The following is a 115,343-nucleotide window of genomic DNA, read 5'->3' as shown; positions in this document are numbered from 1 at the left end:
GGATCTGATAGCAGCCGTCGGCCATCATCACGCTCCCCTTGATAACGGCGAACGAGCAGTCGTTGGTATCCCCCCCCTCGGAGTGGAGGTCGAGCCGGCCGCCGACGAATCGGCCCTCGTCGTTGATGGCCAGGTGGTAGTCGCCGCGGTACGGGTGGCGCTTGCCGATCATCTGCATGTCGGTCTGCCGGTCGTAGACGATCCGAACCGGCCGGCGCAGCTTGTGAGCGGCCACCGCCGCGGCCGCGCCAATGAAGCAGGCCCGGTTCTGCTTGCCCCCGAACCCGCCGCCGATCTGGCCGACCCGCACGTTCACCTGGTTGATCCGAACCCCGAGCACGCGAGCGATCGTTGCCTGATCACCGTTGGGATTCTGCGTGGAGACAATAACGGTCATCTCATCATAGCTACCAGGGATCGCCAGTGCATTGAACGTCTCGAGATAGAAATGCGCCTGGGCCCCCGTTGACATCACTCCGGAAACGACATGAGCCCCGGGCACCGGCGTCGACGGATCGGCCAACCAGGCCTTGTCGCTCCCGTCCCGGACCACGTCGACGAAGGGGGCGTGGATCGCCCCCTCGGGGTTGTGGGGCATGACGGCCCCGACCGCCATGGCCTCTTCGAGCGTCGTGATCGCGGGGAGATCGTCGTATTTCAGGCAATCGGCTCGGATGAACTCGGCGGCCCGCTTTGCGGTCGCCCGGTCCCGCGCGACGGCCAGGCACACGGGGGCGCCGACATGCGTGACGACGCCGGGGCTGAAAACCGGGTCGTCGAGCCCCAGGCCGATCAGGTTGTTACCGCCGGGCGGGACATCGTCGGCCGTGACGATCGCCGAGAATCCCGGGAACTTCTGCTTGAGCAAGACCTGAAGCGCATCGCGGCCCTCGGCCGGGCCGGAGAAACGGAAGCGAGCGTGAGGCCGGTCGCTCATGACCATCACCCCGTGGCTGCCCCCCTCGGGCATCCGCTCGTCTTGCGGATAGATCGCCTCGCCGGTCGCCTGGGCGAAGGCCATCCGCTTGACGATCGACCGCGGGGCCGGCCCGTCGTCGGCCTGAACCTCGCACGTCTGCCGGCCGGTCGAGAGGGGCCGCTCCGGGTGGTCGGCCGCCGACCGGCTCGCGGGATCGAACGACCCCGCGGCGATTCGGTCCGCAACGTGGAGGAAAAATTTATAGAAAAAGCTCTCCACAAGCTGCTCGCGGTATTCTCCGGTGAACCCTTCCTCGTCCATCGGCACGATCTGCTCGCGGCACTCGGCCCGCAGGACCGCCATCGCTTCGCGGAGCGTCACCTCATCCCACGGCTTGCCCGCAAGTGCCTGCTCCGTCCTGGGCATCCGGGCGTTGAGCGACGCCACTCCGCCGTAGATGACCCGGATCGCGCCGGGGACCGCGCGCCCGCGCTCGTCCACGCGGCACGAGAAACCGGCATTAATGATCGCGTGCGCCATCTGGGGGCGTCGGGCGACCCGGTAGGTCTGCACGTATTCGTCGCGACGGCCGAACGGGACGTGAAAGGATTCGAGCAAGGCATCCGCGGGGAGATCCTCGGCCACCGGCATGGCGAGCAGCGGGAAGGTCGCTCGGCCGTCAGGGTACTCGGCCGACCGGATCGAGACCGTCGTGCCGAGCGTGGCCAGGAGGGTCATGACATCAGAGGCGAACGGAATCCCTTCGCGGGTGTGGCTCGCGGCCACGAAGATGTTGCCGCCGATGCTGCCGGCGTTGCGGACCTGGATGCCGGCGACGTACTGGCCATGGCGGACCAGTTCTCGAAGCCCCGCCGTCTCCGCGGCATCCCGCTCAACGATCAAGGCACTGGCCGCGTCGAGCAGCCGCTGGATCGAGACGGCCGCCCCGATCCGCAGGCCATCGGTCTCGACGGTGACCCCTTGGAGTTCGCCCACCTGCGAGAGGTCGATCAGAACGCGTGGCTTCTCGTTCGGATAGAGTGCCCCGGCCGTGCTGCCGACGACGACCCGCACGTTCGCCCGGCCGATCTCGGCGGTCAGCAGTCGCTTCAGCTCCATGGCCTCATCGATTGCGGTGGGGCGGATCCAGTGCAAGCCGCGCGCTGAGAAGTGGAGCCGGACGGCCTCCGCCGGGGCGGGGAGCTCCGCCAGGGAGATGGTCACCGGCGCGGTGCGGACCTCGAGCGGGAAGCATGGGTCGGCCTCGCATTTCATGCATGGGTCGCGTGCGGGGTCATAGTCGCAGGCGAAGCTCCGCATGGCGGATAAGATGGGCCGATAGCCGGTGCAGCGGCAAAGGTTCCCGCCAAAGCTGTTTTCGATCTCCTGCTCGGTCGGCTGGCCGTTGGAACGCAGCAACGCATGCATGTTCATCACGAAACCAGGAGTACAGTAACCGCACTGGCTCCCGTTGCCGATCGCAATCCGATGCTGGACCGGGTCGAGCCCGTCGTGCACGTTGCCGATGCCCTCGACGGTCGTCACGTGCGTGCCGGCCAACGCGGCGAGGGGTCGCAGGCAGGCATTGATCGCTTCGTGTCGATCCCCTTCGTGGGTCCGCCGCGAGACCATGACCGTGCAGGCGCCACAGCCTCCCTGCGAGCAGCCGATCTTGGTGCCGGTCAGGCCGATCTCGCGGAGGTAATCGGCGAGCAGGACGGCAGGGTCAGGGTTGTGGAGGACCATCCGCTCGCCGTTCAGCCAGAAGACGAGTTCCGGCGAGTAGTCCTGGAGCCGGTCGGCCACCGCGGGGCATTCTTGGATGATTCTCTCGGAGTCCGACATCGACTTCCTCCCTCGACCCTGAGCCCGTTCGGTCCCTTGAGCCCGCCATGCTACTGAGTGTAGATCATGGATGAGCGAAAGCTTCAATTCGTCGAATTATTATGCGAACCACACATTTCTTAGGCGTATTGGAGCCTGATCTGACTTCGAGAAGAGGGGGGGGACAACAGGGACCGATCGAGTCAGTCGAATTTTCGGGAAGGGCTGATTCCGCCGACCTGACGGCGCCACCGCGGATACGCCGCCTCGACGAGTATGAGCGGCCAGGCCCCATACCAGGGGGTGCCCGTTCGTCGCTCCCGCTCGATCTCGGCCAGGGCGTACTTCTTGATCCCGTCGCGGCCGGCGAACACGGGGCGGTTGGAACCGATCTCATAGTGCCGGGTCCAGAGGGGCCGAGCCTCGGGGTCGGCGACACCGGGGAAGACAAGACGACGCGGAGCGTCGCGGACGGCATTCCCACGCCGAGCGTGGAACGAGATCCCGGTATCCTTAGCGACAGTCTCGATTTGTGATGCGGTATCCCTGCGAGGTGCCTGCCCCGAATTCACGCGGAGACGCGGAGGGGAATGAGGAGAGGAGAGTGGCCAGTCGGCCGACGGAGAGATTAATTTTGACCGATGAATTGGATCCACCATCGCCGCTGTGATCTTAACGAGCTCGATCATGTTCTCCCTCCGCGTCTCCGCGTGAGTCCATCGTTCGGTTAATAAGCGATCCATACTGAACCGCCAGGAACAATCGAAAGGGGAATCGAATGCGCCTCAGCCTGGGGATGCCGCTCCTGTGGATTTCGTTGGCCTGCACATCACCCTCCGAGGCCGAGGAGCCGGCCACAAAACCAGCGGTTCCGGAACGGGTCCGCCTGGAGAACGGCCTGACGGTGATCGTCCGGCCGATTGAGGGGGCCCAGGAGGTTGCGTTGGTCGTGCTCTACAAGATCGGTGGCGATCACGACCCTAAAGGCCGTTCGGGATTGGCCCACATGATCGAGCACGTCTACATCACTTCCGCAGCAGGCACGGCGCGACCGCGATCGGCCAATGAATTCTTCGAGCGGTATCGCGCCGGTTGCAACGCGCAGACGGGAGACCGCTACACCGTCGTGGCGACCGTTTTTCCCAAGGCCGGCCTTAAGGATGAACTGCTCGAGGCGGCCGCGCGGATGGGAGATCTTCGCCTGACCGGCGCGGATCTCGACCGTGAACGCCCGCGCGTCCTCGACGAAGTGGCCAACATGTTTGGCCGGATTCCCGCCCTCGGCGCCCTCAATCAGGCGCGCGAGCTCATCCGGCCCACCCCGCAAGGCGGCCGAAAAGGGGGAGTGCCCGAGCAGATCTCCGCCATCACGCAGGAGGAGATTCGATTGCGTTATGATCAATACTATAAGCCGAGAAACGCGATCCTCGTCCTGGCCGGGGGCATTGATGCGGCCACGGCCCGCGCCTTGGTCGCGGAGTCGTTCGCCAAGCTCCCACCGGGCCAGGAGGTTCCCCCTGCTTCAGAGCCCGGCACGCCCCAATTCGGCGTTCTTCAAGAACGGGCGGTCGGGGCTCCGCGGGCACAGGCCGAAGCCTGTCTCGCTTACCAGGCTCCCGATCCGGCCAGCGATCTCTACGCCCCCTTCCTCATCCTGGTGAGCCGGCTCTGGGCCGGTTCCGCAAAGCTCGGCGGCGAGCCCGGCCGGACTCCGATCGCCTTCACAGTGCTGGATGACCCCGTCATGCTGGGTATCACGACCCGCCCGAATCGCGGAGAGGCCCCCCGCCAAACGCTCGGACGCCTGGAAGCGTTCGTGGCCGAGGCTGTCGAGCCGAAGCTGGGCGCCAACGAGCGGAAGTCCGCCCAACAGACGTTTGGATTCTTCCTCGGAACGACCGACGTACCCGACTCTTGGCTCGTGACAAACCTCTACGGAGTGGCGTTCTCGCTCGCGCGACGCGCGCAGTTGGGGATCGAGCCCGCCCGACTCACTCAGGCGTTACGGACCGTGACGGATCAAGATCTCCGCCGCGCCGCGAGGGAAATCTTCGCGCCTGACCGCCATGCAGGCACATGGATCTCACCCAGAGAGTAAGAGGGCAAGTCTGGCTCCATCACAGGGCCATCGCCAACCGAAGCGTGCCGATGGGATCCCCACGGCCAGCGCACATCAAATTGCTTAAAATCAAGGGTTTTCTGCGAATTCTGTCGTAGAAAATCGGCTTCTTCTGAGGCTAAACGGCCGACTTTTCCCTGGAAACATGGGCAATTTGATGTGCGCTGGCCGTGATGGGATCCCCCTCCTTGCGACCAATTCTCAATACAATATCCTAATGAATTAAAACAAAACCGTTCTTCCATCAAGGCTTTACATGCCGTGTGGAATCGAGACGGTTCTGTATACCCGATGAAACGTTCCGCGGTCACTTCCTCCGTCGCGGCTTCACCGAATAATTATGCAGCCCCGTCGACTCCTAGGACCACAATGAATAATTATGCAGCCCCGTTTCCTACCGAGGTCTCCATGAATAGTTATGCAGCCACATCTTCGGCTGAAACCTGATGGATATCCCGCGTTTTTCTTCACATTCCCTTCATATCCTCCATGGACTCAAGTCTTATCCGTTGATAGGATCACGGTTGCGATTCAACACCTTATCCCTTCCCGAATTAGCCGACTTCGATTCAGGCGTCTCGCGGCTTGCCGGCGAGCGATGGGTCATCAAGTCGGGAGTGGCCCTACGTCATAGGGTCACGAAGCGATGAGTGTTGACCGCTCCCCTCCTTGTCTCCGAGGAGATCATCATCAGGCTCTTTCTCGAATGAAGGGACGTGCGATGCGAAAACGCGGGTTCACATTGATCGAATTGCTCGTTGTCATTGCCATTATTGCCGTCTTGATTGCGCTATTGCTTCCTGCCGTACAGGCGGCGCGCGAGGCGGCGCGACGATCCCAGTGCACGAATAATCTCAAGCAAATCGGCCTGGGGTTCATGAATTTCGAGTCGGCCAACAGCCATCTGCCCCAGGGGCCATATGACGGCCAGGCCACAACGTTTGCCTGCTGCGACGCGAATGGGCCTGACGGATGGAACCATTTTTTCAAAATCCTGCCCTTCATCGAGCAGCAGCAAATCTACAACCTAGCGAACTTCACCGCGCCGCTCGCTCCTTCGGCGAGCCGAGACAAGGTTTTGAACGGCGAGCTTCCCATCTCGCGCGTGGCGATCGCAGGCTACTACTGCCCGTCACGACGGGTGAACGAACGCTATGAGAACAATGCGGCCTCCGCGGCTGTCACGGCGCTATCGCGGAACGACTATGCCGGATGCCAAGGATTCCGAACCGGTTTGGCCGCGGACTGCGCTCCCGCATCGACGCAGCCCGCCCCTCCCAATGGTCTCGCCGCGACGGCGAACAACTATGTGGCCATCAATCAGGGAAACGTTGCTGGCTACAAAGGGGCCATCGTCTGGGCTGGCACAGGGATCAAGCGCATGTTGGCCGATTTCAAGGATGGCACCTCAAACTCGATCCTCTGCGCCGAGAAGGCCATTTCCCCGAAGGGATTCGGCAACGAAGGGGGCGACAACGAGCAATGGCAGAACGCAGGTTGGGACGAGGACAACGTCCGCGCCCATTTCGTGCCGACCGCGGACAGTGCCAACCCTTGGAAATGCGGTGGCTTCCTGTCTCCTCCCCAGCCCGATACCGGGAATACGATCTGGCGGAGAAACTTCGGTGGTCCCCACTCCGGCGGCATCAATGTGTTGTTCGGCGACGGGTCCGTCAAGTTCATCAAGTTCACGGTGAACCCCAACACCTTCCGCAAGTTGGCGGTCATTGATGACAACGAGCCCATCAGCTCAGACGAGTATTAATTCCAAGCAATTTTGATTCGAGGCAAACCACGATGAGAGTCCGATTCTTCCTGGCGTCCTTGCTGTTTCTCCCGTGCCTGGCTCTCGTGGGTTGCGGCGGTTCCTCATCCACCGACGCGGACGAGGCCTCCAAAGCTCCCCTGAGCGCCGCCGATATCGCTCAAGCCAAGGCCGACGCGGATCGCGTCGCTGACGAAGAACGCGCCCACCAGAAGAGCGAGGCTCCCGCGGGCAAGAGCCGCTGACGACCGGAGCGCGAGCCAGTCGACACGACACACCGCGATCGGCCGCACGCTGCCCCTTTCAACAACGCCCGGGGATCCCACCAAGGAGATCCCCGGGCGTCCTTGTTTCTTGGGCTCAGGCCGGCCGCCCGACAACGAGGTCGACCCGAAGACCTCGTGTGGCTCCGCCACCCGGACAACAAGCTGTCCAGGCCACCCACCGGTTATCATTATTACGCATACATGCGTATCCGCATGCATAATGCAACCGAACAACGCGATAAGCCCCGGCGACCCGACGATCGATTCGCCGGGTCCATCACGCTCGGGCATTCCCCCCAGGTTGCTCGGCCTTCGCAATCAAGATTCCGAGTCGGCCTGAGCAATCCGCCGAACGACCTCGATGATCCGAGGAAGAGCCGTCTCGATCTCGGCTTCGGTGGTGGCCGCGCCCAGGCTGAACCGGACCGAGGAGCGGAGGCGGTCGTCGGGGACGCGCATCGCCACCAGGGTCGGCGAGGGGCGGGTTGAGCCGCTGGCGCAGGCGGAGCCGAGCGAGGCGGCGATGCCGGCCAGGTCGAGTTGCATCAGCAGGGCGTCACCGTCAAGGCCGGGAAGGCCGAGGTTCAGGGTTTGCGGCAGGCGCTGGGCGTCGTCGCGCGGGCCGTTGCGGATCACGTGATCGGCGCCGAGCGCGGCGATCAGGCCCGACTCGAGCCGGTCGCGGAGTGTCCGCCAACGGGTCTGGCGGGCCTCGGATTCCGCCTGCCAGCATTCGAGCGCTTTGGCCAGGCCGACGGCCAAGGGGACGGCCACGGTCCCAGGCCGACGCCCCTGCTGCTGGCCACCGCCGAAGAGGCGTGAGCCGAGCTTGATCCCGTGGCGGACCAGGAGCAGGCCGACACCGACCGGCCCGTGGAACTTGTGGGCGCTGGCCGCCAGGGTGCTGACCCCCAACGCATGGAAATTGACCGGGATCCGGCCGACGGCCTGCACGGCGTCGGTGTGGACCGGAATCCCGCGCGACTTGGCCAGGGCCGCCAGGCGCGCGACCGGCTCGATCGCGCCGGTCTCGTTGTTGGCGAGCATCAGAGTGGCGAGCCGCGTCTCAGCGCGGAAGAGGGCGGCCATCTTCACGGGGTCGGCCAGACCTTCGGCGTCCACGGCCGGACGATCCACGGCGAACCCGGCCACTTCGAGACGGGCGATCGGTTCGGCGATGGCCGGGTGCTCGATCGGGCTCGAGACGACGTGGCCCGGGTCCCCCTCCGCGCCTGCGAGGCCGAAGATCGCCAGGTTGTTCGCCTCGGTCCCCCCCGAAGTGAAGATCACCTCGCCCGGCTCGGCCCCCAAGATCCGGGCGACCGACTCCTTGGCCTCCTCCCAACCGCGTCGCGCGACGCGGCCGAAGGCATGCCGGCTCTCAGGATTGCCCGCCGATAGCCAGTACGGCCGCATCGCCTCGAGAACCTCGGGATCGATGGCCGTCGTCGCATTGTTGTCGAGATAGATCGGGTGCAGCATCACTTGCACGGGCGTTCAAGCCGGATCCAAAAGAGATCAGGGGCCAAGGAAAATCCCTCAGCCCACGCTACGGAGCGTCAACACCAGGCCGACAATAAACAAGGGGATGCCGATCAGAGAGAGCGGCCCGGCCCAAAGCGCAACCCCCACCACCATCAAGACGAACCCGAACACCAACCCTGACAGCCGGCCCAGGGTCTCAACCACCCAGACCACCAGCCGAAAGGGAAGCGTCACCACCGACCAAATCGCTCCAAACACGCTCTCCAACATGGTTTTAACCTAACACACCGGAACCCGCGGGGGAACCTTAGATCTCGCGGAAGACCCCGAACCCCCACCCCGACGCAGCTCCCCACGCGGCCTTTTCCCAGGGTCCGCCCGGGCAGCGAACGCTTCGGGCCCTCGAGCCAGAACCCAACGGGACCGGTCGCCCTCAATGAAAAAAGCAAGGGCGACGGTCTCGAGTTGGCAGAGCTACAGCGGTTTACGCTCGGGTGGATCACAGGCCAAGCGATCGGGGTGGCTGGGGTCCGTACTCGGCCCCCGGTCTTTGGACTCGCGTACCGGGGTCCGAATACGGACCCCAGCCACCCAGACGTGAGCCACTCGTGGGTAAACCGCTGTAGAATCCGTTCCCCTCATTGGGCCCTGGAACGGGTCGGTTTGACCTTGGGGGTGAGAAGCATCTGGGCCTTCTCCTCCTCTTCGACTTTCAAGTCCCGCTGCTTCACTTCCTCCAGGTCGGCGGCGCTGAGCGGCGGGAGGTCGTTGGGGTTGGTGGCGGATGACGACCCGCCGCACCCGGCAACGCTGACGAGACCGAGGAACGAGGCAGCCATCATGAACAATCGCATAATTAACATTCTTTCCTATTCTGATTAGACAATCCACGGCTGCCGATGTCAGAACTCGTCCGCGCTCAAGGGTTCCATGTCGTCGATGACCGCCAACTTCCGGAAGGTGGTGGGGTTGACGCTGAACTTGATGAACCGCACGGAGCCGTCGCCGAGCACGGCGTTGATCCCGCCCGAGTGGGAGCCGCCGAACTGCCGCCTCCAGAGTGTGCTGCCGGTGTTCGGGGACGGTGGGGTGTTGCAGACACCGTTCAGGGGTGCGGCCGAGGAGTCGGGGATGGGGACGAACTGATAGCGGACATTGTCCTCGTCCCAACCGGAGTTGTTCCACATCTCGTTATCGCCGCCGTCGGTGCCGAAGGTCTTGAGAGGCTGGCTCTTCTCGGCGAAAACGATGGAGTTCGAGGAGCCGTCCAGAAAATCTCTCAGGTAGCGCTTGGCGCCCAGAGCGGGCCAGACGATCGCCCCCTTGAGGCCGGCGGTGTTCCCCAGGTTCGGGTCCAATCTTAGGCTGATGGCGGGCGACGCACCATTGGGCGCCGGCGGGGTGAACTGGGTTCCGGAGCAACTGTAGGACTGGCCCTGCATGAACCCCGCGCAGCCGGCATAGTCGTTCCGGGACGTGGCCGTGTTCGGATTGGAACCATAGCGTTCGTTCAAGCGCCGGCTCGGGCAGTAAAATGCTGTCAGGGCAACCCGGGAGATCGTTTGTTCGCCGTTCATGTCCCCTCGCCCGCTCGCGATCGCCGGAGCGGCGAAGTTGGCGATGTTGTAGAGCTGCTGCTGTTCCATAAACGGCAGAATCCTGAAAAAGTGGTTCCAGCCGTTCGGGCTGGCCGCATTGCAGCAAGGGCTGTACTTACTGTAGTCCGAGTTGGCCGGGTCCGGGGCGCCGCTCGTGGTGAGCGCATTCGGGTCGCCATCATACGGCCCCTGCGGAAGAAAGCCGTTCGCGCTTTCGAAGTTCATGGCGCCCAGGCCCATCTGCTTGAGGTTGTTGGTACATTGAGCGCGGCGAGCGGCCTCGCGGGCCGACTGCACCGCGGGAAGAAGCAGGCCGATGAGCACAGCAATGATGGCAATCACGACCAGTAGCTCGATCAGGGTGAATCCCGCTGGCTGCCGAACAAACTGTTTCGAACGCGACACGAATAAGATCTCCGAAAAGGTGACCAGATGCCCCCTCGGCAAGTTGGGCCAGGGAGACGTGCTGATAGACGTCGATAACGAGCAGGCCACTTTACCGGCGCGAGATGAAGCCCTGATTGGCTGCGGATGAAGAAGCTGCGAGACTATTCCAATCCTCAATCGACGATACAAACATACAAGATTGCGATGGCCTGAAAGAGCACCCGGGGCGGCGCGATCGTTCGCAACCGATTTCTTATGCAAGACATACCAAGTCGCGTTAGCATGTCTTCTCCGGCCCCTTTGATCGATCTGCGTTTCGGCGCCACCGACTCGGCCTCGATCACCCGGGCCTCGACGGCCTTGTCGCGAGCGGGTCCGCGGAGGTTCTCGGAACGGATCACGCCCTTGGCGTCGACCAGGTAGACGGTCGGCCAGGCGCTGACGCCCCACTTGAGCGGGATGGGGCCGACGGCCCGATACAACGTCAGGTTCAGGCGGTGTGAGGAGGCCGCAGACTCAGAGCCGTCCGCCGCTTACTGGCGGTCCGGGCTTTGGCCATCCTGGCTCGCCTGGGCAATCCGCCGAACGACCTCGACGATCCGAGGGAGAGCCGTCTCGATCTCGGCTTCGGTGGTGGCGGCGCCCAGGCTGAACCGGACCGAGGAGCGGAGGCGGTCGTCGGGGACGCGCGCATCGCCACCAGGGTCGGCGAGGGGCGGGTTGAGCCGCTGGCGCAGGCGGAGCCGAGCGTGGCGGCGATGCCGGCCCGGTCGAGTTGCATCAGCAGGGTGTCACCGTCGAGGCCGGGAAGCCCGAGGTTCAGGGTTTGGGGCAGGCGCTGGGCGTCGTCGCTCGGGCCGTTGCGGATCACCTGATCGGCGCCAAGCGCAGCGGTCAGGCCCGACTCGAGGCGGTCGCGGAGTGTCCGCCAACGGGTCTGGCGGGCCTCAGATTCCGCCTGCCAGCATTCGAGCGCTTTGGCCAGACTGACGGCCACGGTCCCGGGCCGACGCCCCTGCTGCGGAACACCAACCCTGACAGCCGGCCCAGGGTCTCAACCACCCAGACCACCAGCCGAAAGGGAAGCGTCACCACCGACCAAATCGCTCCGAACACGCTCTCCAACATGGTTTCAACCTAACACACCGGAACGCTCGGGGGACCCTTAGATCTCGCGGAAGCCCCCGAACACCCACCCCGACATCGCTCCCACGGGAACTTCCCAGAGTCCGCCCAGGTAACAAACGCTCCAGGCCCTCGAGCTAAAACCCAACGAGACCGGTCGCCCTCAATGAAAAAAGCAAGGGCGACGGTCTCGAGTTGGCGGGGCTTGCTGGCGCGCAGGCTGGCGACTTACTTCTTGTCTTTCGGCACGTTCTCGGGCGGCGGCTGAATCGTCACGTTGTCCTTGGCTCCCGGAATCGTGGGCATGCTGGCCGGCTCGGGGAAGGCCGACTCGGGGATCTCCTTCAGATCCTTCTTCCGGTCCTTCTGCGCCAGGATCGAATAGCGTTTGTCCCCCTTCGAGCCGATCTCATACCGACCCCAGTAGGCCTGGGTGCTCGGGTTGTAGTAGTAGATGTAGTTCGTCTGCGACGGGTAGTAGATGCAGTAGTGGTAGTCGTACGTCGTCTGGGTCGGCACCGTCTGATAGTAATAGTTCACATAGTAATAGTTATTCGTCTGGCTATAGCTCCAGGTCGTATCGTAGTACTGGCGAAGGCCCTGGGCGGATGTGACGGCCGGAACGATCGCAATCGCGATCCCCATTGCGAGTGCTAAGCCGAGGCCGAATCTTCGTCGCGAAATCTTCATCGACTTCATGGCGTTCTCCTTCGAGTTTGGGTCCACGGGTTCCTTGTCCTTCACGGCTTCCCGCCGGGCAGGTCTTTGGGATCTTCGTCCTTGTTGTAGCGAACGCTCACCGAGGCGCGGAGGCGACCGATGTCGCGTACCACTTCGACGAGCTTGAAGTCCACCGGCGGTCCCTTGCCGGTGGCATTGCCGTTACGGCCCCCCTTCTTGCCCGGCGCCTCGTCGTCGGGGGGCACCGAATCCTTGGCCCAGGCGGCGGCGAACGACGCGGTGATCGTGCCCACGGTCGTGGAGCTGGGTAACGCCTCGGCCACCGCGCTCTTGGCGTACTCGGTCACCTGAAACGAGTCCGACACCTGATTCGTCCGGTGCCAGCCCGGGACCACCAGCGCCTGCTTGCTCGGCACGATGTAATGGGTGTAGTTCTTGTGATCGCTGAATGCAAAAATATTCAGACCATCGATCGTTACGGTCACGGCCGCGTCGTAGGGAGAATCATTGATCAGCTTGATGGCATAGATCTCACTCCGAAGGATCTTCAGGAAGGCGAGCCCGTCGTCGTCCTTCGACGCGGCGCGCGGCCGATAGCCCTCGGCCGACTTGACCTGGATCTCGACGGCGTAGGGGCTATCGGCGGCGGCCGAGATCCGGGTGCTGGCCAGGTGGACCTCGGGCTTGTCGAGCGCATCGGCCAAGGCTTCGTTGCGTTCCTTGTCGGTGCCGTCGGCGGGCATCGCCACGGTCACGCCGGTCAACGAGGCAATCGTCGTGATGTTGAAGATCGCCCTCGGCTCGAGCGTCATGATCTCGTCGCCGGTATGGTCGACGACATGCGCCTTGATCTGGACCGCGAGCAACTTGGTGTCCTTATCGTCGACATCCTGGTAACGGCCGTTGACCTCGAGTTCGGCTCGACGCTTGACGGTAACACCGAGCGTCTTGAGCTCGTCGGCCAGGCACTTGGCGATCGCCGGGCCTGCGCTTGCGGCCAGTTTTGCCGGAGCGGTAAAGTCTCCGACGGCGATCGCGTCGACGCCTTTCTGGTCGAGCAGGAGCTTGATCTTCTTGGCCATCTCGGCCAGCTCGAGATTCAGGTCGCTCGCCGCGTGCGCGGGCCTGGATGCGAACGTGGACGCGGCCAGGAGGAGCATGAGGACAATAGCATACGCCTTGATGGGACGCCGGGCGGGGAATGGGAGCATCTCCAGCCTCAAGAGTGGAATGTGTGAGCGGTCTGCGGATGCGTGTGACACGGCCTTCCGGTCGAAACAAGATTGCGGGCGGGTCGCCCGCGGTCCCAGGGGGGGCAAGCGGCGAGGAATCCGCTTCGAGCCAAGCCAAAGCAAGTCAGTCAGATCACCGCGCATGATATTCAAGATCAATAGACCCGGTACGGTGTCCCGAGGCCGAGTTCGTGGGCGGCCTCCTGGAACGTCGAGATGGCGCGTCCCTCGAGCGAGTCCCAATCCATCCGCTTGATCGCGGCTCCCGCGAGCAGCGGCGCCAGGCCGAGCTGGCGAAGCTTCTTGTTCGCGCGAATCATGGCGACCATTTCCTTGGGATCCGCCACGCCGAACTCGGCCGCGACATCCTCGGGGCCGAGGTCCTTGAGGTAGGCGCGGGCGATCGCTCCGACCGACTCGGGGAAGTCGCGGATCGACTTCTCCCGATCTTCCCCCTGCATCAGGAAGGTCCCGGTCGCTTCCTCGAGGGCCTTGAGATAACGCGCCTGGTCCTTGGCGATGAGTCGATCCATCGCCGGCTTCTCGGGGTAGAGCATTTCGACCTTCTCGCCGGCCTCGCCGGCGACGGCCAGGCCCTCGCGGACCGTGTCCTTGAACGGGACGATCCCGAGTTGGTGGCAGGCCATGCAGGAAAGGCCCGGAACGATGGCCGAGGTGCCCGCCGTCTTGAGTGCATCGCCCACGACCTCGATCGGGCCGACATCGATCCGACGGTCCTTCTGATCGACCAGCACGTAGCCCTGCAAGCCATTGGGGAGGTTGAAGACGATCTCCCCCCCGGCATGCTCGAACGCCTGGCGCATGAACGGGTTTCCCTCGAAGACCGGCCCCAAGGGGAACCGAAACAGGTTACCGGTCCCCTCGTTCTTCTTGAAGTCGTAACTCTTCCAATACGCGCCATAGCTCGCCGGATGACGGTCGACCAGCCGGTTCTGGCTGGAGACCCCGCTGGTGGCGAAGCCGGCCCGCACCAGCTTGTTGCGGAGGAAGTCGGCACAAGGGTCAACGTCGAGCTTTTTCTCCAAAACATGAAGATTTTCAGGGATCTCCAGAAGATTATGATAGAGCGGCGGTCGCGAGGCGTTGGCCACGAACCAGTCGGCCCGCACGTAGGGCATGGAGGTTTGGGCCAGCGTATAGACCTCCTTGGCCGCCTCACGGGTGGCCTGGTCCTGCCGCTTATCGTGCTTCAAGCCGTACGGATAGTGGCTGAGCAGTTCGTTCCAGCGGTCGTGCTCATCCCAGCCGACGTCGCGAAGGTCGATCGCGAAAACGGTCTGCTCGCGGTCGATCGGCTTCGGAACGGCGATGTCGGTCTTCCAGCTCAGGCTGTTGATCAGCTTGGCGACGGCCGCCCGGGCCAGTCTGAGGTCGTCATCGCTGACCGACTTGTTGTTGTACAGGTTCTGAATCGTGAAGAAGCGCAGGAAGGCCCGATCGGACGCGGGCAACGGCCGCAGGTAGTCGCGAATGGCGACGACGATGTCCTGCTCCCCCTTCAGCGGGCGGTCGATCGGATTGGCCGTCGGGAACGTGGCGCCCGCCTCGATCCAGCGGCCGATCAGGGCACGCTCCGCGTCGGAGGGCTTGGGGCCCGAGGGAGGCATGTCTTTCTCCACCCCGATCCGGTCCCACATCGCCGATTCGTCGGGCTTGCCAGGGACCACGTAGGGCTGATCCTCCTCGCCCCGTTTGGCGACCAGGATGTCGTGGTCGAGCACGTTGTATCCGGGGACTTCGAAGCGGACGCCGTGGCAGCGGTAGCAATACTTTTTCAGGAGCCCCTGCGCCTTGACGGCCAGGTCGCCCTCCGGTTCCGGCGTCCGAGGAGTCGCCAGGGACGCAAGCTCGGGCGACTGGCGCACGCGGTCCGATGGCGGCGCGACAGGGGGGAGAGTCGATCCCGAACCCGCCGCGGCGGGAGGAGGAGTGTCGTCGGTCTGAGCCAACGGAGGCTCGGGCTGCCCGGGCTTGAGCGAGGCCTCTGCCTGTCTCGACGGCGGAGTCGCGGGAGTCGATTCGCTCGGGACCACCGCTTGAGCCTCGCCACCGGCCGGTCGAGCCCGGGCTTCGGCCGGTTGCGGGGCGACCGGCGGCCGAGGATCCTTCCGCGGGCGAAGAAGCAACGGCAAGAGCGCAAAAGCGGCGCACCCGAGCAGGACCGCCACAACCCCGCCCCCGATGAGGCGCGTCCGCCCGCGGCGTGCGGCAGGAGCGGGCGAAGCCGCGTCGGCTCGTTGCGTTGTCCCCTGCGCCTGGTACAACGACTGGGTCTGGGAGTCGAGCAGGGGGGGTTGGTGCGCGCTCGACGCGAGCCGCGTCTCCGCAAACGTCTCGGGCCGGCTCGGAGACACGGTCATCGGCAGCGGGCCGACGGCCCCGTATGCCTGCGCCACTCCCTCGCGGGGGGCGGCGGCTTGCAAGGCGCGCACAAAGGCGCGGCAGTTCGGCCAGCGATCGTCGGGCACTTTCGCCAACGCGCGGGTGACCACGCGTTGCTCCGGTTCGGGCAGGCCGGACAGGTCGGCGAGTTGGTGCAGATGGGCATAGATGACCTGGCTGATCGAGTCCCCTCGAAACGGGAGCCGGCCGGTTCGGAGATGGCAGTAGGTCATCGCCAGCGAATACTGATCGGTCTGCTGGCACATCCGGCCATCCAGGACTTCAGGCGCGACGTAGTGCGGTGACATGTTCCCCGTGTGCTCACCCGCGCGACCTTCGAGGATCTTGGCCACGCCGAAGTCCGCCAGCCGGGTCGATCCGCCGACGAGAAAGATGTTATGCGGCTTGATGTCGCGGTGCTGCACCCCGACCTTGTGACCATCGCCCGCATCGTGCCGCGGCTCGTTGAGGTAATCCACCGCACTCGCCATCTCGTCCATGTAGCCCATCAGCTCGTCGTGCGGCAGGCCGGCCAGCCCCTGCTCGCGGCACTCACGCAGCCGATCCCACAGGCTCTTCTCACAGAGAGGCATGGCGATCACCAGGTAGTCCTCCACTCGGGCGGCGAACTGGATGTCGAGGAGGTGGGGATGGCGGATGTTGCTGACGATCTCCAACGCCCGCTCCTCGGGTCCTGCCTCGTGCGAGTTCACCCGAACGAACTTCATGGCGACCCGAACGCCACCGGGGGCAACGGCTTCCCAGACCTCACCGAACCCACCTCGGCCCAGTAATCGGGTCAGGGAATAGCCGGGAACGGGGATTACGCCCGGGGCGAGACTGAGGGACATGGCGATCTCCGGCGACACAGCTCAACGTTCCTGTTTTACGATGCCAAGGCGAACAAAAAGAATCGACATCACACATAAGGATCCGACCGCGTTTACTGGGACGACGCCATCGCAGTCATCGTCCCATCTTTCCCAACGACATAATGATTACCATGATAGATGAGCACTGAGCCCGGGACCGCGTTGGCGTGCTCGGCTGGGATCTGATACCGCTCACCCGGAACCGGGCTGCGCGAAGTCTGCTGCGTCTCGGTGCCGTTGGTTCTCGGCTCAGGGCCATTGTACGAGGTCATCGTCCCGTCGTTACCCAGCAGGTAACGATATCGCCCCTTCGTGATCACCGTCCCCGGCGCCTGGTTAGCAAATTGAGCCGGGATCTGATAATGCTGGCCGGGAATCGGCCCGGCCGAGGTCATCGTCCCGTCACTGCCGAGCTGGTAACGATAACGGCCCCAGGTGATCACCGTCCCCGGCGGATCGTTGGCGTACCGGCCCGGGATCTGATAGGGCTGACCGGGAATCGGCGCCCCCAGGGTCTGCTGATATGCGGACGGATTGCCGAACGCGTTGGACAGGCCACCGTTGGGATTCGCATTGACTCCATCACGGCCGTCCTGCCGGTTCGGGAAGCCCCCCATTGAGGAACCTCCGAGCGGAGCGGGGCTCGTGGGATACTGCGCCGGGGTCTGGGTCATCGGATTGCGACCAACGTTTTCGCCCGATGCGCCCCCGCGACGCTGCTGGGCGTGAGCAGGCGTGGAATCCGCCCATGCGGGCAAGATCACCCACAGCGCAAGCATCCGAATCGTCCGACTCGTTTTCATCATGAGGGCACCCGCAAGAGAACCCAACGGCACAACACCATCAATTTACATGTTCAACATATACCGATTGATCTGAGCTGCCAGGACACCGAGCCTTCGATGCCTGGCCATGGGGAGTACAGGCCGAGCGATCAGGGTAAACCGCTGGAATAAGACAGGGAGCAATCAGCTCCCCGCTCGCCTTACGGGCGAGCGAAGAAGCAACGACAGAGGGGAACGACGGGCCTTACTCGGGAGACTTGAACGCGGTCATCGTCCCGTCGTCGTTGGCCACGTAGCTGTTCCCGCCATAAGTGATCAGCGAGCCCGGGGCCGTGTTTGCGTGCTCGGCCGGGATCTGATAGCGCTTGCCCAGGACTGGGCCGGCGGGCTTGGGCGCGACGTCAAGGCCGAACGGATCATCCGAGCTGGACGCCTTCATCGCGGTCATGGTTCCATCGGTGTTGGCGACATAGCGGTTCCCGCCGTAGCTGATCTCCGCACCGGGGGCGGTGCCGGCGTGCTCGGCCGGGATCTGATAGCGCTGGCCCGGAACCGGGCCGGTCGAGATGCGTTCCACGGCCGAATCATCCGAACCGCCCGAGTCCGTGAACGCGGTCATCGTTCCATCGTTGTTGGCGATGTAGCGGTTGCCGCCATAGTTGACCTGCGTGCCGGGAGCGGTGCCGGCGTACTGGGCCGGAATCTGATAGCGCTGGCCAGGAGTCGGCCCGCCGGCGGTGGGCTGGGAATTCGTGCTGGTGCTCGTCTGCGCCGGCCCGGTGTACGAGGTCATCGTCCCATCGCTGCCGAGTTGGTAGCGATACTGCCCCCAGTTGATGACCGTCCCCGCCGAATAGTTGGCATATTGAGCGGGAATCTGATAGGGCTGACCGGGGTTCGGGCCGCCGGAAACCTGCGGCTGATACTGAGGCTGCTGGTACAACGGGTTCTGATATTGCTGGGGCTGCTGATACTGAGGTTGCTGGCCGAACGCGTCGGACAGGCCTCCATTATTGAAATTGTTGACCGGGCTCATCCCTCCCATATTGGATGGATTGATATAAGGAGTCGCGCCGATGCCGCCTCGCTGATTTTGGAGGCCTCCCAGGTTGGAGCCTCCGAGGTTATACGACGGGTACTGGGGCCGCTGCCCCTGGAGGCCTCCCAGGCTGGAGCCTCCCAGAGGAGGTTGCTGCCTCGGGTAGTTCCCCTGTTGTTGCTGGAGCCCTTGATTGATCCCTCGTAGGATTTGACCGGCAACGTTGGCGGCATCGTTCCCACCGGAACGCCCATACCCGCCTCGACCCTGAGCGTGCGCGGGTGTGGAATCGACCCACGCGGGTAGAGTTGCCAAGATTGTGAGGACCCGAAACAGCGAACTCGGTTTCATCGCGATGGCTCCCGCGGGAGGATTCAAGGTCAGAGCGAGAGGCAAACGCCTCGTCGCCAAGAGATACGGCGCTGGCAAGGCGTTGTGTCATCGCGTCGGCCACAGCCCCTCTGACGCGGGGACGAGCGAGACGACGACACAACACTCCTGGGAAGGCCGGATCCCGAGGGGGAAACGACGGGTTGCAAAACCCTGGATATCAACCCGAAAGGCGGGCCGCGATGTCATGGCCTGTCTCCCGGCACGGAACGGCTCGAGGGAACCTCGGGCTTGGTGAACTTATAGATCGCGAAATTCGGAATCGTGGATGGCTTGTGCGTGGTCGGATGCTGCTGGCCACGCGTGAATTTCTGCACGCGGTTGTCGATCCAGTAGTCGAGTTCGGTGATCGTCAGCTTGCCGTCTTGATCGAGGTCGCTGGCGGAATCCTGAAGGGTGTCGAGAATCGCCTTGGAGAACGCGCCATTTTTGAGTTTGGGATACTCGAGGCTCTCCTCGCGCGGGGTGGACGAGGCAAACAGGATCGCCCCCACCTCGTCCGAGACCAGCTCGCGAAGCGGGTCGTCGACCAGCTTCGCTCCCAGACCGCCGCTGTGACAGGTATCGACGAAGATGAGAACCTTGCACGGCAGCTTGGCAACCTGGCGAATAAACTCGGTGGACGGAATGCCGGTAGCCAGGAGTCGGTCCGGGTCGATCTCGTGCGTCCCCAGGTAGTAGTCACCCGAGGCGTCGCGCATCCCGTGCGACGACATAAAGAGAATCGTGACATCCTCAGGTTTGGCCACCTGGGCGAGCCTCTGGAGACCATCGCGAATGTGGGTCGCGGAGGCTTCTCCATCGACCAAGGAGCGAGAGTCCACCCCGGAGTAGAAGACGTCCTTCTGCGCCTCCCAGGCGGCCGCGAAGTCGGTTGCATCCTTGTGGGCGAACCGCAGGTTCAGCTCCTTCAACGCGTATTGCGAGATCCCCACGGCAAGGACGTAGACCTTCGGCTTGGGCGGATCCGCGCCACCGCTCCGCTCCACGGCGACGGCCACCGGCTGACTGGTCGACTCCTTGTTCATCGCCAGGACCGAGACCTCGCTCTTGCCATGCGGGACTTCGACCTCCTGGGTCACCGTCCTTCGCTCGGGCGTGTCGTCGCGGCCACTGACGACCTCACCCCCCTGGGCTGGACGTCCGTCGACGAGGATCTTGACCTCGGTGATCGGCAAGCCGTTCTGCGACTGGACCTCGGCCCGGACCATGACCCGACCGCCGCGCACCCGCGCGCCCGCGTCGGGCTCGATCAGCCGGACGACCGGCGGCTCGACCTTCTTGAGGTCGCTGACCTTGCGGAGGTCGAGCATCTCGACCTGGCGCGGTCGCGCGGCGTTGGCCGCGGCGACCGCCTTCGAGACGTCGCCGAGCTCGAGCACGCGATCGATGATGTCCGGCCGGTAGAACCGCTTGCGGAACTGGCGGGCGAGATAGAACTTGGCCGCCCGCGCCCGGCCGTCGTTGACGTGCCACCCGATCAGCCGATCTCCCCCGGGCGAGGCGTCGTAATACCCCTGCGGAGTCCAGGCCACCCATTCGCCGGCATGGTCGATGAAGAGGCTGATCAAGGGCTCGATGAAGTCGCTCGAGGCGATCAACTCAATCTTCGCCCGGTACGGCTTCCCCCCACGCGACATGTCGAAATCGACGATCTGCCCGACCTTGAAAGGCCAGCGATCATTGATATAGCGATCGACCAAGGTCGGCATGTCGAGCCCTCCCATCCGGGAGAGCAGGTCGCCATAACGAATCCCGGCGCGCTCCGCGAAACCGCCGGGACGGAGGTAGGTGACGATTCCCCCGGCCGAGTAGTCGAAGTCGGCTGCAGCGTAGATCTTGAGGTTGGCGAGACTCCAGACCCGCAACGTCCGGTCGATCGATGAAGAGGCGAGGAAGCGGCCGTCGGGCGACACGGCGACGGCCGTCACCGGAGCGGAGTGGCCGACAAATTCGCGCCGGCCGATCATCCCGCGCAGGTCCATGCACATCATCGCATTATCATCGCGACCGATGATCACCGCCTCATCCAGCCCCAGCAGGCTCGACTTGGCGAACGTCGAACACATCGCCATCACGCCCGGTGGGAATGTGTACCGACTCACCCGGCGCCCTTGGCGGCGGTACGCGAGCGCGTTCACGTTCCATTCGGGGGCAATCTCGGGAGCCAGTTCCCGGTCCCCCTCGCGAAGGATGGCGGTTTGCGGGTTCCCCGTGATCTCATTGCGGATCCGCCGCTTATCGAGGTCGAAAGTCTGCTCCAGCTCGGCGTAGTCGTTAAACTTCCAGCGTGCTCCGGAATGCGGCTTCGTGCCAAAGGCGAGCCCTTGGCCGTTCGAGTCCCAGCCGACCGAGTAGATCCGCCGGCCGGAGCCGCTGAAGAGCGATTTGCGCTTCCCGGTCGCGACCTCCCAGAGATGGATCTCGCCGAAGTGGTCGCCGCTGGCCACCCAGGCGCCGTCGCCGCTGAGGGCGAGCGACGGCACGCCGTAGCCATGCCCCTCGTAGAGCCGGACCAGGCGGCCATCAAGGTCGGACCAGAGACCGACGAAGTAGCAGGGGCGCCCCGCCTTGGTTCCGCTCCCCGACCGCAAGTCGTGACCAACGTCGAGGTCCAAATAGCGAGCGTCCTCGACCCCCGCATACGGTAGTTTCACCTGACGCATCCCCTGGTCCATCGCCATCAAGCGACCGAGGGTCTTCTGCACCAAGGCCGGCGCTCCGAGCTCGGCTTTCTCCGCCGGGAGCAACTTCGCGAATTCTTTGGCGTGAAGTGCCGACCAGGCTTTCACCCCGCCACGATCGAACGCGATCAGGACCGGGATCTCGGTCAGGAACCCAAGATAACCAGGCAACCCTTGAACCGTGGCGCGCCCCCGCACCTTGCGCGTCGGCCAGTCCCAGATCAGGACCTCGTCATCAGCGCCGACCGAGGCCAGGAAACGACCGTCGCGTGAGAAGGCCAGGCGAACCACCCCGCCGCGATCGTGCCCGGGAAGGAGCTGGGCAATCCGATCGAGGTCGGCGACGTCGTAGACCCGGATCGCCCCCTCGGTCGTGTTCGACTGGACGCCGACCAGGAGTTCCCGACCGGACGGCGAGAACGCAACGGCCGCACATTCTCCCTCGGCGCCAATGCCGTCGTACCCGCGCAACGTGGCCTGGATCTGGCCCGTCTCGAGGTTGAAGATCCTGACGGTCTTGTCGTTACCCGCCGCGGCCAGCAGGTGCCGGTCGGGACTGAAGGCGAGACTGTTGACCCGGCTGGTGAACCCCTGGGCATCCAGCACCAGCTTCGGCTCGGCCGGTTTTTCCGCCGCGGGTTCCGCACGGCCCGAGACCGACCAGCCCAACAACGCGGCCACGGCCAAGATTCGACGGATTACCATGATGGGTCTTCCCGAGTTGCGGCCCGAAAGTCCGCGCGAACCCAATCGCTTCTTCAAAGCGGCGCGGGTCCCTTGCTCTCGTTCCCGATTCCTCAAAATCGCACTCATCGACGGCCACCATCTTCGCCGTTGGGCTCGGACTCAACGCCGAGTCACAAGCCCCGTCCGCAATGCCCTCGAAACCTTAGCTCCCAAAAACCAGACCGACCGAGGCTCCACTCTCCTTCAGAGTCAATCGAACCACCACGTGAGGCGATGAAATGAATCCATACCTAAAGAACAAACAGGTCTTAACATATCAGAAACACGAGCATCAGGAACGTCGATTCGTCACATTTCCCTTTAGAATGACACGTTGCGTCGGGAATGCAACAGGGCGGAGCGGAGCAGTTCTTGAACCGTACCGTTTCGCCAGAGGGTGGCCTGTCGAATCAGGCTTACCCATTCTGCTCATCCGCCCGTCTCTTCCTAATCGAGCGGAGCGGTCATCCGCTTTTTTTGGCCGAACGACGAGGGCGGCGAGTGACTTGCGGGCTTGCGTCCTGGTCGGGGGACGGCGTCTGGGAGGCCGAGGCAAGGCGCTGGCGCATTCGCTCACCGGCGGCGGGGCCGGGGACCAGCCGATAGTCGGTTTCGGTGATCGGGCGGCCGCTCGTTCGATCGACGAGCACAGGGTCGGCAACCGCGCCCGTGTTCGCTTCGGCGAGCAGGACGCTCGCCCCCTCCGGAGCGAAGTGTTTGTTTCCCCAGGCCATCAGGGCCAGGAGGACCGGCCGCAGATCCCGGCCGCTGGCGGTCAGCACGTACTCATCGCGCGGCGGCCGTTCACTGTAGCGGCGACGCTCCAAAAGCCCAGCGGCCACCAGAGCGTTCAGCCGGCGGGTCAGCATATTCGGCGCGATGCCCAAGCTCTTTTGAAACGCATCGAAACGCGTCAATCCATGCAGCGCATCGCGAATGATCAGCAGGCTCCACCACTCGCCCACCCGTTCCAGACTACGGGCGATCGGGCACTCCACGTTGCCGAAACTCTTGCGTTGCATGGCCAGTCTCTTGGTTCTCCGCACGTCACGGCGCCGAGGCATCCTTGACTCGTTCTAACCTGGCCACTATTATTATGCAAGTCACTTGCGGCGGTTCGAGACTCACGATCAAGGAATGGTGCTGTCACAAGAGGTCTTGGCTCGAACATCAGCTTTCTCATGGAATGGCGGGCGGGACGCCCGCGGTCCCAGGGGGGAGGGGCGGGGGGATGTGAGTTGAGGGACCTACCGAGGCTCCTCTTTGCCGGATCGTCGGCTGAGCGAGGTGAACCGTGGCGGAACCTTTGGAGAGCGGTGGGGACGATCGACTCTATCTTGAGGATCTCCACGTAGGGCAGCGCTTCACAAGTGGATTATCGCACGACGTGGATGAGGCGCAAATCAAGGCGTTTGCCAGCCAGTTCGATCCCCAGCCGTTTCACCTCGACAACGCGGCGGCGCGCGGTTCCTTTTTCGAGGGGCTCGTGGCGAGCGGCTGGCACACGGCCGCGATTACCATGCGGTTGCTCGTCGACGGCGCCGCGCCCATCGCAGGGGGCGTCATCGGGGCAGGTGGGGAGATCCAATGGCCCAGGCCGACGCGACCGGGGGACACACTCCGGGTCGAGAGTGAGGTCCTGGAGGTGAAGCCATCGCGGTCGCGGACCGATCGGGGCATCGTCACGCTTCGAAGCGAAACGCGCAATCAGGAGGATCAGGTCGTGCAAGTCCTGACCGCGAAGCTCGTCGTTCCGCGCCGGCCTGCTCCAGGAAATTAACGGAGTCTGTCGCCAGGAAACCGGGCCGTCTCTCTGCCCCGGAGGCCGAATATCGCGGAAGAAACTCGTTCCCACGCAGAGCGTGGGAACGAGATCCCGGTTTCCTTGCTACAGCCTCAATTAACGACAGATATTCAAATCAGCAATCCTCATGAATACCCGCTGGCTCACGGGTTCATTGCAGCCTCGAATGGGGCTGTATTGGGATCGAACCACGAAGTGATTCTCAAGTCTGTCCCTCAGGAGATTTTTCATGAATAACGGTGCAGGAGGGGCAGAGACCCGCCGCGTGGTGATTACCGGGCTCGGCACGGTGAACCCGCTCGGCTCGCGGGTGGGGGAGTTCTGGGACGCGCTCTGCGCGGGGCGGAGCGGGATCGGACCGATCGAGCAGTTTGATGCGAGCGCCTTCCCGGTCCGGTTCGGCGGCGAGGTCAAGGGGTTCGATCCGTCGGGGTTGCCCGACCCCCGGGCCGCCCGGCGGATGGACCGGTTCACCCAGTTCGCGCTCTACGCGGCGATCGAGGCTGTGGAAGATTGTGGGCTCGACCTGGCGATCGGCGACCCCTATCGGCACGGGGTGATCCTGGGATGCAGCATCGGCGGGCTCAACGAGTTCGAGGATGGGCACGGCACCTACTTGCGAGCCGGACCGCGGCGGATGAGCCCGTTCGTGATCCCCAAGATGATGCCGAACGCCGCGCCGGCGATCGTGGCGATCCAGTTCGGGTTGATGGGTCCGAGCGGCGCCGTGGCCTCCGCCTGCGCCTCGGCCGCCGACGCGATTGGCGACTCGTTCCGGGCGGTGCAGCGGGGCGAGGCCGACGTGATGCTCACCGGTGGGTCCGACGCGACGATCACCACCATGGGCCTGGGCGGGTTCGCCGCCGCCCGCTCGCTCTCGACCCGGAACGATTGCCCGCAAGCGGCGAGTCGACCATTTGACCGCGACCGCGATGGCTTCGTCCTGAGCGAAGGGGCCGGGATCCTGGTCCTGGAAGAGCTCGAGCACGCCCGCCGGCGCGGGGCACGGATCTACGCCGAGTTGGTCGGCTTCGGACGCACCAACGACGCCTACGGGATCGCGGCACCTCACCCCGACGGCCGAGGCGCCGCCCGCGCCATCCGCAACGCGCTCGAGGACGCCAAGCTCCGCCCCGAGGAAATCGACTACGTGAACGCCCATGCCACGAGCACGACCGTCGGCGACCAGGTCGAGACTCGGGCGATCAAGCAGGCGTTCGGCGCGCACGCCTACCGGCTGGCGATCAGCAGCACCAAGGGCATGACCGGCCACCTCTGTGGCGCGAGCGGAGCCATCGAACTGATCGCGGCGACCCTCGCCAGCGTGCGCGGGGTGGTCCCGCCGACCATCAACTACGAGACTCCCGACCCGGCCTGCGACCTCGACTATGTCCCCAACGTCGCGCGCGAAATGGGGGTGAAGCGAGCGATGTCGACCAGCTTCGGCTTCGGTGGGCATAACTCCTGCCTGATCGTGAGCGCCCTGGACTGACGGACGCGCCGAATCCCCGACCACCCGTTCCGCCACCGCGACCCCGCGCGACCAGGGCCGCGGTTCAGTTGGGGTTGCGGGATTGGGCGGACTCGGGTCAAATGCCCCGAACTTTCCGTGATCGGGGGACTCGCTAGAGGAAGGCGGCCCCCTTCAATTCGGGGACGATCGCACGGCCTTGCTACGGCGGCTTCTTGCGTTTTCGAGCGATCGCCACCGACCGGACCGTGATTTTCAACCGTCTTATCAAGATGACAAATGAGGCAGGGAGGCCGCTCTCTTGCGCAAGGCGATCTTCGCTGTCATGCTGGTGGGGGCCTCGTTCGCGGGCGGGGCCGTGGTCAATGGTCCCGGCCTCCAGTGGGCCCAGACGATGATCCTCAGCCACCTGAATGGCGGCGGCGAGAGTGATGACGATGAGGATGAGGCGGCCGACAAGGCAGCCGCCCCGAAGAGCACGGTCGGCCAGGAGCCGCTTGCTCCCATCCCCTCCGACCCAATCGCCCCGATTGGGGCCACCGCGTCAGCCGCTCCGACCTCGGAGCCGGAGGCCCCCAAGGCATCCGCATCCGCGCTCGAGCCCGCATCGGCGGTTGCCGATGCCTCCCGATTCTCGGCCGACCAGCGGCCCCAGCCAGCGGCCCCGACGCCTCCCAAGTCCCAGAACGACCGACCGCTCGGGTCCGGATCCGAGTCGGCCGAGTTCAGTGCCGCACCACCCGAGCTGAAGGCGTCGAGCGACCCCGAGATCGCCCTCACGAAAGTTCCGACGCCACTCCCCACGGATCCCTCGACGCCCCTGGAACCGCTTGATCCGTTGCCCCCGTTGGACTTGAACGATCCCAATCCCAACGCCTCCGCCAACGCGAAGGTGAAGGACAACGGCCAAGGACAAGGACAAGGACAAGGACAAGATTCCGGCTGGGCCGACGCCCCCGGCTCGGCCCCCGCCGCCGCGGTCCCTCCCCGGTCGCTCGGGACGAACGCAATCACGAACGCTATCGCGAACGCAGCCGCCTCGTCCAAACCCGCGGCCGCCCCGGATCAAGCGAAGAACGCCAGCGCCCTCGCGGTCGCAGCGCCTCGGCCGCCGTCCGACTGGGCCGAGATCCGCCGCCGAATGGCCGCGTTGGGAGTCTCCCGGTACGGAATCGAAGGGGAACCGAACGGGAAAGTCCGGTTCCATTGCGTCATCCCGCTGGCCGGCCGCCGCGCGGTCGCCCAGCAGTTCGAGGCCGAAGGGGACGACGAACTGCAAGCGGCCGAGGTCGCCCTCCGCCGGGTCGCCTTATGGCGGGCCACGGAAAACCCAGGGCCGTGACGTCGGGTCGAGCCCGGTCCGTTCCGTTCCGGTTTCGCCGCTTTTCTCCCTTGAGATCGGTCTCGTTCTGTTATCCGGCGCGTGATCGCCCTATAATCTAACTCCATTAAACGGATTGTCTCTCACTCGCGGCGACTCCCGAGAAAGGCCCACTCAATGGCCGTCGAACCGCCGGCCAAAATGCTCTTGATTGTGACCGGGAGCACGCTCCGGGCCGAAGATGTTGATCGCCCCTTGGCCTACTACCTGAAACAGCAGATCGACAACTGGCCCGCCAACGCCAAGTCGTCGGTGCCGCTCTCGTTCCGGGTGCGCGTGGTCGCCGACTTTCGCTGGATCCACGACGATCCGCTCCAGGCCCTCCCGACGATCTCGGTCGGGGGACCGGGCGTAAATGCCTTGTCTCACCGCTGGCTCGAAGAGGTGCCGGTTTCCCTGGCCGTCGACGAACAGTACTACATCCAGATGGACCCCGACCTCGACGAGCCGCGGGCGAGCATCTGGGGCATGGACAACGCCACCACCCAGATCGCCATCTCCGTCTTCATCGAACGATTCCTGCCGCGCTTCCTCGAACACTGCGCCAAGAGTGCCTCCAACCCGCTCGACCTCGACGACACCGACTGAAGAACAACCCACCGCGATTCACCCCTCGAACGCACCGCACCAAGACGAAGTGACGATTTCCGTAGACATGGAAGCCGTGCGGATTTTGCTTGCATTGCATCCCAGCGCAAGTCTCGAGAAAATCGATTTCGATTCCGGCCCGAGGTGACGTCCCAAGCCAACCCGGGAGACCACTCATCGGCAAGCCGTTCGACGTGCTCAGTCTGCAAACTCGAAACCTTTCTCGGGTGAGCTCAGCCCACCCCACGCAGAAACAGCCGTCGAATCACGAAACTGTTCAAGTGATTCGTGCGCAACGCGTCACGAACTCACCGACTCATCAAGACACGTGCAACCCTCGCCACCGTTTCGACAACGTCTCCAAGGGAAAGTCCCGGCCCTCAAAACCGGACGACCGCTCGCTTGAATCATTGGAGAGAAGAACATGGCGACTTGCCAAATTCGACCTCCGATCCTATCAATTAATATAGAGTGTCTTTAAGTTGGGCGATCGCACGCCCCTCGGTTCTCTGCCCTGGCGTTGTGGTAAACCCTGGCGGTCGACGGATCGACCCGTGGGGGCCGCGACGATCTTGAGCCACTCTTCCGAATGACTGGCGTGGCTCCTCCCCTCCCATGGAAGGACGAATCCCATGGCCCTGTTTTCACCGAACCCGCATGCTCCCCGCCGACGGTCCACCGCTTCCGAGCAATCGCGTTGGCTCGCGGCATTGACCGCAATTGCCGTGGTCGCCGCTTCGTGCCTCAGCGTCCGCGCCAGGGCGGCCGCCCTCGAACCGGTCACCCTGGTGGTCGTGGAACGTTCGATCGTCCAGGATCAAGGGGGGTGGCAAGTCGACTACCGACTGCGCCACGAAGGACCAACCGAGATCGTCGCGGCCCCGGCCGAGATCCAGGCCAAGCTGGAGGGCTGGGTGTCGAACTCGCGGATCGCCAACCACGCCGTGCCGCGGTTGTCGTCGCTCTCGATCTTGGGCCAAGCGGGCTGGTCGAGCACGAGTGAAGTGATCGCCTCGGCCGACGATCATCAACGCTGTCGCGAACGGCTCGTCTTGCAGATCTGGGCGAACGACGAGCTGGACAGTCCGCCGATCACGGCCGCGAAGCCGGCCGTGGAGTCGTCCGAACACCCCGCTCAGCCGCTCCTGAGCCTCGCCCCCGGCGCGGTCATGCGCGTCCGGCTCCGGCTCGAGCACCTGCACGCGCTCTATGGTGACTACGACCCGCTGCTCAGCCAGCGCACGGTCGAGCTCCACCTCGGGTCAGCGGTCCTCCGCGACCTCATACCGATGGAGCGCGAGCAGTACCTCGCGCTGCCGAAAGCGACCTGGCCCGCTCCTCCCGAGGACCGTCGCGACACCCGCCACTTCATCTCGGGCCCGGACAGCCTCCACCTCGAAGCGCACGTCCCCGGCAACGAACACTACAAGTTCGCCGAACGGCCGGTCCGCTATGCCACCAAGATGCGGCTCAAATACTGGTACCTGATCGCGTCCGGCACCGATGGCGGCTGTCGCGTCCGAATCACCCAGTACAAAGAAACCCCCACGGTCTACAAGCCCCTCTACGACGCCGCCCAGGAAGAGTGCATGACCAAGGTCGGCCGCTGGACCAAAGTCGAGCGGATCTTCCACACCGACCGCGAGGCCACCTCCCTGGCCCTCGAGTTCCGGCTCACCGACCCGAACAACACCCGGATCGGCGAAGTCTGGATCGACGACGTCAGCCTCGAACCCGTCCTCGCGGGCCCGACCGGCCCTTGAGAACCCGCGAGCACACCTCCCGTTGGGATCGCTTCCAGGCGGGCGGGGAGCTCATCACGCTCCCCGCTCGCCTCGGAATCGAAAACAGCATGCCCCCCCTTGCCGCGGCCCGGCCGATCCCCTCTTTGAAAAAAATGATTCTTGACGCGCGGGGGGGCCGCTCGTTACTGTCAGTCTTCGCTGGCATTGAAACTCAGTCTCAACAGGCTTTACTAACGCTCTTGCTGGTTCGATTCCGCCGAAGTCGACGTGATTCGACTTGATTGCTCCCCAACGAAACGAGGGACTTGAAGTCCCTGAGCAGAGAAGGATCTGCGTTTTCGAGGTTGCCTGGTCGATCGCTGTGCACCGACACGAACCGTGGGCTCTGGTCCGGCCTCGGTCCAACGTCCGTGCAATGTGCCTGGCGACCGCAACGCGGAGGTCTGCTCAAAACACCGAGGACCTGCCAAACATGGCCATAGCCGAATCCGAATCCGAGGCGAGTCCCCAGACTCAGGCTGGCGCGCAGACGCAATCGCAGGCACAAGTGCGAGCGCGAGCGCGGACCCGGTTCAACCAGTCGATGAAGTGGGTTCGCCGAGCCCACCTCTACGCGGGCTTGTTCATGACCCCATGGGTGTTCCTGTATGGCGTCACCGCCATGCTGTTCAATCACCCGCTGGTGTTCTCCGACGTCGATCAAAAGCAACGTTCGATCGCACCGGCCGACCTGGCCGGGACACCGCTGGCGACGTTCCCGACGCCGCAGGTGCTGGCCAGCCAAGTGGTCCGCGCGATCAACGCCGCGGGGGACACGGATTCGGAATCGAATTCGCCGCCTCGTTATCGGCTGGTGAAACCCGACGAGGCCGGCTTCGCCCGTGAATACCTCACCTCGATCCCGGGGGGGGACACGGATCACCTGGTTCGTCTCGACCTGGCCAGCGGGATCGGCTCGGTCCGCACAACTCCGAGCCGCAAGGAAGCCGAGCGGGAGCCTCAGCCACCGTTCGCCCGCCGTCCCATCAAACTCGAATCGGCGCCGCTGGAGGCGGTCACCAAGTCAGTGAGCATGCTCCTGACCCGGTTCGGGCTCCCGCAAACCCTGCAGACAAAGACCCCGAACCCGGCCGACGAACCCCAGGAGAAAGCAGGGGAACGGCGCGGCGGACGACGAGAGGAAGGGCGTCAAAGCCCCGAACGATCTCGAAGCGGGGAAGGGACTCGCAAGTCAGAACCGCAGGAGACCGCCGCACCGCCCAGCGGTCCGGTGGGTGGCCGCGCGGGACGAGGGGGCGCGGGCGGTGGGCGCGGCGGCGCACCGGCGGCTCCCGACCTCAATTTCCTGATGGAAGGGGAAGGCAAGGTCTGGCGGGTCGGATTCAACATGCAAACCGGGGCACTCACGGGCCGCCCGGAAGCTGCGCCTCGAGCCGGTGAACCGCTCTCCAACCGCCGGTTCCTCTTACGACTGCATACCGCCCACGGATACCCCTCGCAGGTGAACTCACGGTGGATCTGGGCCGTGGCGGTCGACGTCATGTTCGTCTGCATGGTCGGTTGGGGCATCACCGGCCTGTTGATGTGGTGGCAGATGAAGAATGTACGACGACTGGGTGTCATCCTCCTGGTCCTCAGCGCCATCGTGTCCGTGGCGGTCGCCATCGGCATGCACGGCATGATGGTGGCCGGCTCCTGAGTCCTTGAGCCGCCCCTGATCAACCACGCCACGCCGGGCCGTTCGTTCGCGTTCCGTTCTCGGGATGCGGCCCGGCCCCCCCACGCCCTCACCCCGCGGTTTGAGTTCGCAACGCTCTCCCCGATGCACCCGCTTCGATTTCATAGGAGAAAAGACCGATGTTTCCCTCACGCAAACGTGGCTTCACACTGATCGAGCTTCTCGTGGTGATCGCGATCATCGCGGTTCTCGTCGCTCTGCTCTTGCCCGCCGTCCAGTCGGCCCGTGAAGCCGCCCGCCGCGCCCAATGCGTCAACAATATCAAGCAAATGGCCTTGGCCATGCACAACTACCACGACACCAATGGTTGCTTCCCGTTCGCCTTGATCCAGGCGAACGACAAGTATTCTTGCTATACCGGCATCTTGCCTTTTCTGGAGCAGGCCCCGCTCTTCGCCGCCTATAACACGAACGTGGGTCCACGGCATGTGGCCAACACAACGACCTCGAGCACCAAGGTCCAGGCCTATCTCTGCCCCTCGATGACGCTGCCGTACTCGAAGCCCGACGTCGCGAACAATGACTATCTCGCCCCCACGAGCTATGCCACCTCCAACGGCAACGCCTACGCCAACCTCTATAGCGGGCGCCACCTCTATGGCGAGCCCAAAGGGGTGATCATCGGCGCCTCGACGACAAACAGCGGTGACACCACCAGCCCGCTCACCACGGTGGCTTGCCCGCCGATCAACGTCAGCGCGATCACCGATGGCTCCTCGAACACCGTCTTCATCGGCGAGCAAGACTACGCCTTGAAGAACGACTTCTTCGGCTCCACCACCACCCGCGCCGGCCAACTCCGGGGCGGGCAGGGCGTTTGGGCCCACGGCTATCCGCGCGGACTCAACTTTTCGACCTGGGGCAAGTTCAACCTGCACACGATCAATGATGACGTTACGAGTGAAGAGAACGGCATCTACTCATTCCGAAGCCAGCATCCGGGCGGCGTGAACTTCGCCTTCTCGGACGGGTCGATCCGGTTCCTCAAAGAGTCCGTCGCCAAGTCGATCTATCGCGCCCTCTCAACCCGGGCCGGCGGCGAGGTGGTGTCGGCCGATAGCTACTGATTTTCCCAAGTCGAAGGGGCGGGGCCAGCCCCGACTCGCATCGCCGACTTTGACTGGGTTCTGGATGCCACGGGCCAACTCAACCCGTGGCAACCCAGGCCGTCTGTCTGCCCCGGAGGCCGAAATTCGCGGGAAAAACTCGTTCCCACGCTCTGCGTGGGAACGAGATTCCGAAATGCTTGACATCTCTACACGTTTTCTCATAATTTTCCATACACACGAAAGCCAATGCATCAACATTTCATCAACATCGCCAAGCTCGTACTTACCGCGGTGACGATCAGCTCCGTGGGATGTGGCAACCCGCGCGACGATTCGATTGTTTACAAGAAGCTCACTCCCGAGGAATTCGCCAAGTTGCCTCCCGAGGAGCAGGAGACGCCCGAAGTCCAGGAGAACATGGGGGCGGCCTGGAAAGATCCGAACCGGCCCGAAGGGGCGACGAATCCGAAGGGGCCGGGCCGCCCGAGGAAGTCGCGGTGAGCCTGCGACGACTGACGGTTTGCGGACTGCTTGCGTCTACGGCCGGAGCACTTGCCGCCTGGTGGGCCAGTGCGCCGGCCGACCTGGAGGCGATCCGAGTCACGGCGCCTCCCTTCTTGAAACAAGCCGTCGTCAGACGTTCCCTCGACGGTGAGAAGCTCGATTTCCAGGCCCCCGTCTCGGGCCTCGCGGTCGTCCTCTTCTATTCCCAAGCATGTCCGATCCCGGCCGAGTCGTGGATGACCCTCACTCGGCTCGCGACCGACTTCCCCGCCAACCGGCTCTTCAGGGCGGGAGTCTGCGTCGATGCCGACGCCCACCGAGAATCGATCGAAAACCATCATCGAGAGCACCCGCTCGCATTTTCCACGATTGCGCACGACCAGGACGGTAGCCTCGTCCGCCAGTTCGGAGTGACGCGGATTCCCGAGGTGTTCGTGCTCGACGACGAAGGGCGGCTGCGCTACCGAGGCCGGATCCACGGCCCAGGCCCCGCGTCGGGACCGGGTGAGCCGGGTTCAGGCTTGCGCCCGGCGGTCGAGGCGTTGCTCTCCGATCGGCCGGTGCCGGCCCCCTATCTCGAGCCGGCCGGTTGCCCCGCGCCTCAGGTTGCCCTGGTCCAGAAAGCGAGGATTGTGCCCACATATCACCGTGACGTGGCTCCAATACTTCAGCGCAGTTGCCAAGCATGCCATCGGCCGGGCCAGTCCGGCCCGTTCGCTCTCACCACCTACGCTCAAGCCGCGAAACGAGCCGACGACCTGGCGACCGTCACCGAACAGCGGTTGATGCCCCCTTGGAAACCGGTGCCCGGGCTCGGCCCTCCGCTCAAGCACGACCGCACGCTGCTCGCCTCGGAAATCCAGACCCTCCAGGCATGGGCGGCCGCCGGCGCTCCCGAAGGTCAGTTCGACACCGATCCTCTTCCCGCAAATCTCCCCTCTCAAGAATGGTCCCTGGGGCCCCCCGATCTGGTTGTGGAAATGGACCAGCCGTTTCCGGTCCCGGCGACGGGTGACGACCTCTACCGCTGTTTCGTCATGCCCACGGCGCTTGCCAACGATCGATTCCTGACCGCGATCGAGGTCCAGCCAGGGAACCCGCGTGTGGTTCACCACACGTTTGGATACGTGGACACCCGAGGCCTGGGCCGCCGGCGCGATGCGGCCAATTCGACGCCGGGCTACCCCTGCTTTTCGGGGTTCACCGGCGATCAGATATTCGGACTGCTCGGAGGCTGGACCCCCGGCAACGATGCCCATCCGTTCGGCGCGGGGATCGGCCTGGAACTGCCAAAGAACGCCGACGTCGTGATGCAGGTTCACTACCACCCGAGCGGCAAGCCCGAGACCGACCGCACCCGACTCGGCCTCTACCTCTCCCAAACGCCCGTTCGCCAGGCGCTCGAATGGGTCTCCGCCTGCCCGGACGTCGGCAAGTTCCGCCTCCCGGCCGATGATCCGGCAATCTCGGTCGTCGCCAACCTGAACGTCCCGATCCCCGTGGCGCTCCACGCGATGACCCCGCACATGCACTGGCTCGGCAGACGGTTCCGGGCCACCCTTCTGCTTCCTGGAGGCCGAATTCAGCCGTTAATCGCCATCGACGACTGGGACTTCAACCGCCAGGACACGTATTACCTTCGCGAGCCACTCCCCATCCCGGCCGGCTCGACCATTCAAATCGAAGGGTTATACGACAACTCATCCGAGAATCCACACAACCCAAACCGCCCGCCCCAGGATGTCCGCTGGGGGGAAGCGACTACCGATGACATGCTGATCCTCTTTCTCGCCCTCACGCAGGACGGTCAGGATCTGACCCGCCCCGGCGCCCGCAACACGTTCATGGAAGAATTCTTTCAGGGCAAACCGCGGGGCGAGCCGTCGCAGGATCGGCGGTCCGCGCCTTGATCGCGGAATTGGATGAATCTCATGGCTCAGGCGCGCGATCTGGGATATCCTGGCCAACCCAAGGAGACCAAAACGCCATGACGCCCCAGACGCCTGATCCCCCGAACTGGAGCCGCAGACGGGTCCTCACGACGGGCGCCCTGCCGTTCCTGGGCCTCAACCTGCCCCAACTTTTCGCCGCGGAGGGGTCGCGCCGGCAAGACGGGAAACCGCCGGCTCGCGAAACGTCTTGCATCTTCATTTTTCAGTACGGTGGCCTGAGCCAGATCGACTCGTGGGATCCCAAGCCCGACGGCCCGTCCGAAGTCCGCGGGCCGTACCGGCCCATCGCCACCACGGTTCCCGGGTTCCAGGTCGGCGAGTTGATGCCGCGCCTGGCCCGGCTGGCGGATAAGTATTGCGTGATCCGTTCGATGAGTCATAACGTCCCGGTTCATGACATCGCCAACCGGATGCTCCTGGCCGGGCAGTCGCTCCCTCCACTCAATGCCCCCTCGTTCGGTGCGGTCGTCTCCAAGCTCCGACCTTCCGAAGAAGGGGTCCCCTCCCAGGTCTGGCTTCAAAAGTTCAGCGGCGGCTCGATGCCCCCGGAGTCGTCCTACATGTCGGGCGGCCTCCTCGGCATGGCCCATGCCCCCATGTTGGTAGGCGTCCAGCACGATGACAACCCCGCGAACCCAAACTTCCGGGTCAACGCCTTCGACATGCCCGAAGGGCTGACGCTCGACCGGATCCACAACCGGATGCAACTGCTGGGCGAGATGGGTGGTCGCGTCCCCGGCTCTCGACCCGCGGCAGGTGAAACGTCCTTCGGCACCTTGTCGCGGTTCCGCGAGCGTGCCGTCGACCTGGTCGAGGGATCGGCGGCTCGCCGTGCCTTCGACATCAATCAAGAAACCGCCCAGGCCCGCGATCGGTACGGTCGGCACCCCCTCGGGCAGAACCTGTTGATGGCCAGGCGCTTGATCGAGGCGGGCGTACGGCTCGTGAACGTCGTGGGCTGGTGCGGGCTTGCTCCCGGGGAGAAGTTTAATAGCCTCGAGACCTGGGACATGCACGGCAACGGTGGGATCGACATCTTCGGCAACGGCTGGAACGGCCTGGGCTGGGCCTTACCCTGTTGCGATCAGGCGGTCTCGGCGCTCCTTGAAGACCTCGATCAGCGCGGGTTGCTCGACACCACGCTCGTGGTCCTCGTGGGTGAGTTCGGCCGCACGGCCAGGATCAGTCGAGGCGCCTCGGCGATCGGCCGCGACCACTGGTCCAACTGCTATTCGGCCATGCTCGCCGGCGCTGGGGTGCGTGGGGGACAGGTCTACGGCCGCTCCGACAAACAGGCTTCCTACGTGATGGACCGCCCCGTGACCCCCGAGGACTTCGCGGCCACCCTCTTCCACACCCTCGGCATCGCCCCCGAGACGCCCATCCATCCCGACGGCTTCTCGATCCGCGCCAGCACGGGCCGGCCGATCCTCGACCTCTTTTAGCCGGGTCGAGCCAGGACAAACTTGCTCCCCTCCCGACGAGCGGGGAGCGTCAACTCCCTGTCTTCAAACGGTTTCGAAAGACAGGGAGCCGACGCTCCCCGCTCGCCTTTTGAGGCTCGCGAACCCAGAAAGCGACGCGTCTTTCCGATCGTTTTGCTCCCGATGTCACGAATTCGTCGCGCTCCTCGTCCTTGCTAATGATCGGACGGCGGCGGCAACGCGTTGCCGGCCCGAAGCCAAGCACTACGGCCAGAAGGAGGGAGACGATGGAACCGCGGTTTAACTATGCGAAGCTGGCCCCTGAACCGTTGAAGGCGATGTACGCGATCGGGACTTACCTCGCAAGTTGCGGCCTGGAAACGAGCCTGCTGGAACTGGTCAAGATCCGGGTCTCGCAGATCAACGGCTGTGCCTACTGCCTCGACATGCACACGAAAGACGCCCGGGCGGAAGGCGAGACCGAACAGCGGATCTACCTGCTCAACGCCTGGCGGGAAACCTCATTCTTCACGGAGCGGGAGCGCGCGGCGTTGACTTGGGCCGAAACGCTCACGCGGATCGGCAATGGCGTGCCCGAATCGGTTCATGACGAAGTGAGCCCGCATTTCTCGGACAAGGAACTGGTGGACTTGACCTGGGCGGTGGTCACCATCAACGGCTGGAACCGAGTTGCCATCAGCTACAGGGCCGTCCCCGGCTCGTATCAGACCACCAAGCGACAACCACAACCCTCGGGAGAAAATCATGCTTAAATTCCTGCTTGCAACCGTCCTCGGCGTGGCCCTCGGCGCCGGCGGCCTTTCCTTGGCTTTGGCCAACCACGCCGAGCCAGGCCATGGGAAGGTCACCCCGATCTCCGAGCGCGACGTGCTCGAAACGATCGACGGGAAAGCAGCCCGAGTGACCGTAGTCGAAGTGGCCTATGAACCGGGCGAAGCCAGCCTGCCCCACCGCCATGCCGGCCCGATCTTCGGGTACGTCCTGGAAGGGGAGTACGAGCTCGGGCTCGACGAACAGTCGGTGAAGACGCTCAAGGCGGGCGAGACGTTCTACGAACCCACCGGGATCCTCCACCGGGTCTCCCGGAACCCCAACGCCAAGACTCGCACCCGGGTATTGGCCGTGATGCTCCACGCTCGAGACGCAAAAGAACTCACCGTCCCCGAACCCCACACCCAGGAGGACTGACCACGGGGCCAGGGCAGGGCGGGCAGGAACGGCGACGTGAACCCAGGCGCAGGTCGTGGTGTCATTCGGCAACTGAGACCGCGCTCGGGCATTTTCACGGGTCCTCCGAACGGGGATACTCGGGAACGATGTCGACCTGCCCGGAGGAAAGTTCCTCCGAGACCAGCGCAGGTCGACACCATTGACCCGGCTCGGTCGAGCAAGGACGTCGCATGCTGTTGACGATCACGACGACGCAATCGCCCGCCACCGACCTCGGCTATCTGCTCCACAAACACCCTGACCGGTTCCAGAGTTACGACCTCAGCTTCGGCCGGGCGCACGTCTTCTACAAGGCGGCCAACGACGCGTGTTGCTCGGCCTGCCTGCTGCTGGATGTGGACACGGTGGGCGTCGTCCGCGGCAAAGGGGCAGGGGAGGGCCTGCTCTCTCAGTACGTCAATGACCGGCCCTACGCCGCCTCATCGTTTCTGAGCGTCGCCATTTCCCAGGTCTACCGCTCGGCGCTCCAGGGGCGGTGTGACGATCGGCCCGAGCTAGCGACAACTCCGATCCCGCTTTCGGCCCGGCTCGACATTCTCGCCGTGCGTGGTGGCGAGACCTTTTTGAGGGCTGTTTTCGAGCCGCTGGGCTACGTCGTCGTGGCCGAGCGCCACCCGCTCGACGACCGGTTTCCCGAGTGGGGCGAGAGCCCGTATTACTCGGTGACAGTGTCGAAGACGAGCACGCTCTCTGACTTGTTGACACACTTGTATGTTCTGGTTCCCGTCTTCGACAATCAGAAGCATTACTTCGTCGGCGACGACGAGTTGGAAAAGCTGCTCGCAAAGGGCAAGGGGTGGCTGAACGCGCACCCGGAGCGTGAGGAGATCGCCAAGCGCTACCTGAAGTTCCGCTCGAGCCTCTTCCGCGAAGCCTTGGCCCGCCTCGTCGTTGAGGAGCAGCCGCTCGAGGCGGAAGAAGCGGGAGACGAGCCTCCAACCGAGAAGGCCGAAGTGGCTCTGGAGCGGCCCCTCAGCCTGAACGAGGAGCGGCTGGGCTCGGTCCTGGCGGCGCTGCGGGCCAGCGGTGCCCAGAAGGTGCTCGACCTGGGCTGCGGCGAAGGGAAGTTGCTCCGTGACCTGCTCAAGGACAGGCAGTTCGCGGAAATCGTCGGCATGGACGTCTCGATTCGCGCGCTCGAAATCGCGCAGGACCGGTTGAAGCTCGACCGCCTCCCCACCCACCAGGAAGGGCGGATCAAGCTGATTCAGGGCTCGCTGATGTACCGCGATCGCCGGCTCGAGGGCTTCGACGCCGCCGCCGTGGTCGAGGTTGTCGAGCACCTCGACCCGCCCCGGCTCCTCGCCTTCGAACGTGTCGTGTTCGAGTTCGCCAGGCCCCGGACGGTCGTGCTCACCACGCCGAACCGGGAATACAACGTGACCTGGGAAAACGTCGGCACCGAACGTCTCAGGCACCCGGACCACCGCTTCGAGTGGACCCGCGCCGAATTCCAAGCCTGGGCTCGCAGCATCGCCACGAGGTTCGGCTACTCGGTCAAGTTCCTCCCCGTCGGGCCCGAAGACGGCGAGCTCGGCCCACCGACGCAGATGGGGGTGTTCAATCGTGACTGAGCCCCCGGCACGACGCAGCAACACAATTTAATTAATAACATTTTTCCTATTAAAATTTATTGACTTACGAGCAGAGACCCATGACTTTCAAGATCCCCAACCTCAGTCTCGTCCTCCTCATCGGCCCCAGTGGTTCGGGAAAGAGCACATTTGCGCGGAAGCATTTCTTGCCGACCGAGGTTCTCTCATCCGACGCCTGCCGAGGGATGGTCAGCGACGATGAGAACGACCAGGCCGCCAGCAAGGAGGCCTTCGAGGTGCTCCAGTTCATCGCCGGCAAGCGGCTGGCTCGCGGGAAAATGACGGTCATCGACGCCACCAATGTCCAGGCCGAGGCCCGCAAGCCGCTCGTGGCGCTGGCGAGGCAGCATCACTGCCTCCCCGTGGCGCTCGTGCTCGACCTCCCGGAAAAGGTCTGCCACGAGCGGAACCAGGCGCGGCCGGATCGGGACTTCGGCCCCCACGTCGTCCGCAACCAGACGAACCAGCTCAGGCGCTCGCTCCGCGGCCTTCGTAAGGAGGGGTTCCGCTACGTCTTCGTCATGGAGACCCCGGCCATGGTCGACGCGGCGAGCGTCGAACGGATCCCGCTCTGGAACGACAGACGCGACGAGCCGGGCCCGTTCGACATCATCGGCGACGTCCACGGGTGTTGCGATGAGCTTGAATTGATCCTTGAGCGACTGGGCTATGCCGTCACGGCCGAGGCCCCCGGCGGCCCTTCACTCGCGAGCGGCCCCGTTTATGCCCACCCTGAGGGCCGGAAGGCGATCTTCCTCGGCGACCTCGTCGATCGCGGCCCGCGCGTGCTCGACGTCATCCGGCTGGTGCGGAACATGGTGCTCCACGGCTCCGCGCACTGCGTCCCCGGCAACCATGACGTCAAGCTCGTCAAAAAGCTCTTGGGCAAGAATGTCCAGATCACCCATGGGTTGGCCGAGACTCTGGCCGAGATCGAGGCGCTCCCCGATGAGCTGCGCGCGGAGTTTTCCAAGGAAGTCGCCGCGTTCCTCGACAGCCTGGTGAGTCACTACGTCCTCGACGGCGGCCGGCTCGTCGTCGCCCACGCCGGGATGCGCGAGGAGTTGCAGGGGCGCGGGTCGGGCAAGGTGCGTGACTTCGCTCTCTACGGCGAAACGACCGGCGAGACCGACGAGTTCGGCCTCTCGATCCGCTACGACTGGGCCAAGGAATATCGAGGCTCGGCCCAGGTCGTCTATGGCCATACGCCGATCCCCGCCCCCGAGTGGCTCAATCGAACGGTGAATATCGATACCGGCTGCGTCTTCGGCGGCAAGTTGACCGCCTTGCGCTATCCGGAGGGCGAATTCGTCGCGGTCCCGGCCGCAAGGACGTATTGCGAACCCACGCGTCCCTTCCTGCCCGCGGAGTCTCAGGCCCCCGCCTCAGCCCTCTCGGCGCAGCAGTCGCAGGACCAGGTGCTCGACGCCGAGGACGTGCTTGGCAAGCGGATCATCCCGACCCGGCTCAGGGGCAATGTCACGATCCGCGAAGCGAACGCCGTCGCGGCGCTGGAGGTGATGAGCCGGTTCGCCGTCGACCCCAGGTGGTTGATCTATCTGCCCCCGACCATGTCGCCCTGCGAAACCAGTCGCGAGGCCGGCCTGCTCGAGCACCCTGCCGAAGCGTTCGCCTACTACCGGAGCCAGGGGGCTCCGCAGGTGGTCTGCGAAGAAAAGCACATGGGTTCACGAGCCGTGGTCGTCCTCTGCCGCGACGAGGCAGGCGCGCGGGAACGGTTCGGCGTCACCACGGGCGAGCTCGGAATCGTCACCACCCGCACCGGTCGGCGGTTCTTCAACGACCTCGATCTGGAGCGGCGGTTCCTCGACCGGGTCCGCTCGGCCTTCGACGCAACCGACCTCTGGGACCAGCTCAAGACGACCTGGGCCTGTCTCGACTGCGAGTTGATGCCCTGGTCGGCCAAGGCCCAGGAGCTCTTGCGCACCCAGTACGCGGCAGTCGGCGCGGCGGGTTCAGCCTCGCTTCCACCCGCGATCGCCGCCCTGGAGCGGGCGGCCAGCCGGCTGAACGGTGCGGAACGCGAAAAGGGCGCGGCGATCGAAGGCTCCTATCGCCTCCGCGGCGCGGACATCGGCCGGTTCGTCGCCGCCTATCGGCAGTATTGCTGGACGGTGAATTCCCTGACCGACTTGAAGCTCGCCCCGTTCCACCTGCTCGCCACCGAGGGACACGTCCATACGGACAAGGATCATCCCTGGCACATGAAAACCATGGCGGATCTCTGCCGGGCCGACCCCGAGCTGCTCCGAGCGACCCCGTCTCGGGTCGTGGACGTGACCGACCCGGCGAGTCAGGCGGAAGGAATCGCCTGGTGGGAAGAACTCACGAGCCGGGGAGGCGAAGGGATGGTCGTCAAGCCCTTGAACTTCATCCACCGCGGTCCTCGTGGCCTCTCCCAGCCCGCCGTGAAGTGCCGAGGCCGTGAATACCTGCGGATTATCTATGGTCCCGACTACACGACCGAGGAAAACCTGGTGCGGCTCCGCTCGCGCGGCCTGGGCAGGAAGCGGTCGTTGGCCCTGGGCGAGTTCGCCCTCGGCGTCGAAGCGTTGGAACGGTTCGTCCGCAAAGAGCCACTTCGCCGGGTCCACGAATGCGTCTTCGGCGTCCTCGCCCTGGAGAGCGAGCCCGTCGACCCAAGGTTGTGAGCGAACGACGGGCCGGCTCCGCCAAGCCGTTGGTCTCGGTTTTCTTTGATTTTCTGATGGGCGACCGTGGTGATGCAATCACCATTGGGTGCCACGGGTTGTACTCAACCCGTGAACGATCGCCTGGGTTTTTGGCTCACGGGCTAAATACAACCCGGGGCGTGAACGCGCACCTCGGCTCATCGGTTTCCAGGACCTCCCCGTGCGTTCCACCGGCGTGCGGCGAGGCTCCGATACAATCGCGTGGAGAACCCAAGTCGAGGGGGTTCCGCGATCAACGGAACCGGATCGCGAACAGATCCGCGTCCTCAATCACAAACCGCAGACGAACGACCTTTCCCGCCAGGCTGCTCACGTCGGTGCCGCCGGGCTTCCAGCTCACGACGCGGGAAATCGCGTCACCCCAGATCGGTGCGCAGTCCTCGAGGGTGAATCCCGGGATCGGTCGGCCGCCGGCATCCCGGATCTCGACGCGAACCATTCCCGCGGCACTCGTCGCGACGTTGAGCTCCAGCTCCTTGCCGGCGAACGTCAGCGGCTTCGTGATCAACTCACCACCGCTCAACGGCGCATTGACCGACGCGAACCCGTCCAGACGGAGAGTGTAGCGACGCCCGCCGCTCACGAAGAGCGACATCTCGAGCGGCCCCGTCTGGTGGATCCCGATCGCGGCGTAGTTCGCGCGGTTCGCCCAGTGGTCCTGGCTCAGGCCGGGACGGATCAAGGCTTCCTGGAAGGTCCGGTCATAGCGGCCGCCGCCCCGGGTGCTCATGAAGAGGATGTCGGTGGCCGCGCCCCGCTTCTCCATGAAGCGCGTCGGCGTGGCCACGTAGATCTGGGGCGCCCGGAAGTAGGGCTGCGTGCCGCTGGTGTAGAGATGCTCTCCCGGCAGGTTGGCGCTCATCTCGATCGGCTCGGTCCAGTGGATGAAGTCCTCCGAGGTCGTGCGGGCGATTCCCCGCAAACCCTTGATGAACCGCCGAAAATAGCAAATGTAGAGTTGTTCTGATTCCGACCAGAACGCGTAATTCTGCGAATCGAAGTACTTCCCCCACTCCTCGGGGATCACCGCCTGCTCGCGCAGCTTCGTCCAGTGGATCCCGTCCGCCGACACGAACGCCTTGAGCCCGCCGGGCCCTCGCTCGTCTCGCACTTCCTTCTGGTGCGCCTGGTAGGCGAGCCCGCCCAGGGCCTTGTACTTCTCGCGTTCAGGAACCCCGGGCTTCGCATCAATGAATGGGGTGAAGTTGTGATTCACCAGGAATTCGTTCATGAGGACGACATTGCCCGCGGGAAAGCTCGGGGGTTCGTACAGGCCGAGGTCGGGCAAGGTCCAGTGAATCGCGTCGCGGCTCTCGGCGTAGAGGGTCACCTCGCCGTCGTGGGCAGCCTTGATTCCGTGGGTTTTCCAGGTCACCTTCGGATCCTTGTCGCCCCGGTAGTAGAACCGGAAGGTCTCCCCGTCCCGCAAGACGGTCGCGTAGGCGCCGTTCGGCCGCTCGGGGTCCACCGGAGGGGCGAGCTGCGGGCTGTGCAGTCTCTGACTCACGCCGTTGAGCTCGTCGATCAAGTAAGCGTCCACGAACAGCTCGCGCCGCGAGCCGATCTCCAGGGGAGCCGACTGCTTGGATGATCCCTCGGTGCGATCCTGGGACGGAGCGGAGGCGGCAAGTCGGGTGTGGTCCGGCGCCGGGCCGGCTTCGCGGACGCCGTGCGGCTCCTCCGCGAACACGCTCGCCGCCGGCACAAGTGGCACCAGCCACGGGGCCGAGAGCAGGCACAGGGCGCACCACGATCGGAGATGCCCGATAACAATTACGTTTCTTTTCATTTGCATACCTCGATTCGACAGATTTCAGGACCCGGGAGATCTCAAAATATTTCGGTCACAAACCTGTTGACCGACACTGACATGGCTTGTAACATGTCAGTCAATCCGGGGTCAATCCCCACGGGCCGCGCGGCTTCGGCATCGGCCCTGACCTTGGGCTGCGAGCGAGCGAAAGAGGTAAAGGTGGTATCGACATGCCGCAAATGACCGCGAGGGAGAGGGTCTACCAGTCCATCCTGACCAAGCTGATCCAGCAGGAGCTTCGTCCCGGCGACTGGCTCGACCGGCGCAAGATTGCGGCCGAGATCAAGTGCAGTCTCATCCCCGTGGCCGAGGCGGTTCAGCAACTGAGCAATGAAGGATACCTGGATGCCGTTTCGAGGAAGGGGACTCAGGTCAGGCTGCCCAGCCGGCGCGAGGTGCTCGAGTTGTTGCTGGTCCGCGAGGCGCTGGAGTGCCAGGCGGTTCGAATTTACTGTGGTGCCCCCATGCAACCTCATATGAAGCGTCTCAAGGAGATGGCCGCCGCCGCGGACGACCGGACCGTGCCCGAAGCTTGCTGGGCCGCGGACGCCGCGCTGCACATCGCGCTCGTCGAGTTGACCGGCTTCCGGGCGATGGTAGAGGCGGTGCGTGCCGTGAAGTTACGGACCATCTTCCACCGGGTGGCTCTCATCATGCAACCGAACCCCGACAGCCATCTGCGGTTGATCAATGACCTGAGCAAGATGGGGCCGCGTGATGCCGAAGATCGGATCCGCCTGCACATCCGCTGCAATTCCGATCTGTTTGACGGGCTGCCGTGATCGGTTGGGAGACCCGGGTTGATGCCTGACGGGGGATTCCGTGCGCACTCATGACCAAGGTGATCGATCCATGGAGAGTCCCGCGAACCCTCGCATCCTCGTCGTCGGCCTCGGATCGATCGGCCGGCGGCACGCACGCCTGCTCGCCGAACGCGAGGACGTGGAGGTCCTGCTGTGCGACGTTCAGAGGCAGACGACCCTGGAGACGGCCGGACTCATGCCGAGGCCGCCGGCAGGCGTGTTCCTCGACTACGCGGAGGCGCTGGAGGCACAACCGGACCTGGTTTTCCTCTGCACGCCGACCTCTCTTCATGCGCCAATGGCCGGGCGGGCGATGGCCAGCGGGGCGGACCTGTTCATCGAAAAACCCATTGCCGACAGTTGGGCGAAGGCACGCGACCTGGTCGAACGCGCCAGGTACGAAGGGCGATTCCTCCAGGTCGGATACATGCTCCGCTTCGACACGGGCCTGAGAAAGTTGAAGGAGATCATCGACGAGGGTGGTATCGGTCGAGTCGTCGCGGCACGCGCAATGATCGGGACCTACGTCACGCTGCTCAATGCGCATGGCCGCGACCGCGACGAGGCTCCCAATTCCTTACTGCTCGACTACACCCATGAATTTGATTTCGTTCGGTGGATGCTCGGCGACGTCGCGGACGTCGTGGCGGCCGAGGCGACGCTGGGTCGCATGGGCATCCGGCCAACGCCCAACGTCATCCAGCTGATCCTCACAATGGCCAGCGGGGTCCTGGTCCAGGTTCACATGGACTACGTGCAGTACCCCCAGCGGCGTACATTCGATCTCTACGGCGATCGTGGATCGCTGAGCTTCGACTTCATGACGGGCGAGATCCAGCGTTTCCGGTTCGGCGCGTTGCATCGCTGGGAGTCGATGGCCGTCGCACCCATGGCGACTCGCGTGGACGACCTCTACCGGCGCCAAATCGCCTCGCTGCTGGAATCGAGACGAGACGGTAAGCCCCCGATGGCGAGTGGCGAGGATGCCGCCTACGCCCTCCAGATCGCCGAGGCCGCCATCGAGAGCGCGGAAGCGGGAAGACGCGTGTCGCTCCGCGCATCGCCGCCGGCCAAGATCCTGCCGATCAACATCGAGGGATGACCGGAACTTCGGTCATCCGGCCCCCCGACATCCGGTGGTGGAGGATCAGTCGACATCAAGGCTCCCGCGATCCATTCCTTCCACTCCATCAAGCCAAAACGCAACCGAACTTGTGTCCTTGGAAGGCTTCTTTATCTGTTGCCGTCTCCGCTGATATCAGTCCTTGTCGGCATCAAGCCAACGAACCTGTCCCGCTTGAAGACCGGAGAAGTCGGAGGCCCCTTGGGGACACCGAAAAACGGGACGTTCCGGGGCTTCAAGTCACTTGCCAAATATGCTGCATATTCACGCAACCAAGTAACTTATTTATAGATTCCTTCCAGATACAGTAGAGCTGGTTATCAACGACCATTCGAGCTGTCGGCCAATGTGTCACCTTGTCGGGCATCGCCGACCGGTGATGCCCGCGCCGCGGGACCATTCCTAACCATGCGCAAATCCGAAGGATCGAGAGCCGCGTCGTTGGTCAAGACCAGGGCGGGCAGCGGATCGAGCCGGGAGAACCCGCGAGTGAGCGATTGGGCCGCCCGTTCAACACGGTCCGGCGGTGCCCTCGCCGCCACGGCATTCTCTGAGGCGACGCCCTCCGGCCGAGCGAGGGTCGCGGACCGATTCACGACCTCGAGGATCCTCCTGAATACCGTGGCCGTCGGAACGCACTCGACCCCCGTGCGAATTCCGCGGCTGAACAGCCACCTTGGGCCCGAGGCGTATCACCTCGAGCCCGTCGCCGTGGTCGCCCTCCCAACCCTGGAACGTTAAGGTTCTTGCTCCACGCCAGCCGGTCTCGTCGCCGTTCACCGCGATCGATTCGGAGGATGCCGTCTCCGCCTGAGTCCGGAGAAAGGATCCATGCAGTCTCTCTTTTCTCGTGCTGACAGTCGTCCCTCGCTTCGACAATTCTTCCCCTTTTTCGGAGCCTTCGTGCCATGTTATCGTTCCGTAACGTGTACAGACTCCGTCGTCAGGGCTTTACCCTGATCGAACTACTGGTTGTCATCGCCATCATCGCCGTCCTGATCGCCCTTCTCCTGCCGGCCGTGCAGTCGGCCCGCGAGGCCGCCCGGCGCGCCCAGTGCCTCAACAATCTCAAGCAGCTCGGCCTGGGAGCTCACAACTACGCCTCCGTGAACGGTTGCTTCCCTCCGATGTGCTCAGGACCCGAGCTGGCCGGCACCGGCTCGTACGATGTCGGGTGGTCATTCAGTTGGCCGATGGCTCTCCTGCCGCAGGTAGAGCAGCAGCAGATTTTCAATGCTCTGAACTTCGGGAGCAAGCCGCGCGGACCCGAGAATTCCACGGTGGGCTACACCCAGCTGGCCGGTATGCTCTGTCCGTCGGAGGACGTGTCCAGGCAGCCGAGCGCCCCCTGGGCAGCGACGAGTTATCATGGGAACATGGGTGGTCCCGGAATCATCCAGCGCTTCACGGGCACGATGGTCGCCGGGACAAAATGGAGTACCCATCCCAACCTCGGCGTGGTCTCCGTCGCGAATGTGAGTGACGGCCTGTCCAACACGGCCATCTTCAGCGAACGATTGATGGGGATCTATGGCGCAGGTTCCAGCACCCCTTATCCGTTTCTCAACTCGCCCGATGCGAAACGCGGCTTCTACGATGTGACCGGCGGGGCCACGGGCGACAAGAATGATGCTTCGCTGGCGATGGCCTTCTACAACCTTTGCAAATCCCTCCCGGGGACGACCCAGGCAAAGCAGAGCTCCAACATCGGCTACATCTGGACGGCCGCGTATTTCGTCCACGGCACCATCGCCTACAACCACTTCGGTCCTCCCAATACCGTGGCTTGCCATAACTACGCCGCGGAGCCGGGGTCGATGTGGGAGATCTCATCAGGGATCGCCGCCCCGACGAGCCGCCACGCTGGCGGCGTCAACATGGCGCTCTGTGACGGGTCGGTGAAGTTCATCAAGGATTCGGTCAACCTTCAAACGTGGTGGGTCCTGGGCACGCGCCGAGGCTCCGAGGTCATCAGCGCCGACTCCTACTGAACCGACCGAGATTGGAAACCGGGCATCGACCGTGTCGGTCGATGCCCCCTGGAAGAAATCAATGAGTCCCTGATCATCGAGTTGGAGGTGAATGACGATGCGACGATTCCGCCACGTATTCGTTCTGGTGCTCCTGGTGAGCGGAGTGGCCGGCTGTGGGGGCGGTGGTATCAAACCAGGGGGGCCGCCCGAGGGAGTCGGGTATGTCCCCCCGGACTCAACCGATTTCTCCGAGCGCGGCGCCAAGTCTGCCGCCGCGCCGGCTCGCAAATGAGTCTCGTCATGCGAACGCGATCTTGCGATCTGTTGGGCCGCGGCCCAACCTGATCCGAAGGCCTGGACCGCTCTTCCTCCGGAGCCTGGAAGATCCGGACGCCTGTGAAGGACCCGTTTCGGAACGCGTTGGCCCCGGACGATCGGCCCGAGGCCCGGCTCTCGACGTGGAAGGTGGGCCAACGCGTTCCCCGGCACACCGTTGTCGATCTCGCCCTTGTCGTCCAGTTCATCCAGGAGCGAGGTGACGAAGCGAGTCCAGATGCCGCCGCAACGCCAGCGGTTGAAGCGGAGTAGACCGTCTCCCACGCGCCGTATCGCTCGGGAAGATCCCGCCAGGGCGCGCCGGTATGAAGGATCCAAAGGATGCCGTTGACGAGGGGGCGATGGTCATTGAACGGATGCCCCAGCTTGCCATGATGGGTCCGGTGCGGCAAGAACGGCTCGATTCGAGCCCATGGTTAGTCAGAGAGCTCGTAGCGGCGCATGGGGAACCTCCAGTTAGGTCTACCCTATTTCTACGTCCTACGCCTCCTAGAGGTTTGTCAAACAGAGCCTAGTGGGACGAGGTGAGTTTGAGGCCCACGACTCCGGCAAGAATGAGCACGATGCAGGCCAGGCGGCGGATGTCGGGAGACTCACCCAGCAGGAGAATCCCGAACACGACGGTGCCGACCGCGCCGATGCCTGTCCAGACCGTATAGGCCGTCCCAAGTGGAAGCGACCGGAGCGCCACCCCGAGCAAGTAGACGCTAGCGATCATGAAGCCCACGAATCCGAGGGTCGGCCAGGGTTGTGTGAACCCCTTCGTGTACTTCAGGCAGACCGCCCAACCAATTTCAAACAAGCCGGCAATGACGAGGACAACCCAAGCCATAGCTTTCTCCTAGGAGAAGAGAGCTACGGGGTCGTCCCCGCACGATTCAAGCTTGGCGTGGGACCACTCCCCACGAAGCATGGGGTCGTCCCCACACCATCTATCTTACGCCCAGTGGCAAGGGTGGCACCAAGTTCTCGCTTTTCCCCAGGGACCGGGGCCACCCGCCCGCAATTCAATCCCCCCCTGGGGCCATGCGTCCTCAGTGCGAGATCACGATCCCCTCGGTCTTCTCGATCGCCCAGAACGCGAAGTCGGTATCCGGGCAATCGAATCCGAGCCGTTTGAGCTTCGAGGCGATCTGACCTCGGTGGTAGGTTGCGTGGTTGACCACGTGGCGGAGGACGGCCCAGACCGGGAGCTGATAGTCGTTCCCCGCCAGGTTGCGGTACGCCAGGATCGTCGTGAGCCGCTCGGGCGTGAGCGTGGGAAGCAGGCGGTCGAACGCGTCGTGCGCCTTGTCGAAGAGCCGGACGACGTCATCAAGGGTGGGCAGATCCAACTCGGTTGGCCGCGAGGTGACGGGCTCTCCGTGGAGCCGGCGGACCCAGATGTCGGTGGCGCCGGCCACATGGATCATGGTGTCGCGGACCGAGGTCCAGCCGGGAACGGGTTCCTGGCCGTACTGCTCGGGAGAGAGTTGCCGCACCGCCTTGACGAGCAGGGCGGTGGCCCAGCGATTGTATTGGTACAGGGCAAACAGGTCGTCTTGCATCGCCAGAAGTCTCCTGATCCCTCTCGATTGAGAAAACCGCGCCGGCCCGATCGATCGATCGGTAGTCATCATACCAGTCGGGTCGATCGACTCCGACCGGTCTTCGCCCTCGCGAGGGGAGTGAGTTCGCAAAGGCGGTCCTCGACTCTCTGGGATTCGCGGGGCGGGGACCATACAATGGGGCAAAGGCCGGGCGAGGAGGCTCGACCGGCTCGTGGCGATCCACCAAGGCAAAAAGGGTAGTGGGGCGGCGCGAGGAGCGTCGGCGTGATGGATCGGTTGACCGTGCTCTGTTTCGGGGGAACGTACGGCCTGGCCTTGGCGAGCGAACTGGCTCGGTTCGTGGTCCGTGGTGCGGCGCGCTGGTACTTGACCGTCGCCCTGACCGCCTTGGCCTGGTTGGTCCAGACGGCCTACCTGGCCAACCTGGCCTGGGTTCAGCGCAAGGTCCCGGTGACCACCGCGTTCGAGTCGCTGATGGTCCTCTCCTGGATCTTCGCCTTGATCGGCCTCTACCTGATGGTCCGCTCGCCCAAACCGATGGCGGTGGGGGTGTTCGTACTCCCGCTCGTTCTGGGCCTGGTGATCTCCGGCCAACTCGCCTCACCGCGCGACGGCTGGGACCAGTGGGGGAGTGCGACGCGGTTCTGGGGCACGGTCCACGGCTTGTTCCTCCTGGCGGGCGCAGTCTCGACTTGCGTGGCGTTCGCCGCCGGGCTGATGTACCTGGTGCAGTCGAACCGGCTCAAGCACAAGCGGCCCTCGCGGTTCGGGTTCGCCTTGCCGAGCCTCGAGCAGTCGGAGCGGCTGAACCGCGGGGCGATTACCGTCGCCTTCCCGCTCCTGACCTGCGGCCTTCTGATTGGGGTCATCCTCGACCTGGTCTTGCGGGGGGCCGCCGCGAGGACACCGCTGAGCTGGACCGACCCCAAAGTCATCAGCGCGTTCCTCATGTGGCTGGTCTTCGCCGCGCTCCTGCACGCTCGGTTCCGCCCGGCGATGCGAGGACGGAGTCTGATGGTGCTGACGATCATCGCCTTTGGCTTCCTTGTGTTCACCTGGGTTGGCGTCGACGTCTTGAACCTCCCGACGGCCCACGGCATGGGTTCGCCGACCGGGAGGAAGGCACCGTGAAGCTGCTGGCCCTGGGCGTCGATCACCGGTCCGCCCCCACCTCAATCCGCGAAGCCCTGGCCTTCGACGGTCCCAAGCTCGCGCGCGGGCTCGACACCTTGGCCGAATCGTTCCCAGGGAGCGAGTTCGTCATCCTGTCGACCTGCAACCGGGTCGAAATTTACGCCGCGGGCGCTCCCCAAGAGGTGCCGGACCTCGACGCCCTGACCGACTTCTTGTCCAGCTTCCACGCGTTGCCGGTCGATCGGTTCGCCCCACACCTCGTCAGCTCCCAGGACACCGAGGCGGTCGCCCACCTGTTCCGAGTCGCCGCCAGCCTCGAGAGCCTGGTACTGGGCGAGGGGCAAATCCTCGGCCAGGTCAAGGAGGCGTATCAGGCGGCGATCAAGAACCGGACGGTCAACTCGATCTTGCATCACGTCTTCCAGAATGCCGCCCGCGTCGGCAAGAAGGTCCGTGAAGAGACCGGCCTGGACCAGGGCAAGCTCTCGATCGCCAGCGTGGCCGTCGACGTCGCCAAAGGGGTCTTCGATACCTTCTCCGACAAGACGATGCTGGTCATCGGCGCCGGCAAGATGGGCGACCTGACCCTCCAACATTTGAAAGCGCTCAAGCCTGGGCGGATCCTGGTGAGTAACCGGAGCCCCGAACGGGCCGAGGCCGCCGCCGCGCGATGGGGCGGCAAGGCCGTCCCGTTTGACGAGCTCTTCCTGGCGCTCAAGGAGGCCGACGTCGTCGTCAGCACGACCGCCGCCGAAGAGCCGATCGTCAACTACGACCAGTACGTCCGCGTTCAGCGTGCCCGCCGCAACCGCCTGGCCCTGATCCTCGACATCGCGATCCCACGCGACTTCGACCCCAAGATCGGCGACCTCGAGGATGTGTACCTCTACAACGTCGACGACCTCCGCGCGCAGGCCGAGCAGAACCGCGGTCGCCGCCAGAAAGGGGTCGACCCGGCCACCGCCATCATCGAGCGCGAGACGGCCGCCTGTTGCGCAGCCCTCCGTCATCAGCGCCACGCCGGCGCGGTGCTTCGCCAGCTCGGCGACCACGCCGACGCGATCCGCCGCCGCGAGTTCGACGCCCTCTGCAACGCACGCCCCAGCCTCAACGAGGCCGACCGCGAAGCGATCGCCCATATGATGTCACGGTTCCAGAACCAACTCCTCCACCAGCCCCGCGCCACCCTCCGCTCGGCCGCCTCGGAACCGGCCACCGAGCACCCCCACAGCCTGCTCAACGCCGTCCGCCACCTGTTCGGACTCGCCGACATTTAACTGACCGACTTCATCCCGGCTTGCCGCGCCGCCCCTTCGCCCCTTGGGCGCGATCCGGTAGAGGCACCGGCGATCACCTTGGACGATATGTTCAACTCGCTCGACCAGGGCATCCGGCCCCAACACGTCGCGGAACGTGCTGAGCTCGGCCCGGCAAAATCCCTGGCAGGCGGTTGCGGCCACGCAGATCGGACAATGGTTCTCGGCCAGGACGAACGCGCCGCCCTCCGCCCAGAACTCCGCCATGTACCCCTCACGCGTCCGAGCCTCGGCCAGCCGGGCCACCCGCTCGCCCAGGTCGGCCGCCCCCGCGAGCGCCTCGGTGTAAGCCACCTGGGATTCGGCCGCTCGCGCGTCGATCAGCCGATCGAGCACCGCCTCGCCAAGCTCCGTCCGGATCGAACGAATCAGCCCAGCGGTGAGTTCGGCATGAGCGTCCGGGAACCGGGCATTCCCCGCGTCGGTCAGGCTCCAGACCTGGGTCGGACGCCCTACACCGCGTGACTCCGCGGCCGCCACCACCAGCCCGTCAGCCGCAAGCCGAACGAGTTGCTGCCGCGCCGCCTCCCCGGTCACGCCCGTGGCTCGACCCAACTCCGCCGCCGTCTGCGGCCCCCGACTCTTCAACAGGACCAGGAACCGGTCCGCGGCCGGGCGAATCGGATTTTCCAAGCTCTCGCTTGACATATTCAGACGGTCCACCTATTTTCAAAGTGACTTCTTGGAAAATTATAGACCGGGGCCGATCGCGATGCAACGCGTCGTGTCGGCGAATATCATCAAAGGGAGCCTGGGTGCCACGTTGTGCGAGGCCCTCCTCATGAAGGTTTTGGCCAACCGGTTCCGGGATCGGTTTGATTCCGTGTCCTACGCCAAGGGTGATGTCCATGACTTCCAACACCGCGGTGCCGACCGTCAACGGGCTGCTTGAGACGGCGCTCTATGTGGACGACCTGGAACGGTCGGTCCGGTTCTACCAACAAATTTTCGGCTTCAAGTCGTTTGAAGAGGAGAGTTCGGAGTCGCCCGCCAAGGAACCTGACCCTCGATTTTGCCCGCTCCAGATCCCGGGGCGCCAGGTCCTGCTCCTCTTTCGGAAGGGCGAGTTCACGACGACGGCCGTCCTTCCTGGGGGCACGATTCCTCCGCACGACGGCCAAGGAACGCTCCATCTCGCCTTCGCGGTGAGCGCCTCCGACCTCGACGGCTGGAGAGAGTGGCTGTCCTCGCACAGCGTGCCGATCGAGGGCGAAACGACCTGGCCGCGGGGCGGGGTGAGTCTCTATTTCCGAGACCCCGACGGCCACCTGCTGGAGTTGGCAACGCCTGGACTCTGGCCCATCTACTAATCGACTCGCAATCCACCTTGGATGCGTCTGCAAGAGCAGGGCAGGGGTGTGAGGGCCGCTTGCTTTGGAGAGAGGTGCGTGCAATGAATCCGGCCGATCCCAATTTCGTCGACGTCAACGCCTACCTGGACCGCATCGGTGACACCGGCGATCGAACCCCGGCGCCGGAGGTGCTCGAACGATTGCACTTCAACCATGTCACCCGGATCCCATTCGAGAACCTTGATATCCATCTCGGTCGGCCCATCCGGCTCGACCTGGCGAGCTTGCAGTCCAAGCTGGTCTGGAGCCGACGCGGAGGTTACTGCTTCGAACAGAATACGCTGTTCGCCGCGGTGCTGGAGGAACTCGGTTTCCACGTCACGAGACTGGCTGGCCGTGTCCGCCTGAGAACGCACCGGGCCACGCCGCGTACGCACATGTTCTTGAACGTCACGCTCAAACAAACCACCTGGCTCGCAGACGTTGGGTTCGGCGGGGAAGGGCTCTTCCGGCCGATCCCGATGGTGAGCGGGCCGCCATCCCATCAGCATGACCGGACGTTTCGCTTGCTCGACGACGAAGGTCTCTGGGTCTTGCAATCGCTCATGGAAGGAGTTTGGAGCGACCTCTACGGCTTCACGCTCGAGCCGCAGCACAGCATCGACTGCGAGGTGGGCAACTACTACACCTCAACCCATCCCGAGTCGCCCTTCCTCCGCACCTTGACGGTCCAATCGCGGACGCCGGAAGTCCGCCAGGTTCTGCGCAACCGAGAACTCGAGGTCAGGCGAGGGGCGGGAGCGACCCTTCGGACCATCGCGAGTGATGACGAGCTGCTCGTCGTCCTCACCGAGTGCTTCGGCTTGCGTTTTCCTCCCGGCACCCGATTCGAGACGCCCGTTTCGACCCTCGCAACGGACACGGCCTCCGCAAGAGCGGGCGGGACGTCCGCGGTCCCAGGGGGACAATGAACGAAGGCTTGGGAAAGTAGGACAAGGGAGCTCACGAACCTGCCGCCATGCGACGGTGTCATTGCTTGAAGCCGAGTCGACGAAATCCGATGCGAACGACGAGGACCGGATCATCATGGTGGCTCTGCGGGACGTTGGGTTCACCCACCATACGCCGGGATTGAATCGACGGTACTTCGTCACGGAAGAGGAGATCCGGGTCGTCCTCTCCCGGCTTCCCGAGGAGGTTCGTTGCCGACTCAAGTGGGTCCATCTCAACGACCGGTTTGGAAGGATCCGCAGGCTCGGTTACGTGAATCGGGGCAAGCGAGAAATCGGCTTGTGTGCGACGCCGGCCCGAATCAGCCTGGGCGGTTACCTCGAGCGGACGCAGACGCCGGGCCAATTCGGGGCGATCCCCCGCTGCCAATGGCCCACGCTCGCCGTCAGACGCTTCTTCCTCTACGACGTCCTGCTCCACGAACTCGGCCATCTCCAGATCATCGACGCCAAGGCGAAGAGTCTCCGACGGAAGTTCGCGAAGGAGACTCGCGCCCAGGAGTTTGCCGAGCATTGGTGTCGCGAACTCTGGTCCCGGCCGTTCGATCACCCCGATCCGGTCCACAATCGGCCGACCCCCGAAGAAATCGAGGCCGTGCGCGCAGGCTGGGCACTCTCCTGGGGCGAGTTCAAGAGGGGATGGATCGCCGATAAAACCAGGAAATATGATGAGGCGTTCCGCCATTACGAACGCGCCGTCGCACACTATCCGGCCAACGCGATGGCCCTCGAGCAGCTTGGACTTCACCACTACTTCTGGCACGAGAATGAACCCCACCGCTCCCTCGAGCAAGCCGTGGCGATTCTCACCGACGCAGTCCGCCTTGACCCGGCTCTGCCCAAGGCCCAACTCCTTTTGGCGATGAGTCTGTCAAAATTGGAGCGGGAAGAGGAGGCGCGGCGTTGCTTCCAACGAGCCATTCAGATCGACCCCTATTGTTCCCGCGCAATATTGATCTACGGAGAATCGTTGGCCGATTGGGAAAAGTATACCGAGGCCAGGAAGGTCTTCGAGAGGACACTGAGGCGAGATCCGCAATCGATCCGGACGATCCAAGGTTACGCCTGCTGTCTCGCAAACGACCCCGACTCCAAACCGACGGATATCGCGAGGGCTCTCGCCCTGTTCCAGAAAGCGGTGGCGATCGCCCCCAACGACGCGGATGCCCACTACAGGCTCGGGTTCGCCTTGCTGGATTTCCGCGCTGAGATCGAGCCGGCGAAACGCCAGTTCGAGGAGGCACTTCGGCTCAACCCCACACATGAAGATGCCGCAAACGCCCTTGAGGAGATCCAGGCCATGAGCGCGGGAACACCTCTCTCGTAGAGTGGGCACGGCCCACCAGAATTTCGATCCCCTGGTGGACCGCACCCACTCTACAAATCAACAAACACAAAAACCTTCCTCCGTCACTTGCGGGCCATGATAGGCCCGTAGCCGACCGAGGAAGGAATTGGGGTTCCGCAAACGGGACGGCATCCAGGCGAACCGAACCGTCAATGGATTCAAAAGGGCGTGCCAACGAGCTCAGTCAGGCCCGTTGGCACGCGCGAATCAAGCGTGCGGCCGCCGCCCGTGCGGGTGGGCCGCGAGCCGGCCCAGGGCCTTCGCACCGAGATGCGCGCCACCGGCCTGGCGGAGCAGTCGGTTGGCGGCCTGCCGAGCGAGAGCCGCCTGTCGCGCCCCGCCCGCTCGGTGCCCCGCCGCCTGGAACGGACCGGCTACGGTGGAGGGACCCGCCAGAGCATGACTGTTGAAGTTGCCCACAAAATCGGTCCCCGGCGGACCGTTCAGAGGGATGCCGGTCACGCCGGTCAACCCGGTCGAACCGGTCCCGACGACGGTGAGCCGATAGTGCTCCCGCAGCTTGAGCAGACGTTGGAACGTGACCAGGGTCACGGTTCGGGTGGCCGGGTCATAGGTGGCCGACTCGATTGCAATAAAGACGTCATCACGCGTCCCCAGCCGACCGTCGCGGCCCCGGCTCTGGAGCACGTAATTGGCGGGGTCCTGGGCCCGCGCGGGGTCCAAGTCCTCGCTGAACGTCAGTACGATCTGCGTCGTTTGCTCGTGAAAGCCGAAACGCTGCAAGCCAATCACCGTGGGCGGCCCGACGAACACAGGCGCGACCTGATTGACCGCGATGGCCACGGTGGCCGGGCTGCTGAAATTCACGCCATCGGTGCTGCGGTACGAAAACGAGTCGTCCCCGATGTATCCGGCGTTGGGGACATAGGTGAACGAACCATCGGGATTGAGCGTGAGGGTGCCGTGGGCCGGCCCGTTAACGACCACCGCGGTCAACGGCGTGCCGTTGGGGCTGATGTCGTTGATCAGCACGCCCGGCACAGTAATCACGAGCGGCGTCCCTTCCGGCGTGACGTACTGGTCGGGGACGGCGGTCGGAACCTGCGCAGGCGCGGCCAGGACGCTTATGACGACGGTGGCCACGTTGCTCACCGACGTCCCATCGGAGGCCCGATACGTAAACGTGTCGGTACCCACAAACCCCACGTTGGGCACGTACGTGTACGAGCCGTTGCTGTTGAAAGTCAGCGTGCCGTGCGCGGGCGGACCGACAACCACCGCCGTCAACGGCTTGCCCGATGGGCTAAGATCGTTGATCAGAACGCCAGGGGCCACCAGATTGAGCGTGCCCCCCGCATTCGTTTCATAGAGGTCATTAACGGCGGTTGGGACCTGCACGGCGGGAAGGACGTTCACGGTAACGGTGGCCACGCTGCTCACCGACGTCCCGTCGGAGGCCTGGTACGTAAACGTGTCGGTACCCACAAACCCCACGTTGGGCACGTACGTGAACGAGCCGTTACTGTTCAAAGTCAGCGTGCCGTTCGCCGGCTGACCGACGACCGCCGCCGTCAACGGCTTGCCCGACGGGCTCAGGTCGTTGCCAAGAACGCCGGGGAGCGCGATGCTGAGCGTGCCTCCCGCGGGGGTCGAATAGGTGTCATTGACGGCGGTCGGGACCTGCACGGCGGGAAGGACGTTCACGGTGACGGTGGCAAAGTCACTCACGAACGTCCCGTCAGACGCCTGATATGTAAACGTGTCAGCGCCTACGAATCCCGGGTTGGGCACGTACGTGAACGAGCCGTTACTATTCAAAGTCAGCGTGCCGTTTGCCGGCTGACCGACGACCGCCGCCGTCAACGGCTTGCCCGACGGGCTCAGGTCGTTGCCAAGAACGCCGGGGAGCGCGATGCTGAGCGTGCCTCCCGCGGGGGTCGAATAGGTGTCATTGACGGCGGTCGGGACCTGCTGGCCGGGCGCCACGATGTTGATGGAGACGGTCGTCACGTTGCTGAGCAAGGTGCCGTTGGTGGCCCTGTAGGTAAACGAATCCGTGCCGACGAAGCCGGCATTCGGGGTATACGTCACCGTGCCGTTCGGGTTGATGACGACCGTACCGTTTGCGCCCTGGGTCACCGAGCTGACCGTGAGCGTGTCCCCCGGCGCAAACGCGTCGTTGTTGAGGATGGGGACGGCGACCGGCGTGTTCACGGCGGTGTTCGCAAAGTCCGGATTGGCAATCGGCGCGGCGGCGATGCCGACCGCTTGCACGGCCACGATCGCCTGGCCAATCCCCACGCCGAGCAGACCCAACAAGGGATCGACAACCCCGGTGAGCAGCGGCGTGACGATCGGCGCCAACACGCCGTTGACCAGCGGCTGGACGAGGTCACTCGTGAGCGTGCTGACGATCGGGCCGAGCAACGGGCCCAGTGTGCCGCCAATCTGGACTTGCAGGTTATTGACCAGATCCTGCGCCAGGGTCGTGATGACCGCCGCGCTCGAGCCCACCGTCTGGGTCGGCGACGGATAGGGCGGGACGAAGTTGAGCAACGTCGACGACCCCGGAGCCTGCCCGAGCGCGAAGTCGCGAAGTTGGATCGCGGCCGAGACGTTCAGGGCCAACAACGGCGCCGAAATCGTCAGGGTTCCGACACTCCCGAACGTCAGGTCGGTCGCCGGCACAATCGTGTGGGTGCGGTCGAAGAAGACGCTGTCGGCGATCGAACCGATATAAAGGTTGGTGACGCCGGGCGTGGCCTGGACGCCCACCGCGGCCGTGATCGCGTTGATCGTCTGGATGGTTCCGCTGGTGCTCGCGATCTCGGCATACACCTGGAGGTCGGCAACGTTGGCGGTTACCGTGATCGGAGTAATCCCCAGTAGGCCCTGGAGCGACGCCAACAGCGCGGTGGTGTCCAGGTTCAGGCCGACGAGATTATTCAGGTCAAGCTTGAGCCGGATGGCCGCGGTGTGGAACTGGGTTCCTTGCGGGCCCCGCACGAAGATCGGCGGCTCGACGACCTGGGCGGAGAGTTCCAGACTCCCCACCGTCGCCGGCAGGCCGAGCCCGGCGAGCGTCGCCCCTGAAATCGTGACCGGCGTCGGGGTCGTCGCGACGTTGTCGAAGTTGTAGAGCTGGACAACGCCGGTGAACAGGTCGAGCGCATTCAGATTCACGTCGGCGAGGCTGCCGGCGTTCGGGTCGATCTGGAGCAAGTCGCCCAGCCGGATCGTGCCCGCGAGCCCGTTGAGCTGGAGGGCCTGAGCGTTCAAGGCGTTGACCAACGCGGTGTTCCCATCGGCCTGCGCGACGGTCGCCGCCGCGTTCAAGACCTGGAGGACCGTGGTGTCGGTGGTCAGCACCGCGCTCGGGCTCGAGGCGCCGAGATCGGTCTGGAGGACGCCGAGCAGGCTGGCGAGGTTGATGTCTCCGCCCGACAGGCCATTCCAGTCGAGCACGTTGAGGTTGAGGCTGCTCCCGAGCAGTGAGCTCGTCAGGGCATTCAGAAGCGGCCCTTGCGACGAGTCGACAGAAGCGAGCCGCGGCCCCGCAAAGACGGTGGCGAGGGGAGTCGAGGCGGCGACGTTCAGGCTGGCCGTGGTCGTGGCCGTGTCGATGCCGTCGCTGAGCGTGTAGGTGAAGCTGTCGGCCCCGATGAAGTTCGCGGCCGGAAAGAACTGGAACGAGCCGTTGGGGTTCACCACCAGAGTGCCGTGGGCCGGCTGCGTGAACCCGCTGACGGTCAACGGGTTGGCCGACGTGGTGCTATCGTTGGCCAGAAGGCCCGGCGTGCCAACGCTGAGCGGCGAGTTCTCGATCAACCCGTAGGCGTCGGGAACCGCGCTGACGGCGAGCAGCGTCCGATCTTCCAAGCGCTCGAGACTCGCCCAATCACGCGGGACGAGTCGCCCCAGGGTCCCGTACCGCGACTGGGCACTTCGATCTCGTTGCGTGCCGAGTGGATTCCACGTCATCTGCGTGATCCTCGTTTTTCTGGTTTCGTTTATTAATCCGTCTTAATACTCTGATTAAGACTCTCATCCATGAACTTAATCGAAAGCGTCTACTCACCATCTGCCCCACTCACGACCCCGTTGCAAAAAAATGTGCACGGAGGTCGGAAGCGAAACTCGAGGGCGATTCGACCCCAGCCTCAATCGCTCCGAACGCATTTCTCCGCCCGACTCGCACGACCCGGGCAAGAGGCATGCGGATTCGCGTCACTGGAGCGAGAGCCTCCTTTTCTGTAATGATCCCAGCGCGCAAGAGAACTCGCCGCCCCAAGCGGAGTGCCGCCCTCAGGCGGATTCCGATTGGACGTCGATTTCACTCGCCCGGGCAGGCTTGCCCACTCAATCGCCGACGACCCTCAAGGTCCAGAACTGCAGGTGCCTCACCCCCGAGGCCCTCGCCCGAAACCAAACCGAGCCGCGCAAGCGGCCCTCTCGTCACCGAGCTGAAATTCACCACGGAAAAACGGTGGCTGTTCCGTTCAAGACTGCGTCCGACCAGCAAGCCAGGAGCGTTGCGTCCCAACGAGCCGCGACAAGCGCCGCTGAGATCCAAGCTCCTTCGCACGAGAAGCCCACTCTTTGCGCCGCGCTCCCTTCAAGCCGAACAGCGATCGCCCGAAAGCATCTCGACGACAAATGCCTCATGTCAGACAGAGTATCCGCTCTACAACAACTCTTTAGCTCATGTTTTCTCAAGCGTCAAATCAAAATCAAACCGGAACATTTTGGCGATCGTTCAACTCTCTGAATATCATACGAAACAAAAACGGCCGGCCGCACGATCGCAGGTGATCGCTCGGCCGGCCAGGCTCATGGGCATATGCGGACAAAAGCAGGGGCCTGGTCGGGCCCCTCGTGACGGATTCAAGCGAGTGGGGCGAGGAAGGCCCTCGACATTTAAGGTCAATTCACTCGAGATCTCCCAGGCCCAAGCGGCAGGGGGCTGGTCGGCTCAGTGGGCGACTCCGGGCGGGGTTCGACCGGTAGGGCCCGCGGAGCTGCCAGGGAATCGGCTGGGGGCGTCGCTCTTGCACGAGCCTCGTTCCCATCGGTGGTGCGTACATCGCTCCCCCGTGGACCTCGATCTCCATAACGGTTCTCAAAGACAGCCTGCTCCAAGCGATTCAGACGGTCGGCAACCTCTTTCAACTGCTGCTCTGCCCGCCGAAGTCGCTCTTCAACATTGTTCATGCCCATTCTTCTATTGGGCATTCCAGGCTCCATGGCCGCTGCGCCCATCATTCCAACCATATCGTTCGGCATCCCAGGCATCACCCCGGTCACCGCCGAGGGCTTGCGGGCAGGAGTCGAACCACTGGCTTGCGCCCTCTGCGTCGTGGCAGGCGACGGCTTCGCAGCGTTCGATTCCAACACATTCAAGAGCCGGTCGAGCTTTTTCTCCAACGAATGCAAACGCTTATCGGCCGGAGCGACCGAAACCGCAGGATCCTCCGGGGCGGCTGTGGGTTGTGCGGCCGAATCCGGATCATCCCGCGGGTCGGCGGCGGGAGACGCCGAGGCAGGGAGTGGAAGCGCCTGGGCGGGCGTTGCGGGCGTCTGGGCGAGCACTCCCGCCCCGGTCGCGACCGCTCCCCCGACCAGACCCAACAGCGCGAGCGATTTCAGTTGCGTGAGGAACATGGTTTTGAGCACTCCTTCGGTAAGAGTCATGACCGAGGCGGAAACCACCGCCCCGGGTGTTGCCGGACCCGCCGCGAACCGGGCGGCGGCCTGAATGGTGGCTTCGGCCAGGGCCACGGGCAGCCCCTTGGCCGTCGCCCGGGTCTCGGCCGCAAGCATCACGCCGATCGCTCCGGCCGACGGGGCCAGGCCGCGCCGGGCGAGCCGCCCCCGGAGCCGTCGCCGGGCTTCGGCGAGCCGGCTCATCACCGTGCCGGGCGGACAGCCGAGCAGCCCGGCCGCCTCGACATAGGTCTTGCCTTCCAGGTCGCAGAGCACGGCCACCCCCCGGAATCGCTCCGGCAGCCGGCCCAGCTCCTCGTGAATGACCCGGCCGAGGTCGTCCGGCGCCTTTTCAAGATAGGAAACCGCCACCCGTTCGGCGTACATTCGCTCATGCTTCCGACGCCGTGCCACGGCCGAGCAGGCGCAGCTCGCAACCCGCAGGGCCACACCATGAAGGTACGCCCCTAACGAGTCCCGGCGGCGGATCGACCCGGCCTTCCGGGCCAGGACCAGGAACGTGGCCTGAAACGCGTCGGCAGCGTCATCCGAGTCGTGCAAGACCTTGCGACAGACCCGCAGCACCATCGGGCCGTGCCGCTCGACCAAGGCCGCGAACGCCAACTCCGCCGACTCACCGCGCCGGGCGGCAAATCGATCCAAGAGCTCGCCGTCCGACAGCCCCGCGACCGTCCCAACGTTGAACAGGCCGCGGAGATACCGGTGAACTTCAGTGCGTCGAGGGTCCGCCACAGTCTGAAACTCCGCTGGATCTTAACGTTCCAGAGAGTAGTGTAACGGGACCGCCGGTTTATTCGGAAATTCCAAATCATGCGACCAAGTCAAACCTGACAGCGATCCTCCAGCAGCACGGGTTGGCGAATAGGAGGAGTTTGTAGGCATGGCAAAGCGCAAATCCAGCTCGACTTCTTCGACATCCTCCGCCTCGGCGACCCAGCCGGACCAGCTCCTGGACGAGCTCCGCCAGATGATCGAAGCTGCGCGAGCTCGGATTGCGGAAACCGCCAACAGCGTACTGACCATGTTGCACTGGCACGTGGGAACGCGAATTCGCCGGGAAGTGCTGAAAGAAGCACGTGCGGAGTATGGCCTGGAAATTCTGCCGACACTGTCGGCAGAATTGGCACCTCGTTTTGGTCGCGGTTTCAGCGCCAAGAGCCTCGCGCGGATGGTCCAGTTCGCTGAGGTCTTCCCCGAGGAACCAATTGTCGCGACACTGTCGCGACAATTGAGTTGGAGCCATTTCGTCGAGCTGATGCCGCTCGTTCAGCCATCGCAACGCAAAGTTATGAAATTATCTCAATTCAAGAGCGGGCGGGACGCCCGCGGTCCCAGGGAATACCCAAAGGGACAAGCAGCTCACACGCTCCGGCCCGGTCTCCAAAGCCAATTCCATGGCGGCCCGCGCCGATCCCACTCGAATCAGGTGGCCGCGTTCGGAATTCGGATTCCCGTTCAGAGCCGTTTCGCCGCGGTCGACGAGCGTCGAGTCGCGAGACGGGCAGGGGAGTCGAACGCTTTCGGGGCAGCGCCTTTGTGAAAGGGGCGGCCTGGTTCCGATCCCTCGGTGATACGGGCGCGGAGTGTTCGCATGACCTCGGCCTTGTCGGCCGAACCCGCGAGGTCATGGGTCTCGTCCGTGTCGTGCTCGAAGTCGTAGAGCTCTTCCCGGCCGTCGCCGTTGCGGATGTAGTGCCAGCCGTCGGCCACCAGCGAGAGCATCGGCCCGCGGCAGACCGGGGATCGGCCGCCATTGGGGTCGGCTTCTGGAGGAAGCTCGACCTCGGAAAGGAGCGAATCGACGGGAAAGGGCGCCGGCGCGCCCGACCAGGCGGCGGCCAGCGAACGGCCGGGGAAGGGAGAGTCCGCCGCCAGGCCAAGCAGGTCGACGACCGTGGCCGGGAGGTCACGCAAGCTGACCGGCGCCTTCACCACTTGCCCCGTGGGAACGGCCCCCGGCGCAAAGACGAGCAAGGGGACATGCAACTCGGGGCGGTAGAGGCTGCAACCGTGCCCGTAGAGCCGTTGCTCGCCGAGGTGCTCACCGTGGTCGGCCGTGACGATCACGATCGTGTCGTCGAGCTCGCCTCGCCTGGTCAACTCCTTGAAGAGGCGGCCGATCTGGTCGTCGAGGTAGGTCAGGCAACGATCATAGGAGTCACGCACCAGTTCCAGGTCGGTTGGCGTGAGACCTTTCTTGTCGAGGTCCCACCACTTCCTCAGCAGCTTGTAGTCGGCTGGGGACTTGGGCTGCCGGCCACGCAGCTCCTCTTCCTGATGAGGCTCCGGCGTCAGGTAAGGGTGGTGGGCGTCGTAGTAGTTCAGGAAGGCGAAGTAGGGGGGGCTTGAGGCGACCGCGAGGCGAGCCAGCCGAGGAAGTCGCGGTTGATCCGCGCCGCATCCTTGCGATGCGCTCCCCCCACCTTGAGGTCGCCCAGGCCGAGGCCGGTGGAATTGCGGACAAAGTTCAAGGTCCGCTGCATCAGACCGGAGCAGAGAAGGATGTTGGTCAGCGAGACGTCGTAGTCTTCGTAGTGACGAAATCCACGGTCGAGACCGGTCTCATAGCTGCAATAGGTGGTGTTGGCGACGAACCCGGCCGTGCGATAGCCACGCGTTCCGAGGAACTCGGCCAACGTGGGGTACGTCCCGTCGAGCGGCCGAGTCCAGCCGATCGAGAGCTGACCGGGCAATTGCCCCGTGAACATGCCGGCATGCGATGGAGCCGTCCAGGGAGCGGTGGCCAGCGCCTGATCGAACCGGACCCCTTCCGCGGCGATCCGTTCGAGGTTCGGCGACGTCTTCCGGCCGTACCCGTACAGGCTGAGGCTCTGGGCCCGGACCGTGTCGAGCACGATCAAGACCACATTCTTCGCCCCTCGCGCCCGCAGCGGCGCGGCCGGCCGAGCCGCCAAGGCCTGACGCTCCAGCCAGGTGGACCGACCGTACGAACCGGCGATCGTCGCAACCAGAAGCCCGACCAACGGACCGAGCGTCCAACCGACCAGGCGATCCAACCCGGGCCGCGCCCGGATCAGCCGGGCGGCCTGGAGCGCCCCCCCGGCGGCCAGCACGAGGCAGGCCACCGTGTAAATCGGAGCGCGGAACAGGACGCTCAACGCGGCGAAGAACACCAAGGCTCCCACCGCCGCCGCCTTCGAAAACCAGCGTGGGAGCGCCCAGACTACCAAGGTCAGCACCAGGCCGGGGCCAACGAGCACCAGGACCCCCGAGACGGGATACATCCAAGGGAAATGCCGGCTGACGTTATAGTTCCGCGGGTCGAGGTAGTTGCACTTCAGGACCAGCGCCACCAACTCGAGCGTGCCGGCGACCAGGCCCAGCCAGACCGTCCAGGCGAGAACCGAGAAAGCGCCGTCCGACTTCCGATCGGCAAAATCCAGGCGGGGCTGGTTCACGGGTGCACCTCCATGTGCTCGGTTCATCGCGATCGAGCCGGCGTCCCTTGGTGCGAACCCGAACCAAGACGCCAAGCCGGGGCGATGATAGTGCGATGCCAAACGGCGTCAATGGCGAAATCAAACGCCGCCGGCTCCCCGAACCGAGAATCCCAGGCGCGGTTTACCATCGGGTTGCACCAGGCCCTCCGCGTCGTCCCCCGACCAACGGCTCGACCGCGTTCGTTGCAGATGGCCCGAAGGGATGACCGTCAAGAGTCAAACCTTGACTCTGATGGCCGCCCCTTCGAGGCCAAGAACCGCACACGTGTGATTTCGTGTACCTTTCCGCGGTCGAATCTTAGCGAGTGGTCTCGGCAGGGCCGTCAGTGGTGGTGGTCGCGCATTCTTCGGGTGTGACCTTGGCACGGCCGATGCCGTGGTAGGTGAAGCCGAGGGCGGCCATCCGTGCTGGGTCGTAGAGGTTGCGGCCGTCGAAGATGACCGGGTGACGGAGCAGGCGGGCCATCACCTCGAAGTCGGGATTGCGGAACTCGTTCCACTCGGTTGCGATCGCCAGGGCGTCGGCCTGCTCCAGGGCACCGTAGGGGCGGTCACAATACGTAAGCTTATCGCCATAGATCGCCTTGACGTTAGCCAAGGCCTCGGGATCGTGGATCCGGAGCGAGGCGCCGGCGGCGAGCAGCGCGTCGATCAGGACCAGGGCAGGGGCTTCGCGGATATCGTCGGTCCGGGGTTTGAACGCCAGGCCCCAGATCGCCACGGTCTTGCCGCGGACGTCGTCACCGAAGTGCTCCATGACCTTGTGAACCAAGACGTCCTTCTGCGCCTCGTTCACCTGGTCGACAGCCTCCATCATCCGCGCGGGCAGACCGCGCGACTGGGCCATGTGGATCACCGCGCGGATGTCCTTCGGGAAGCACGAGCCGCCGTAGCCGACGCCAGGGAAGAGGAAGCTGAAGCCGATCCGCTGGTCGTGCCCGATCCCCCGGCGCACCTCGTTGATATCGGCGTTGTACGATTCACAGAGGTTGGCCATCTCGTTGATGAAGCTGATCTTGGTGGCCAGAAGGCAGTTGGCCACATACTTGGTCATCTCCGCGCTTTCGGGCGTCATGATCAGGAACGGCCGGTCGGTGCGGAGGAACGGTTCGTAGAGCGCGTGAAGCTGCTCGCCGACTTCTTCCCGGCGGACACCGACGACCACGCGGTCGGGCTTGTTGAAGTCGTCGATCGCTGCCCCTTCCTTGAGGAACTCGGGGTTGCTGGCGACGTCGAACGGAACGTCGGTCGTCAGGGCCATCCGCCGGGCGAGCTCGGCATTGGTGCCGACCGGGACGGTGCTCTTGATCACGATCGTCTTGGGTTCGTCGAGGACCTTCGCAATCTCCTCACCGACCGCCCAGATCCCCCGCAAGTCCGCGCCGCCGTGCTCACCCTGGGGGGTTCCCACGGCGATGAAGATCAGCTCCGCGTCGGCAATCGCCTCGGGCAGGCTCGTGGTGAACCGGAGTCGGCCGTCGCGATGGTTGCGATGCACCAACTCGGCCAGGCCCGGCTCGTAGATCGGGATAATTCCTTGCTCGAGATTGGCGATCTTCTCGGCTAGCTTGTCGACGCAAACGACGTCGTTACCGCTTTCGGCAAAGCAAGTGCCGGTCACCAACCCCACATAACCCGTTCCGATGACGGCGATTTTCACGGTTGCATTCCTTCACGAGAAAGGGTCGAGCGTCCGAGCGCCGCCCACGACTTCCGATTTCTTGGAACTGGCCGGGACGAGTCGAAAATCCGGGACGAATTCACGACAGAGGATGGAGAAAAACTCACCGCCCAACCAAACCAAGTCGGAATTATCGGAAATATCCGACCGACTAACAAGTCGAGATGGGGACTGGAGATCGGGCGCAGTCCCTGGGAGACATCATCGCCCGGAACTGGAACTTATTGGGGGAATTTATCGAGTGTCCGGTCCATCGCCGGCCCGCCCCTGAGTGTCGCCGAGGACGGAAGCGGAACCGCTCGCTTCACGTTCGAGGCGTTCGCCGAGCGCACGGCGGACCGCCTCGGGGCCTTCGGCCCGCCAGAGCTCGATCCAGCGGGGATCGGCCCAGTCGGCCAGAACCCGGCGGCGTCCTTCGGCCTGATCGCCCAGGCGGGCGAGGACCTCGGGCCGAAGCTCGGCCAGGAGGGCGACCAGGCCCGCCGCGGCCGGCCCCAGCGCCTCCGCCGCGCGATCGCGCAACGCGGCCGCCAACGCGGGGCTGGCACCCGACGTCGAGACCGTCAACGTAAGCGGTCCCTCACGCCAGACCGCCGGAACCGTGAAGTCCCCTTCGCGCGGATCGCTCGCCGACCCCACCCAGACGCCCGCCCGTTGCGCATCGGCCACCACCGCCCGGTTGACCGCGGCCGGGGCCGCCGCAAAGACCAAGACCATGCCTTGAAGGTGGTCCGCTCGATAGCATTCGGGTCGGATCTCGACCCCGGCTTGTCGATCCGCCTCGCCCGCGGCCGGATCGACGACCAGCACGCGGGCCCCGGTCGCGATCAGACCGGCCACCTTCCGCCGACCGACCGGGCCCAGGCCCACCACCAGCACTCTCTTGCCCCGCAATTCAAGCTCAATCGGATAGCCGGCCATGGTTCGGATGCTCGAATCAGCGAGTTCGAATAAATCCCTGGGGCCGACTCCAGCGCAGGAACGTCTCGAGCGTCGCGATCGAAAAGCCGAGCGATTGGGCCATGGCGACCGAGGCCTCATTCTCGGGCGCGGTCGACCAGAGTGGAACCTTCTCCCGCGTCTCGATGATCTCGGAGACGAGCGCCGAGGCGGCCGCCTTCCCCAGGCCCAGCCTCCGGAACCGGAGGACGGTCGAAACCCCAATGGCCTCGTAATCCCCGGCCTGGCTGTAGACCCAGGCCATGGCCGCAAATCCGGAGCCGAACGGGACCACGTAACCGGCCCCACGCTCAACCAGGGCACGAAACGTTCCCCAGCCCCACAGGGCCCACTCGAGAGCGATCTCCGGCGCGAGGAAGGCCGCGGAGTCATCGACCGTCAGCCGACGCGTCACAACGGCCGGCTTCGTCGGCCGTTGTGACGCGGCGGCTGAGAGTGTCAGCACCTCGGCCTGCTCGACCCCCTCGATCCGGCGCCCAACCGCGTCCCACCAATCCTTCGGCGCCAGCAAAGCGACGCTTTTCTCACCGCGCCGGCAAAGCCAGTCCACGGCCGGCTCCGGATCCCCCGCGCCAAACGCTTCAAGCTGCCGGCCCCCCTCGCGAAGCAGCAGCACGCTCCGTGGGACCCTCGGATGGTCCCCCCAGAGCCCTTGGCGATGTTCCGCCAAGGCCTGATAGAGGTCAAGCAGGCCAGGGCCGGTAGGCTCTCCCAGCCAGGATCGCACATGCTCGGCGGCAACCGCGTCAAGTGGAACCATGTTCAGTCAACCAAGTATGGCCCAAAATCGATCGAAAGTGTGCGCCTCGTCATCCTTATCTTCTCCGGCCCAGGCCGCTTTGCCTACTTCTCCTGTCACCCATATTTTCGAAATCGAGAACCCTGGGCCATTCTCACCCGACGGGAGCACCAACTCCCTCTTTTATCGCTCGCCTTGGGAAGGGGAGAAGAGAGGGGGCTGGACTGGCTCCCACAGCGGTTTAACGTCGGATGGCGCACGAATCACAGCTTACTGCACATGTGTCGTGAACACGGTTGCGATTTGTTTGTTCAAATTCAGCCCCAACGGGGCGGTCCAAGGAAGCCCGGGGCAACGCCCCGGGGACTCGGCCACCAGGAGCAGCAGCCCTGAAAGGGCGACCTAAAGGGTTACACCAGAATGACCTACGCCGCAAAACCGCCACTTGGACTAGGCCGCCCTTACAGGGCTCTTGAATGCAAACATATCGATTTCCCGGGGCGTTGCCCCGGGCTTCCTTGGACCGCCCCGTTGGGGCTGAAACCGGAAAGAGCGTGCGCCATCCGATGGAAGACCGCTGTAGGCACGTAGACCTGGTCTTTCGTTGCATTGAATCATGCGTAATCACCGCGGTCGCCCATCAGAAAATCAAAGAAAACCAGGACCAACGGCTTAGGACCGCTTGAGCAGGTCTTGAAGCGCGTAGACCTCGAGCGGCCCTTGGCGCATTCGCTCCAGGGCGGCGACGGCGGCTTTGCCACCGGCGATCGTCGTGATGCAGGGGACTCCGTGGCTCACGGCCGACGCCCGGATCCGCCCTTCGTCCGTCCGCGCGCCTTTGCCGCTCGGCGTGTTCACGATCAGGGCGATCGAACCGTTGGCCAGGTGGTCCAGCAAGTTCGGGCGCCCTTCGCGGATCTTCCGGACCACGCTCACCGCGATCCCGGCCTCCGCCAGCGCGGCGGCCGTCCCCGCCGTGCTCATCAGGTCATAGCCCAGTTCCGACAACCGAGCCGCCACCGGCAAAATCGCCTGCCGGTCCCGAGCCGCCACGCTCACGAACACGGTCCCGCTCTCCGGCAGCCGGATCGAGGCCGCCAACTGCGCCTTGGCGAACGCGCCGGCGAAGTCGAGGGCGATCCCCATCACCTCGCCCGTCGACCGCATCTCCGGGCCGAGCACGATGTCCACCCCCGCGAACTTCGCGAACGGGAAGACGGCCTCCTTCACCGACACGTAACCGGGCTCGGGATCCGACTCGATCCCTTGCGCCGCCAAGGTCTGACCGACCATCACGCGCGCCGCCGCCCGCGCCAGTTCCAGGCCTGTCGCCTTCGACACGAACGGCACCGTCCGCGAGGCCCGCGGGTTCACCTCAAGGACATACACCTCTCCATCCTTGACCGCGAACTGGATGTTCATCAGGCCGCGCACCCGAATCGCGTCGGCGAGCAACCGCGTCTGCCGCTTCAGCTCGATCACGACCTCCGCCGACAGGCTGAACGGCGGGATCGCGCAGGCCGAGTCGCCCGAGTGGATCCCGGCCTCCTCGATATGTTCCATCACCCCGGCCACGATCGTCCGCTCGCCGTCGGAGACCGCGTCCACGTCGACTTCCTGGGCGTCTTCGAGGAACTTGTCGATCAGGATCGGGTGCCCCGCGCTCGCCTCCACCGCCTCGGCCATGTACCGCGCCAGCGCGGACTCGTCGTAAACGATCTCCATCCCACGGCCGCCGAGCACGAAGCTCGGGCGGACCACCACCGGGTAGCCGATCCGCTCGGCGATCCGCCGCGCCTCCTCGTACCGGAGTGCCGTGGCGCTGGGGGGCTGACGCAGGCCGAGCCGCTCGATCACGGCGTGGAACCGCTCCCGGTCCTCGGCCAGCTCGATGCTCTCCGGAGTCGTCCCCAGGATCGGCACCCCCGCCGCCTCCAACGCCCGGGCCAGGTTCAACGGCGTCTGGCCACCGAACTGGACGATCACCCCCAGCGGATTGACCCGCTCGCAAACATTCAAGACGTCTTCAGCCGTCAAGGGCTCGAAGAAGAGGCTGTCCGACGTGTCGTAGTCGGTGCTCACCGTCTCGGGGTTGCTGTTGACCATGACCACTTCGTAGCCGTCGCGGCTGAGCGCAAACGCCGCCTGGCAACAGCAGTAGTCGAACTCGATCCCCTGGCCGATCCGGTTCGGACCGCCCCCGAGCACGACGACCCGCGGCTTGTCGCTCACCCGCGCTTCGTCGGTCGACTCGTAGGTCGAGTAGTAATACGGCGTCGACGCCTCGAACTCCGCCGCGCAGGTGTCGACCAGCTTGTACACCGCCTCGACCCCGAGCCGCTTCCGCTCGCGGCGGACCTCCGCCTCCGACGATCCCCATAGGTGCGCCAGTTGCCGGTCGCTGAACCCGTCGCGCTTGGCCAGGCGGAGCAACGGCTCGCCGGCCCGCTCCAGGGAGCCGGCCTGTCTCAGCGTCGCCTCGGTCTCGACCAGCTCGGCGATGTTGACCAGGAACCAGCGGTCGATCGCCGTCAGCTCGTGGATCCGGTCGATGCTCATCCCGGCGAGCAACGCGTAGCGGAGGAACCACAACCGCTCGGGGTTGGGCGTGGCCAGCTTCCCCTGGATCTCTTCCTCGCTCGGCTGGTCCTCGGTCCCCCACCGGTCCTTGGGGTCGGCCCCGAGTCCGAACCGGCCCACCTCCAGCCCTCGGAGCGCTTTTTGCAGCGACTCGCGGAAGGTCCGGCCGATCGCCATCACCTCGCCGACCGACTTCATCTGGGTGGTCAGCTCGGTGCTCGCCTCGGGGAACTTCTCGAACGCCCACCGCGGCACCTTGGTCACGACATAGTCGATCGACGGCTCGAAGCAGGCGCAGGTCTGCCCCGTGATGTCGTTGCGGAGCTCGTCGAGCCGATAGCCGACGGCGAGCTTGGCGGCGATCTTGGCGATCGGGAACCCGGTCGCCTTGCTCGCCAGGGCGCTCGAGCGGCTGACCCGCGGGTTCATCTCGATGACCACCATCCGCCCGGTGGCGGGGTCAATGGCGAACTGCACGTTCGAGCCGCCGGTTTCGACCCCGATCTCGCGGAGGATCGCCAGCGAGGCGTCCCGCATCCGCTGGTATTCTTTGTCCGTGAGCGTCTGCGCCGGGGCCACGGTGACGCTGTCGCCGGTGTGGACTCCCAGCGGGTCGAGGTTCTCGATCGAGCAGATGATGACGGCGTTGTCGGCCTCGTCGCGCATCACCTCCATCTCGTACTCTTTCCAACCGACCAGGCTCTCCTCGATCAGGACCGAGTGGACCGGGCTGAGCTCGAGGGCATAGGCGACCATCCGGTCGAATTCGTCGCGGTTGTAGGCAACGCCGCCGCCGGATCCGCCCATGGTGAAGCTGGGCCGCAAGACGCAAGGCAAGCCGAGCTCGTCGCGGAAGCCGCGGGCCTCGTCGAGGTTATGGGCCAGGCCGCTCCGGGCACTCTGCAGGCCGATCTGCTCCATGCAGACCTTGAAGAGTTGGCGGTCCTCGGCCTTGCGAATCGCCTCGGCGGTGGCGCCGATGAGCTTGCAGTTGTAGCGTTCCAGAACGCCCGAGTCGTGAAGCGCCAGCGCGACGTTGAGGCCGGTCTGGCCGCCGAGGGTGGGTAGCACGGCGTCGGGACGTTCGGCGGCGATGATCCGTTCGACGAACTCGGGGGTAATCGGCTCGACATAGGTGCGGTCGGCCATGTCAGGGTCGGTCATGATCGTGGCCGGGTTCGAGTTGACCAGGACCACGCGATACCCTTCCTCGCGGAGCGCCTTGCAGGCCTGGGTGCCGGAGTAGTCGAACTCGCAAGCCTGGCCGATGACGATAGGGCCGGCGCCGATGATCAGGATCGTCTTGAGGTCAGTTCGCTTGGGCACGACAGTGTTCTCGGGTTCGTTCGAATCGGTTCGGCGGTATGGCTCACGGGCCGGCGCGCGCTCGAGCCGCACACGCCCCGCAGTATGGAGCGAGCGCGGCCCGTGGAAAGAATCAAGCAATTTTAGCAAGAAACCGAGCGAGCGAACAAGCCCATGATCGAAGGATCGAGGTCAACTCAATGGGTTGCAAAAGGGCGCGCGCCCCGCGCTTCGCGAGGAAGGGCAAGTTTTGGAGTAACGGAAAGCCGTCGAGAGTGAACGCCGGATCGTTCTGTTCGGTCATGGATGAGGCCGCGATTCCACGACTTGCGTTCATCGTCGGAGAGAATCGCGGACGGCATGACGGCCTTCACTGCTTCGGGCTTGGCCGATCGCGCCGGTGCGAGCGTCGACAGCTTGGCACTGTAGTGGACAGCGCGATGACGATTGTCGTCAAACGCAAAGTGCAGCCACTGCTGATCCTGGCTCACGAACCCATCAGGGCAATTGAGAGTGCCTTTGGGACCATCCGACGACTCCGGCACGAGCACGCGCTGATAGGGCCAGGTTTTCAGGCCATCGAAGCTGACCCAGAGCGCCAGCGGACTACGATGCTTGGGGTTCGGGTTGTGGAGCATCGCCACGGTGTCGCCGCCGAGCGAGTCGAGGGTGGCCTTCGACCCTGGATTCGGAATCGCCGTCTTGGTTGCGAACTCGGGCCAGGTCTTGCCGCCATCCTTCGACTCCGCGGAGTAGAGCACCCCGCCCAACCGGTCGCCACGGAGGATCATCACGATCCGGCCATCCGTCAGCTCGGCGATGCTGTTCTCCGCCCAGCCATGATAGCGGTCGTCGGTGGTGAGCCGGACGTTGCCGTGCTCGCTCCAGGTCTTGCCGCCATCATTGCTGATGAGCACGCCGTTGCGAGGGTTGCTTACATAAATGGCACAGGGCTTTGTGCCACGGCTTCTCCTCCGCCGGTAGCGGCGGCACATGCTTGCCGGGGCCAAGCCTTCGCCGCGCGTTCGACACCGGGAATGCCCTGAAAAATGGAGACTGTCGCCACGTGCCCGGGGACTCTTCGTCCGTCGGAAGACAGGGAGCTTACGCTCCCCACTCGCCTTTCAGGCGAGCGAAGACCAACAACCAAGGGGCGGCACCGATCGTGGTTCCAGGGATTTCGCTCGCCTCTGAAAGGCGAGCGGGGAGTGTAAGCTCCCTGTCTTTGGGCCTTCGCATGGGCTGGTTCTTTTGACACTGTGACAACGGCGCAGGGCTGATGGATCCGGGCAGAAGACCCGATAACGTGGCGACAGTGTCGAAAAATGTGCGTGTTGTCGGCGTATTCGGGGCCCGGGATGGTGTTAAGGACCGGCGGTTCGAGCGCAGGGTCACCGATCGCGGCGGCGTTGGAAAACCAGGCCAGAACGCCCCAGAGCAGCAGCGCGGTCGATTTGTGGACCATGGGGATCTTGACTCGTGGAGGGAGCGGCCAATCCGCCTGCGGAGGTCACGCCATCGCTCCTTGCGCTGCGGGTGCCCTGCGACCAGCGGCTCACTTGACTCTCGGTTTCAGAATTTACTAACTAACACGGTCCCCCCAGGAAAGTCGATCGGTTACCATGACCGTTCCGGTCGATCGGAACGCGATCACCTCTCGCAAACAAGGGGGACTCCGCGATGCTCAGCGCTCGAAACCAACTTCCCGCAACCGTCAAGTCGGTCAAACTCGGCAACGTCATGGCCGAGGTGGTCATGACCGTCGGTGACATCGAACTCGTCGCCGCAATCACGCGAGGCTCGGCCGAATCGCTCGGCCTGAAGGCCGGCGATACCGTCAAGGCGATCATCAAATCCACTGAGGTGATGATCGATAAGTCATAATTTATAAATGCAATTCGCTTTGACTCGCTAAGGAACGGAACGCAAATCACTTCCCGAGTCTCACCCCACGCAAAGTAGGCTAGGGCGAGACCTACAGCAATATACCGTCGAGTGGCGCACACTTTCGCCGGTTTTAGCCCCAACGGGGCGGCCCAAGGTAGCCCGGGGCAACGCCCCGGGAAACAGACTTAAGAACCATGTAAGTGCGGCCTATTCCGAGCGGCGGCCTTACGACGCAGGCCGTTCCGGCATAACCTTTTAGGTCGCCCTTTCAGGACTACTCATCCTCGTAAACGAGTCCCCAGAGCGTTGACCTGGGCTTTCTTGGGCCGCCCCGTTGGGGCTGAATTCAGACCAAATAGTTCGAAGTGAATTCATGACATATTGTTTTACAGTCATCGAGTCTCATCAAGTGTTAACGACGAAGCGGGGCACGTCCGTGAATCGATCTGAAATCGGGAAGTGACTCGCGTCCCGTTCCTTGACTGTGGTCAGATTGCCCCTGACGGAACGGAGTCGGTGGATTTGGAGGGGAGAGCCTGCTCATGAAACCTGGAAGCCGAGACATCCGCCACAAGGTTCTGATCACCGGCGACGAATTGCGGGAACTGAAGCGGCATTCCGGTTCGATGGCTGAGGCATTCGGGCTCGACCGCAAAATCGAGGCGTATAGAGGAACTCGCCCAATCACCCTGTACCGCTGGGACCTGGAGTGCCTGATGGACGTGATCGAGGACGAACAGGCCGACAAGCAAAATTATCCCGACAACACCGCCTCCGAGTACCTTGCCTTGAAACGCCTGGGGGATCGGCTTCGCACGGAGTACGACCGGCACTACGGCGACGAGTGATCTCTTCGTTTTCCAGGATCAAGGAGTTCCCGCGGTGGACCCGAAAAGTCTGTCGGGGAAGTTCCCCTGGATCACGAAGGAGGGCTTCTTTGATCCCGCCCAATACCCCATCGACGGTGTGCTGAAACAGGCCCTCTCCAATGACGATCAGCAATTCCGCACGGGACTGCACCTTCTGTGGTCCATGTACCATCATGGACGGCAGGAGGCCGCAGTCTTCCTCCTGGGACTCCTGGTGGCTTGCGAGGACGACTGGGAGAGACGCATCAGGATCGTCGAGGCGTTGAACGGGGTCGACACGAAGCCCTGTGCCAACCTGCTCTTCGGCGAACTGAGGCGGGTCAAGAGTTCGAACACGACCCGCCGCTATCTGGCGTCGGTGATCAAGGTCCTGGCTTCCCTGCCCACGGACTTGACCCGGGCGGGGTTCGAGTCGCTGGCCCAAGACAAGTCGTTCTCCCAGAAGATGCGGGACAAGTTCAAGGCCGTACTGCGAAACGATCCGTTCGGCGACGAGTTCCCCTGGTGATCCTCGGGTCCGGGGGCCTGCGTCCCCCTCGTCATCAAGGCGATGCGGGGGCCAGTCGCTTCAAGGTCAACAGTTTTTCGACGATGTCGAACGCCGCCCTCGGGCGCGCCAAGCGTTGGACGTTCGCCCGCATTGTGGCGAGTCGCTCGGGGTCGTCGAGGAGCCGGTCGATCTTGTAGGCGAGGGCGGGGAGGTTATTGCAGCGGATCGCCGCGCCCTCTTCCAGCAGGTGATCGGAGTTGCGTTCCTCCTGGCCGGGGATCGGGCTGACGACCACGAAGACGAGGCCGCGGGCCAGGGCCTCGGAAGTGGTCAGTCCCCCGGGCTTGCCGACGACGAGGTCGGCGGCCGCCATGTATTCGTCCATCTCGGTGGTGTAGCCGACCACCTTGATCGCGACCCCGGAACCGGGCGGCAAGTCTTCCGCCTGACGCTCCAACTGGGCTTTCAACTCCTCGTTGCGACCGCAGATCGCCACGATCTGGGCGGGGTGCCGGAGTTTCATGAGCGAGGCCATGAGGACGTCGATCCGCCCGACCCCGAATCCCCCCGCCGAGATCAGAATCACCGCGCCGTCCGGGCGGAGGCCGTGCTTCTCGCGCATCTTGGCTTGGTCTTTCGGCCTGCTGAACTCGGGATCGATCGGGATGCCGGAGACCGTAATCTTGTTCGCCGGAACACCGAGCTCCCGCATATGAGCACGCGTCTCGTCGATCGCGACGAAGTATTGGGCGTAGTCCGGGCAGAGCCATTGGGCATGGACGTCGAAGTCGGTGACGACGATCGCCTGCTGAGTTTGCAGTCGCCCTTGCTCGGTCAGCGAGGAGATAATCTCGGCGGGAAGGAAGTGGGTGCAGACCGCGATGTCCGGCTGGTAGCGCTCCATGAGCTTGATGAAGGGGCGGGTATTGAGCTTGTCGAACGCCAACTTGAGGCGATCATCCATCCCCGGCTTGTCCATCCGGTCGTAGAGCCAGCCGAGCACCTCCGGCATCGCGTTGACCATCTCGATGTAGGCTTTGGAATAGAGCCGGCGGAACAGCGGGTTCGTATATTCGAGCACATCCAGATGATGAACACTTTTCGCGGAGCCGGTCTCCTGGAACGCCCGCTCGATCGCCTGGGCCGCCCGCAAATGACCCGCCCCGGCAGACGCCGACAAGATGAGGACACTGTTCAACATCGAAGTTCTCACAAGTCAATGCACAACCAGAACAACAAATAAAAAGAAAGAAACCGCGAGTCCTTGGTCGTCGCCTCGTGTTCACGGCATCATCGGCAACGATGCGTCGCGGCCTCAAGGGAAGATTTTTTGGCGCTTCCGCGGAATCAGTGGGTGGAGGGCATGGGAGGATGAACCACGGAGACACGGAGGCACAGGGAAGAGAGGGGGGAAGAGTTGATTTAGAGGATCATTCGTTTGATTCCCTCCTTCAAGACGGGGACGTTGAAGTTCAGGAGGAGGCCGAGGCGGATCTTGCTGAGTTTCAGGTACGTCAAGAGTTGAGCCTCGTGGATCGGGGCCAGTCTTTCGACGGTTTTCAGCTCGATGACGAGGCATTCCGGGATGACGATATCCATGATGTAACCACAATCAAGCGGGACGTCCTTGTAATGGACAGGGAGCTTCTGCTGCCTCTGAAACAAGATGTTGTTTTGTAGCAATTCATAACACAAACATTCTTCGTACGCCGACTCCAGCAATCCCGGCCCGAGCACCCGATGAACCTCGATGGCCAATCCGATCACCCGACCCGTCAAATCTTGATCATTTATAACTCTTTTCTCTCCTCTGTGCCTCGGTGTCTCCGTGGTTCATCCCATTCTCTTCGGCACCAGGAACATCCGGGCCCGGGCACTACGCCCTGAGCCGAACCACACCCACAGATTTTGTTGAGGAGCCGATTTTTTCGGCGCTCGTGCCGGAATCGCAATTGCTTGTACGGCCAACGTGGGCGAGAATACCACGTCCCAGGGCTGCGGTAAATTCGCAAACTTCAGAGACAAGTCAATCGCTCATTTGAGACCGCCCGCAGGATCTTTCCCCATGGCCGCCGCGTACGATGACCCAATCGGTATGACGTTTGCTGGCGACCGCTATGCGATCATGGCCAAGCTCGGCGAAGGGGGGATGGGGGCGGTCTATCGCGCGGAAGACAAGAATCTGCAAGCGAGCGTGGTGATCAAGCTTCCTCACCGCTCGATGGTGACCGACGCCGAATTCTCGCGGCGGTTTCGCGACGAGGTAAGGTCGCTCGTTCGCTTATCGCACCCGCATATCGTCAAGGTCACCGATGTGGGGGAGTGGGAGGGCCGGCCCTTCGCGGTGCTCCAGTTCTTGCCCGGCGGCAGTCTGGAGGATCGGCTCGCCGCGTGGCAGGGGCCGGCCGCACTGGCGGCGCTGGTGAGTTGGCTCGGCCCCATCGGCAGCGCACTCGACTACGTTCATTCGCAGAAGATGGTGCACCGCGACGTCAAGCCGGGCAACATCCTGTTCGATGCGCAGGGGCACCCGTTCCTCGGCGACTTCGGGGTGGTCAAGGTGCTGGCCGCGGCGGCCGACGACCGCTCCGCAGCGCGGCCGGCGATGACCGGCACGGGCATGGTGCTCGGCACGCCTCACTACATGGCCCCCGAGCTGATCATGGGCGACCCGTTCGACGGCCGGGTCGATCAGTACGCCCTGGCCGTCACGGCCTACGAGCTCCTCTGCGGTCGCCGGCCGTTCGAACATGAGGTGGCGACCCGCGTTCTGATGATGCAGACCCAGGATGCCCCACCGAGCGTGGTCCGGTTCAACCCTTGGGTGTCGCCCCGACTCGAGTCCGCGCTGCTCAAGGGGTTGGCCAAGGCACCGAACGACCGCTACCCGACGTGCGCCGCGTTTGCCGCCGCCGTCGTCGAGGCGTCGGGGCTGGAGCAGGGGGAGCACGGGCGGGCTCGGATCCGCTGCGGATCGTGCGGGAAGGCGATGACGGTTTCGGTCGAGGCCCTCGCGAAGCTGAGCCAGAGCGGTCGGAACGCCCCGTGCCCGAAGTGCCAGAAGCCACTCAATATCGCGGGAGGGACCGCGACGGTGCTTCCCCCCAACCCCTCGGGCGAATTACGGTCGCGGGGAAGCGGCAGCGGTACAGCGGTCCTGGACGTCCGTGCCAGCACGGCCGAGAGCCCGGCCAGAACGCCGCCAGCGAACCCAGGGGCGCCGAGCGGTGGCACCGTGGTATTCGGCGGCCGCCCGGTGAAGACCGTCGCCGAGCCTCGACCGGAACTGGATGCGGGTCTCGAGCTGGTGGACTCCGAGGAGGACCAGCCCGGCCGCCCGCCCCTCTTCTGGGCCACCATCGGCCTCGCCGTGGCCTGCGTCCCGTTGCTCGCCTCCGCGGTCTTTCTCTGGAAATCGACGTCAGGCCGCTCGGGAGCTTCGCAACCAGGGGCAACCGCCAAGGTCGTCGCGGCCGGCCCGGATTCCCCGGCAACCACGCCGGGGGAGGGGGGAGCCAGGAACCGGGTCGCCCGGAACCTGCCAGCGATTCCGAAGCGGCCCGGCGCGACAACAAGCGCGGGCCCTCAGCTCGAAACCGGCCCGCTCGCCACGCCATCGCCCGAGACGTCGGGACCGAGGCTTGACACTCCGGCAGGCGCGCGGATCCAGCCCACGGCCCGGGTCGATATCCCGAAGCCAGGCGAGGGAGCGAACCCGCCGGGCATAGCCAGGACTGAGCCGAGGAGCCGTCAGACCGAGGCTCGCACCCCTCAAAAAGCTGAGGGTGAGGTCATGAAGGGCGAGCCCGATGTCCGGCTGCTCGGAAAGCGGAGCTCCGCCCCCGATCCGGTTCCGGTCGCGGACGATGAAAAGCCCGCGCCACGGAACGTGCCCCTCGGCCAGTTACTGACAACCCCGGAACCACTCGCCGGCAAGCTGATCACCCTGGAGCATGTCTACTGCGTCGGCAAAGTCGCCTGGCGGCTGGCGGACGGCTCGTTGCGGGTCGCCCTGATCGAGAGTGACCTCGAACTCACGGCCGGATTCGCGCGAGTCCGACACCGCGACGCGTACGAGATCGGGCTGGACCGTCAACTTGCCGATCAACTCATCCGTCTTGGCAAGATGAGTGAGATCGCCGACACCCGACCGGCTTCATCCGACTGGATCATGCAGCCCGCGAACCTGACGGTGAAGGTCGCCGACGCGCCGGGGGAGGACAAGGCGACCGCCGGCCGGATCGTCCGGCTGGAGTTGTTCGAGAACTTCAAGAACGAGGTCCGTGGATCCGCCAAGAAGCGGCTGATCGTGCTGTTCGCCACCCAGACCGTCACGGCGGCCGGCGTTTCGACCGGTTTCGGAAATAACGATGATTGGCAGAAGGTCCCCAAGCTCGGGCACGCCTACAACCAGTTCCAACGGTTCTTCGAAAGTAACCAGAGGCTGAAGAGCCAGATGAAGTGGGAGGCGTTCAGCAACCAGATTAACCGTGTGATCGGAGAAGGAACAAGGCAGAGCGCGGCGGAGCAAGCAGCGACGCAATTGCGGCTCCGGCAGATGATCGCTCCCCCCTTACCTTGAGTCGAGTCGAGTTGAGTCGCCCGAGAGGACGTTGTCGATGACGCGCACCACCTTGGCAGCCCTGGCCCTGATCGGCTCATTCGCGGGCCAGGCCTTCGGTCAGGTCAATTTCATCGGACCGGGCTCAACCCCCCAAGGGGACATCCTCCGCGGCGAGGGGGTCGCCCTTCAGGGAGCCGGGTTCTTCAACTATTACACGGCGAAGGCCAACTCGATCAACGCCGACACGATGATGCGTGTCAATGAATACATTTACCTCTCGATTCGCCAAGATCGCGCCGAGAAAGCCGCGCGGCGGGCGCGGAGGACAGCGCAGCGCCTCGCCAGTTTCAACCAGATCCGCAACCGGGTCGAGAACGACCCGAACCAGAACGACATGCTCAAGGGGAACGCACTCAACGCGCTCTTCGAACAGCTCGGCGGGCCGAAAATCTCCCCGTCGTCGTACCGCCTGAACTCGTTCGAACTCGACGCCGACATGGTCCGGCGGATCCCGTTCTTCTACGGGCCGAACCAGGAGACGATCGCCATGTCGCGGATCATCCCGGCCGGCAAGTGGCCGATCGCGCTCCGCGGCCCCGAGTTCGCCAGCCAACGGCGCCAGTACGAACACGCCCTCGACGCCGTCCTGGAACTCCAGCTCGATCGCAAGACCACACGCGACTCGCTGACGGCCCTCAACACCGCCGTGCACAACCTTTCCGAACGGCTCGACGAGGTCATCTCTCCGGAGAAGGAGACCCTCTACCTGGAGGCCAAGCAGTTCCTCCGACGACTCGACTCCTCCAAAGAGATGATGAAGCGAAAAGATATTGAAACGATTATCGGCGAAATCGATCGTTACTCCGGGACGACGGTCCACGACCTGATCGTCTTTATGCAGCGGTACAACCTCCGATTCGGTGTCCCCGAGATCGGCGCCGAGCGGGCCGCCTATCCCAAGCTCTACGCGGCCATGAAACTGCAACTCGATGAGTTGAACGAGTCCCTGCAAGTTGAGGGGCGAGTCCCTCGGGACCGCGAGCCCTGAACGACGGAGGCCACGGATGACGACGAGATCTCGGTACACCACGGCGGCAGCCGTCGGCGGACTCTACACCGCCCTGGTCATCGGGTTGGTGGGCGCAGAATCCCGGTCCTACCGTGAGCGGCTCCGCCACGACCGGGAACGGCTCGCGAACGTCCCGCCGCAGTTGCCCCTCGCGTCTTTGCCCTTGTCGTCCCCCTCGCAATCGCAATCGCAATCGGACCTTCCTCACAACGTCCCGCCGGACGACGAGGTCCCCTTGCGAGCCCCCCAGAACCTCCCGGAGCCAAACAGTCCGCCCGAACCGGAACCCGAGCCTGAACCGGCCCCGGCCTCGGCTTTGCGAAACTCCATGCCTCCGGCGGAGAACGGGGAGCCTGATCCTTCCTCTTCGGCCCCGACGCGCACCGCTCCGGATCATCCGCGGCCCGCGCCAACCCCCGGAGCGATCTGGGCCGATTCGCTCGACCTCGGTCGACTGACCCCGGCCGAGGAGGCCCGCCTCGGCGCCGAGTTGCACGGGCTCGTGCTGGCGAGCAATCCGGTCGACCCAGACGGGGACATCCAGCGGCTCAAGCGGGTCAGCGGCCCCTTGATTGCGAACGTGGCGCGGAAGGAGGTCGAGTACAAATTCACCGTGCTCGACTCCGACGAGGTCAACGCGTTCTCGCTCCCCGGAGGCTACATCTACGTCGCGAGGGGCTTGTTCCAACTGGTCGGCGAGGCGGTTGAGCCCGAACAGGATTACGCGTTGCAGTTTGCGCTCGGGCACGAGATCGCCCACGTCGACCTCAAGCACGCCCTGAACCTGGTCGCGGCCGGCCAAGCGGCCGGCAAGGCGCAAGGGGTCGACACGCTGAACCAACTGTTGGTGCCGATCGGGCTGGGCTACCCCGATGCGCAGGAGTTCGCGGCCGACACCTGGTCCTATCAGCGGATGACGACTCAATTGAACCAAACGCGTCGCGAGGCGTTGATGTTCCTGATCAAGCTCCAAGGGTTCTCGGAGCGGAACGGGTTCCGGAACGGCCGGGTGGTGCCTGACTTGAAGTCGGGCCTGACGCTGGTCGAGAACCACTACCGGGCCCACCCGGCGGCCTGGGACCGGCTCGATCGGCTCAAGGCGCGGGGCGTTCGGCCGGCGGCGGGCGAGTCTCCGCCGCGATGAACAGAGCGACGGCTCCCCAGCCGAGCCACAACGCCCCGAGCGCGAGCGTCACCGCTCCAGGTCCCGTGCGATCGGTCGCGGCCGAGAAGAAGGGCTCGGCCAGGTCCTCCAACGTCCCAGCCGGGGCCGGCGCGCGTGCGGAGGCGTTCAAGAGCAGCCCCTCGAACACCCACCGCGACGGATTCAGACCCGCCGCCCGCCGCGCCCAGGCGGGCAGGCCAAGCCAGGAACGGCTCTCGCCGCCCAGTCCCCACAGCAGAACCGCCAGGAACGCCACCAAGATCCAGGCCACCGCCGGTCGCGAGGCGGCCGTCGCGACGACCAGACCCAGCGTGAGCCCCACCCCCGCGCCGAGCCAGAGCATCGCGAGAGCCGACGGCTCCGCCAGATCCGCGCCCGACAGCACCCGGAACGTCTCCCATTCCAGCAGGCCGGCGACCAGGCAAAGCATCGCCGCCAGCGCGACGCGCACCAGCCAGCGACCGAGTTCGAGTCCGGCCGGGGGAAACGTTCGCGTTCCCGCTCCGACTCCGGCTCCAATCACGAGGCCAAGACCAACAGCCCCCAGCCCCAACCGCGAGAGGAGCGTCGCGAGCGTCCGACCCGCGCCGGCCCATTGCTCGGGGTCATTCGTGAGCGTCTTCGGGTCGAACCCCGACGTGGCCACCGCCAATACGCCGGCCAGCGGTCCCAACCCGAGAAAGAGCAGGGGCCTCAAAACGGGTCCGATCCCGATCCCGCCGGGGTCGCGGCCGATCACCACCGGGTCGGCTCCCACGCGCAGCAGGCCCGGCGGAGGTCCCAGCGCCTCGAAGATCCGGGCGGCCGAAAGCGGGTACATGCCGAGGTAGATCGTATCCTCCAGCGACACAACGGCCCGCGCGGCCTTGCGCTCGGGCGCACCGACGGCCGTCCCGTTCGACGAGCCAAGGTCCTCGATCTCCGCCTGGCCCGGACGGCCGCTCCAGACCACCCGCGCGTGGTAGCTCGAGACGGTCGGCAGATCGACCACGAGGTCGTTGTCCGGTTCACGCCCGATCCTGAGCACGCGCACCGTCGGCGCCGTGAGCTTGCGGGTCACGGAGTCCTCGGGCCACGGCATCGGTTGCGATCGGCCGAGCGTGATCCGGTTGTCCTGACTCACGCGCAAGGGAGCCGTGACCGGCTGGCCATCGACGAACGTCCCGTTGGTCGAGCCCAGGTCTTCGAGCAAGTAGCCGGTGCCGCCGACGGAAGTCAGTCGGCAGTGCCGCGCTGAGACGGCCTGGTGGTCGACCACCAGGTCACAGTCAGGGTCGCTGCCGATCGTCCAGGATCTCGTCATAAACCGGCAATCCCGCGTGTCAGAGGGCTTTCAAGAGAAACCGCTGTTCGCCGCATTGAAAATATCCGCCGCGTTCGAGAGCAACCTCCGAGGCGCGGCCCCAGACGCCGTTGCGCGATCGGTCGTTGGCGACCAACCAGCGGCCCTTCTCGTCCCGGTAGATCCGCGCGTGGCGAGGGTCGACGAACGGGTCGTCGACGACGATCGCGCAACGACTCGGGTCGCGTCCGAGCCAGGATTCCCCCTCGGTCAGCGTGTGCCGGCGGACCTCGGCCCCCTTCGAGATCTCCACGAGGCAAGCCGGGGCCGCCCCTGGAGCCAAGCCGCCAGCGCCTCCACGCGACGGCACCTCCCACTTGCGGGTCGCGTTCGCCCGCGACGGCTCCTCCACGGCGGAGACAGGCGCAGGGGCATGGAACCGAAAGAGCCGCGATCCGACCATGAACTCCTGGTCCTGGTGGAGCAGGACGGTCGACGCCCGAACGAACGTGCCGTTAGTGCTCCCCAGGTCGCGGAGATGCCACGACCAGCCGCCCCCGTCGCTGCGACGGACGATCTCCGCGTGGCGCCCGGACATGCCCGTATCATGCGGGATCACCAGGTTCCCCTCGACCCGCCCGATCAGGAACGAGTCGCCCCGGATCCGAATCACCTCGCCGGTCGTCTCCCCATCGTCAAGGACGTGGAGCAGCGCCATCGGCGGCCGAGCGACCGGGCGGAACACCGGCGTCTCGTCCCCCGAAACCCGATCGGCCTGCGTCTTGGGCGCAACCTCCTGCACGGTCCGAGCCGACGAGGCACGGGCCTGCGTTCGGATCTCCTCCACCGATTCCAGGACGGTCGCCTGCCGCCGCGCCGGCCCCGTCTCTCTCCGCGGCGTCCCTGATTCCACGGGCCCACCTTCTTCTGTTTGTTCTTGTTGGATCGTTCGAGCGGAACCGCGGTGCGATCGCCCCTGACCCACGAAACCAGCGCATTCGCACGTGTTCTTTACAGATATAGCACGCCCCCGATCGCCCTTCAACGCCCCCTTCCACGGGACTCAACTTGAAACGATTGCAAGTCAGAAAAGTCATGCATGCATTTTGCAGCCCCGTAGCGGCGACCGTTCCTAGCCAGGGGACGCAAACCCCTTAGAACAAAGATGAGTTAAAATCTGAATTTGCTTTCACAGTCCCGAAGGGGCGACCTTCAAACGCGTGTGCCGGCTCTGACGGTCGCCCCTTCGGGGCTGCATGCATAAATATGCCGAATATACACAAGTGGCTTGCGCCCCTGGCTAGGAACGGTCGCCCCTCCGGGGCTGCAAAATGGAGTCTGTCGCAAGGAAACCGGGCCGTCTGCCTGCCTCGGAGGCCGAAATTCGCGGGAGAAACTCGTTCCCACGCCGAGCGTGGGAACGAGATCCCGGTATCCTTGCTACAGTCTCTACAAAACACGTGCATTACGATTTCAGCTTACAACAAGCCATAAATACTTCTTACGGAACAGGTACGGCACACGCCATTTGCCAAGAGGCAAAGCAGCGACAGGTCGCGCTTCGTCCTTGAGGGCGAAACCTGGTGGGCCGTGCCCACCCTCCAAAAAATCGTCAGCCAGATTGCTTACGCACGCTCGAAAGGTGGGTTGTCGCTCTTGACCTGAGAGCCGCAAGACAGTGGAGTCGTCTATGAGGAATGAACCGGCCCCGTTGAGAGCGGCGAATCTCATGACGTTTGACCACAAGAGTCTGGAATTGCTCGGCGAAGCCCTTCGGACGATGGACCAAGGTTTTCGCCATTTGCCCGAATCCGCACCGGATCCCGACCTCGGACCGCTCCGCGCGGCCTTGAAAGAGGCCGCGGAACGGATGAGGGAGAATTACCCCTATCAGCACCCGCTGTACATCGGGCAGATGCTCAAGCCGCCGCATTCGCTCGCCCGGCTCGCGTATGCCTTGGCGATGTTCGTGAATCCGAACAACCACGCCTTGGACGGTGGCCGCGCCAGCTCGGCGATGGAGAAGGAGGCGGTGGCCCAGATCGCCCGGATGTTCGGCTGGGAGACGCACCTCGGCCACCTCTGCGGCGGGGGCACGATCGCCAACTTCGAGGCCCTCTGGGTCGGTCGGGAATTACGTCCGGGCAAGGCGGTGGTCGCCTCGGCCCAAGCCCATTACACGCACTCGCGGCTCTCGGCCGTCCTCAATATCCCGTTCGAGACGATCGCGGTCGATCGGCGCGGACGGATGGACGTGGGGAGCTTGGAGCAAGCCCTGGCCACCGGCAAGGTGGGTACGGTTGTGGTCACGCTCGGGGCGACGGCCGCCGGGTCGGTCGACCCGCTCCCCGCGGTGCTCGCGCTTCGAGAGCGGTACGACTTCCGGGTCCATGTCGACTCGGCCTACGGAGGATACTTCACGCTGGCGAGAAACCTCGAGCCCGAGACCAAGGCCGCCTACGACCGGATCGGCGAGGCGGATTCGATCGTGATCGACCCCCATAAGCATGGCCTCCAACCCTACGGCTGTGGCTGCGTGCTCTTCCGCGACCCTGGCGTCGGCCGATTCTATCAACATGCCTCGCCCTATACCTACTTCAGTTCGGACGAGCTGCACCTGGGCGAAATCTCGCTCGAATGCTCGAGGCCGGGGGCCTCGGCGGTCGCCCTCTGGACGACCATGCGGCTGCTCCCGCTCGACCCCGGGGGCACGTTCGCAACCAGCCTCGAGTCCTGCCGCGCAGCGGCGCTCACCCTTCATCGGGCCTTGGAGCAGGACGCGCGGCTCGCCCCTCTGTTTCCGCCTGAGCTGGATATCAACGTCTGGGCGGTACGAGCGGAATCGGCCCGCGAATCCTCCGCGCAGGCCCGGCGGGTGTTCGCAGCCGCCGCGGAGCGAGACCTCCACCTCGCCCTCTCCAGCTTCCCGCGAGTCATGCTCGAAGCCGCCAACCCGGTTCTCCGATGGGACGCGGAAGAGATCGTCTGCCTGAGAGCCTGCGCCATGAAGCCCGAACACCAAGACTGGATGCCGGAAATCCTCAGCCGGCTCCAAGCCTCCCTGGCCGAAATCTCGATCACAGACCTCTCGAAACGTTGACTCAGACCCCCAAAATCCAACAATTTCCTCCACGGGCGACATTGTCACCTAGACTTGGTGTGGCCCCCAAGCGAAATCGGCCCCATGCCCCCCCCATCGATGCTACACCCACAGGAGAAAACAAGGATGATGGACAGGAAGGACCGTGTCCTCATCGTCGAGGACGACATGGCGACCCTATACGCCTTAAAAAGACTGTTCCAAGGCCAAGGTTGGCAGGTTTCATCGTCGCGGTCAATCGAGAAGGCGTTGGTGCAGTTGGATTCGCCGCCCGACTGGATTGTGCTCGACCTCGGCCTGATCGACGGCAGCGGCGAGGAGGTGCTCCGCTACGTCCGAGAAGCCGGGATTCCGTCCCGAGTGGCCGTGGTCTCGGGCCTGCTCGGGCCAGCAAGTCTTCCTGGGCTGAAATCGTTGAAGCCCGACCTCATGCTGACGAAACCGATTCACTTCGACGAGCTCCTCGTAGCGTGCGGGACTCCCGCTGCCCGTTCAATCCCGCCCGCGACCCTGGATCGTCCGACGGCGGCACCGGAGCTCCTCGCCGCTTCCGAGGAGTCCCCGCTCGAGTCGGGCCCGGGGAAGGACTGAGGCCCCGGCAAGTCGGCCGTCACCACCCGGAATCCCCCTTCGGAGGCGAACGCTCCTGAGCCTGCCCACCCGGCCAGGCCAGTTCGATCGGCTGCGCACCCACGCCCGAATTTCCGACGAGGTTGGCAATGAATGTCATAAAATAAAGAGCGCATTCAACCACCATCATAGCAAAACAACCTAATAGTTTATACAAACTGTGCATCTAACGCATTCAACGCACAACCCAAGTCTTGTAACGAATTAAGGCGTCCGGCAAGAATTACTTTACCTGCATGTCTGCTGTTTTTGGCTTGATGATAATGTCGTATTTGGGCAGTGCCGTTGAGCGTTGCAGGCGAGCCTCGTACGCTTTCATTTGCTTGGCGGGAACTCGAATACCGTTTGGATAATGGCCATCAAGGCATTTCACTGTCGGGTGCCGCCCTTTCCAGGTCATCCGCCGGGCGCATTGGAGAACGACCTCCAAGCTGTTCAGTAAGACTCCGTTCCACTTCTTCTCCAGCGCCGACCAACACCGTTCGATCGGATTGTATTTGCTGTGGTAGGGAGGATAGTACACCAAGCGCACCTCCAGCCCTGACCAGTCGGCGAACTGCACCATCCGTTTCAAGAACTGGGTCCGCCGCCCGGAGTTCTTCGGCCCGTTGTCCAGGTAGATCACCAGGCGTTTGATCGATCGGTGGGCCCGCTTGACCTGACGCCACCACATCTGCAAGGCATCCACCCAGGCGTCGCTGGTCTCGTGCCATCCGAAGATGAGCATCAATGCCCCGGTCGCAACGCTCAGGATGCCGACGGGGACCAATTTCTCCTTCGCCGGGGGGTCATGATCCCAGCCCTTGGCCACCACGCCCTGCGCGTCGGTCCGGGTTTTTCCCCCCACGGACGTAATCGCCCAGGCTCACCTTCGCTTTGGTATCCATGGAGATCTCCAGCACTTCGGGATCGCCACGGACCTCGTCACGCACCTCCTGCACGTGGGCGAAGATCGCGTCGGTCTCCTCGGTCTTCTTCAGTGGCTTGCCCTTCTGGATCCGCTTGAGGCGGTAGTTCATGCGATTGAGGATGTCACGCATCGTGCGTTCGCTGGGCAACTCCGCCTTGGGATAACCCTGACCGATCAAAGCCTGACACACCTCGGCGGCCGACAAATTCGTGTACCGACGTGACGACTGGAGTCCTGGGTCGGCGTAGGTGTGGGGTTCCACGACGGCGCGGATCAGGGCCGCCAGGCGCGGATCCTTCTCCTCGCTTCGCCTTCGGCCGCGGGCGGCGAAGTTCTCCAGGCAGCGAACGCCCTGCTGGGACTCGTGCAGTCCCTTCTCGATCGTATCGCGTCCCCAGCCGAAACGTCGTTCGGCCAGTCGGGCACTGCCATGGCAAAGTTTGGTAGTCACCTCGGCCTGGAAGAGCCGGCGCTGATGTCCGGTGAGTCGTCGGGCCCCCGAGCGAAGCAGTGCATCAATGTGGTCGGCGGAGCCTTCCATGTTGAAGAACCTCCGTGCTGGAGAGTTGACAGTCCTGGATGTGTTCCCCTACCGTGCTTTTGCGAGCATAACTCCGAACACGGGTAGATTTCCAGATACCGGTCGCCTAAGGCTTTGCAAACTCCGATTTCGCTCCGTCCTGTGAGCAATTCTCGGCGCACGACTACGCACGCGAGCGACACGATTTGGATTTGCCCCCTCGCCTGAAACGGCTGAGCGTCCCGAAGCAACAGGCCCAGCCCATCCTTTAACACGTCTTTGGTCCCGTCATTCGTGCCTGCGATCAATTTTGTCTGAATCTTCGTGCTGATTTGTTCTCAACGGCGCGCTCATTGCTTGGCTAGGGCTAAAGTCTCAACTCCGTCATCCGCGGCGCCCTCTCCCATCCGCCCCGCGCACAAATCGACTGGCGATCGGGAGGGGGGGGTCCACCTTCGGCCTCTGAAATATGTCGGCAGCCGCCCTTCGAGGATCGCCTCCATGTTGAAGTCGTCCAGGCCTCGCGAGCTCATGTCACGTACCGACACGCCGGTGAATCCTCGCCTCACGCTTCCGGAGCGAGATCAGGAGCTTCTCGCCGCCTGCGGGGATGGCACGGCAATCGCCAGGGCCCAACGCGCCGCCGAGGCCCGCGCGGCCAGCACCCGCCGCCGCGGCACCGATCCGACGACCTGCGACCCCGACTATTCGCCGGAGGAGCTGGAATTCATCCTGGCGATCCAGCAGTACAAGCAGACGAGCGGCCGGAAGTTTCCGACCTGGAGAGAAGTGCTCGAGGTGCTTCTGTCGCTGGGATACGAGCGGGCTCGCTGAGGGCCAAGCAAGCCCGGACGCGACTCCTCGCCCAGCTCGCCCAACTCAGCGCTAGCCACGTCGCTTTGCCCGCGCCTCGTATTTTGTTTTCCGCTTCAGAAACGGCCCGCCTTCTTCCTCTTCAACCTGCCGATCGTTCTGCTTGATCGTCTCCAGTTGCTCCGCCGTCAGCGGTGGGACCTGGGAAGGGTCGGTGATCGGGGCCTCGGGACCACCGCACCCGGCCAGGGTGAGAAGCAGGGCGAAGAGCGCTCGCGATCGCATCATCATTCTCATTTGCCATGCGGTATCCCTGCGAGGTGCCTGCCCCGGAGGCTGAAATTCACGGGAGAAACTCGTTCCCACGCTCGGTGCTATGCCTTACCCACAAGTCGTAAGTTGTTAGCAATCCGGAGGTTACGGAAGGGGGCTGTGGCCCGAGCTGGATGCCACAACTGGAGGACTCTCAGGCACTTGCGCCGATCACCCTCGCTGGACACCGGGCCAGACCCCCACTTGTGGGTAAGGCATAGCGCTCGGTGTGGGAATGCCGTTCTGGCCGCTCTGCGACGCGGCCCCACCCGCCGGCGAAGACAAGACGACGCGGAGCGTCGCGGACGGCATTCCCACGCAGAGCGCGGGAACGAGATTCCAACATTATCGACACATTTCCATTTGAACTCATCTTATTTTTCGAGACTGCAACGGACCCGCTAAACGGCTTCAGATACTGTCGCCACGTTACCGGGTGGTCCGGATCCAACAACCCGGCGCCCTTGCTACCGTATCCATATCCACCCTCATTTCCCTTGTGCTCTCGACCTGGGGACAGGCCCGATCCTCCAGACGCCTGATTTGCCTGTTTTCATCAATTGCTATTATCTTGTTGACTGTGTCGAGTTGCGGTCGCCGTGGCAATCTCCTTCCGCCGGCTCTCACGTTCCTGCCTGGAGCGTTCCGCGACCAGGCTCGCGTCAACCCGCATCGACTGATCCCAGAGCGTCGGCGGGGTACTGTTCAGCGAATCGCAGAGCAGGCGCAGACCATCCATCAGGTGGCCGACTTGTTCGGCGACCATGGCCGACGGATAGGCAAAGGCGTTGAGCGCTCGCTTCGCGCGTTCGATCTTCTCCGCGTCGGTGATTTCGGGATCGGCATTCATCACAAGGCTCCTCGCGATTCCAAGGTCGTGGCTACTCTCTCAATCACGATTCTCGCATGTTTCGGGCTTGGCCTACCAATCAAGACGACATCCCCAGGAGAAAGCGAGAATTGCCTTGCATCCTGTCATCCGTGGGGATCTGCTGGGACTTCGGATTGACCGGAGGAGGCCGCCCCTATCGATTCGGCGCCGGTTCCTCGGGAAATCCCCAGGTTGTTCTTCTTGAATGATGATGATCTCCGCGGGGACCCTCGGAATGTTGACAGCGAAACTGAGTCGACCAGCATTTTCAGCCCTGGCCGGCGCCGCCCTTTTGTTGGTTTCCGTCGTGGTCGTGGAATGCCCGGCGGCCGAGCTCCATGTCGGAGGGGCGACTGTCAGTATCACGCCCGATCGGCCGGTTGCAATTGCGGGGCAGATGCGGACCCGGATCGCCCGGAACGTCGAGAGCCCGGTGACCGCCACGGCCCTGGCCTTAGAATCGAGAGACGGGGACAAGGCTCTCGATCAGGCAATCATGATCTCATGTGATTTAGTCGCGATCGAATCCGCGACCCTTGCCCAGGTCCGGCGCCTCGTGAAGGAACGGCTCCCTGACCTCGACAGCCAAAAGCTGGTGCTCAATGCCACGCACACGCACACAGCGCCTGTGATGACGGAAGGGGATTACGAGATTCCCAAGGACGGCATCATGCAGCCGGCGGAGTACGCCGACTTTCTGGCCAATCAGGTCGCCGAGGCGGCGGTGAAGGCCTGGCAAGCCCGCAAGCCGGGCCGCGCGGGCTGGGGTCTGGGACATGCCGTGGTGGCTCAGAATCGCCGATCGGTCTATGCCGACGGCCATGCCCAGATGTACGGCGCCACGAATCTGGCGAACTTTCGCGGCATCGAAGGGTCGGAAGATCAGGGCGTCGAAGTCCTCTTCTTCTGGAATCCCGAGGGAAAGCTCCTCGCCACGGCGATCAACGTCGCCTGTCCTTCCCAGGAGGTCGAAGGCCTCTCGGCCGTGAACGCCGACTTCTGGCATGAGGTCCGGGAGACCCTCCGTTCCAAGCACGGCAAGGACCTGTTCGTGCTCGCCTGGACCGGCGCCGCCGGCGATCAGTCGCCCCACCTGATGTATCGGAAAGGCGCGGAGGAGCGGATGCGGACGCTCCGCGGCCTGACCCGACTCAAAGAGTTGGCGAACCGAATCGTCGTCGCCTGGGACGAGGCCCATGAAGGCGCCCGCAAAGAACAACATGCCGATGCCCCGCTCGTCCATAAAGTCGCCACGCTCCAACTGCCCGTCCGCGTCGTCACCGACGCGGAAGCCGCCGAGGCCAAGGCGAAAATCGAAAGCCTCTCCAAAGACCCGCTCAACCGCCGTTCGGTGGTCTGGCACCAGGAAGTCGTGGACCGCTACGAGCGGCAGAAAAAAGCCGGCTCCGTCGATCCGTTTGCCATGGAACTTCACGTCATCCGGCTCGGCGACGTCGCGATCGCGACCAATGTTTTCGAGCTCTTCACCGAGTATGGGATCCAGATCAAGGCCCGGAGCCGAGCGCTCCAGACCTTCATCATTCAACTGGCCGGACCGGGCTCCTACCTGCCGACCGAGCGCGCGGCCCGGGGCGGAGGTTATAGCGCCATCGTCGAGAGCAATCTCGTCGGCCCGGAAGGGGGGCAAGTCCTCGCCGATCAGACCGTGGAACTGATCAATTCACTCTGGCCGACGAACTGATCCCGAACAAAAATCGAGACTGTCGCCACGTTACCGGGTATTCCGCCCGGCCTCGGGTGGCCCGGACAACTTGCTTGTCCGGGCGGCGAAGCCGCAAGAGGCGTCCGGTCGGCCGCGACGTTCCCTCGGGCCGGGCCAAACCCAAAGCCTCTTGTCGCTTCGCGCCCCGGACAAGCAAGTTGTCCGGGCCACCCCGATCCATCAGCCCGGTGTCCTTGCTACAGTGTCCAAAAATCAGCGTCGAATTACTTGCGGTTCGGGTGCGCCGGCTCGATGATCCGCAGGCCCTGCGTGTCATCGGCAACGGCCGGGACGACGCGACCCATGTTCCCCTTGCCTGGCTCATTGGCCCCGCGAGCCACGAGCAAGCGGCCATCAGGCAGGCCGACGATCCCCAACGAGGCATCGAGCTCCCATCTGCCGACCAGCTTGAACGACGGGTCGGCCTTGAGCAGCACGGGCGGCTTACCGTAGCAGCCGAACCACCAGTGCCCCTCGGCGAAGGCCGCCGTCTGGATCCCCATCAGGGTAAAGCCGCTGGCGAGCACGTGCCGCTTCTGGAAGGCGAACGACGGGTCGTACTCATAGACATAATTCTCGTTGCTACCTTCGGGCAATCCACCCACGACGAAGAAATTCCCGCCGTGGAACGCAATACCGCCCGCGCCGTGGACGACTTCCGGGGTCTTGTGACGGGCGAGCTCCTTGAGCGTCGTGGCGTCATAAACGTAGACCCACGAGTCGACCCGGCCGGCCGGCTTGTTGAACTGCCCGAGGTTGACGGCGACGTAAAGCTTGCCGCCATGGAAGCAGAGGTCGCCATGGTGGTTAGCGACCGGAACCTTCGCGACAACCTTGCCGTCGAGGTCGGTCTTGATCAGGACATCGGTGAAGCTCCAGAAGAGCGCGTCCCGATCGTTCGTGGCGATCCCTTGCAGGTGCCTCGGGTACGCCCCCTCACACGGGAGGGATCGGAACGCGCGGCCGGCCTGGAGGGCGAGGAGGCGCCGGGGGTGATCGGTGTAGAGCCGCTCGACGCCCAGGTCGAGCATTGTCTCCATCATGGCCCGGTCGTCCACCGTCCAGGCGCCCACTGCGATCCCCGCCGCCTTGATCTTTTCGACCTTCTCGACCGTGACGCCGCTGGAGTGCAACACGAGGCTCTCGAACCCGCGCTGGTTGGCGATCCGAAGGTCGTCGTCGATGTCTGTGTTGGCCGCTCGATCCCAGAACACCGGGAGCTCGGGAGCGAGCCGCTTGACCTCGGTCATGTACGGCAGGCTGCCGTCATTGAAGCCGACCCAGCGCTCGGCCCCGAGCTTCCGGACAAGCGCGATTGCCTCGGCCACCACGTCCATCTTGGGCTGGATCGAAACGCGGGTCTGCTCCTGCTTCATGACCAGCCGCAGCACGTCGTCGAGCAATGGGATCGTCTGAGGTGGACACTCATCGCGAGTCTTGCCCGTTCGGCGCCTGAAGACGGTGGCGACGTCGACGGTCCGCAACTCCTCGTAGGTCGACTCGGCCACGTCCAGGTTCTTGTCGCCGACCCGCCCGGTCGTCCGGTCGTGGAGGACGACGAGCTTGCAGTCCTTGGTGCGAAGGATGTCGAGCTCGATCCAGTCCGCACCGACGTCGATGCCGCTCTGGAAGGCCGGAAGCGTGTTCTCGGCAAACTCGCCCGAGTTCCCTCGGTGCGCGGTGACGCCATTTTGAAGGAAGGCAGTGGTTGGTAGATTGGCATGACTTAGCTGCACGTGATGTGCAATTACAAATCCTAACATCATATTCTTAAAAAATATCATCGCCTGTCGCCCTTCGCCCAATTTTCCGAGAACGCGCATCGCATCTCCAGTTCGATTCGGCAAGCACTGCCTTGAGGTCTTGATGGGCCGTCGATACTCCGGAAGATGATACCGCAAAGGCCAGGTCAGGCGCCGATTCCGTGGGCGATTGGGAGCGGCAACGCACCCGATCATCGATCGGGGAGGCTTCACAAGGGATCACGGCCTGGCCCCTCGAGCGTTCGAATGCCGGGCGAAACCCTGAAAAAACGGGTGAAGTCCTCGGCGACCCCGCCTAAAATCGATCCCGACGCGGCGTCGGCATCGCGCAACGTCGAGCGGGAGAGTCCGGGTCCCACCAACGCGAGGATGGCTGAGCATGAAACCAATCGTCTGCTTCCTGATGCTCCTGAGTGCGTTTTGCCGCCAATCCAGCGCCGCGGAGAAACCGCTGAATATCGTCTTGCTCTACGCGGATGACTGGCGATATGACACGCTCGGTTGCGCGGGGAATCCGGTGGTGAAAACCCCACACCTCGACCAGTTCGCCCGCGACGGTTTTCGGTTCACGCGCAACTGTGTGACCACGGCGATCTGCGGCGTCAGCCGGGCCACGCTCTTCACCGGGCAATGGATGTCGCGCCATGGGAACCCCGCCTTCCAGGCGTTCAAGACACCGTGGGCGGAAACCTATCCCGGCCTGCTGCGGGCCAATGGCTATTTCGTCGGGCACGTCGGCAAGTGGCATAACGGCACGTTCCCCCGCGCCAACTTCGACTTCGGTCGGTCCTACGGCGGAACCCATTGGATGACGCAGCCGGACGGTTCGAAGATCCACGTCACGAAGAAGAACGAGAAGGATGCGCTCGAATTCCTCCGCGACCGCCCGGCCGACAAACCGTTCTGCCTCACGCTCGCCTTCTTCGCCACCCACGCCGAGGATGCGAATCCGAAGCAATACTTACCCCAGCCGGAGAGTGCATCTCTCTATCAAGACGTGACGATCCCCGTACCGAAGACCGCCACCGACGCCCACTTCAAGAAGCTGCCGCCGTTCATCGCCAACGAGAAGAACGAAGGCCGCAACCGCTGGCACTGGCGGTTCGACACGCCGGAGCGCTACCAGCAATACATGAAAGATTACTACCGCCTCGCCACCGAGGTGGACGCCACCTGCGGCCGCGTGCTGGCCGAGTTGGCGAAGCAAGGCGTAATGGACAGTACGCTGGTCATCTTCACGACCGACAACGGCTATTTCCACGCCGAGCACGGTCTCGCCGACAAGTGGTATCCACACGAGGAAAGCATCCGCGTGCCGCTCATCGTCCGTGACCCACGGATGGCGAAGGCAAAGCGCGGGCAGACGAACGACGACTTCACGCTGAACGTCGATCTGGCCCCCACGATTCTCGGAGCGGCCGGAATCGCCCCGCCCGAGCGAATGCAGGGCCGGAACTTCGCGCCGCTCTATCTCGCGGCGGAACCGCCCGCCTGGCGTACGGAGTTCTTTTATGAGCACGCCATTATTCACAATCGCGACTTCATTCCCGCGTCCGAGGCGCTCGTGCGCAAGGACTGGAAATACTTCTACTGGCCCGACTTCAAGCACGAGCAACTGTTCGACCTGCATGCCGATCCCGCGGAGGAGCACGACCTCGTCGCCGATCCGGCCCAGGCAGAGCGGCTCGCCGAAATGCGCCTGCGGTTTGCCGAACTGAAAACCGCCGCCCAATAAGCGAAGCCCCGTTGCGTTGCCGTTGCGGATGCCAGGGCGCTCCTACCGAAGGGGTCTGATCCATGATAGGATGGCAGAACTCAGCTTCGTCGGCGCTTGGCTTCCTTTGAGAAAGCGTCCCACCCCACTCCCTCGGGCTTCGATGGCACAACGGTCTCGGTCACCGAAGCCGAAGTTTCGCGGCCTTTGTTCTTTTCACCGGAGAGTTTGGAATGTCACCGCAGGAAAAGGCTGAATCACTCGGGATCCAATTCACCAAGCAAGAGCCGGGCTATCTGGCGCTGGTTGTGCGGACCGGCAACCTCCTGCTGACGTCCGGCCACGTGAGCGATATCAAAGGAAAACTGGGCGCCGGCGTCTCGGTGGAGCAGGGGAGGGCCGCCGCTCGAGAATGTGCCGCCAAGATCCTGAATTCGGTCTGGAACGCCCACGGCACGCTGAATGGCCTGAAGGTGCTGAAGCTTCTCGGCTGCGTGAATTCGACACTTGATTTCGACGAGCAGCATCTGGTGATCAACGGCTGCAGCGACCTCTTGCACGAAATCTACGGCAAGGACGGTGACGGCTATCATGCCCGTAGCGCCCTCGGCTTCGCCCAGATTCCCACCGGCTCGGCCGTCGAGGTCGAGGCCATTTTTGAAATCAAGGCATAATTGTTTCCGCAAGAAACAACTTTTTAACTAACAGGAATTCTGGCGTTCCAGCGAACTCCAAGGCTTCCAGCCTCAAGCGCTAAGAATCTCATCCGTTATCACAGCAACGACCCGCCAGAGAGCGAGGAATCACCCTCGCCCTGGATCGGGTCGTTGTATAACAGGCCGATCCTCCCCAATCCGGAGGCTCAGTCCCGACAATTGGGACCGGGGAGGCGATACCTCCCCGGCAAAAGCTCCATCTGCCCCCAATCTCCGTTTCCTACCCGCGATGAGCCTCTCTGATTCGGCCTGTTGCGTCCTTATGTCGTATATTCCCGTAGGATTGCGATCGCGATCAGGAGTGGGGTATGACCGTGGGACGTTTTCATGCTCAAGAAGGAACGCCGCCACGGGTCAGTCCCGACGGTGGGTTGGGTCGCCATCGGACTTGTGACGGTCTGGGGCCTCGTGGGATGTCGCGCCCCACAAAGCCGTGATCTCGACGGTACAGGATTGCCGCCGATCGCGGCCGTGGATTCCGCACAACCGCTCCCGCTCGATTCACCCACCGAGAACCTGGTCATCGCCGATTCTCCGCAAGGCGAAGCGGACTTCGGTCCCGTTCCGACGGTCTCCGCGATCGAGACCTGGGTCGTCCACACCCGGGCCTGCGAGCAGACGATGGGGGTGAGTCCCTGGCCGAGCATCACGGTGGCGCAGCTTGTCGAGAATGGCGGACCGCTCAACGGATCAAACCCCGCGGGCTTGTTCAACCGAATGGCGGGACGGCCCTCGGTCTTCCTGATCCACGGCAACGGGTATGACTATCGCGCCGCGATCAAGGAAGCGGTGGAAGTCCGGGCGCAGCTCGAAGCACTCGGTGGGTTCCACCCGGAGACCGTGTTCGTGGTGTTCGACTGGCCGAGCGAGCGGGTGCGCTCCGACCTGGTCGTGGACATCAACGAGAAGGCAAGGCGGTCGCGGATCGCGAGCTATCAACTGTCGCGATTCCTTCAAGCCGCCCCCGCGGGCGCGCAAATTTGCTTCATGGGCCAGAGCGACGGCGGCCGAATTACGCTGACCACCATGCACCTGCTCTCAGGTGCGGTGCTGCCCTCGATCTTGAGAGAGCCGTCCGCTCAACTCAGCTCGGGCCGCCCCGATCTCCGCCTCCGAGCCGTGATCCTCGAGACGGCCGCCGAGCACGACTGGCTCAACCCCGGTCAGCGGCTCCATCAGGCGCTCCCGATGTGCGAAGCCCTGCTGAACCTGCGGAACAGCAGCGATTACGCCCTGGCCTTCTACACGCTCGGCCGATACACCGGCGTCAGCTCCGCGATCGGCCGCGTGGGCCTACGCCCGCGCGACCTGGACAAGCTCGGGCCGCTCGCCGATCGCGTCGAACAGATCAACCACCACCCCCAGAGCGGCATGAGCCACACCCTCTTCCCCCGGGTCCTCGAGTATCCCGACGTCGCCCCCCGGATCGCACGCTACACCTCCTGGGACGATGTCACTCCGGTCGCGAGGCGCTGAGAACGCTTCGGAACCAAGGCGCCAAGTCAAATCCACGACAACTGACATCGTGATAACGGCAGCCGCCAACCTCTTCGGAGAACCGTTCGGATGCAGCGCACGAACTCCTTGCGATTCGGGTTTCTCGCGGTCCTCTTGGCCTTGCCCCTTCCTGTCTTGGGAGGGGAGGGAGGACCACTCAAAATCTTGCTCCTCGGCGACAGCACGACCATTGGCAGTGTCTGCCGGCAAACCCACCCCGAAGGCCCCCACCTCGAAGGCGTCATCCAACAGCTCCTGGCAACGGAGCAGGATTTGCCGACCGCCGAGGTCATCAACCAGGGGCGGGACGGCGAATTCATCCAGCGCCTCTTCTCCTCCGGCCGGTACGACCAGGAAATCGCCCCGCTCAAAGGCGTCGACTACGTCTTCATTCGCTACGGTCTGAACGACGTCGCCAGACGGGAAAACTTCGAGGTCAATTTCCCCAAGGACTACGCCGAGCTCATCGAGCGGCTTCGCAAGGACTTCCCCCAGGCAACCCTCCTGCCGATGACAATCATCCCTTACCTCTCGCCTGAACGCGACGAAGCGATCAATCAACTCATCCGCAATGTTGCCGAGTCGGAACGCCTCACCCTGTTCGACGTCTACTCGCGCTACCAGGCGGAGTTGAAGCAGCAGGGGCCGAACATGCTCAACTACCGCCGCTACCCGCTCGAAAACATCCCGGAAAAGCACCGCGCGTGGGTCAAGCCGCTCGTCCGAGATGGCCAGGTCGTGGTGATGGACAACCGGCTCGACGCCCATTTCCAAGGCTTACCCGGCTGGTTCGCCGATCGGCACCCCAATCTGGCCGGATACCACGTGATCGGCGACGAAACGGCCAAATTCCTCGCGAAACTGATCCGGGAAAAGCAGACGCCGTAATTCCGCATACGCACACGCATCAACCCCATTTTATCAGCACAAAATCATATCCCCCAAGAACCGGGCGGCGGCATTCCGACCGAGGGGCCGCCCAGCCCGGTCCTTAATCATCGAGATCCTTGTCCCAAACCCCCGGCGATGACGATTTTTGGTGATGACCGCGTAAGCGTGGTCCAAACCCCAGGGCCGCCCGGAATGCGTCACCTATCCGGCGAATCGCGCGGCTGACGCCTGCGCCCGGGCGTGCCACCGAACCCGGCTCGCAAGCGGACTTGGCATCCGATCCTGGCGAAGGCTCTCTCATCTCGGAGAGAGTCGGCCAGAGCGGTTCGAGAGCGTCGATCGTCTGTCGGCAAGCCGGACAGACGAGCTCTCGTTGGGCCGGTGTCGCGACCTTGATCCCGATGAATTCGCGGCAGGCCGGGCAGCAGCCGAAGCGCTCGTGCGTTCTCCCGGCCAGAAGTCCAGGCCGTACGGGAGCGTGCTTCTGAGGGACCGGAATCAGCCGCGCCAACTGCACCATGAGCGAGTACGAGGTCATCATGGTCGCGATTCCCGAAGGGCCGTGGTCCCCTGACTCTTCGTCGCGAACGCCGCGATTATTGCGTACATTCCAAAACGACACGACTTTCGAATCACCAACGAAACTCGTGTGGTTCCATAAAGAAGTGGCGATTCCGCACTTCGATTCGCACACTCTTTTGAAAAATTCCCAAGAATCGGCGAACGAAATCGCGTTGTCCCCGCAGTATGAGGGGCAAACGACCTGATTCGTCAACCTGGGGGAGCGGATACGTTGGTCGGACCGAGTGGACTCAAAGACCTGGGTCGTCTCTTCAGCGAGGGGACCGACGCCGGGCAATCGGACGTGCGTCTGCTGGAACGGTTCGTGGCCCATCGCGACGAGGCGGCGTTCTCGGCCTTGGTGACCCGCCATGGCCCAATGGTCCTGGGAGTCTGCCGGCGCCTGCTGCGCGACTCCAACGACGTTGATGACGCCTTCCAGGCGGTCTTTCTCGTCCTGGTCCGCCGGTCGGGCTCACTTCGCGACGGCGACCGCCTTGCAAGCTGGCTCTACGGAGTGGCCTACCGAGTTTCGCTTCGAGCGCGGGCGAACACCGCTCAGCGCCTCGGGCGCGAGCGACCGGCGATCGGAGTCGAAGCGTTAGCGATCGTCCCGGCCCCTGACCGTGATCAGGAGCGGCGGGAACTGCTTGCGGTGCTCGACGAGGAAGTGACCCGACTGCCCGATCCGAGTCGCGCCGTCGTCGTGCTCTGCGACCTCGACGGTCTGACCCACGAACAGGCCGCGACCCGGCTCGAGTGCCCGGTCGGAACCGTCAAGAGCCGGCTCGCGTCGGCCCGAGCCCGGCTCCGGAGTCGGTTGACGCGGCGCGGTCTCGCTCCTGCCCTGGCCGCGACCGGCTCGGGCTTGCTCGGCGGCCAGGCGTCGGCGGCATCACCGTCGGAGGCACTCGTCGTCCGAATCGTCCGCGCCGCGGCCCCGCACCTGACCGGAATGGCGGGGGTCGCCGAAGTCGGGTTGGTCCCGGCGACGGTGGCCGCCCTCGTGGAAGGAGAACTTGCGATGATGGCAACACTCTCGTGGAAGTCACTCGCCGCCCTACTGATCGTGAGCGGGACCGTGGCCACCGGGGCCGTCGTGTCCCTGGCCAGGCCGATCCCGGTCTCCACGCCCACGCCTCCCGGCGCACTTCAGCCTCCCCTCGAACCGCCTCGCATTCCCCAGCCCGAGCCAACCCTGGTCGCCCTGAACGCGGAGCCTGACAGCCCTTTGAGCCTGGTCAATCCGGGCGTTGAGGAAGGGGACGAACGCCAACCCAATGGGTGGTCGAAGGGGAACGCAATTCGAGGCGTCTCCTACCTCTGGAGCCGGGACACGGCCCACGAAGGCAAGGCCAGCCTCTGCCTCAAAAAGTCCGAGAACCGTTATTTCCCGATCGCCGAGTGGTCCCAAACCGTGACTCGCACAGGCGACAGCCCCCGCCTCAAAGTCTCCGCCTGGATCAAGGCCGATCGGGCCGGCAAGGCAATCCTCGACGCCCAGTTCCTCGACCGCAAAGGCGAGTGGAGCCACGCCTGGGTCGCCTACATCGGTGCCAAGGAATCAGGGGATCCACCGGTCACGCACGACTGGAAGCGCTACGAAGGAGTCGTGGCAATCCCCCCTGGGACCGCAAAAATCGTCATCGCCCCCCAGATTTATGGCCCTGGAACTGTCTGGTTCGATGACCTCGGCGCCAGCTACACCACCGATGCCGCGACCGATCCACTGACGCGTTAGCGGACTCTCACTCAGAACCGAAGCAAGCGGCTTGAACATAACTTCTCTACTAAGAGTCAGGAAAGTAAATTCCGTTTTTTGCAGCCCCGGAGGGGCGACCATTCATAGCCAGGGGCGCAAGCCCCTGGTAACGAGATAAGCTTAAATGATGTCTTTGCAGCCCCGAAGGGGCGACCGTCCGCGTCAGGCTTCGCCGATTCACGGTCGCCCCTTCGGGGCTGCAGAAATCCTGGTTTGAACATGATTCCCAGGGGCTTGCGCCCCTGGCTATTGACGGTCGCCCCTTCGGGGCTGCAAATTGCGGACATTGGATCCGAGCAGAAGACTCGGTCACGTGGCGACACGTGTCCATCCTCTCGACTCTTCTCTTCGAGCTCGCATTGCCGATCGGGCCGTTTATGAGGACGCAGCCTGATTTCGGTCGCGAAGCAAGAGTTCGGCCCAGGTGGCGTCGGTTTCGGAGAGAGGAGGGCTTGGGGGGCGGGTGTAATCAACGGCCCCTCGGCGGTAGGGACCACCCTCGTAGGCTCGATTGAAGACATACTGGAGATCGAGCGGCACTTCCAGTTCCTCCTGCTTCAGAGGGACCGGAATGCAGGGGAGCCATTCCCGCAAGCTGCAAGGGAAGACCTCGTATCCCACACGCTCGGCGCGGCGCCAGGCCCGATTGACCAGGACCACGTAATCAGGGGCCGGGTCGACCTCATCAAGCAGCGCGGCCAGGTTGAGGTCGGGAAGCACGCGGTCGCCGCTGCGCAACAGGTCGATCTCAATCAGGTTGGCGTCGCTGTCGAGCACCTCACGCTGCTTGCGGCGGTAAGCGTCGCGGTCAGGGCCAGGACGCTTGTTCGTCGGGCTCAAGATCTCGATCAGGGTGATGAGCTTGTGGCCCTGGAGCGAGTCGCGGATCTCGATGAAATGGTGCCGGATCCTGTCAAGATGAACCGTGATATCCAGTGAACTCGAAATTTCCCTTCTCGGTCGGTCTGCTACCGCCATTGCCCCCTGAGCGGGCCGAGGGAGAGGATGCCGGACCACGGTGATGTCAGGGACGATGCGATGCGTCACCTTTCCCTCTTCGACAATCCCAAGCTCCGGCCGCATTTCGAGGCGGGCATAGTAGGGAGTCGGGAGGGTCTGGTTAAGTTCATTGCGGATCTCACTCGCCAGCGCATCATGGAGATCCGGCCAGATTTCCGGAGCTTCCAGATAAGGGTCCATGCCAGGAAAGGGTGAGGGCATCGTCCGGATCTCCCAACCGCCGCGGTTCCACCGACAGCCCATTCTATCGGTTCCAGGGAGAGCCGACCACGACCGGCCGCGGATCAGGCCCGCTTCACTCGCACCGGGGTGGGCTTGGCGGGGGCGAGTGGCTCCACGCCCAACAAGCAGAAGCCCTGAACTGCCAAAATCGAGAGTTTCACGCCCATGACCCAATTTCGCTCTACGGGCGTGCAACATGACATGAGCTCTGGCAGAATGAACGTAAGGGTTCTTCAGGAAGGATGACCACACGAGGCTGATAACCTTGGACCGGCTAACGATCCTCAACCGCCTGAAGGCCGAGGCTCCTGGATTGCGGGAGCGTTATGGAGTCAAGTCACTCGCCGTCTTCGGCTCGATGGCACGAGGCGATGACCGGGAGGGGAGCGACGTGGACATGCTCGTGACGTTCACGGAAAAAGCCACGTTCGACAACTTCATGGGCCTGAAACTCGACCTGGAAGACCTACTTGGCCGCCCGGTCGACCTGGGAACCCCCGACACGCTTCGGCCCGAAATGCGGGCCGAAGTCGAACGAGATCTCATCCATGTCCCGTGACTGGCGATCCTATCTTGCGGACATCGGCACGGCCTGCGAGAAGATCTCGCAGTTCACGGCAGCCATGGACCGAGAAGCATTCTTTCGTGACGACCGGACCTATCATGCGGTGGTTCACTGTCTCTTGATCATCGGCGAGGCAGCGAAGCGCATCCCTGACGAAGTACGTCAGCGGATGCCCGAGGTCGAGTGGCGGAAGATCGCCGGGATGCGAGACTGGCTGGCGCACGTTTACTTTGCGATCGATAACGACATCCTCTGGGATGTGGTCGAGAACAAAATCCCTGAGTTGATCCAGAGGCTCCGAACCTTCTCGGATGAGGCCCCGCCCTCAGCGTGAGCGAAGAGAAAAAGATTGGAGACCGAGCGGCACCTCGGGTTCCCTCATCTCCGCTTTTTGGAGCGATCATCGCAGGCCTGGGACCCAGCCCCCCAGACAAGAGAAGAATGCGGGCGGGGCGCCCGCGGTCCCAGGGGATGACATCAACGAGCCGGAATCGGCCCCGGCACGATCACGCCCGCTTCACTCGCACCGGGGTGGGCTTGGCGGGGGCGAGTGGCTCGGCGCTTCCTTCGAGGGGTTGGCCCACCTCGGCGGCGGCGAGGCGGGTTTCGATCTGGGCGGCGTAGTCGGGGGAGAGTTCGAAGCCAAGGTACTTGCGGCCGAGCTTCTTGGCGACGACCAGGGTCGTGCCGCTGCCGGCGAAGGGGTCGAGGACGATATCGCCCTCGTTGGAGCAGGTGCGGATGATCCGGCCGAGAAGTTGCTCGGGCATTTGGCAGCCGTGCCAACCGGCGCGTTCCTTGAACGTGCCGCAGACGCGGGGGACGTACCAGGTGTCATTATCGGGGGCGAAACCGTCGGGCAGGTCCTGAGGACGAAGGATCCAGGTGTCGTCGGGCACGCGTCCCTTGGGGTTGGCGCGAGTGTCGGCGTAGACGAGCTGCCGCGCGGAGGGGACGCGGATGGTATGGTCGTTGAACAGGAACCGCTTGGCGTCCTTGACGAAGTAGAACAGGTGGGCATGACTCCTGCTGAACTTCTTCTTGCAGTGGACGCCGAACGTGTAGTACCAGATCACCCAGTTCCGCAGCGTCAGGCCCTGGCCACGGTGGAAGGCCACCTTGAGCTCGGCCGCGTACTCGTCGCCGATCGCCAGCCAAAAGGTGCCGGTCGGCTTGAGGACCCGCGTGACCTCGGCGGCCCAGAGCTCGGTCCAGGCGAGGTACTGGTCGGCGCTGCGGCGGTCGTCGTAGACGTCGTAATCGTAGCCGATGTTGAAGGGAGGATCAGCGAACACGAGGTCGATCGACCCCGACTCGACTTGCCGGATGTTCTCCAGACAGTCTCCCTGGTAGAGACGATCGAGTGCCAGGCTGGGGATAGGGGCCGCGGACATAGGTCGCTTACTCCTCGTCACCGGCGGAGGGCGAATCCGAGCCGTCAGGGCCGTGCCCGTCACCGTTGACGCCACTGTTTTCGTCGCCGTCGATTCGGTACTGCGCGAGTTTCTTGTGCAAGGTGTTTCGATTGATGCCCAGGCGGGCGGCGGCCTTGATCTGGACCCGTTCGCACGACTGGAGGACCTGCTGGATCAGCTCACGCTCGACCTGATCGACGATCCGCTTATGAAGGTCGTTGGCCTGCGGACCGGCCGCGCGAACTCCCTGGCGGACCAGTTCCGAGGTCATGGCGGTGAGGTCGCCCCCCCGTGACCGGATCGGCCGCGGGGCCGCGACGCCGCGCAACTGAGGGGGCAGGTGCTCGACGGTCAGCTCCGGCCCGTCGCCCAAGATCACGGCGCGCTCGACGTAATTCTGAAGCTCGCGGACGTTGCCCGGCCAGTCGTGATCGCGGAGCAGGCGCATCGCCTCGGGGTGGACGCGGCGGACATCGCGGCGGTTTTGATCGGCATACCGCTTCAGGAACAATTCAACCAACAAGCCGACATCGTCCCGGCGCTCGCGCAAGGCGGGCAGGTAGATCGGCACCACGTTGAGTCGGTAGTACAAGTCTTCACGGAACCGGCCGGAGTCGATCTCGTCGAGCAGGTCGCGGTTGGTCGCCGCGATGATCCGGGTATCCACCTTCTTCGTGTTCGTGTCGCCGACCCGCTCGAACTCGCCCTCCTGGAGGACGCGGAGCAGCTTGACCTGGAGCTTGGGGGAAGTGCTGTTGATCTCGTCGAGGAAGATGCTGCCGGTGTGCGCGGCTTCAAACCGGCCCGTCCGGTTATCCACAGCGCCCGTGAACGAGCCTTTGACGTGGCCGAACAGCTCGCTTTCGAGCAGGCTCTCGGTCAGGGCGCCGCAGTTGACGCGGATGTAGGGGCCGGAGTATCGCGGGCTGAGGTCGTGGATGGCGCGTGCGACCAGTTCTTTACCGGTCCCCGTCTCACCAACGATCAACACACAAGCGCGTGAGGGAGCAACCTGCCGGGTGGTCCGGAAAACCTCGAGCATTGCCGGGCTCGAACCGATCACGCCCGGCAGAGGAGTGTCTCCTCCCGGGCGAGATGGGGAGCGATCATAGGGGGTGGCCATCGCCGCGCGTCCTTCCAAAGAGGGCCGGCGCACACCTCGGGTGAGCGAAGCGCTTCGCTCCTCCCTCGGGCCGGCCAGCCCCCTTCCTCTCCTCGTTCAATCGTTCAGTTCCAGCAATCCGTCGATTCCTCGGCTCTTTGCAAGACAAAGGATCGGCCTTGGGTCGTATCACGGTTTGGCGTCCGCAGGAGGCGGAACCTCCTCGGCGGGAGCGGGCATGGGCTCGGACGCGGCCGGTTCCGGAGTCGGCGGAGAGGGAACCGATTCGGGAGCGGGGGCCGCGGGAAGCGGGTTGAGTCGCTGGAGCCGCGAACCCGCCTGAGCCGGCTTGGGTCGAAGCGCTCCAATGAGCGAGGCCAAGGCGATCCGCAGCGCGGGCTCGCGTTCCTGGTCGAGTGCGGCGAGGAGCTTGACTTCTTGGTCGGCCGACACCAGCGGGCCGAACCGCTGGAGACTGCGGGCAAGTTGCCGGGCCGCGGCGAGGCGAAGCGCGGTGGTCTTCGACACGTCGAGCACCACCTCGGCGAGACCGCGTTGAGCCCCGGCGTCAGGCACGTCCCCCATGGCGGTCGCGGCGGCCAGGTTGGTCGTCGGGGTGTTCAAGGCGAGAGACAGAGCACCCTCTGCCTGCCTCAGGTCGGCCTCGAACGGACTGCCCGGCCGCGACGCGACGGCGGCCAGGAGCGCGGCGGCCTCGGTCGAGTAGGCGGCTCGCTCCTGGTCCGAGAACTCCGACGGCCGGCCCCCGAGCTGTCGCTCGAGAATCGCAGGGGTGGTCGGGGTGACCAGGAACTTCACGCCCGGATAATTCTTGAAGGTCGCATCGAGCGCGGCCTGATTGCCAAGCGGGCCCACGACATAGATCGGGATGCCCGCCGTCCGGGCATCGGCACGCAGGTTCGCCAGGATATCGACCAGTCGCCAAGGGCCCCCGACCTGGTGGGTGTCGATCAGGATCAGCTCGACGTCGGCCCCATCAGACGCGGCCCGAAAACCATCCGCGCCGGTTCGGGCGACTTGCGGGTCGTAGCCGAGTGCTTTGAGGTGGGAGGCGAGCAGGTTCCCGCGATCCAGGTTGCCGTCAATCACCACGGCCCGAGGCGCGGGCTGGTTGGCCACGAACCGCGCCAGGATCGGCACGACCTGGCTCGACCCGGCGAACGGCCGCTGAGGTTCGAGCAAGACCAGAGCACGGGCGGCGGCGAACTGGGCACGCCGGCCGGACGACGAGAGCGCCTCAACCAGCGGGTGGACCCGACGCCCGGACGTCAGGACGTCGCGGTCGCTGATCTGTCCCAGGGCCGTGGCCGCGACCGCGGCCAGGTCCGTCTTGCCATCGGTGATCGCCGTCTGAAGGACCTGGCCGAGCACGTTCGGCCCGGCGGCCAGCGCCGAGGCATAAGCGCCCGTCGGATCGTTGCTTGTCACGGCCTTGAAGCCAACCTTCTCAACCGCTTTTTCCAGGGCCTGGCTCACCAGGACGACCTGGGCGGGCACGTCGCTCGGATCGAGCTTGAGCGCCTCACGCGCCAGCCGCTGCCCGAAGAAAGCCTCGGCGTCGCTTCGCGAGACCTGGCGAGGAACGGGAACCTTCTGTTCCGCGTCCCACTCCCAGATCAAGGCAGAATCGCCGGGGAACAGGAAGGCGTGACGATGGTACTTCCGCGCCTCGTCGGCCAGGACCCGGACCGGGGACCGGGACTGCGAATCGAACGAACGGCCGGTTAAGCGTGCGATCGCGCGGCGGGCCGCATCACGGGCCGGCGACCCAAGGTTCGTCGTCGCCGCCAGGGGCGTCAGGGACGGAACCGCTCGCGCGTCGCCGATCGCGCCGAGGGCGCTGGCCGCGTCAGCCGCCAGCCGACCGTCCGCACTGTCGAGGACCGCGATCAAGGGAGGGACCGCCGACCGGTCGAGCCGGCCCAGGTTATAGGCGATCAGCGCCCGCTCCTCGGCGGGAAGGTTCGCCCGGTCCAGGGCCTGCACCACGTACGGAACCGCGTAAGGACCAGCCTCACGGAGCCGCTCGAGGGCGTACTCTTGCTCCTCGGCGCTCTTCGTGAGCGTGTTGACGAACCGCTGGATCCGATCCGGCCGGGTCGAGCTCCGCAGCGAGGCCGCGGCCAGCAAGGAGGACAAGGGACGGGCCAGGACCCGCGTCTCGGGATAGTTGTCCAGCCGGAGAACCGACCCGACGCCGTAGCGGTCGCGAATCTGGAGCAGCACGGCGTCGTCGGGCTTGGACTTCATGAACTTATTGAGATACGGCACGGCCTGCTGGACTTGCCCGGTCCGGAGCAGATAGTCGGCCGCCTCCCAGAGCTCGAGCGGAGTCTGCGGCTCCTTGCTGAAGGTCTCGGGGCCGGGGACTTGCCCCCTTGCGTCGGCAACCACCCCGGGCAGGAACGAGGCCCCCGCCGCCAGGCTAGCCACCACGCACGAGATCGCCAGGCGATCGCGGAAAGACGAGTTTCGGCACATGGGGTCGAGTCCGCTCTGCTCGGGGTCAACGGGGACGGTCGGGTTCACAACACGTTCGAGTTCACAGGCGCTCCTGAAGGACCAGACCCTCATCGGTTTCGCGGCGGCGGACCGGGTGGCCGTCCAACCCATCGACGAGGATCTCGGCAGCGCGGGGGCGCGTGTTGTCGTTGGCGGCCATGACCAGGCCCAAGGCGCCCGCCGAGACGGTCGCCAGCAGATCGTCCCGGTCGAGCCGGGGCAGGGCACGGTCTTTGGCCAAGAAGTCTCCGCTCGCGTCGACGGCCAACCACGTCCCAGGGCTCGCCCCCAACGATCGCGGCTTCGTCGTCTTCAGGAAAGGCGGGCAGTCCGGCAGGCCCCGTGACGGGCCGGATCCGGTGGGCCGATTGGAAGCGTGCCGACCGGATCAGGTCATTCAGGGCGGCGTCCCGAATCAGGAACCGCTGCTCTCCCGACTGCTTGGTATATAACACACGACTGACCAAGGTGCCGGCGTTGCCGGCGATCACCCACCCCGACGCCATCGCCCGACGGCATCCCAGGGCCGGAATCCCGGGAAAATCGAGTCGGCCCTGATGGGAGTGGACGTGATCCATGAGCCTATCCACATTTTACGGGACAGGCATAGACTGCCCCGTTCTTCCAATCCTCAAGATAAGCCAGGTCGGCCGTGCCTGCCCGACGGGAAATCAAGCCAGGAGCCGAGCCTTCCAGGCGGCCAGTTGCTTCTCGACCTGGTCGGGCGCGGTCGAGCCGTGGGACCGGAACGCCTTGACGGCATTGGCGACCCCCAGCACGCTTTTGACCCCGGGTCCAAGGTTGGGATGAGCCTTGGTGAATTCATCATCGGGCAAGTCGACCAGGCGGCGGCACCCTTTTTGTTCGCAGAGACTGACCAGGTGGCCGATGACCTCGTGCGCGGTGCGCTGGGGAACCCCTTCGCGGATCAGGTATTCCATGAGCGTGGTGGCGTCGAGGAAGCCCTCGTCGAGCCGTTCGGCGATCCGGTCGGCACGGAGGGTCGCGCCCGCGACGACGACGGCCGCCAGCTCGAGGCAGGCCTCAACCGTGTCGAACGCGTCGAAGATCGGTTCCTTGTCCTCTTGGAGGTCGCGGTTGTAGGCGAGGGGCAACCCTTTGATCAGCACGAGCAGGGTGTTGAGTGCGCCGATGACCCGGGCGGTCCGCCCTCGGATCAGCTCGAGGACGTCGGGGTTCTTCTTCTGCGGCATGATGCTGCTGCCGGTGCAGATCGCGTCGGGCAAGGCCAGGAACGAGAATTCCTGGGTGCTCCAGAGGACCCACTCCTCAGCCCAGCCCGACAGGTGCTCGGCAATCATCGTCAGGTCGAAGACCGACTCCAGGGCAAAGTCGCGGTCACTCGAAACGTCCATGCTGTTGGCCGCCACCCCCTCGAACCCGAGCGCCTTGGCGACATGCTCGCGGTCGATCGGGAGTGTCGTGCCGGCGAGCGCGGCGGCCCCCAGGGGCAAGACGTTGAGCCGGCGGCGAGTGTCGGTCAGACGGTCGCGGTCGCGGGCGAACTTCTCGACGTAGGCGAGAAAATAATGGGGGGCGAGCACCGGCTGGGCGCGTTGGAGGTGGGTGTAGCCGGGCAAGATCACCTCGCGGTGCCGCTCGGCCGCGTCCACCAAGGCGCGCTGGAGGTCGATCAGCCGGGCACCGATCCGGTCCAGGCCGTCGCGAACCCAGAGCTTGACGTCGGTGGCGACCTGGTCGTTGCGGCTCCGAGCCGTGTGCAGCTTGCGCCCCACGTCACCGAGCCGATCGATCAAGGCGGCCTCAACGTGCATATGCACGTCCTCACGTTCGAGCACGAACTCAAACCGGTCCGCCTCGATCTCAGCCCGGATATCCGACAGACCCCGCACAATTTGCTGGCACTCATCGTGAGTGATCAAACCAACATGAGCCAGCATCTCGGCGTGCGCGATCGAGGCCCTGATGTCGTGCTCGAAGAGCCGACGATCAAAGGAGATCGATTCCGTGAACTGTTCGACGCGACGATCCGTTTTCTCGCCAAAGCGTCCGCCCCAAGGTTTGCTGGCCACCCGTCATTCCCTCTCAGCCGTTCCGCAATGCGCAATATCAGAGCACAAAACATCTCCATCGTAGGCAGCCTGACAGAGAGTGTCAACCAGCGAGGGTACGGGCTTGGGGGGAAGTGGAGCGCGATTGGAGGCCATTCCTCGACGAGGCGACCTCGGATCCGATGGGGATCGTCCGTCGGCTGGGTGCCGCGAACATCGTCCATTGGGAGAAACAAAGGGGGGAGCGATTGCGAGTGCCAGACTTGGCCCTCTATCAAGATCGCCATGATCACTCAGGGGCAGACGCCTGGCTCGGGGGGAAAGCCGTCACCAAACCATCGGGATGACCACATGCTGGAGAATGCCAAGCATCATATAAACGATCGCGGCCACCCCGAGCCCTCGCCCCATCCGGTCGATCCATCCCGGCTCAGCTTGCCATTGCCGGCTCAGGGCCAGGACGGCCCAGGCCACGGTCACAGTGCCGCCGGTTCCAAGACAAACCGCCAGTCGATTATCGATCGTGGGGTAGAACAGGTAGTCCAGGAAGCCAACGATCCACAACCCTCCGAAGAGCACGGCGATCACGGCGACCGTGCCCGGCTGCCGGAGCATCAGGCGCAAGGGAGGCCGAGGCCGTTTCCAACGAAGGATGAAAAAGGCGAACATCAGACTGACGAGGAAATTTCCGAGAATTTGAACGGAGTAGGAGAGGGAATTGACAAAGCTGTATCGAATCGCTTTCCAAAAGCTCGGCCAATGGGACAGGAACTCAGCTCGGTTCTCCGCAGCCTTTTGACCCAGGCTGACGAGCATCTCGATCAGAAACGCGAAAAGGTAACTCCCCATCGAAAGGAAGAGGGCCGTCCCAGCGATGAGGATCATCCCGTCGGAGAGGACGAACTCTCGGCAGCGAGCCGGCTCCGCCACGCGGTCAACGTCGGCGACGGCATCACTTGCCATGGCAATCCGCCCTCGATTTGACGGGAAGTCTGGATAGGATCGATCAAGAATGGCCGTCTCTCTAGGCTTCTTGAATCCGCACATGCTTTACAGCCATGATCGACCCTGATCTTAATTGTGTCAGACTCCCGTTTCAAGGGGCAGGGGTCCGGTTCGACGCTCGGCGGATTATTGGCTGGTCTTCGCCTTGGGACGCGCTTTCTTGCGGGCGGAGCGGCTGGAGCTCTTGGCGGCCGGCTCGTCCGTCGGCGCGTCCTTATCGCTCGCCTCGGAAGCGGAAGTCGCTGGGTCTTGAGCCGGCTTCGAGGCGGCGTCGGCCGAAGTTCCGGGGACGGCCTCGGGCTCCGGGCTTGCCCCGGGGTCGAGCTTCGCGAGATCGAAGGGCTCGCCGAGCATCTTGTTGAAGGCATTCTTCTGCTTGGCGTCGATGACCTTGCTCAACTGCTGAACGGCGCCGTCGCGAACCTTCTCCATCATGTCCCGGAGCTGGGCGATCTGGCCGGGCCCCACCTGGCCCAGGGCGGCCCCTTGGCGCATCCTCGCGAACAACAGGAACTGGTTCTGCTGCATCTGGGTCATGATTGACTGCACATACTGGCGCTGGGTGTCTTTCAGGCCGAGCTTGGCCGCGATGTCCGGCCGAGCGACGGCCAACGGGCCCTCGGTGCGAAGGACGATCTGGTTGAACCGCTCCTTCTGCTTCTCCTCGAGAATCTGGCTGATCGCCTGATCGTTCTCCCGGCGCATCCCGTCACGGGCCGCCAGCATCCCCTGGGGATGATTCATCGCCCCCTCACCACCTCCCCCGAGAAACAGCGTCTGAAAGTGATCGCGCTGTTTCTGCATCGCGGAGACGGAGAGGCTGAACACCTTGGTTTTCTGGGCATCGGTCAGCTTCAACTCCCGCTGGACCGCGGGCGCCATCAGGATCGTAATCGGGGCTTGAGGACCTGTTCCCACGGTGCGGGCCAGACTGGCCAGGCTCTCGGTCCGCCCGGCCCCCCCTTCGTCTTTCCCGGTGGCTTGCGCCCGAGTTTCGGAGGCCCCCCCAACCGCCGACAGGGCAACGGCCAGACCGACCATCACGCGGAACGCATAAACGCAACTCATGAATGTGTCTCCGTCCCAGGCCTGGTGGAGGGGGCACCGATGGGACTGAAATCCAAGGAAAGGGAACGGCTCCGCCCCGGCGATCACGCGCCGAGCGAGCCGCAAGGCCCATTCTTCAGCAATCGGAGGTGAACCGCAATGAGGTGTGAGAAAAGCCGACAGCACTTCGGATCGGGACGTCCTCAGCCTCCCGAGCGACTGGCAACGGAAACGTCCGCGTTCCCCTTGGTGGCTTCGCCTTGAACCGAGGGGCACGCGGACGGAATTTCAATCATTCAAACATTTCGATCGGGACTTCACTTCTTGGCGGGCGCGGTGCCGCTCATCATCCCAGCGGCCTTGGCGACACCGATGACGCCGCAGGCGACGCGATCACCGGCTGCGCCGGCGGGGGCGGACTTGAGGTCGTCGGCCTTGGCGTGCACGATCAGGCCGCGGCCGATGATCGAGTGGGCGCCGGAGAGGGTGATCGCGGAGTCGTGGAGGTCGATCTTGGCCACGCCCTTGTCGTTGGCCTCGATGTTCCCGAGGTCACCCACGTGCCGCTTGTCGGCATGCGGGCCGGCGTGCGGCATGTTCGTGGGGTTGAAGTGGCCGCCCGCGGACATGGCGTCATCCGAGCCGCAATCGCCGAACTCATGGACGTGGAAGCCGTGCAGGCCCGGAGTCAGGCCTTCGATCGTCCCTTCGACCAGGATCCCCTTCGGAGTCTGCGTGAAGCTGATCTTGCCATGAACGTCGCCCCCCTTCTTGGTGGCGTGCAGCACGGCAACGGCCTTCGTGACTCCCCCCAGGGCGGGCACTTCGGCGTGCTGGGCCCACGACCCGATCGCGCACAAGGCGACCAAGGCCGCGCCGGTCGCGATGGCGAAAGCAAAGCTCTTGCGTGTCATGTTGTCTCTCCTCTTTGGGTGTGTGTCAACACGGTGGGACCAACGTGGGTCGTTGCAACTTAGCCTGCCGGGCGGCCGCTCACAAGGGTCTTCCTTCCGCCCGATTCGCAAACCGTCAGCCTCACTGACAGGATCGGCAAAGCCGACCGCAAACCTCGCGTCCTTCGTCGGTGAAGTCGCAACCGAGGAAAATCAGCGGCCCCAGTGTCATCAGTTCCCATTGGGAGTCGGCGATCGCGGGCCGGCGTCTGGGCCTGGTCCCGGCCCGTTCATCGCGGCGAGCAACGACGGAGCGCCCAGGGCCGTCAGAAGGTCGGCCTGGGACTGGGTAGCCTGCCAGAGGGCGTCGAGTTGGGCGTTCTCGAGCTGGATCAAGCGCTGGCGGGCCTGGAGCCGTTTGGTCAGGTCAGCCTGGTTGGCCTCGAAAAGCTGTTCCAGGGGGTCGACCTGAACCTTAGAGGGTGCTCGCCAGGCCGGACGTGCTGGAGGGGCGAAACAGGGATATTCGTCAATATCGACGTTACCTGGGCAAAATCAGGATATTCCTAAAGCTCCTGCCTCAAGGACACCGTTGCGACGCGGATGAGAGAAGAGTGTCACAGGAGTAGACTTATCCAAATTGCAAAAAACGACTTCAAAATATTAGGAGTGACCAATTTGATCTTCCCAGGGCAGGCTTGAGTTGGGCCGAGGCGGTCGAGCACGTGCAACGCGTCGCCAAGTCGCCCCAGAAGGGCTGGGGGGGGCAGCCAATGCCGCGCACGTTCCGGCTCGCCAGCGGCAAGATCAGCGTCGAGCCGAAGCGGGCCGGCGGGTTCAAGGGCCTGGCAGAGATGCTTCGCGAGGTGCTCCACGTCGTCAAGGGCGAGCTGAGCGCCAAAGCGCAAGACGCGGCGTAGACGCAGGCAAGCGGCCGAGTTGGTGGGATTCTTGCTACTTCCCACCAACTTTTGAGGTGCCGGCCGACTTCCTCGGCTTGCCCTTCGGCACCGATGATTTTGATTTCGCTTTTGTCGTCCCCACCTGGGCCGTCTTGGCGGGCTTGGCCGAGAAACCCTGGTCCGAAAACCGGGGCGGCGCAAGCCATGGGTTTGCCGCCAACCCCGATGTCTCGGCGAGAAGTTTCTGGGTCAATGCCCCCTCAACGAACGAATTGAGGCTGACGCCTTGCGACTCGGCGGCGATGGCCAAGGCGCGATGGAGTTCGGGGCGAATCCGCAGCACGAACTTGCCCGAAAAGGGCTTCTCGGGTGCGACACCCCGCTCTTCGCAAAGCGCGAGGTAATCGTCAACCGAATCACGGAATGCGTTTTCCGCTTCCGCAACGGTATCTCCCTCGAATGTGACAATGTCGCGAATCCCGAGAATGCGGCCCGCGATCACACCATCCTCGACTTTGAGTTCCAACAGACCTGAATAACCCCTGTGCTCAATCATAATTGGATTAGCTCCTAGCCGTCGTCCGTCACGTCGATGTCCGCATCTCGCAGGAAATCGCGAAGATGCTGCACGACGTAATGTTTTGTTTCCTTTTGCGGATGGGGGCGATGGAAAGTTGCCGAGACGCCATTCAGTTCAACCAAGATGCGCGAACCTTTGCGTTCCGTAATCACAGCCCCGAGGCCAATCAGAAGCGATTCGACGGCTTTCCATGAAATATTGAGGCGTAACGGATCAGCAAATATCACCGCAAGCGTTTTTTTATGTTTCCGGTTCATTATGCCCAACTCTCCATGCCCAACTCTCCCTTATAAGCTCTCTGTGTCCGCCTAACTCCCACTTTATTTATTGACGGTATCCACGGCCGCCGAACGGTATCATACCGTAGTACTAGATAAATGCAACCTCTTGGTAAAATTGTTTGCCATGCCCGGGGACCACCATGCGACTCCCTCGCCTCACGACCCAGCGGATGAAGGTGGTCGTGGCAATCCTGGCGGTGGGGTTCGCTACGGAGTGGCCAATTGCCAGGCACGCCCGGATCGCAGTGGTCGACTATGACGGCTGACGACGAGCCAATCACCCCGGAGTCGCCCGGCCCCTTCTTCTCCAACTACGGCCCCCGCGATGGCCTGATCATGCGCGGTGACGCCCCGGGAATGGGTGTGCTCGACGATCGCGGCCAGGTCGTCGACGTCGCCTGGCTGGCCGGGTCGATCCCCAGCAAGCACGGCCCAGGCCAGCTCTGGCGGCTCGAGCTCCACAAGATCGCGATCGAGGGGCAGTGGATCTGCCGATATTGAGAGTTCCTCCGGTTCGGGGACGCGGCCGAGGAGGTGTGAGCCGGCGTCTGTGAGCCATCTGCCCGGTGGGGCGTATCAGAAACCCCATCCTTTTTAAGCCGTTATGTAATGGGGATAATTGGTTGGTATCGGTGAAATGCTTCTGCTTCGTTTCGACTCTTGTGGAATGCTTCCACTTAGAATGGTAAACCACCGAAAGTCAGACACGGCTGTTCAGGTAAGCTTGGAAGCAGGATCTTCCCGGGCTCGATACGCCTCGGTGAGAAGAAAAGAAATGCCACCCCGATAGTCCAACGGCGGGCGAGACAATTTCAGGGGATTTGTCACCAGATGCTTTCGCTCAATTGCCGATGAGTTGACGACGAACTAAGGGAAGCCAAAACGCTTCAAGTAGCCGTGCAAGCCGGCCGACACAGGAGAGCGAAACGGGGACATTCCAATAGTGTTCGGCACTCCGTTTGCTGTGGGGGGGGGCGATCCGAGCAACGGCAAGCCGGCAACCCGGGGAACTCCCCCTCAG

The 115,343-nt window shown here is 64.1% G+C and carries 97 protein-coding genes and 3 pseudogenes (1 of these 100 running past the window's edge); 48 read left to right on the top strand and 52 right to left on the bottom strand.

Annotated elements, in window-relative coordinates:
• Window positions 1-2,764, bottom strand: partial view of a molybdopterin cofactor-binding domain-containing protein gene (locus tag BUS42_RS21320; RefSeq protein WP_074309524.1) — the 5' portion only. The gene continues 1,397 nt to the left of window position 1, outside the view; only the first 2,764 of its 4,161 coding nucleotides appear in the window; the start codon lies at window positions 2,762-2,764; its stop codon lies off the left edge, out of view.
• 182 nt (window positions 2,765-2,946) lie between these two features.
• Complete coding sequence (locus BUS42_RS45265; protein ID WP_254053649.1) at window positions 2,947-3,432, bottom strand: pectate lyase; 486 nt, start codon at window positions 3,430-3,432, stop codon at window positions 2,947-2,949.
• Between the two features lie 89 nt (window positions 3,433-3,521).
• Between BUS42_RS45265 and BUS42_RS21310 the strand changes: the two genes are divergently transcribed.
• The 3 genes from BUS42_RS21310 (at window position 3,522) to BUS42_RS21300 (ending at window position 6,872) form a co-directional block, all read left to right on the top strand.
• Window positions 3,522-4,841, top strand: a complete 1,320-nt coding sequence (locus BUS42_RS21310) for a M16 family metallopeptidase (protein WP_074309522.1) — start codon at window positions 3,522-3,524, stop codon at window positions 4,839-4,841.
• Window positions 4,842-5,583: 742 nt separating this feature from the next.
• Entirely contained in the window at window positions 5,584-6,627 is a 1,044-nt protein-coding gene (locus BUS42_RS21305; RefSeq protein WP_254053648.1) for a DUF1559 family PulG-like putative transporter, read from the top strand.
• A gap of 32 nt (window positions 6,628-6,659) precedes the next feature.
• Window positions 6,660-6,872 (top strand): hypothetical protein, encoded by a 213-nt coding sequence (locus BUS42_RS21300; protein ID WP_074309518.1) that lies wholly within the window; start codon window positions 6,660-6,662, stop codon window positions 6,870-6,872.
• 339 nt (window positions 6,873-7,211) lie between these two features.
• Here BUS42_RS21300 and BUS42_RS21295 read toward each other — a convergent pair whose 3' ends face one another.
• From BUS42_RS21295 to BUS42_RS21225, 13 genes are all read right to left on the bottom strand, one after another.
• Window positions 7,212-8,375 (bottom strand): cysteine desulfurase family protein, encoded by a 1,164-nt coding sequence (locus tag BUS42_RS21295; RefSeq protein ID WP_074309516.1) that lies wholly within the window; start codon window positions 8,373-8,375, stop codon window positions 7,212-7,214.
• A 57-nt stretch (window positions 8,376-8,432) separates the two neighbouring features.
• Window positions 8,433-8,612, bottom strand: a complete 180-nt coding sequence (locus BUS42_RS21290) for a hypothetical protein (RefSeq protein WP_254053647.1) — start codon at window positions 8,610-8,612, stop codon at window positions 8,433-8,435.
• 404 nt (window positions 8,613-9,016) lie between these two features.
• Window positions 9,017-9,232, bottom strand: coding sequence for a hypothetical protein (locus BUS42_RS21285; protein WP_074309513.1), 216 nt, complete (start codon window positions 9,230-9,232; stop codon window positions 9,017-9,019).
• A 48-nt stretch (window positions 9,233-9,280) separates the two neighbouring features.
• Window positions 9,281-10,381: a DUF1559 domain-containing protein gene (locus tag BUS42_RS21280; RefSeq protein ID WP_074309512.1), complete on the bottom strand. Its 1,101-nt coding sequence runs from the start codon at window positions 10,379-10,381 to the stop codon at window positions 9,281-9,283.
• A gap of 155 nt (window positions 10,382-10,536) precedes the next feature.
• Window positions 10,537-10,845, bottom strand: a complete 309-nt coding sequence (locus tag BUS42_RS21275) for a thioredoxin domain-containing protein (RefSeq protein WP_074309510.1) — start codon at window positions 10,843-10,845, stop codon at window positions 10,537-10,539.
• Between the two features lie 8 nt (window positions 10,846-10,853).
• Window positions 10,854-11,360, bottom strand: a complete 507-nt coding sequence (locus tag BUS42_RS21270; protein ID WP_143206421.1) for an aminotransferase class V-fold PLP-dependent enzyme — start codon at window positions 11,358-11,360, stop codon at window positions 10,854-10,856.
• Window positions 11,361-11,716: 356 nt separating this feature from the next.
• Window positions 11,717-12,187, bottom strand: coding sequence for a hypothetical protein (locus BUS42_RS21260; protein WP_074311310.1), 471 nt, complete (start codon window positions 12,185-12,187; stop codon window positions 11,717-11,719).
• 41 nt (window positions 12,188-12,228) lie between these two features.
• Window positions 12,229-13,380 carry a hypothetical protein gene (locus BUS42_RS21255; RefSeq protein ID WP_074309504.1) on the bottom strand — a complete coding sequence of 384 codons (1,152 nt, stop codon included), beginning with the start codon at window positions 13,378-13,380 and terminating at the stop codon, window positions 12,229-12,231.
• Window positions 13,381-13,556: 176 nt separating this feature from the next.
• Complete coding sequence (locus BUS42_RS21250; protein WP_143206420.1) at window positions 13,557-16,655, bottom strand: protein kinase domain-containing protein; 3,099 nt, start codon at window positions 16,653-16,655, stop codon at window positions 13,557-13,559.
• A gap of 92 nt (window positions 16,656-16,747) precedes the next feature.
• Window positions 16,748-17,455: a hypothetical protein gene (locus BUS42_RS21245; RefSeq protein ID WP_254053646.1), complete on the bottom strand. Its 708-nt coding sequence runs from the start codon at window positions 17,453-17,455 to the stop codon at window positions 16,748-16,750.
• A 250-nt stretch (window positions 17,456-17,705) separates the two neighbouring features.
• On the bottom strand, window positions 17,706-18,851 hold the full coding sequence (locus BUS42_RS21240; RefSeq protein WP_074311306.1) for a hypothetical protein: 1,146 nt from the start codon (window positions 18,849-18,851) through the stop codon (window positions 17,706-17,708).
• A gap of 224 nt (window positions 18,852-19,075) precedes the next feature.
• Window positions 19,076-22,279, bottom strand: a complete 3,204-nt coding sequence (locus tag BUS42_RS21235; RefSeq protein ID WP_074309500.1) for a caspase family protein — start codon at window positions 22,277-22,279, stop codon at window positions 19,076-19,078.
• 485 nt (window positions 22,280-22,764) lie between these two features.
• Window positions 22,765-23,322 (bottom strand): winged helix-turn-helix transcriptional regulator, encoded by a 558-nt coding sequence (locus BUS42_RS21225; RefSeq protein WP_074311304.1) that lies wholly within the window; start codon window positions 23,320-23,322, stop codon window positions 22,765-22,767.
• Window positions 23,323-23,606: 284 nt separating this feature from the next.
• On the opposite strand from BUS42_RS21225, the gene BUS42_RS21220 reads away from it, so the two are divergent.
• The 14 genes from BUS42_RS21220 (at window position 23,607) to BUS42_RS21155 (ending at window position 41,474) form a co-directional block, all read left to right on the top strand.
• Window positions 23,607-24,080, top strand: coding sequence for a MaoC family dehydratase (locus BUS42_RS21220; RefSeq protein WP_074311302.1), 474 nt, complete (start codon window positions 23,607-23,609; stop codon window positions 24,078-24,080).
• Between the two features lie 253 nt (window positions 24,081-24,333).
• Window positions 24,334-25,596, top strand: coding sequence for a beta-ketoacyl-ACP synthase II (gene fabF, locus BUS42_RS21215; RefSeq protein WP_074309496.1), 1,263 nt, complete (start codon window positions 24,334-24,336; stop codon window positions 25,594-25,596).
• Between the two features lie 280 nt (window positions 25,597-25,876).
• A complete protein-coding gene (locus tag BUS42_RS21210) occupies window positions 25,877-26,917 on the top strand; it encodes a hypothetical protein (protein WP_074309494.1) in 1,041 nt (346 codons plus the stop codon).
• A gap of 156 nt (window positions 26,918-27,073) precedes the next feature.
• Window positions 27,074-27,544, top strand: coding sequence for a hypothetical protein (locus BUS42_RS21205; protein ID WP_074309491.1), 471 nt, complete (start codon window positions 27,074-27,076; stop codon window positions 27,542-27,544).
• Window positions 27,545-28,176: 632 nt separating this feature from the next.
• Window positions 28,177-29,307, top strand: a complete 1,131-nt coding sequence (locus tag BUS42_RS21200; protein WP_074309488.1) for a hypothetical protein — start codon at window positions 28,177-28,179, stop codon at window positions 29,305-29,307.
• A 454-nt stretch (window positions 29,308-29,761) separates the two neighbouring features.
• Entirely contained in the window at window positions 29,762-30,988 is a 1,227-nt protein-coding gene (locus BUS42_RS21195; RefSeq protein WP_074309487.1) for a hypothetical protein, read from the top strand.
• A gap of 158 nt (window positions 30,989-31,146) precedes the next feature.
• Window positions 31,147-32,094, top strand: a complete 948-nt coding sequence (locus BUS42_RS21190) for a DUF1559 domain-containing protein (protein WP_074309485.1) — start codon at window positions 31,147-31,149, stop codon at window positions 32,092-32,094.
• Between the two features lie 228 nt (window positions 32,095-32,322).
• Complete coding sequence (locus tag BUS42_RS21185; RefSeq protein ID WP_074309483.1) at window positions 32,323-32,577, top strand: oxidoreductase; 255 nt, start codon at window positions 32,323-32,325, stop codon at window positions 32,575-32,577.
• Window positions 32,574-34,490 carry a redoxin domain-containing protein gene (locus BUS42_RS21180; RefSeq protein WP_074309481.1) on the top strand — a complete coding sequence of 639 codons (1,917 nt, stop codon included), beginning with the start codon at window positions 32,574-32,576 and terminating at the stop codon, window positions 34,488-34,490. The genes BUS42_RS21185 and BUS42_RS21180 overlap by 4 nt, the downstream gene beginning before the upstream one ends.
• Before the next feature lie 77 nt (window positions 34,491-34,567).
• Window positions 34,568-35,977 carry a DUF1501 domain-containing protein gene (locus BUS42_RS21175; RefSeq protein WP_074309480.1) on the top strand — a complete coding sequence of 470 codons (1,410 nt, stop codon included), beginning with the start codon at window positions 34,568-34,570 and terminating at the stop codon, window positions 35,975-35,977.
• Window positions 35,978-36,243: 266 nt separating this feature from the next.
• The gene (locus tag BUS42_RS21170; protein ID WP_074309478.1) at window positions 36,244-36,729 is read left to right on the top strand and encodes a carboxymuconolactone decarboxylase family protein; all 486 of its coding nucleotides are present in this window, start codon (window positions 36,244-36,246) and stop codon (window positions 36,727-36,729) included.
• The gene (locus BUS42_RS21165) at window positions 36,722-37,165 is read left to right on the top strand and encodes a cupin domain-containing protein (RefSeq protein ID WP_074309476.1); all 444 of its coding nucleotides are present in this window, start codon (window positions 36,722-36,724) and stop codon (window positions 37,163-37,165) included. The genes BUS42_RS21170 and BUS42_RS21165 overlap by 8 nt, the downstream gene beginning before the upstream one ends.
• A gap of 212 nt (window positions 37,166-37,377) precedes the next feature.
• Window positions 37,378-38,781 carry a 3' terminal RNA ribose 2'-O-methyltransferase Hen1 gene (locus BUS42_RS21160; protein ID WP_074309474.1) on the top strand — a complete coding sequence of 468 codons (1,404 nt, stop codon included), beginning with the start codon at window positions 37,378-37,380 and terminating at the stop codon, window positions 38,779-38,781.
• Between the two features lie 80 nt (window positions 38,782-38,861).
• Window positions 38,862-41,474 (top strand): polynucleotide kinase-phosphatase, encoded by a 2,613-nt coding sequence (locus BUS42_RS21155; protein WP_074309472.1) that lies wholly within the window; start codon window positions 38,862-38,864, stop codon window positions 41,472-41,474.
• Window positions 41,475-41,748: 274 nt separating this feature from the next.
• Here the strand turns inward: BUS42_RS21155 and BUS42_RS21150 are convergent, their stop codons facing one another.
• Entirely contained in the window at window positions 41,749-43,305 is a 1,557-nt protein-coding gene (locus tag BUS42_RS21150; RefSeq protein ID WP_083670406.1) for a glycoside hydrolase family protein, read from the bottom strand.
• A gap of 194 nt (window positions 43,306-43,499) precedes the next feature.
• Between BUS42_RS21150 and BUS42_RS21145 the strand changes: the two genes are divergently transcribed.
• The 5 genes from BUS42_RS21145 to BUS42_RS44145 all read left to right on the top strand — a co-directional run bounded on the left by BUS42_RS21145 (window position 43,500) and on the right by BUS42_RS44145 (window position 47,520).
• Window positions 43,500-44,111 (top strand): GntR family transcriptional regulator, encoded by a 612-nt coding sequence (locus BUS42_RS21145; protein WP_083670404.1) that lies wholly within the window; start codon window positions 43,500-43,502, stop codon window positions 44,109-44,111.
• Window positions 44,112-44,181: 70 nt separating this feature from the next.
• Entirely contained in the window at window positions 44,182-45,234 is a 1,053-nt protein-coding gene (locus tag BUS42_RS21140) for a Gfo/Idh/MocA family protein (RefSeq protein ID WP_074309468.1), read from the top strand.
• Between the two features lie 510 nt (window positions 45,235-45,744).
• Window positions 45,745-45,996, top strand: coding sequence for a hypothetical protein (locus BUS42_RS21135; protein WP_143206418.1), 252 nt, complete (start codon window positions 45,745-45,747; stop codon window positions 45,994-45,996).
• A 167-nt stretch (window positions 45,997-46,163) separates the two neighbouring features.
• The gene (locus BUS42_RS21130; RefSeq protein ID WP_074309464.1) at window positions 46,164-47,246 is read left to right on the top strand and encodes a DUF1559 domain-containing protein; all 1,083 of its coding nucleotides are present in this window, start codon (window positions 46,164-46,166) and stop codon (window positions 47,244-47,246) included.
• 97 nt (window positions 47,247-47,343) lie between these two features.
• The gene (locus tag BUS42_RS44145) at window positions 47,344-47,520 is read left to right on the top strand and encodes a hypothetical protein (RefSeq protein ID WP_173878230.1); all 177 of its coding nucleotides are present in this window, start codon (window positions 47,344-47,346) and stop codon (window positions 47,518-47,520) included.
• Window positions 47,521-47,869: 349 nt separating this feature from the next.
• Here the strand turns inward: BUS42_RS44145 and BUS42_RS46605 are convergent.
• The 3 genes and pseudogenes from BUS42_RS46605 to BUS42_RS21115 all read right to left on the bottom strand — a co-directional run.
• Window positions 47,870-47,956: pseudogene (locus BUS42_RS46605) on the bottom strand (hypothetical protein); the annotation flags it as partial.
• A gap of 119 nt (window positions 47,957-48,075) precedes the next feature.
• Entirely contained in the window at window positions 48,076-48,396 is a 321-nt protein-coding gene (gene sugE / locus BUS42_RS21120) for a quaternary ammonium compound efflux SMR transporter SugE (protein WP_074309460.1), read from the bottom strand.
• A gap of 202 nt (window positions 48,397-48,598) precedes the next feature.
• Window positions 48,599-49,111: a DinB family protein gene (locus BUS42_RS21115; RefSeq protein ID WP_074309458.1), complete on the bottom strand. Its 513-nt coding sequence runs from the start codon at window positions 49,109-49,111 to the stop codon at window positions 48,599-48,601.
• 270 nt (window positions 49,112-49,381) lie between these two features.
• Here BUS42_RS21115 and BUS42_RS21110 point away from each other — a divergent pair, with 270 nt between their 5' ends.
• A complete protein-coding gene (locus tag BUS42_RS21110) occupies window positions 49,382-50,245 on the top strand; it encodes a cytochrome C assembly family protein (RefSeq protein WP_074309456.1) in 864 nt (287 codons plus the stop codon).
• Window positions 50,242-51,525, top strand: coding sequence for a glutamyl-tRNA reductase (gene hemA, locus BUS42_RS21105; RefSeq protein ID WP_074309453.1), 1,284 nt, complete (start codon window positions 50,242-50,244; stop codon window positions 51,523-51,525). Before BUS42_RS21110 ends, hemA begins: the two co-directional genes overlap by 4 nt.
• A 48-nt stretch (window positions 51,526-51,573) precedes the next feature.
• Here the strand turns inward: hemA and BUS42_RS46600 are convergent.
• A pseudogene (locus tag BUS42_RS46600) lies at window positions 51,574-52,212 on the bottom strand (helix-turn-helix transcriptional regulator); the annotation flags it as partial.
• A gap of 200 nt (window positions 52,213-52,412) precedes the next feature.
• On the opposite strand from BUS42_RS46600, the gene BUS42_RS21095 reads away from it, so the two are divergent.
• The 3 genes from BUS42_RS21095 (at window position 52,413) to BUS42_RS21085 (ending at window position 55,193) form a co-directional block, all read left to right on the top strand.
• Window positions 52,413-52,874 (top strand): VOC family protein, encoded by a 462-nt coding sequence (locus BUS42_RS21095; RefSeq protein WP_074311298.1) that lies wholly within the window; start codon window positions 52,413-52,415, stop codon window positions 52,872-52,874.
• 83 nt (window positions 52,875-52,957) lie between these two features.
• On the top strand, window positions 52,958-53,827 hold the full coding sequence (locus tag BUS42_RS21090) for an arylamine N-acetyltransferase family protein (RefSeq protein WP_074309451.1): 870 nt from the start codon (window positions 52,958-52,960) through the stop codon (window positions 53,825-53,827).
• A 115-nt stretch (window positions 53,828-53,942) separates the two neighbouring features.
• Window positions 53,943-55,193: a tetratricopeptide repeat protein gene (locus tag BUS42_RS21085; RefSeq protein WP_159452272.1), complete on the top strand. Its 1,251-nt coding sequence runs from the start codon at window positions 53,943-53,945 to the stop codon at window positions 55,191-55,193.
• A 228-nt stretch (window positions 55,194-55,421) separates the two neighbouring features.
• Here the strand turns inward: BUS42_RS21085 and BUS42_RS21080 are convergent, their stop codons facing one another.
• Entirely contained in the window at window positions 55,422-59,156 is a 3,735-nt protein-coding gene (locus tag BUS42_RS21080; protein ID WP_074309447.1) for an Ig-like domain-containing protein, read from the bottom strand.
• Window positions 59,157-60,098: 942 nt separating this feature from the next.
• Window positions 60,099-61,631 (bottom strand): sigma-70 family RNA polymerase sigma factor, encoded by a 1,533-nt coding sequence (locus tag BUS42_RS21075; protein WP_074309445.1) that lies wholly within the window; start codon window positions 61,629-61,631, stop codon window positions 60,099-60,101.
• A gap of 148 nt (window positions 61,632-61,779) precedes the next feature.
• Between BUS42_RS21075 and BUS42_RS46595 the strand changes: the two genes are divergently transcribed.
• Entirely contained in the window at window positions 61,780-62,439 is a 660-nt protein-coding gene (locus BUS42_RS46595) for a DUF1016 N-terminal domain-containing protein (RefSeq protein WP_074309443.1), read from the top strand.
• On the opposite strand, the gene BUS42_RS44140 is transcribed toward BUS42_RS46595, so the two are convergent.
• The 7 genes from BUS42_RS44140 to BUS42_RS21035 all read right to left on the bottom strand — a co-directional run bounded on the left by BUS42_RS44140 (window position 62,355) and on the right by BUS42_RS21035 (window position 72,542).
• Window positions 62,355-63,269 (bottom strand): sulfatase family protein, encoded by a 915-nt coding sequence (locus BUS42_RS44140; protein ID WP_410001716.1) that lies wholly within the window; start codon window positions 63,267-63,269, stop codon window positions 62,355-62,357. The genes BUS42_RS46595 and BUS42_RS44140 overlap by 85 nt on opposite strands.
• Window positions 63,221-64,318: a sulfatase-like hydrolase/transferase gene (locus tag BUS42_RS21060; RefSeq protein WP_074309439.1), complete on the bottom strand. Its 1,098-nt coding sequence runs from the start codon at window positions 64,316-64,318 to the stop codon at window positions 63,221-63,223. The genes BUS42_RS44140 and BUS42_RS21060 overlap by 49 nt, the downstream gene beginning before the upstream one ends.
• A 340-nt stretch (window positions 64,319-64,658) precedes the next feature.
• Window positions 64,659-66,020, bottom strand: coding sequence for a UDP-glucose dehydrogenase family protein (locus BUS42_RS21055; protein ID WP_074309438.1), 1,362 nt, complete (start codon window positions 66,018-66,020; stop codon window positions 64,659-64,661).
• Window positions 66,021-66,275: 255 nt separating this feature from the next.
• A complete protein-coding gene (locus BUS42_RS21050; RefSeq protein WP_074309436.1) occupies window positions 66,276-66,962 on the bottom strand; it encodes a precorrin-2 dehydrogenase/sirohydrochlorin ferrochelatase family protein in 687 nt (228 codons plus the stop codon).
• 16 nt (window positions 66,963-66,978) lie between these two features.
• Window positions 66,979-67,761: a GNAT family N-acetyltransferase gene (locus BUS42_RS21045; protein ID WP_074309434.1), complete on the bottom strand. Its 783-nt coding sequence runs from the start codon at window positions 67,759-67,761 to the stop codon at window positions 66,979-66,981.
• Window positions 67,762-68,412: 651 nt separating this feature from the next.
• Window positions 68,413-71,646 (bottom strand): carbamoyl-phosphate synthase large subunit, encoded by a 3,234-nt coding sequence (gene carB, locus BUS42_RS21040; RefSeq protein WP_074309431.1) that lies wholly within the window; start codon window positions 71,644-71,646, stop codon window positions 68,413-68,415.
• A 176-nt stretch (window positions 71,647-71,822) separates the two neighbouring features.
• A complete protein-coding gene (locus tag BUS42_RS21035; RefSeq protein ID WP_216821055.1) occupies window positions 71,823-72,542 on the bottom strand; it encodes a sialidase family protein in 720 nt (239 codons plus the stop codon).
• A 763-nt stretch (window positions 72,543-73,305) separates the two neighbouring features.
• Between BUS42_RS21035 and BUS42_RS21030 the strand changes: the two genes are divergently transcribed.
• The 3 genes from BUS42_RS21030 to BUS42_RS21020 all read left to right on the top strand — a co-directional run bounded on the left by BUS42_RS21030 (window position 73,306) and on the right by BUS42_RS21020 (window position 74,889).
• Entirely contained in the window at window positions 73,306-73,509 is a 204-nt protein-coding gene (locus BUS42_RS21030) for a TOBE domain-containing protein (protein ID WP_074309429.1), read from the top strand.
• Between the two features lie 545 nt (window positions 73,510-74,054).
• Entirely contained in the window at window positions 74,055-74,360 is a 306-nt protein-coding gene (locus BUS42_RS21025; RefSeq protein WP_074309427.1) for a hypothetical protein, read from the top strand.
• 34 nt (window positions 74,361-74,394) lie between these two features.
• Entirely contained in the window at window positions 74,395-74,889 is a 495-nt protein-coding gene (locus BUS42_RS21020) for a hypothetical protein (RefSeq protein ID WP_074309425.1), read from the top strand.
• 34 nt (window positions 74,890-74,923) lie between these two features.
• Here the strand turns inward: BUS42_RS21020 and BUS42_RS21015 are convergent, their stop codons facing one another.
• Both BUS42_RS21015 and BUS42_RS21010 read right to left on the bottom strand, forming a co-directional pair.
• Window positions 74,924-76,072, bottom strand: coding sequence for an MGDG synthase family glycosyltransferase (locus BUS42_RS21015; protein ID WP_074309424.1), 1,149 nt, complete (start codon window positions 76,070-76,072; stop codon window positions 74,924-74,926).
• Window positions 76,073-76,293: 221 nt separating this feature from the next.
• The gene (locus tag BUS42_RS21010; RefSeq protein ID WP_074309422.1) at window positions 76,294-76,665 is read right to left on the bottom strand and encodes a GxxExxY protein; all 372 of its coding nucleotides are present in this window, start codon (window positions 76,663-76,665) and stop codon (window positions 76,294-76,296) included.
• A 271-nt stretch (window positions 76,666-76,936) separates the two neighbouring features.
• Between BUS42_RS21010 and BUS42_RS21005 the strand changes: the two genes are divergently transcribed.
• From BUS42_RS21005 to BUS42_RS20995, 3 genes are read left to right on the top strand one after another with little or no spacing between them, the layout of a single operon-like run.
• Entirely contained in the window at window positions 76,937-79,453 is a 2,517-nt protein-coding gene (locus tag BUS42_RS21005) for a serine/threonine-protein kinase (protein WP_074309420.1), read from the top strand.
• Window positions 79,454-79,490: 37 nt separating this feature from the next.
• A complete protein-coding gene (locus BUS42_RS21000; protein WP_074309418.1) occupies window positions 79,491-80,483 on the top strand; it encodes a hypothetical protein in 993 nt (330 codons plus the stop codon).
• 16 nt (window positions 80,484-80,499) lie between these two features.
• The gene (locus BUS42_RS20995) at window positions 80,500-81,648 is read left to right on the top strand and encodes a M48 family metallopeptidase (RefSeq protein WP_074309416.1); all 1,149 of its coding nucleotides are present in this window, start codon (window positions 80,500-80,502) and stop codon (window positions 81,646-81,648) included.
• Here BUS42_RS20995 and BUS42_RS20990 read toward each other — a convergent pair.
• Both BUS42_RS20990 and BUS42_RS20985 read right to left on the bottom strand, forming a co-directional pair.
• Window positions 81,599-82,972 carry an FHA domain-containing protein gene (locus tag BUS42_RS20990; RefSeq protein WP_074309414.1) on the bottom strand — a complete coding sequence of 458 codons (1,374 nt, stop codon included), beginning with the start codon at window positions 82,970-82,972 and terminating at the stop codon, window positions 81,599-81,601. The genes BUS42_RS20995 and BUS42_RS20990 overlap by 50 nt on opposite strands.
• Window positions 82,973-82,991: 19 nt before the next feature.
• Window positions 82,992-83,864, bottom strand: a complete 873-nt coding sequence (locus BUS42_RS20985) for an FHA domain-containing protein (protein ID WP_074309412.1) — start codon at window positions 83,862-83,864, stop codon at window positions 82,992-82,994.
• A gap of 816 nt (window positions 83,865-84,680) precedes the next feature.
• Between BUS42_RS20985 and BUS42_RS20980 the strand changes: the two genes are divergently transcribed.
• Together BUS42_RS20980 and BUS42_RS20975 are read left to right on the top strand one after the other, a co-directional pair.
• A complete protein-coding gene (locus BUS42_RS20980) occupies window positions 84,681-86,051 on the top strand; it encodes a pyridoxal phosphate-dependent decarboxylase family protein (protein ID WP_074311296.1) in 1,371 nt (456 codons plus the stop codon).
• Window positions 86,052-86,177: 126 nt separating this feature from the next.
• Window positions 86,178-86,642 carry a response regulator gene (locus tag BUS42_RS20975; RefSeq protein WP_074309410.1) on the top strand — a complete coding sequence of 155 codons (465 nt, stop codon included), beginning with the start codon at window positions 86,178-86,180 and terminating at the stop codon, window positions 86,640-86,642.
• 262 nt (window positions 86,643-86,904) lie between these two features.
• Here BUS42_RS20975 and BUS42_RS20970 read toward each other — a convergent pair whose 3' ends face one another.
• Together BUS42_RS20970 and BUS42_RS42040 are read right to left on the bottom strand one after the other, a co-directional pair.
• Entirely contained in the window at window positions 86,905-87,528 is a 624-nt protein-coding gene (locus BUS42_RS20970; RefSeq protein ID WP_159452214.1) for an ISAzo13-like element transposase-related protein, read from the bottom strand.
• Window positions 87,470-88,132 (bottom strand): ISAzo13-like element transposase-related protein, encoded by a 663-nt coding sequence (locus tag BUS42_RS42040; RefSeq protein ID WP_083670171.1) that lies wholly within the window; start codon window positions 88,130-88,132, stop codon window positions 87,470-87,472. Before BUS42_RS42040 ends, BUS42_RS20970 begins: the two co-directional genes overlap by 59 nt.
• A 480-nt stretch (window positions 88,133-88,612) precedes the next feature.
• On the opposite strand from BUS42_RS42040, the gene BUS42_RS20960 reads away from it, so the two are divergent.
• Entirely contained in the window at window positions 88,613-88,945 is a 333-nt protein-coding gene (locus BUS42_RS20960) for a hypothetical protein (protein ID WP_074309408.1), read from the top strand.
• A gap of 51 nt (window positions 88,946-88,996) precedes the next feature.
• Here the strand turns inward: BUS42_RS20960 and BUS42_RS20955 are convergent, their stop codons facing one another.
• Both BUS42_RS20955 and BUS42_RS20950 read right to left on the bottom strand, forming a co-directional pair.
• A complete protein-coding gene (locus tag BUS42_RS20955; RefSeq protein WP_254053642.1) occupies window positions 88,997-89,221 on the bottom strand; it encodes a hypothetical protein in 225 nt (74 codons plus the stop codon).
• Window positions 89,222-89,792: 571 nt separating this feature from the next.
• Window positions 89,793-90,086 carry a hypothetical protein gene (locus BUS42_RS20950; RefSeq protein ID WP_074309406.1) on the bottom strand — a complete coding sequence of 98 codons (294 nt, stop codon included), beginning with the start codon at window positions 90,084-90,086 and terminating at the stop codon, window positions 89,793-89,795.
• 256 nt (window positions 90,087-90,342) lie between these two features.
• Between BUS42_RS20950 and BUS42_RS20945 the strand changes: the two genes are divergently transcribed.
• Complete coding sequence (locus BUS42_RS20945) at window positions 90,343-91,809, top strand: hypothetical protein (RefSeq protein WP_074311293.1); 1,467 nt, start codon at window positions 90,343-90,345, stop codon at window positions 91,807-91,809.
• Window positions 91,810-92,054: 245 nt separating this feature from the next.
• On the opposite strand, the gene BUS42_RS42035 is transcribed toward BUS42_RS20945, so the two are convergent.
• Window positions 92,055-93,566, bottom strand: coding sequence for a glycerophosphodiester phosphodiesterase family protein (locus BUS42_RS42035; RefSeq protein ID WP_159452271.1), 1,512 nt, complete (start codon window positions 93,564-93,566; stop codon window positions 92,055-92,057).
• 406 nt (window positions 93,567-93,972) lie between these two features.
• Here BUS42_RS42035 and BUS42_RS20930 point away from each other — a divergent pair, with 406 nt between their 5' ends.
• The 4 genes from BUS42_RS20930 to BUS42_RS20915 all read left to right on the top strand — a co-directional run bounded on the left by BUS42_RS20930 (window position 93,973) and on the right by BUS42_RS20915 (window position 98,408).
• Entirely contained in the window at window positions 93,973-95,328 is a 1,356-nt protein-coding gene (locus tag BUS42_RS20930; protein WP_074309404.1) for a sulfatase family protein, read from the top strand.
• 212 nt (window positions 95,329-95,540) lie between these two features.
• Entirely contained in the window at window positions 95,541-95,981 is a 441-nt protein-coding gene (locus BUS42_RS20925) for a RidA family protein (protein WP_074309402.1), read from the top strand.
• Between the two features lie 369 nt (window positions 95,982-96,350).
• Window positions 96,351-97,499, top strand: coding sequence for an alpha/beta hydrolase (locus BUS42_RS20920; RefSeq protein WP_254053641.1), 1,149 nt, complete (start codon window positions 96,351-96,353; stop codon window positions 97,497-97,499).
• Between the two features lie 90 nt (window positions 97,500-97,589).
• Window positions 97,590-98,408 carry an SGNH/GDSL hydrolase family protein gene (locus BUS42_RS20915; RefSeq protein ID WP_074309400.1) on the top strand — a complete coding sequence of 273 codons (819 nt, stop codon included), beginning with the start codon at window positions 97,590-97,592 and terminating at the stop codon, window positions 98,406-98,408.
• A gap of 103 nt (window positions 98,409-98,511) precedes the next feature.
• Here the strand turns inward: BUS42_RS20915 and BUS42_RS20910 are convergent, their stop codons facing one another.
• Entirely contained in the window at window positions 98,512-98,952 is a 441-nt protein-coding gene (locus tag BUS42_RS20910; RefSeq protein ID WP_074309398.1) for a hypothetical protein, read from the bottom strand.
• A gap of 252 nt (window positions 98,953-99,204) precedes the next feature.
• Between BUS42_RS20910 and BUS42_RS20900 the strand changes: the two genes are divergently transcribed.
• Window positions 99,205-100,713 (top strand): sigma-70 family RNA polymerase sigma factor, encoded by a 1,509-nt coding sequence (locus tag BUS42_RS20900; RefSeq protein ID WP_074309394.1) that lies wholly within the window; start codon window positions 99,205-99,207, stop codon window positions 100,711-100,713.
• A gap of 396 nt (window positions 100,714-101,109) precedes the next feature.
• Here the strand turns inward: BUS42_RS20900 and BUS42_RS20895 are convergent, their stop codons facing one another.
• Window positions 101,110-101,955, bottom strand: coding sequence for a DUF4058 family protein (locus BUS42_RS20895; RefSeq protein ID WP_074311288.1), 846 nt, complete (start codon window positions 101,953-101,955; stop codon window positions 101,110-101,112).
• A 286-nt stretch (window positions 101,956-102,241) separates the two neighbouring features.
• Between BUS42_RS20895 and BUS42_RS20890 the strand changes: the two genes are divergently transcribed.
• On the top strand, window positions 102,242-102,535 hold the full coding sequence (locus BUS42_RS20890) for a nucleotidyltransferase family protein (protein ID WP_074309392.1): 294 nt from the start codon (window positions 102,242-102,244) through the stop codon (window positions 102,533-102,535).
• Window positions 102,525-102,875, top strand: a complete 351-nt coding sequence (locus tag BUS42_RS20885) for a HepT-like ribonuclease domain-containing protein (protein WP_074309391.1) — start codon at window positions 102,525-102,527, stop codon at window positions 102,873-102,875. Before BUS42_RS20890 ends, BUS42_RS20885 begins: the two co-directional genes overlap by 11 nt.
• A gap of 172 nt (window positions 102,876-103,047) precedes the next feature.
• On the opposite strand, the gene BUS42_RS20880 is transcribed toward BUS42_RS20885, so the two are convergent.
• The 10 genes and pseudogenes from BUS42_RS20880 to BUS42_RS45250 form a co-directional block, all read right to left on the bottom strand.
• The gene (locus BUS42_RS20880) at window positions 103,048-103,935 is read right to left on the bottom strand and encodes a DNA-methyltransferase (protein ID WP_074309389.1); all 888 of its coding nucleotides are present in this window, start codon (window positions 103,933-103,935) and stop codon (window positions 103,048-103,050) included.
• A gap of 7 nt (window positions 103,936-103,942) precedes the next feature.
• The gene (locus BUS42_RS20875; protein ID WP_074309387.1) at window positions 103,943-105,079 is read right to left on the bottom strand and encodes a sigma-54 interaction domain-containing protein; all 1,137 of its coding nucleotides are present in this window, start codon (window positions 105,077-105,079) and stop codon (window positions 103,943-103,945) included.
• Between the two features lie 168 nt (window positions 105,080-105,247).
• On the bottom strand, window positions 105,248-107,560 hold the full coding sequence (locus BUS42_RS20870; protein ID WP_254053640.1) for a HEAT repeat domain-containing protein: 2,313 nt from the start codon (window positions 107,558-107,560) through the stop codon (window positions 105,248-105,250).
• Window positions 107,561-107,621: 61 nt separating this feature from the next.
• On the bottom strand, window positions 107,622-107,822 hold the full coding sequence (locus tag BUS42_RS45255) for a hypothetical protein (protein WP_254053639.1): 201 nt from the start codon (window positions 107,820-107,822) through the stop codon (window positions 107,622-107,624).
• Window positions 107,823-107,859: 37 nt separating this feature from the next.
• Window positions 107,860-108,087: pseudogene (locus BUS42_RS46590) on the bottom strand (diaminopimelate decarboxylase); the annotation flags it as partial.
• 165 nt (window positions 108,088-108,252) lie between these two features.
• Window positions 108,253-109,635, bottom strand: coding sequence for an argininosuccinate lyase (gene argH / locus BUS42_RS20860; RefSeq protein WP_074309382.1), 1,383 nt, complete (start codon window positions 109,633-109,635; stop codon window positions 108,253-108,255).
• A 306-nt stretch (window positions 109,636-109,941) separates the two neighbouring features.
• Window positions 109,942-110,577, bottom strand: a complete 636-nt coding sequence (locus tag BUS42_RS20855; protein WP_074309380.1) for a hypothetical protein — start codon at window positions 110,575-110,577, stop codon at window positions 109,942-109,944.
• Window positions 110,578-110,745: 168 nt separating this feature from the next.
• Window positions 110,746-111,687, bottom strand: a complete 942-nt coding sequence (locus tag BUS42_RS20850) for a hypothetical protein (RefSeq protein ID WP_074309378.1) — start codon at window positions 111,685-111,687, stop codon at window positions 110,746-110,748.
• A gap of 296 nt (window positions 111,688-111,983) precedes the next feature.
• The gene (locus BUS42_RS20845; protein WP_074309376.1) at window positions 111,984-112,580 is read right to left on the bottom strand and encodes a superoxide dismutase family protein; all 597 of its coding nucleotides are present in this window, start codon (window positions 112,578-112,580) and stop codon (window positions 111,984-111,986) included.
• A 210-nt stretch (window positions 112,581-112,790) separates the two neighbouring features.
• The gene (locus BUS42_RS45250) at window positions 112,791-112,955 is read right to left on the bottom strand and encodes a hypothetical protein (RefSeq protein WP_254053638.1); all 165 of its coding nucleotides are present in this window, start codon (window positions 112,953-112,955) and stop codon (window positions 112,791-112,793) included.
• A gap of 302 nt (window positions 112,956-113,257) precedes the next feature.
• Between BUS42_RS45250 and BUS42_RS20835 the strand changes: the two genes are divergently transcribed.
• On the top strand, window positions 113,258-113,479 hold the full coding sequence (locus BUS42_RS20835; protein WP_074309372.1) for a hypothetical protein: 222 nt from the start codon (window positions 113,258-113,260) through the stop codon (window positions 113,477-113,479).
• A 34-nt stretch (window positions 113,480-113,513) separates the two neighbouring features.
• On the opposite strand, the gene BUS42_RS20830 is transcribed toward BUS42_RS20835, so the two are convergent.
• Together BUS42_RS20830 and BUS42_RS20825 are read right to left on the bottom strand one after the other, a co-directional pair.
• Window positions 113,514-114,017 (bottom strand): type II toxin-antitoxin system HicB family antitoxin, encoded by a 504-nt coding sequence (locus BUS42_RS20830; RefSeq protein WP_074309370.1) that lies wholly within the window; start codon window positions 114,015-114,017, stop codon window positions 113,514-113,516.
• A gap of 14 nt (window positions 114,018-114,031) precedes the next feature.
• Window positions 114,032-114,298, bottom strand: a complete 267-nt coding sequence (locus BUS42_RS20825) for a type II toxin-antitoxin system HicA family toxin (protein ID WP_074309368.1) — start codon at window positions 114,296-114,298, stop codon at window positions 114,032-114,034.
• A 164-nt stretch (window positions 114,299-114,462) separates the two neighbouring features.
• On the opposite strand from BUS42_RS20825, the gene BUS42_RS46035 reads away from it, so the two are divergent.
• Both BUS42_RS46035 and BUS42_RS20820 read left to right on the top strand, forming a co-directional pair.
• The gene (locus tag BUS42_RS46035) at window positions 114,463-114,588 is read left to right on the top strand and encodes a hypothetical protein (protein ID WP_256386180.1); all 126 of its coding nucleotides are present in this window, start codon (window positions 114,463-114,465) and stop codon (window positions 114,586-114,588) included.
• Entirely contained in the window at window positions 114,578-114,823 is a 246-nt protein-coding gene (locus tag BUS42_RS20820) for a hypothetical protein (RefSeq protein ID WP_074309366.1), read from the top strand. Before BUS42_RS46035 ends, BUS42_RS20820 begins: the two co-directional genes overlap by 11 nt.
• Window positions 114,824-115,343: the final 520 nt, after the last annotated feature.

Origin of the sequence: Singulisphaera sp. GP187 (assembly GCF_900129635.1) — a bacterium.
In the GTDB taxonomy this organism is placed as follows: domain Bacteria; phylum Planctomycetota; class Planctomycetia; order Isosphaerales; family Isosphaeraceae; genus Singulisphaera.
The sequence above is the reverse complement of the archived record's forward strand: the minus strand, read 5'-3'. Positions and strand labels throughout refer to the sequence as shown.

Coding starts and splice junctions, on each gene's coding strand:
- BUS42_RS45265 (WP_254053649.1), bottom strand. CDS start 3,432: ATGATCGAGCTCGTTAAGATCACAGCGGCGATGGTGGATCCAATTCAT.
- BUS42_RS21310 (WP_074309522.1), top strand. CDS start 3,522: ATGCGCCTCAGCCTGGGGATGCCGCTCCTGTGGATTTCGTTGGCCTGC.
- BUS42_RS21305 (WP_254053648.1), top strand. CDS start 5,584: ATGCGAAAACGCGGGTTCACATTGATCGAATTGCTCGTTGTCATTGCC.
- BUS42_RS21300 (WP_074309518.1), top strand. CDS start 6,660: ATGAGAGTCCGATTCTTCCTGGCGTCCTTGCTGTTTCTCCCGTGCCTG.
- BUS42_RS21295 (WP_074309516.1), bottom strand. CDS start 8,375: ATGCTGCACCCGATCTATCTCGACAACAATGCGACGACGGCCATCGAT.
- BUS42_RS21285 (WP_074309513.1), bottom strand. CDS start 9,232: ATGCGATTGTTCATGATGGCTGCCTCGTTCCTCGGTCTCGTCAGCGTT.
- BUS42_RS21260 (WP_074311310.1), bottom strand. CDS start 12,187: ATGAAGTCGATGAAGATTTCGCGACGAAGATTCGGCCTCGGCTTAGCA.
- BUS42_RS21255 (WP_074309504.1), bottom strand. CDS start 13,380: ATGCTCCCATTCCCCGCCCGGCGTCCCATCAAGGCGTATGCTATTGTC.
- BUS42_RS21250 (WP_143206420.1), bottom strand. CDS start 16,655: ATGTCCCTCAGTCTCGCCCCGGGCGTAATCCCCGTTCCCGGCTATTCC.
- BUS42_RS21245 (WP_254053646.1), bottom strand. CDS start 17,455: ATGCTTGCGCTGTGGGTGATCTTGCCCGCATGGGCGGATTCCACGCCT.
- BUS42_RS21240 (WP_074311306.1), bottom strand. CDS start 18,851: ATGAAACCGAGTTCGCTGTTTCGGGTCCTCACAATCTTGGCAACTCTA.
- BUS42_RS21235 (WP_074309500.1), bottom strand. CDS start 22,279: ATGGTAATCCGTCGAATCTTGGCCGTGGCCGCGTTGTTGGGCTGGTCG.
- BUS42_RS21225 (WP_074311304.1), bottom strand. CDS start 23,322: ATGCAACGCAAGAGTTTCGGCAACGTGGAGTGCCCGATCGCCCGTAGT.
- fabF (WP_074309496.1), top strand. CDS start 24,334: ATGAATAACGGTGCAGGAGGGGCAGAGACCCGCCGCGTGGTGATTACC.
- BUS42_RS21205 (WP_074309491.1), top strand. CDS start 27,074: ATGGCCGTCGAACCGCCGGCCAAAATGCTCTTGATTGTGACCGGGAGC.
- BUS42_RS21200 (WP_074309488.1), top strand. CDS start 28,177: ATGGCCCTGTTTTCACCGAACCCGCATGCTCCCCGCCGACGGTCCACC.
- BUS42_RS21195 (WP_074309487.1), top strand. CDS start 29,762: ATGGCCATAGCCGAATCCGAATCCGAGGCGAGTCCCCAGACTCAGGCT.
- BUS42_RS21190 (WP_074309485.1), top strand. CDS start 31,147: ATGTTTCCCTCACGCAAACGTGGCTTCACACTGATCGAGCTTCTCGTG.
- BUS42_RS21185 (WP_074309483.1), top strand. CDS start 32,323: ATGCATCAACATTTCATCAACATCGCCAAGCTCGTACTTACCGCGGTG.
- BUS42_RS21175 (WP_074309480.1), top strand. CDS start 34,568: ATGACGCCCCAGACGCCTGATCCCCCGAACTGGAGCCGCAGACGGGTC.
- BUS42_RS21170 (WP_074309478.1), top strand. CDS start 36,244: ATGGAACCGCGGTTTAACTATGCGAAGCTGGCCCCTGAACCGTTGAAG.
- BUS42_RS21165 (WP_074309476.1), top strand. CDS start 36,722: ATGCTTAAATTCCTGCTTGCAACCGTCCTCGGCGTGGCCCTCGGCGCC.
- BUS42_RS21160 (WP_074309474.1), top strand. CDS start 37,378: ATGCTGTTGACGATCACGACGACGCAATCGCCCGCCACCGACCTCGGC.
- BUS42_RS21155 (WP_074309472.1), top strand. CDS start 38,862: ATGACTTTCAAGATCCCCAACCTCAGTCTCGTCCTCCTCATCGGCCCC.
- BUS42_RS21150 (WP_083670406.1), bottom strand. CDS start 43,305: ATGAAAAGAAACGTAATTGTTATCGGGCATCTCCGATCGTGGTGCGCC.
- BUS42_RS21145 (WP_083670404.1), top strand. CDS start 43,500: ATGCCGCAAATGACCGCGAGGGAGAGGGTCTACCAGTCCATCCTGACC.
- BUS42_RS21140 (WP_074309468.1), top strand. CDS start 44,182: ATGGAGAGTCCCGCGAACCCTCGCATCCTCGTCGTCGGCCTCGGATCG.
- BUS42_RS21130 (WP_074309464.1), top strand. CDS start 46,164: ATGTTATCGTTCCGTAACGTGTACAGACTCCGTCGTCAGGGCTTTACC.
- BUS42_RS44145 (WP_173878230.1), top strand. CDS start 47,344: ATGCGACGATTCCGCCACGTATTCGTTCTGGTGCTCCTGGTGAGCGGA.
- sugE (WP_074309460.1), bottom strand. CDS start 48,396: ATGGCTTGGGTTGTCCTCGTCATTGCCGGCTTGTTTGAAATTGGTTGG.
- BUS42_RS21115 (WP_074309458.1), bottom strand. CDS start 49,111: ATGCAAGACGACCTGTTTGCCCTGTACCAATACAATCGCTGGGCCACC.
- BUS42_RS21110 (WP_074309456.1), top strand. CDS start 49,382: ATGGATCGGTTGACCGTGCTCTGTTTCGGGGGAACGTACGGCCTGGCC.
- BUS42_RS21095 (WP_074311298.1), top strand. CDS start 52,413: ATGACTTCCAACACCGCGGTGCCGACCGTCAACGGGCTGCTTGAGACG.
- BUS42_RS21090 (WP_074309451.1), top strand. CDS start 52,958: ATGAATCCGGCCGATCCCAATTTCGTCGACGTCAACGCCTACCTGGAC.
- BUS42_RS21085 (WP_159452272.1), top strand. CDS start 53,943: ATGGTGGCTCTGCGGGACGTTGGGTTCACCCACCATACGCCGGGATTG.
- BUS42_RS21080 (WP_074309447.1), bottom strand. CDS start 59,156: ATGACGTGGAATCCACTCGGCACGCAACGAGATCGAAGTGCCCAGTCG.
- BUS42_RS46595 (WP_074309443.1), top strand. CDS start 61,780: ATGGCAAAGCGCAAATCCAGCTCGACTTCTTCGACATCCTCCGCCTCG.
- BUS42_RS21050 (WP_074309436.1), bottom strand. CDS start 66,962: ATGGCCGGCTATCCGATTGAGCTTGAATTGCGGGGCAAGAGAGTGCTG.
- BUS42_RS21045 (WP_074309434.1), bottom strand. CDS start 67,761: ATGGTTCCACTTGACGCGGTTGCCGCCGAGCATGTGCGATCCTGGCTG.
- BUS42_RS21030 (WP_074309429.1), top strand. CDS start 73,306: ATGCTCAGCGCTCGAAACCAACTTCCCGCAACCGTCAAGTCGGTCAAA.
- BUS42_RS21025 (WP_074309427.1), top strand. CDS start 74,055: ATGAAACCTGGAAGCCGAGACATCCGCCACAAGGTTCTGATCACCGGC.
- BUS42_RS21015 (WP_074309424.1), bottom strand. CDS start 76,072: ATGTTGAACAGTGTCCTCATCTTGTCGGCGTCTGCCGGGGCGGGTCAT.
- BUS42_RS21005 (WP_074309420.1), top strand. CDS start 76,937: ATGGCCGCCGCGTACGATGACCCAATCGGTATGACGTTTGCTGGCGAC.
- BUS42_RS21000 (WP_074309418.1), top strand. CDS start 79,491: ATGACGCGCACCACCTTGGCAGCCCTGGCCCTGATCGGCTCATTCGCG.
- BUS42_RS20995 (WP_074309416.1), top strand. CDS start 80,500: ATGACGACGAGATCTCGGTACACCACGGCGGCAGCCGTCGGCGGACTC.
- BUS42_RS20990 (WP_074309414.1), bottom strand. CDS start 82,972: ATGACGAGATCCTGGACGATCGGCAGCGACCCTGACTGTGACCTGGTG.
- BUS42_RS20980 (WP_074311296.1), top strand. CDS start 84,681: ATGACGTTTGACCACAAGAGTCTGGAATTGCTCGGCGAAGCCCTTCGG.
- BUS42_RS20975 (WP_074309410.1), top strand. CDS start 86,178: ATGATGGACAGGAAGGACCGTGTCCTCATCGTCGAGGACGACATGGCG.
- BUS42_RS42040 (WP_083670171.1), bottom strand. CDS start 88,132: ATGGAAGGCTCCGCCGACCACATTGATGCACTGCTTCGCTCGGGGGCC.
- BUS42_RS20960 (WP_074309408.1), top strand. CDS start 88,613: ATGTTGAAGTCGTCCAGGCCTCGCGAGCTCATGTCACGTACCGACACG.
- BUS42_RS20955 (WP_254053642.1), bottom strand. CDS start 89,221: ATGAGAATGATGATGCGATCGCGAGCGCTCTTCGCCCTGCTTCTCACC.
- BUS42_RS20950 (WP_074309406.1), bottom strand. CDS start 90,086: ATGAATGCCGATCCCGAAATCACCGACGCGGAGAAGATCGAACGCGCG.
- BUS42_RS20945 (WP_074311293.1), top strand. CDS start 90,343: ATGTTGACAGCGAAACTGAGTCGACCAGCATTTTCAGCCCTGGCCGGC.
- BUS42_RS20930 (WP_074309404.1), top strand. CDS start 93,973: ATGAAACCAATCGTCTGCTTCCTGATGCTCCTGAGTGCGTTTTGCCGC.
- BUS42_RS20925 (WP_074309402.1), top strand. CDS start 95,541: ATGTCACCGCAGGAAAAGGCTGAATCACTCGGGATCCAATTCACCAAG.
- BUS42_RS20920 (WP_254053641.1), top strand. CDS start 96,351: ATGCTCAAGAAGGAACGCCGCCACGGGTCAGTCCCGACGGTGGGTTGG.
- BUS42_RS20915 (WP_074309400.1), top strand. CDS start 97,590: ATGCAGCGCACGAACTCCTTGCGATTCGGGTTTCTCGCGGTCCTCTTG.
- BUS42_RS20910 (WP_074309398.1), bottom strand. CDS start 98,952: ATGATGACCTCGTACTCGCTCATGGTGCAGTTGGCGCGGCTGATTCCG.
- BUS42_RS20895 (WP_074311288.1), bottom strand. CDS start 101,955: ATGCCCTCACCCTTTCCTGGCATGGACCCTTATCTGGAAGCTCCGGAA.
- BUS42_RS20885 (WP_074309391.1), top strand. CDS start 102,525: ATGTCCCGTGACTGGCGATCCTATCTTGCGGACATCGGCACGGCCTGC.
- BUS42_RS20880 (WP_074309389.1), bottom strand. CDS start 103,935: ATGTCCGCGGCCCCTATCCCCAGCCTGGCACTCGATCGTCTCTACCAG.
- BUS42_RS20875 (WP_074309387.1), bottom strand. CDS start 105,079: ATGGCCACCCCCTATGATCGCTCCCCATCTCGCCCGGGAGGAGACACT.
- BUS42_RS20870 (WP_254053640.1), bottom strand. CDS start 107,560: ATGTGCCGAAACTCGTCTTTCCGCGATCGCCTGGCGATCTCGTGCGTG.
- BUS42_RS20855 (WP_074309380.1), bottom strand. CDS start 110,577: ATGGCAAGTGATGCCGTCGCCGACGTTGACCGCGTGGCGGAGCCGGCT.
- BUS42_RS20850 (WP_074309378.1), bottom strand. CDS start 111,687: ATGAGTTGCGTTTATGCGTTCCGCGTGATGGTCGGTCTGGCCGTTGCC.
- BUS42_RS20845 (WP_074309376.1), bottom strand. CDS start 112,580: ATGACACGCAAGAGCTTTGCTTTCGCCATCGCGACCGGCGCGGCCTTG.
- BUS42_RS20830 (WP_074309370.1), bottom strand. CDS start 114,017: ATGATTGAGCACAGGGGTTATTCAGGTCTGTTGGAACTCAAAGTCGAG.
- BUS42_RS20825 (WP_074309368.1), bottom strand. CDS start 114,298: ATGAACCGGAAACATAAAAAAACGCTTGCGGTGATATTTGCTGATCCG.
- BUS42_RS46035 (WP_256386180.1), top strand. CDS start 114,463: ATGCGACTCCCTCGCCTCACGACCCAGCGGATGAAGGTGGTCGTGGCA.
- BUS42_RS20820 (WP_074309366.1), top strand. CDS start 114,578: ATGACGGCTGACGACGAGCCAATCACCCCGGAGTCGCCCGGCCCCTTC.